The following is a 92,485-nucleotide window of genomic DNA, read 5'->3' as shown; positions in this document are numbered from 1 at the left end:
GTATTACTTGCTGGCTTCGCTCAGGATCTTGGCAACGACGCCGGCGCCGACGGTACGGCCGCCTTCACGGATTGCGAAGCGCAGGCCTTCTTCCATCGCGATCGGGTTGATCAGCTTGACGGTGATCGACACGTTATCGCCTGGCATGACCATTTCTTTGTCCGCTGGCAACTCGATCGAACCAGTCACGTCCGTGGTACGGAAGTAGAACTGTGGGCGATAGTTGTTGAAGAACGGGGTGTGACGGCCGCCTTCGTCTTTCGACAGGACGTAGATCTCACCGGTGAAGTGGTTGTGCGGCTTGATCGAGTTCGGCTTGGCCAGAACCTGGCCACGCTCGACGTCTTCACGCTTGGTGCCGCGCAGCAGCAGACCGACGTTGTCGCCAGCCATGCCCTGGTCCAGCAGCTTGCGGAACATTTCCACGCCGGTGCAGGTGGTCTTGACGGTATCCTTGATGCCGACGATTTCGATCTCTTCGCCGACCTTGATGATGCCGCGCTCGATACGACCGGTAACGACGGTGCCGCGACCCGAGATCGAGAACACGTCTTCCACYGGCATCAGGAAGGCGCCGTCAACMGCGCGCTCTGGCGTAGGGATGTAGCTGTCCAGCGCGTCGGCCAGTTGCATGATCGCCTGCTCGCCCATTGGGCCAGTGTCGCCGTCCAGCGCCATACGTGCCGAACCTTTGACGATCGGCAGGTCGTCGCCTGGGAACTCATACTTCGACAGCAACTCGCGCACTTCCATTTCGACCAGCTCGAGCAGCTCGGCGTCGTCGACCAGATCGCACTTGTTCAGGAACACGATGATGTATGGAACGCCAACCTGGCGCGCCAGCAGGATGTGCTCGCGGGTCTGTGGCATTGGGCCGTCAGCTGCCGAGCAAACCAGGATCGCGCCGTCCATCTGGGCAGCACCGGTAATCATGTTCTTGATGTAGTCGGCGTGGCCTGGGCAGTCGACGTGCGCGTAGTGACGCGTTGCGGTCTCGTACTCGACGTGCGCGGTGTTGATGGTGATGCCGCGTGCCTTCTCTTCTGGTGCAGCATCGATCTGGTCGTAAGCTTTAGCTTCGCCGCCGAATTTCTTCGACAGAACGGTCGCGATTGCAGCGGTCAGGGTGGTCTTGCCGTGGTCGACGTGGCCGATGGTGCCGACGTTGACGTGCGGCTTGGTCCGTTCGAATTTACCTTTTGCCATTTTGTTCTTCCTTAAAAGACGTTTATTTGTTGATTACAGGCCGGGGACACCCCCGGCCCATATGAATTACTTAGCCTTGGCCGTAACGATTGCGTCGGTCACGTGCTTAGGCGCTTCAGCGTAGTGCTTGAATTCCATCGTGTAGGTTGCGCGGCCCTGCGTTGCGGAACGCAGCGAGGTCGAGTAACCAAACATTTCGGACAGCGGCACTTCGGCTTTGATGATCTTGCCACCGCCGCCTGGGATCTCGTCCATGCCCTGCACCATACCGCGGCGGGACGACAGGTCGCCCATCACGGTACCGGCGTAGTCTTCCGGCGTTTCCACTTCCACGGCCATCATTGGCTCGAGGATGACTGGCGATGCTTTGCGGCAGCCATCTTTGAATGCCATCGAAGCGGCCATCTGGAACGCGTTTTCGTTCGAGTCCACATCGTGGTACGAACCGAAGAACAGCGTGACCTTGACGTCGACCACTGGGTAGCCGGCCAGCACGCCGGTGTTGAGCGTACCGCGCACACCTTTTTCGACCGCAGGGATGTATTCGCGTGGAACCGTACCGCCCTTGATCGCGTCGACGAATTCGAAGCCCTTGCCCGGCTCTTGCGGCTCGATCTTCAGAACCACGTGACCGTACTGACCACGACCGCCCGACTGCTTGACGAACTTGCCTTCGGACTCTTCGCAGGTCTTGCGGATCGTTTCGCGGTAAGCAACCTGTGGCTTGCCGACGGTCGCTTCGACGCCGAATTCGCGCTTCATGCGGTCAACGATAATTTCCAGGTGCAGCTCACCCATACCACCGATGATGGTCTGGCCCGACTCTTCGTCGGTCTTGACGCGGAACGAAGGATCTTCCTGTGCCAGGCGGTTCAGCGCCAGGCCCATTTTTTCCTGGTCGGCCTTGGTCTTCGGCTCGACTGCCTGCTGAATCACCGGCTCAGGGAACACCATCTTTTCCAGGGTGATGATCGACGATGGATCGCACAGGGTTTCGCCGGTGGTCGCATCTTTCAGGCCGACCGCGGCGGCGATATCGCCGGCGTGGACTTCCTTGATCTCTTCGCGCTGGTTAGCGTGCATCTGCAGAATACGGCCAAGACGCTCTTTCTTGTTCTTGATCGGATTGAAGACGGTGTCGCCCGACTTGATCGTGCCCGAGTAGACGCGGAAGAAGATAAGCTGGCCGACGAACGGGTCGGTCATGATCTTGAATGCCAGCGCAGCGAATTTCTCGTTGTCGTCAGCCTTGCGGGTGACTGGCTGGTCATCTTCATCCATGCCTTCGACCGGCTTGATGTCCAGTGGCGACGGCAGGTATTCGATCACACCGTCGAGCATGGCTTGCACGCCCTTGTTCTTGAACGCGGTGCCGCACATCATTGGAACGATTTCCGACGCCAGCGTGCGCGCACGCAAGGCAGCCTTGATCTCGGCTTCGGTCAGGTCGCCTTCTTCCAGATACTTGTTCATCAGTTCGTCGCTGGACTCGGCAGCTGCCTCGACCATTTTCAGACGCCACTCGTCAGCCTGGTCTTTCAACTCGGCCGGGATGTCGCGGTAGTCGAACTTCATGCCCTGCGACGCGTCGTCCCAGAAGATGGCTTTCATCTTGACCAGGTCGACCACGCCGAGGAAGTTCTCTTCGGCGCCGATCGGGATCTGCAGCGGAATCGGGTTGGCCTTCAGGCGCGCGCGCATCTGGTCGTAGACCTTGAAGAAGTTCGCACCGGTACGGTCCATCTTGTTGACGAAGGCCAGACGCGGCACTTTGTACTTGTTGGCCTGGCGCCATACGGTTTCCGACTGTGGCTGCACGCCGCCGACTGCACAGTAAACCATGCAGGCGCCGTCGAGCACGCGCATCGAGCGCTCGACTTCAATGGTGAAGTCGACGTGGCCCGGGGTGTCGATGATGTTGATGTGGTGCTCAGGGAAGTTGTTAGCCATCCCTTTCCAGAAGCAGGTCGTCGCAGCCGAGGTAATGGTGATGCCGCGTTCCTGCTCTTGCTCCATCCAGTCCATGGTGGCCGCGCCATCATGCACTTCGCCAATCTTGTGGTTCACGCCCGTGTAGAACAGGACGCGCTCGGTCGTGGTGGTCTTGCCAGCATCGATGTGAGCGGAGATACCGATATTGCGGTAGCGCTCAATGGGGGTCTTGCGTGCCATAAATATTCCTAAATCTTTGAATGGACAAAACCGAGCGGCATTTTGTGAACAAAATGAGCCCGGCCTCGAACAACAGATACATGGCCGCGCCCCCGAAAGGGGTTGGCCAATTGATTAGAAGCGGAAGTGCGAGAACGCCTTGTTCGCTTCAGCCATGCGGTGAACTTCGTCACGCTTCTTCATTGCGCCGCCACGCATTTCAGCGGCTTCCATCAGCTCGCCACCGAGGCGCTGTGGCATGGACTTCTCGCTGCGCTTGTTGGCAGCTTCGCGCAGCCAGCGCATGGACAGGGCCATACGACGGACTGGACGCACTTCGACCGGCACCTGGTAGTTGGCGCCGCCGACGCGGCGCGACTTGACTTCGACCATCGGCTTGGCGTTGTTGATTGCCAGCGCGAACACTTCGAGCGGATCTTTGCCCGACTTTTGCTTGATGTGCTCGAAAGCACCGTAGATGATGTTTTCAGCGACCGACTTCTTGCCGGACAACATCAGAACGTTGACGAATTTGGCGACATCCGTATTGCCGAATTTTGGATCCGGCAGGATATCGCGCTTGGGGACTTCACGACGACGTGGCATTTCAATTCCTTTCAGTCTTCAGTTGAGCGCGCTGAGGCAGCACTCGCGGTAGGCCATCATAGCCTCCACTTACTCGACCATTACGATCGGTTCAACTCAATTAATGGGTAAGAAAATTACTTCTTACCAGCTTTAGCGCGCTTCGTACCGTACTTGGAACGAGCTTGCTTACGGTCTTTCACGCCCTGGGTATCCAGTGCACCGCGAACCATGTGGTAACGCACACCCGGCAAGTCCTTCACACGGCCGCCGCGCAGCAGCACGACACTGTGTTCTTGCAGGTTGTGGCCTTCACCGCCGATGTACGAAATGACTTCGAAACCGTTGGTCAGGCGAACTTTGGCGACTTTACGCAGAGCCGAGTTTGGCTTCTTTGGAGTCGTCGTGTACACACGGGTGCAGACACCACGTTTTTGCGGGCTGTTTTCCAGCGCCGGCGATTTGCTTTTCACGGTCAAGGCGACACGTGGATTGCGAATCAGTTGATTGATGGTTGGCATCGTTATAAATCCAACAAAGATACAACATGAATAACCCGGGCTGACGCCCGGGGACTAAAACCTAGTCCCGTACCGACTGACAAGGGAGGCGCGAATAGCCACTCAGCAAGGGAGCGGCCGTCAATGCGTTCGATGTGCAGAATAAATTCGAGAACTCGCGAGTATAAGCCCGTTCGCGGGACGGGTCAACAGGTTTACCGGCTGACAACGTGCCACCGGGGTATGGTCCTGCGGACCTGACCCCATTTGTTGCTTGCACGCCGCACCGCGAAGATGGGGACCCGGCGTCCGCGTGGCTCCGCAGGACCAGACCCCAAGCAAGGCAATGTGTCAGATAATAGGCGCCTTTTCCCGATTCCGCCAATTCATGCGATCCCTGCTGCGTCCCGCCCACCTGTTCCTGCTGCTTACTTATAGTGCGCTGTCGGCGGTGCCGTTCGTGCCGCTGCTGCTCGGCCAGCCCGTGGAGCGTCCGTGGCAGCTGCTCGGCATCGAGACGATCGCCTGGGTCGCCGTGTGGGCCGCGTTCAAGCGCCCGGCGTACTTCCACTGGCTGCTGGCGCCCGCCTTCATCGCGCTGCCCACCGAGCTGTACCTGATTACCTACTACGGCCAGGGCATCTCCACCCACCACCTCGGCATCATCGCCGAGACCAGCCCGAAGGAAGCGCTCGAATTCCTCGGCCAAAAAGTCTGGCTGATGGCCGCCGTCATGCTCGGCGCCGTCGCCTGGTTCATCGTCAGCTTCCGCGTCGCGCGCAAGACGCGCGCGCTGGACTGGGCCGACAGCTCGCGCTGGGTCGCGCTGGCGGCGCTCGCGCTCGGCGCCGCGGTGTGGGCCTACGGCGACGAATTCGGCATCGTGCCCAAGGCGGCCGCCGCCAGCGCCAAGGCCGCCGCGCCGAAGCCGGCCGCGCGGACCGGCCTGAAAATGCCGCCGCTGCCGCGCTGGGCCGGCATGCCGGTCGAATTCGACGCCTTCGCGCAGTCCTGGCCGTTCGGCCTGGCCTCGCGCGGCGTCGAGTTCTATAAGGAGCGCGTCTACCTGGCCGAACTGGGGCGGCGCAGCGCCAGCTTCCGCTTCGGCGCGCACCAGCAGTCGCCCGACGCCGAGCCGGAAACCGTGGTGCTGGTGCTCGGCGAGTCGTCGCGCTTCGACCGCTGGAGCCTGAACGGCTACGCGCGCGACACCAATCCGCTGCTGCGCCAGGAAGCCAACCTCGTGGCGCTGCCCGACGTCGTGACCGCGGTGTCGGCCACGCGCCTGTCGGTGCCGGTGATCATTTCACGCAAGCGCGCCACGCAAAGCCTGAAGGACGGCTTCTCCGAGAAGTCCTTCATCACCGCTTATAAAGAGGCCGGCTTCAAGACTTTCTGGCTGTCGAACCAGATCTCGTTCGGCAAGTTCGACACGCCGGTGTCCGTGTTCGCCAAGGAAGCGGACGTGATCGAGTTCCTCAACCTGGGCGGTTTCACCAACAGCTCGAACTTCGACTCGGTGCTGTTCGATCCGTTCAGGAACGCGCTGGCCGACAAGGCGCAGAAAAAGCTGATCGTGGTCCATTCGCTGGGCAGCCACTGGAACTACAGCCAGCGCTATCCGAAGCAGTTCGACAAGTGGCAGCCATCGCTGTTCGGCATCGACAAGCCGGTCTACACCGACATCAAGGTCAAGCCGCAGCTGAATAACAGTTACGACAGCAGCATCTTGTATACTGACTGGTTCCTGGCGCAGCTGGTGGGCCGGATGAAGGAGTCGCAGCAGCGCGCCGCGATGCTGTACGTGTCTGACCATGGGCAGTCGCTGTACGATGACAGCTGCCGGCTGGCCTTCCACGGCCACAACACGCAATACGATTTCCACGTGCCGGCGTTTGTCTGGTATTCGGACCAGTACCAGGCGCGCTATCCCGGCAAGGTCGAGCAGCTGGCGCGGCACAAGAGCGCCCGGCTGGCGACCGAGAACATGTTCCACACCCTGCTGGACATGGCGGACATTCGGTATCCGGCGGAGACGCTGGAGTGGAGCTTCCTCAGCGCGCAGTTCAAGCAGCACAAGCGGCTGGTCGACAGCTACGGCTGGGCCAACTACGACAACGCCACCTTCAAGGGCGATTGCCGCGAAGTGATCGACAAGGACAAGCCGCTCAAGCAGGAAAAGTAGCGTGCCGCCCGTCTCCCACCTTGTTGCGCATGCGCGTGGCCAGTAATGCCAACCAATCGGTATACTCGGTCAACACAGGAGAAATGATGCACGATCAAGAGAAGACGACGATGGCGGAAATGGCGTTCAAGCTGGGCCGCATAACCCGCCAGGCGATGTACCAGGCGACCGAGGGTCAGCAGCCGTTGGACCTGTCGAAAATTGCAGCAGAGGTGCTGGAGTTGGGGCACACCCAGATCGAACCCGACGTACTGATGATGTTTGTGGCGGCATTCCACGAAACAGACCCCAGGCCCGAACGTAGGCGGACGCAAATTGAAGGCGCCGAACGGGAGTAACGTTTTCGTATAGCCAGCTACTGACTGAGGATGAGCCGCCTCGCCGCCAGAACTGGCACGCGGCCGGCATTAGTCCAACAGGAACTGTCGTTATGCCAATCCCGGCTCAACTCGGTGAAAGTGCTCGGCATGCGTGTGGTGATCATTGACGGATCCGTGCCGTCTCCCGTGACGAAGTAACCGCCGACGGGATCGACGGGGCCAGGCGTGCAATTCGCTGTCTCTGGTATCAGAGCAGCTTCATCTGGCCGATGACGCTCGCCACCTTGGTCGTAATGACATCGACCGCCGGGCCATTCGCGCCGTGCGGCAAAATGACATCGGCGTGGCGCTTGGTCGGCTCGATGAACTGCTTGTGCATCGGGCGCACCGTTTCGAGGTATTGGCCGACGATGCTCTCGACCGTGCGGCCGCGTTCGTTGATATCCCTTTGCATGCGGCGGATGAAGCGCACGTCGGGGGCGGTGTCGACAAAGATCTTCAGCGACATCATCTTGCGCAGGTCGGCGTCATACAAGGCAAACAGGCCCTCGATCACGATGACCGGTGCGGGCTTGACTGGAATGGTCTTGCTGGAGCGGTTGTCGATCGTGAAGTCGTACTCCGGCATCTCGATCGCTTCACCATTGCGCAAGGCCTGGACGTGCTGCACCATCAGCGGCCAGTCGAACGCCTGCGGATGGTCGTAGTTCTGCCTGCGGCGCACTTCAGGGGTGAGATCGGTTTGATCGCGGTAGTAGTCGTCCTGCATGACGACCGAAACCATATTCGCGCCGAACGACGACAGCACTTGCTGGGACACCGTCGATTTGCCACTGCCGCTGCCGCCAGCGACGCCGATAATAAACGGTTGGAAAGGAATCTGATTCATCCGAGCATGATACCGGAGCTGCGGCCGGACCGACAGGACAAGCCTTCATTTGACTCGTCGCGCATGATACTCTGCTGTCACAACGACAATGGAGCTATCCATGCAAAAAACGTCCAGACTGACCGCGATCGACATGCTGCGCGGTTTCGTTATCGTCCTGATGGCGCTCGACCACGTGCGCGACTTCTTCGGCTTCACGCCGTTCCAGCCGGAAGACCTGGCCCACACCACACCGGCCTGGTTCTGGACGCGATGGATCACCCACCTTTGCGCCACCTCCTTTGTCCTGCTCGCCGGCAGCTCGGCCTTCCTGCGCGGCCAAGGGTCCGGCATCCCCGCCCTGTCGCGCTACCTCGCCACCCGCGGCGCGATGCTGCTGGCGCTCGAAGCGACCTGGATCAGCTTTAGCTGGCAACTCGGCTACGAAGTCGTGATCATGCAGGTGCTGTGGGCGCTGGGCGCCGGCATGATCTTCCTGGCGCTGTTGGTGTGGCTGCCGCGCCCCGCGATCGCGCTGGTCGCCGCGCTGCTGATCCTGCCGCACAACCTGCTCGACAACTACCACCCGGCCGGCTGGCTGTGGAAAGCCTGGCACGACCAGCGCTTCCAGCCGATCGGCGACAACTTCGGCGTGATGTTCATGTATCCGCTGATGCCGTGGCTTGGCCTGATCGCGGCCGGCTACGCGCTCGGACCCGTGTTCCTGTGGGACCAGGCGCGCCGCCAGCGCTTCCTGCTCGGCGCGGCCGCGGTGCTGATGATTGCCTTCGTCGTCCTCCGCTCCGGTAATTTCTACGGCGACCCCGACCCGTGGTCGCCGCAAGGCCGCGGGGCGATGTTCGACTTCATGTCCTTCATGCGCGTGCACAAATACCCGCCGTCGCTGCTGTACCTGTGCGTCACCGGCAGCATCGGCCTGGCACTGCTGGCGTGGTTCGAGCGCATCCGCGAAGTGAAGCTGCTGACGCTGTTCGGCCGCACGCCCATGTTCTTCTACGTGATCCACATCGCGCTGGCTCACTTCCTCGGCAACGTGTATTACACCCTGCGCTTCGGCGCCGTGCCGCAGTTCGACAACAACGGGCCCAAGCTGCCCGCCGGCTACGAGCCGTCGCTGCTGGTGGTGTACGCGGCCTGGATCGGCGTGATCGCGCTGATGGCCGGCCTGACCATCCTGTGGCTGCGCTGGCGCGCCCGCGGCGCTCCGCAACTGGCCGCCGCCCCGGGCTAAGCGGCGGACAGTGTCCGCGCCGGACGCCCGCGGACACGGCGCTAGCGCAGCATTTCGCTTAGTTATCAATGACTTAAGCACTGGCACGGATCCTGCATGATGAATGGCATTTGCCAAACACCATTGCTCCCATGATCCGCGACACCTCACACCAAGACGCCGTCATCGCTCCCGCGCCGGCGCAGACTTACAAGCGCCGCGCCATCTGGGCAGCCGTCGCCATCGCGATCACCGGCGGCGCCGCGATGATGCTGTCGGCCTGGCGCGGCAGCGAACAGTCGGTCAGCGTGGCGCGCCTGCGCATCGCCGACGTCGCCGTCGGCACCATCGTGCGCGACGCATCGGTCAACGGCCGCGTGGTCGCCGCGATCAGCCCGACCCTGTACTCCACCGCGCAGTCGACCGTCACGCTCAAGACCCATGCCGGCGACACCGTCAAGAAAGGCGACGTGCTGGCCGTGCTCGAATCGCCCGACCTAGCCGACGCTTTGAAGCGCGAGCAGTCCTCGTATTCGCAGCTGGAAGCGGAAGTCGCGCGCCAGCAGATCCTCGCGAAGAAGCAGAAGCTGCTGGCCCAGCGCGAGGCCGACACCGCCGAAATCGACCGCCTGTCGGCCCAGCGCACGCTGGAGCGCTACGAGAGCGTGGCCAACGTCGGCATCATCGCCAAGATCGACTACCAGAAGGCCAAGGACGCGCTGAACTCGGCGCAGATCCGCGCCAGCCACGCGGCCAAGGCGGCCGGCCTCGAAAGCGACGACGTCGCGCTCGCGCTGAAAACCAAGGTCAACGAACTCGATCGCCAGCGCCTGTCGCTGGCCAACGCGCAGCGCCGCTTCGACGAGCTGACCGTGCGCGCGCCGGTCGACGGCTTCGTCGGCACGCTCAATGTGCAGAACCGCAGCGTGGTGGCGCCGAACACGCCGCTCATGACACTGGTCGACCTGTCCAAGCTCGAAGTCGAAGTCGAAGTGCCGGAAACGTTCATGGCCGACATCGGGTTGGGCATGAACGCCGAGATCCAGCTGGGCGACACGCGCGCCACCGGCAAGCTGTCGGCGCTGTCGCCGGAAGTGGTGAAGAACCAGGTGCTGGCGCGGGTGCGCTTCGACGGCGAGCAGCCGAAGGGCCTGCGCCAGAACCAGCGCGTGTCCGCGCGCCTGCTGATCGAAGAGAAGCCGAACGTGGTGATGCTGCCGCGCGGCCCGTTCGTCGAGAGCGAAGGCGGCCGCTTCGCATATGTCATGCACGACGGGATCGCGGTGCGCACGCCGATCCGGATTGGCGCCACCAGCATCTCCGCGGTCGAAATCCTGTCCGGCGTGAAGCCGGGCGACAAGGTCGTCATCGCCGGCACCGACACGTTTGCCAACGCCGCGCGCGTCTCCATCAACAAGTAACAACAAACTTCACACTGAAAGGAAGTCCCATGCTGCGCATGACCAATCTCTCCAAGGTGTACCGCACCCACATGATCGAAACCCATGCGCTGCGCGGCTTCGAAATCCAGGTCAACCAGGGCGAATTCGTCACGGTGACCGGCCCGTCCGGCTCGGGCAAGACCAGCTTCCTGAACATCGCCGGCCTGCTCGAGGAATTCACCGACGGCGAATACGTGCTCGATGGCGTCAACGTCAAGGGGATGGACGACAACGCGCGCTCGCGCCTGCGCAACGAGAAGCTGGGTTTCATCTTCCAGGGCTTCAACCTGATCCCCGACCTGTCGCTGTTCGATAATGTCGACGTGCCGCTGCGCTACCGCGGCTTCAACGCGCGCGAGCGCAAGGAGCGCATCGAGGACGCGCTGGCGAAAGTCGGCCTGGCTTCGCGCATGAAGCACTACCCGGCCGAGCTGTCGGGCGGCCAGCAGCAGCGCGTGGCGATCGCGCGCGCGCTGGCCGGCAGCCCGAAGCTGCTGCTGGCCGACGAGCCGACCGGTAACCTCGACACCCAGATGGCGCGCGGCGTCATGGAGCTGCTGGAAGAAATCAACGCCCAGGGCACCACCATCCTGATGGTGACCCACGACCCGGAACTTGCGGTGCGCTCGCAGCGCAACGTGCACATCATCGACGGCCAGGTGTCGGACCTGGTGCGCAAGGCGCCGTCGCTGTTCGACGCCAAGGCTGCGGTCCACAGCGCATAAGGAGCGGCGATGTTTTCCTACTACTTCAAACTGGGCGTGCGCAGCCTGCGCCGCAATCCGGCGCTGACCGCGCTGATGATATTGACGCTGGCGGTCGGCGTGGCGGCCAGCGTGTCGACCATCACCATCCTGCACGTCATGTCGAGCAATCCGATTCCGCAAAAGAGCGAGCGCCTGTTCGTGCCGCTGATCGACAACGGCCAGCTGGAAGGCTACAACCCTGCCAATCCGGACTCCAACGGCTCCAACGATCAGATGAGCTACATCGACGCGGCCAACCTGCTCAAGGGCGGACATGGCGAGCGCCGCACCGCGATCTACGGGATCGCCGCGCCGATCGAGCCGGCCCGCAAGGATCTGCCGGTAATTTCGACGCAGGGCATCGCGCCCACACGGGACTTCTTCGCGATGTTCGATGTGCCCTTCCTGTACGGCCAGCCGTGGAGCGAGGCGGACGAAAAGGGCGGCGCCGACGTCGTCGTGCTGAGCCGCGCAATCGCCGAAAAAGTATTCGGCGCGATCAATCCGGTGGGTCAGCGCATCCGCATGATGGGCCAGGACTTCCAGGTCGTCGGCGTACTCGACAACTACCAGCCGCTGCCCAAGTTCTACCGCCTGATCGGCGGGCCGGGCGCCTTCGGCCAGGAAGATGAAGTGATGATCCCGTTCGCTACCGCGATCCGCCACGAAACGGGCCACAACGGCAGCATGAGCTGCAGCTCGCGCCGCGAGCCTGGCTGGCAGGGCCTCCTTAATTCCGAGTGCACCTGGATCCAGTTCTTCTTCGAGACCCGCAGCGGCGCCGACCGCGCCGAGCTGCAAAGCTACCTGGACAACTACGCCGACGACCAGCGCAAGCTGGGACGCCTCAAGCGCAAGGCGCCGAACAAGCTGTTCGACGTAATGGAGTGGCTCGAGCACCGCAAGGTGGTCGGCAACGACAGCAAGCTGGCGGCGTGGCTGGCGTTCGGCTTCCTGCTGCTTTGCCTGGTCAACACCATCGGCCTGCTGCTGGCAAAGTTCTCGGTGCGCGCCTCGGAAGTGGGCATTCGCCGCGCGCTGGGCGCCTCGCGCAAGGAGATCTTCCGCCAGTTCCTGACCGAGACCGCGGTGGTCGGCCTGGCCGGCGGCCTGCTCGGATTGCTGCTGTCGTTCGGCGCGCTGGCGCTGATCGCGATGCAATCGAAGCAGATGGGCGTCGTCGCGCACATGGACATCCCGATGCTGGCCCTGACGTTCGTGCTGTCGCTGGCCGCCGCGATGCTGGCCGGCCTGCTGCCGACCTGGCGCGCCTGCCAGGTCACGCCGGCCATCCAACTCAAATCGCAATAGGGAGACATCATGGAAATTCGTCCTATCCTGTCGGCGCTGTTGCGCAGTAAAACCGGCGCCATCCTGGTGGCGCTGCAGGTGGCCCTCAGCCTGGCCATCCTGGCCAACGCGCTGCACATCGTGAACCTGCGCCAGGCCGTGGCGGCGCGCCCTTCCGGCCTGGCCGGCGAGAACTCGCTGTTCTACATCCAGGTCCGGCACCTGCGCCCGGGCGACCATAACCAGCAGATCGCCAACCAGAAGTCGGAGACGGCGACGCTGGCCGCGGTCAGCGGCGTCACGTCGGTGGCCTACGTCAACCAGATCCCGTTGACGCGCAACGGCAGTACCAACAGCGTCGCCGCCGACCGCAAGCAGCTGCGCCCGAGCGCCGACTCGTCGTATTACTTCTCGCCCGACTCGCTCGTCAAGACCTGGGGCCTGAACCTTGTCGAAGGGCGCGACTTCCGGCCCGACGAAGTGATCGAAGTCGACAACGACACGACCACCGACGAGGCGTCGGCGCCGAAAGCGATCATCATCACGCGCGCGCTGGGCAAGAAGGTGTGGCCGACTGCCGACAGCTATGTCGGCAAGACGCTGTTTTTCGGCACCGGCGCGGAAGCCATCGGCGGGCCGGTGGTCGGCGTGGTCGAGCGCCTGCAAACGCAGGGGGCGGAAGTATCCGAACGCGGCGAATTTTCGACGATCGTGCCGATGCGCCTGTCGCACGGTTTCGGCGACGTCTACGCGATGCGCGCCGAAACCGGCCAGCTGGACCGCGTGATGAAGGAAGCGGAAGCGGCGCTGCTGCGCAACGCCAAGGATCCGGTGATCCTGCGCGTGAAGACCAATGCCAACGACCGCAAGGAACGCTACCGCGCCGACAACGCGCTGTCGTGGATGCTGATCACGGTAAGCGTGCTGCTGCTGCTGATCACGGCCAGCGGCATCGTCGGCATGGCCAGCCTGTGGGTCACGCAGCGGCGCAAGCAGATCGGCGTGCGGCGCGCACTGGGCGCGCGGCGGGTCGACATCCTGCGCTACTTCCTGACCGAGAACTTCATGATCACCAGCGCCGGCGTGGCGGCCGGCGTGCTGATGGCGATCGGCCTGAACCAGCTGCTGGTGACGAAGCTCGAGATGGCCAAGCTGCCGCTGGAATACCTGCTGGTGGGCGCCGGCGTGTTCTGGGCGCTGGGGGCGCTGGCGGTGTACGGGCCGGCCTGGCGCGCGGCGACGATTTCGCCGGCGACCGCAACCCGGAGTGCCTGACGCCTTCTTTGCGATGTTATGCTATCGGCCATGCCTACAGTCCTGATCATTGACGACAACGCCGCGGTAGCAATCGCACTCGAAGTGCTGTTCTCGCTGCATGACATCGACGCGCTGCGCGCCGCTTCGCCGGAGGAAGGGCTGGCGGTGCTGCAGCGCGCGCAGGTCGACCTGGTGATCCAGGACATGAACTTCAGCGCCGACACCACGTCCGGCGAGGAAGGCGAGCAGCTGTTCCGCGACATCCGCCAGCGCTATCCGGACCTGCCGGTGATCCTGCTGACCGCCTGGACCCACCTCGACGCCGCGGTGGACCTGGTCAAATCCGGCGCGGCCGACTATCTGTCCAAGCCGTGGAACGACAACCGCCTGATCGCCACCGTCACCAACCTGATCGAACTGGGACAGGCCAATCGCGCGCTGGCCCAGCGCGTGCAGCGGGAACGGCGCCAGCGCCACGAGCTCGAAGACAACTTCGACCTGCGCGGCATGGTGTGGAGCGATCCCGCCACCGAGCGCGTGCTGCACCTGGCCTGCCAGGTCGCGCGCGCCGACGTGCCTGTGCTGATCTCCGGTCCCAACGGCACCGGCAAGGAACGCATCGCCGAAATCATCCAGGCCAATTCGGCGGTGCGCGACGGGCCCTTCGTGGTGCTCAATTGCGGCGCCCTGCCGTCCGAACTGATCGAGGCCGAACTGTTCGGCGCGGAAGCCGGCGCCTACACCGGCGCCTCGAAAGCGCGCGAGGGCAAGTTCGAAGCGGCCGACGGTGGCACCCTGTTCCTCGACGAGATCGGCAACCTGCCGCTGGCCGGACAAATGAAACTGCTGCGGGTGCTCGAAACCGGGCGCTTCGAACGGCTCGGATCGAACCGCGAGCGCCAGGTCAAGGTGCGCGTGATCAGCGCGACCAACGCCGACCTGGCGGCGATGATCCGCGCCGGCACCTTCCGCGAAGACCTGTTCTACCGCCTCAACCTGATCGAGCTGCGGCTGGCGCCGCTGGCCGCGCGGCCGGGCGACATCCTGCCGCTGGCGAACAGCTTCCTCGCCGGCCGCAAGCAGCTCACGCCGCGCGCGGAAGCGGCGCTGCTGGCGCACGGCTGGCCGGGCAATGTGCGCGAGCTGAAAAACGTCATGGCGCGTGCCAGCCTGCTGGCCACAGGGCCGACGATCGACGCCGCCGACCTCGGGCTGCCGGCGAACGCCGCGCCGGCCATCGAGGCGGAGCCGGACCGCGACGCCATCGCGCAGGCGCTGGCGCGCGCGAACGGCGTGGTGGCGCAGGCCGCCGCCGACCTCGGGCTGTCGCGCCAGGCGCTGTACCGGCGCATGGAACGCCTCGGCATCGCCCGTCCGGGATGAAACCCGGCTTGCGGCTTTCGCTGGTCACCCGCTGGTCGGCGCTGGTCGGCACGCTGTCGGCGATGGGAATCCTGATTGCGCTGGGCCTCGACCAGCTGCTGCCGGGACGTCCGGCGCTGGTGTTCGTGCTGTCCGCCGTATGCGTGGTGCCGATCGCGATCATCACGATCCGCGCGCAGATCCAGCCGATCCTGTCGCTGTTCCGCGCGCTGGAGGGCACCGTCACCAGCTACAAGGACGGCGATTTTTCCTTCAGCCTTCACTGGCCGCAGAACGACGAACTGTCCGACCTGATCGCGGCCCACAACGCGCTTGGCCACGTGCTGCGCGAGCAGCGGCTCGACCTGATGCAACGCGAGCTGTTGCTGGACACGATGGTGCAGAACACCCCCGTGGCGATGCTGCTGGTGGCCGAAAGCGTGGCGGACACGCGCATCATCGTGTACGCCAACGTGGCCGCGCGCCAGCTGCTGAACCAGGGCCGCAAACTGGAAGGCCATCAGCTGCACGAGATACTTGAGCAGTCAAGTATCGCCTTGCGCGAAGCGGTTGCGCGCGGCGGCGACGGCCTGTTCACCAGCGGCGACAGCGAGGACGAAGAGGTGTACCACCTGGCGCGCCGCAATTTCAGCCTGAACGGCCGGCGCCACGAACTGTTGCTGCTGCGCCAGCTGACCACCGAACTGCGGCGCCAGGAAGTGCAGACCTGGAAAAAGGTGATCCGCGTGATCAGCCATGAACTGAATAATTCGCTGGCGCCGCTGACCTCCCTCGCCCACTCCGGCGCGGAGCTGGTGCGGCGCGGCCAGACCGAGCGCCTGCCGCAGATCCTTGCCACCATCGAGGAACGCACGCGCCACCTGGAGAGCTTCATCCTCGGCTACGCGCGCTTCGCCAAACTGCCGACGCCGCGCATCGAAGCCTGTTCGTGGGACGACTTCATCGCCAATCTGGCCTCGCAGGTGCAGTTCCAGCTGATCGGAGAAGCGCCACCGGAACCTGCGTCGATCGACCCGGCGCAGATGGAGCAGGCGCTGCTCAATTTGCTCAAGAACGCGCACGAATCCGGCTCGCCGCCGGAGCAGGTGGAGCTGCGCATTGCGCGCGTGCTGGACATGCTGCGGATCGAAGTGATGGACCGCGGCCAGGGCATGAACGAAGCGGTGCTGACCAATGCGCTGGTGCCGTTCTACTCGACCAAGCGCAGCGGCACCGGGCTCGGACTGGCGCTGGCGCGCGAGATCGCCGAGGCGCACGGCGGGCGTATCACGCTGGGCAATCGCGAAGGCGGCGGGCTGACCGTCACCTTGATCTTGCCCGCATAGAGCTACACCAGCGCCGCGAGCTGTTTTATTTTCGCGTCGATTTCATCCGCCGGCACCTGCGCATAGCCAAGCAGCAGTCCGTTCCAGCCGTTCGCGCGCGCACTCGTCGCATGCATGCTCAGCGCGTGCGCGACAATCCCGCGCTCCAGCGCCAGCGCGGCGATCCGCGCATCGTCAACCGACGGATCGCTGAACTGCAGCGCCAGGTGCATCCCGGCCGAACCGCCATGAATGGTAGCCCGATCTCCAAAGTGATTCGACAGCGCGGCGACCATCGCGTCGCGCCGCTGCCGGTACAGGCGCCGCATGCGCCGCAGGTGCAGCGCGAAGTGGCCGCCGCGCAGGAATTCGGCTAGCGCACGCTGTTCCGCGATCCGTCCCTGCGGCGCCGACCCGGCCAGCAGCGCACCGAGGGGGTCAGCCAGCGCCGCCGGCACCACCATGAAGCCGATCCGCAGCGCAGGGAACATCGTCTTGCTGAAGGTGCCCAGGTAGACCACCGGCGCGTCCTGCGCCAGCCCCTGCATCGCCGGCAGCGGCGGCCCGTCGTGGCGGAATTCGCTGTCGTAGTCGTCCTCGACGATCAGGGCGCCGGCCGCGCGCGCATGCTCGATCAGCGCCACGCGCCGCTGCAGCCCGAGCACGCAGCCGGTCGGATACTGGTGCGACGGCGTCGTGTAAATCAGCCGCGGGCGATGGCGGCGCCAGTCGGCCGCCTGCGGCGCGATGCCGCCTTCGTCGGTCGGTATGCCAATGACATTGAGCTGCGCCGCGCGGAATGCCGCCAGCGCGCCGCCGTAGCCCGGATTCTCGATCCACGCCTTGTCGCCGGAATCTGCAAAAGCGCGCGCGCACAGGTCGAGGCCATTCTGGGTGCCGGTGGTGATGAAGACCTGGCCAGGCACGCAGTCGGCGCCGCGGGCCGCGCGCAAATGGTCGGCGATGGCCTTGCGCAGTTCCGGCTCGCCGGCGGGGTCGCCGTAATTGAGGGCGGCGGCAACGACCCCGCGCCACGCGCGGTCGAGCAGGCGGCGCCACAAGGTCACGGGAAACTCGTCCAGCGCCGGAACGCCCGGCGCAAAGCCACCCTGCAGGCTCGATTGCGGCGCGGCCGGGCGCAGGCGCTGCGAACGGCGCGACAGGCTCGCGGGCGCCGCGGCCGGCCGCGCGGCGCCCGCGATGCGCAGCGGCGCCACCACCGTGCCGCGCCGGTCCGGCGCCACGTAGCCCTCGGTCGCCAGCTGGTCGTAGGCATACAGCACCGTGTTGCGCGCGACGCCGAGTTCTGCCGCCAGCGCGCGGCTCGCGGCCAGCCGCGTGCCCGGGGCCAGCTGTCCGCGGCGGATCGCCGCGCGAAGGCACTCGTGCAGCAGGCGCTGGCGCGGCCAGCCGGCAGTGTCATGGGTGGCGGAGAAGTTCGCGACCAGCAGCGCGTAATCCATTTTCGTGGCGCTAAAAAATAGTCTATCGATGGATCTTTTGTCAGAGCCAGCAACGCATTATATTGGAGCCAGATCAATTTGACAGGATTGCCATGACCGCCGCACCGACCGAACGCACCCGCATCCGCCGTATCGCCAACAACGCCGACTACCAGCCATCCACGCTGCACGCGATCATCGACGCCGCCTGGCTGTGCCACATTGCGTTCTACGACGACAGCGGCAGCCACTGCATCCCCACCGCGTGCTGGCGCGAAGGCGAGCACCTGTACATCCACGGCTCCAACGGCGGGCGCCTGCTCAAGCTGCTGTCGCAAGGCGTGCAGGCGTGCGTGACGATCACCCATCTCGACGGCCTGGTGCTGGCGCGCGCCGCCTTCAACCACTCGATGAACTATCGCTCGGCGATGATCTACGGCCAGTTCGAGCGGGTCGACGGCGACGCCGCCAAGCGCGCCTCGATGGATGCGTTCATGGACAAGATCTCGCCGGGCCGCGCGGCCGATGTGCGGCCCGGGAACGACAAGGAGTTCGCGGCGACCACGGTGATGCGCATCGCGCTTGACGAAGCGGCGTGCAAGGTGCGCAGCGGCGGGCCGAAGGACGATGCGGAGGACATGGACATCGCGGCCTGGGTGGGCGAGCTGCCGTTCGCGCACCTGCGCGCGGCGCCGGTGCCGCACGAAACGTGCGCCGTCGACGAGCCCGAGTATGTCGCGGCCTGGCGGGCCTGAGGGTAATATCGTTTAAGCCAAGGTATCGAACCTGGGGTGGTTCTTTCAGCGCCGGCGTCGAGAGATGGGATCAGGTCCGCCGGACCTGACCCCGGGGTGGCACGGCGGCCATTCTGGTAAGATGGGCCTGCGCTTCAACTCCCTCCGCCATGCCTTCCACAAGTCACATCGTCGACGCCCGCTTCGAGCAGCCCGGTCACCCCCCCGCCACCGTCACCGAATTTCGCGGCGTGCGATTCCTGCACCTCGGCACCTCCTGGGTGCAGGGCGCGATGCGGATCGACAAGCCGGATGCGATCGAGCTCGAATACATCCAGATGATGATGATGTGGATGCTGTTCCTCGAACAGCCGCGCCACATCGTCCAGCTGGGCCTCGGCAGTGCGGCGCTGACCAAGTTCTGCTACCGGCGCCTGCCCGGCGCCCGCGTCACGGCAGTGGAACTCAATCCGAACGTGATCGCGATCTGCCGCGCGCTGTTCGAGCTGCCGCCCGACGACGCGCGCCTGACTGTGCGCGAGATGAACGCCCTCGACTTCGTGCTCGACCCGGCCAACCGGAATACGGTGGATGTGCTGCAGGTGGACCTGTACGACGAGGAAGCGCGCGGGCCGGTGCTCGACTCGCCCGAATTCTACCGGGGCTGCTTCGACTGCCTGACCGACGACGGCATCATGACCGCCAACGTGTTTGGCGACTTCGCCAACTACGACATCAACCTGCAGGCGATGGAGCAGGTGTTCGACGCGGTGGTTTGGCTGCCCGAGGTGCACGACGCGAACATTGTGGTGATCGCCTTCAAGCGCGCGCCGCAGATCGACTTCAGCGTGCTGTACGAACGGGCTAACGCGATCAAGCGCGGCATGAACCTGCCGGCCAAGGGCTGGGTAACAGGTCTCAAGGAGTGGATGCACGACCAGCAGGAATAGCGGCGGCAAGGGACGTAAATACCACCCGTTTTATAGCTATCCCGGCTGCAATGTTGCTTAAAAATTTATAAAAAACAACAGCTGGCGAATCGCGGTTGTACATACGACTTGCGTCCTATAGTATCTTTGGGGCAACACGGGCCGAACCCGTGTGGGCATCCCCGGAAATACTATGAAAAGAGAGACGCAATGACGAGACGCATCGCAACAGTCAACCTGAACCGCACCCTGCTCGCCACGGCGATGCTGGCAGCCCTGAACCACGCCGGCGCGCAGGAGCCAGCGAGCAGCCCGCAAGTGCGCGCATCGGACGACACCACGCCATCGGTGGTGGTGCTCGGTTCGCGCTCGCCCGCCAAGACCGCGCTCGATACCGCAGTGCCGGTGGGCCTGATCAGCGCCAAGGACCTGCAGGCCGCGGGCCCGCTCGAACTGGGCAAGCTGCTGCAAACGCTCGACCCGTCATTCAATTTCACCTCCACCTTCATCAGCGACGGCACCGACATCATCCGGCCGGCCACCCTGCGCGGCCTCGGGCCCGACCAGCTCCTCGTGCTGGTCAACGGCAAGCGCCGCCACCAGCAGGCGCTGGTCAACGTACAGCAAACCATCGGACGCGGTTCGGCCGGCACCGACATCAACGCGATCCCGCTATCGGCGATCCATCACATCGAGGTGCTGCGCGACGGCGCCGCCGCCCAATACGGCTCCGACGCGATCGCCGGCGTGATCAACATCGTGCTCAAGTCGCAGACCAACGAAACCCAGTTGAGCGGCACCGTGGGCACCACCTCCAAGGGCGACGGCGACCTGGTGTCCGGCAGCGCCAATACCGGCTTCGCGCTGGGCTCGGACGGCGGCTTCCTGAACCTGACCCTGGAAGGACGCCATCGCGGCGAAACCAACCGCGCCGGCCTCGACACACTGCGCGTCGATCCGCCGCGCGTGACCCAGCGCATCGGCGACAGCCTGGCCAAGGACGCCTACCTGTGGTGGAACGCCGGCCTCCCGTTCGACAAGGCGGGCGAGTTCTATGCGTTCGGCGGCGTCTCCAAGCGCACTGGCGACTCGGCCGGCTTCTTCCGCTCCAAGGGCGATGGCCGCACCGTGCCGGCCGTGTACCCGAACGGCTTCCTGCCGAACATCATGACCACCGTGAAGGACGCGTCGCTGGCGGTCGGCTTCAAGCGCGACCTGGCCAACGACTGGAAGTTCGACATCAGCGTCAACCAGGGCCACAGCGAACTCGGTTTCCACGAGCGTAATTCGATCAACGTGAGCTACTGGTACGAGCCGAAACCGGGCGGCGGCATCTATGCGGAATCGCCGCTCGAAGCCGACACCGGCAAGCTGAAATTCGACCAGACCACCTTCAACGCCGACGTGCGCGGCCCGATGGAGTTCGGCGCATCGAAGGTGTTCGTCGCCGCCGGCTTCGAGTACCGGCGCGACAACTACGCGATCGAGGCGGGCGATCCGGTCTCCTACCAGTATGGGCGCACGAACAACCCGGCGATCAAGATTTTCGACCAGACCGGGGGCATCGCCGCCTCCGGCGCCCAGGGATTCCCGGGCTACACGCCGGGCACCGCGGTCGACGCGGGACGCCATAACATCGCCGTGTACCTCGACCTGGAACACAATCTCACCCAGCAGCTGCTGGTCGCCGCCGCGGTACGCCACGAGAAGTATTCCGACTTCGGCAACACGACCACCGGAAAACTGAGCGCCCGCTTCGATCCGTCGAAGGCGATCGGCTTCCGCGGCAGCGTTTCGACCGGCTTCCGCGCACCCAGCGTGCAGCAGAAGTTTTACAGCTCGGTGTCGACCAACCTGAATTCGGCCGGCGTGCTGACCGAAACCCTGACCGCGCGCGAAGGCAGCGCCGTCACCAAGGCGTTCGGCATCGCCCCGTTGAAACAGGAAACCTCGAAGAGCGCCAGCATCGGCATGATTCTGCGCCCGATGACCAACTTCTCGGTCACCGCGGACCTGTACCGCACCAACATCGACGACCGGATTGTCTTCTCGAGTAATATCGCGCCGGAGTCAGGCCCTTGCGCGACCGCCGCGGCATGCCCGATCAAGGCGATCCTCGATCCGTTGAAGGTCGGCCAGGCGCAGTTCTTCACCAACGCGATCGACACCACCACCGACGGCTTCGACCTTAAGGCCGAGCACACCACCAGGTGGACCGGTTCGACGCTGGTGCTCTCCGGCCAGCTCGGGTTCAACCAGACCAAGGTCAAGAACCGCCATTCGCAGTCGCCCGTGCTAACCGGCGCCCAGCTGTTCGACGATTCGCAGGTGACCCTGATCGAACGCGGCCAGCCGCGCCAGCACCACGTGATCGCCGCAGATTACACGGTCGGCCCATGGAACCTGAACACCCGCGCCAACTACTACGGCGAAGTCCAGGGCCAGGGATTCACCGCGCCGTTCATCCAGACCTGGGAAGCGAAGTGGCTGGTCGACCTGTCGCTGCGCTACGCCTTCACCAAGCGCCTCAGCCTGTCGGTCGGATCGAACAACATCTTCAATACCTACCCGACCGAGTGGGACAAGACCAAGGCCTTCCCGTTCCCGCAGCTGGGATTCACGCATTGCTGGGAGACCTGCCCGATCGGCATTAACGGCCGCTCCGGGTATGCAAAAGTAGACTACGCGTTCTAAGCCGCATCGGGGTCAGGTACAACGGACCTGATCCCATTTTTTTCGCGCCACCACAGCATCAGCATCGCCAGCGCAAACACCAGAGCGAACGGCCAGTCCGGCATGCGCTCACTTATAGCCTGTGATCCCACGGGCGTACGCGCGGCAAAGCGCGCCGTCGCGTCCCGTCTTTCTGCGGCCTGCCACAGCGGCCAATCGCCTGACGCAAAGACGTAGACATACTGCGGCTGCTGCCCCTCGACCTTCAGCCATCCCGTCTGGCGCGGCCAAACCGCAACGCATGAAGCGTCGGCCTTGTCGGGACGTCGCTGCCATGTCGCCTTCTGATTCAATGCCGGGAACACGGCGTCGCCGCGCACACCGCGCGCGCACAGTTCGACGCGCTGGCCCGGCAGCGGCATCTCGCGCGGCAGCTCCCATACGACTTCTTCTTCGCGGCGCACGCCGGCCGCGTCCAGCACGCCCTGCCACCAAATCCCAAGCTGCTGCGGCTGCGCGATCGCATGCCGGTGCCAGTCGCCCACGCCGACCCAGGCGATCCGGCCGCCTTGCCACTGGCGCGACCACACCGCGCCATCGCCGGACCAGGCGCCTTCATTCGGTCCGGCTGGATTGAACGGCGCCACCGGCATGGCCAGCGGACCCGCCGTGCGGTTTTCCGGCTGCGGTTTCAGGTCGAGCTGCACGGCGCGCTGCCACAGCTTTGGATCGGCCGCGTTGGCGCCCAGGATCACCAGCGGAGTGCCTTGCGCGACCTGCGCCAGCAAGGCGCCGCGCGCGCTGTCGGCGGCGTGCTCGAACCAGGCCGCATCGACCAGAAGGAGGTTCGGCGCCGCCGCCGATCGCGCGGTTTCGTTGCGCGTGACGGTCTTGCCCAGCGCGACCTGCCAGTCGAGCAGCGCGCCGCTGTTGGTCAGCAGGTCGTTCAGCACGCGCACGTCGAACGACGGCGCGCCGAAGTGGCCCTGCACCTGCAGCGGCGGCGTATCGACCACCTGCACCGGCACCGGCCCCTCCGCCAGAATCTTCCCGGCCGCATCGAACAGGCGCGCGCGCAGCACCAGCAGTTCCGCCGCCGGCGGCAGCCACTGCACGCTGACCCTGTTTGCGCTGCCGGTACCCTCCGCAAGGACCTGGCCGTTCTCGGCCAGGAGCTGCACGCGGGTTGCGCCGGCGAGTGTGGCTGTCAGCGTGAACATACGGCCCAGCGACAGGCGGCGCGGGAAGTCGAGGCGCATCTCGCCTTCAACGGGTCGCGCCCAGCTCAAAGCCCGCGCCGGCAGGTCGCGCCATTCGGATTCGCGCAGCCCATCGCCGTTTACCTTCATCGGCGTCGCGGCTTGACCCGGCAGCTGGAAATTGCCCGCGAGGCCGGCCAGCGCGACGGCGGCCAGCGCCACCAGCAGCGCGTCGATCCAGCGACGCCGCCAGGCGTAGATACCGGCGCTGGCAGCGCCGATCAGTGCGATTGCGATCATCATCATCGCGCCGCCTTGCGCCATGCGCGCTCGAACGGCGTGGCGGACGCCGGCGCCGCTTGCAGCAGTACTGGCGCATCGGCGATCGCGCCGCGCAGCCACGCGCGCAGCACCGGCCGGCATGGCATGCAGCCATCGCCCACGTCCTGCACCGCGCGCTGCGCCTGCAGCCGTTGCTCGTCGGCGGTGACGTGCGCGCGGATCCAGTCGTGCGCGGTGCGGCTCCACAGCGCCGGCAGCGCGCCATCGCCGCCCAGTGCGCGCAGCAGTTCCCGCACTTCGGCCGGCACCGCGTCATGCGCGGCGCCCTGCTCGCGGCGATAGCCCTTGGCGCCCACCACGTCGCCCGTCATGCGCAATTCTTCCTTGATCGGCGGCGGCGCGAACGCCGTCTTGTGCAGATAGATGCGGTCGGCCTGCTGCAGTTGCTTGATCGCCTCCAGCGCCTTGTGCTCCGGCGCCAGCGCGCTTGACGGCTTGATCGCGCGCAGGGCCTTCTCGGCATCCCACATCGCCGACAGCGCGCGCCGCAGAACCTTCTTCGTTCCTTCGTCGAACAGCGTCGCGTTCTCGGCCTGGTCATGCGCGTGGCCGAACTCGTGCAGCACGTCCTGTTTCTCGTTCTTCTCATGGGCTTCGTGCTCGTCGCCGCCGAACAGCGTGGATTCCTCGCCGAGGAACTGCCCATACCTGCGCCGCAACTGGGCCTGGTCGGCGGCGATCGATTCGCTGCGGCTGCGCACCGTTGCCGCGGCCAGATTCGGCTGCGCCTTGATATCCGCCAGCAGCTGCTCGGTGTCGATGATCACCTGGCGCTGGCTGCGCAGGTTCTCCGGCTTGACCAGCATCGGCAGCGCGGATGTTTCGTCGTCGGCGGTCACCAGGCCAGGCAGCCGCAAGGTGTAGGTGGGCGACTGGACGGCGTGCGGCGGCTCGGCGTTGTCGCTGGCGCGCACGAAGAAATACAGCTCGTCGCCGGGCTCCATGCCGAGTTCGGAGAGGCTCCACTGCTTCGACCAGTCCCGCGCGCGCGGATCGTTCGCGGCAGGCAGCGGCACCTCGCGGTCGCTGAAGCGGATGTTCTCGCCGCTGCCACGCGCCAAGGTCAGGTGCATGGTGGCGCGCGTGACCGCATAGTCGTCGCGCACCGACACGGCAATCGCAACACTGCCGGTGCCGGCAGCAAGCACCTGGACCATGTCGGACGGCTTGGAAATGGTGACCTGCGGCGGCAGGTCGGGTTTGACGCGCAGGTTGTAGCGCGCGCCGCGCCAGCGCCAGAACACCGATTCGGTGGCGGTCCAGCGCGCGCATTCGGCGCCCGCCTCGAGATGCTGGCCGTCGCTCAGTTCGATTGCGCCCTGGCCGCACCAACGCACCTCGCTGCGCTCCGGCACGAGCAGGTCGCGCGGCGCGGATTCGAACGGCGCCATGCCGGTGTAACGAGGCGGCGCGATGCGCATGAGGATAACGGCGGGGGCGGCAGCCGGCATCGGCGCCTTCGCAGCCGCCGGCGGCGCCCATTCGCCTGGATGCGGAATCCATACCGCGGCGGCGGCAAGAAGGCTGACAGCGATCCAGTGATAGCTGCCGCGCACGCGGGCCCGCGCTACCGCCGCCAGGTCCTTGTCGCGCAGCCGGCCAACAAGGCGTTCGCGCTGCAGAACGGCCAGCGGAGTGGCCGCATTCTCCAGCAAGGCGCTGCTGTCCTCGAGCTCCGGCAACGCGCCGTCCAGCCAGCGCGACCAGTTGGCTGCGACGCGCCGGCGCAGCAGGAAAGCGTCGGTCAGAACGAAAATCAAGGCAGCAAGCAGTCCCCACCCCGACCGCCGCAGTAACCATGGCAGCAGAACGCCCAGCCACAGCGGCCAGCGCCGGCGCAGGACAGCGCGCCAAAGGCGTGCAACGATTTCAGCGCCGGCGTGCATGGACGAGAATCCTTTCAATGGCGAACACCACGGCAATCAGGGAAAGTATCCGTTCGCGCCACGCTCCGCCGTCGTGAGCCGTGGACGCGGAAGGCGTGGGCGCCAGCACCTGCGATGGCGGCGTAAATGCGACTGGGGCGTAATGCAGGCGCTGCCAGGACTCGAACAAGGCGCGCGCGGCGTCGGCGCTGGCGACCGGCCAGTCCTTCGACGCCCAGACGCGGCCGCGGGGGCTATTCGCGTAGCGTATGCCGTCGACCGATGGCGCGGTGCGCAGCTCCGGAAAAGCACTGGCGTCGCCCACCCACCACAACGGCGCATGCATGGTTGCCGGCGGCGCTTCCGCGACATCCCACACAATCAATTCGGTCCTGGCGTCGGGCGTATCGGTCACGGCATACCGCTGCGGGCCGTCGAGAGCGGCAAACAAGGCGCGCCACTGGTGTGCGCGCTTGCTGACGACGGCGACCCGGCGTTCAGACTGCGCGAAGGGCTTCACTTCCGTGCGCAGTTCGACCTGATGACGCAGCTTCGGCTGGACAGCGGGCATCGGCGCCGCACCGGCCACCAGCAGGCGCGCGCCGGACTTCCACTCGCCTTCATGCGCGGCGAGATAGGCGAAAGGGTCGGAAACGACAAGCCTGGCCGCACCGGCGAAGCGCGCATCCGCGACCTGGCGCTCCAGCCAGGCGGCGTCGGTCCCCGGCACTGCCAGCACTGTGTCGCCGCGCCACGGAATCGCCACACCGGCAAGCAGTGCGATGGCTGCCGCCAGAAGCAGGCAGCGCGCCAGCAGCAGGAGTCGTTCGGTCCAGCGCCACACGCGCAGCTGTTGCGGGTCGGCGCGCGGCAGGAAGCGCGCGGTGGCGAGCGGCGCCGCCGCAGTGCGCTCGCGCTTCTGCCGATGCCACCAGATGGGCAGCAGCACGACGGCCAGCGCCAGCCACCACATGCTCATGCGCCACCCGCCTGGCGCAGCCATGCGCGCAGCACGCCCTGGATCGGCTGCTCGATGCGCGCTTCAAGACTACGGACATCGCTGCGCCGGCAATCGGCGGTCATGGCCGCGAAGTGCTCGCCGCGCGCCTTAATGTAGCTGGCGCGCGCCTGCGCATCGAAGCGGAACAATCCCGCGCCCTGCTCGGGATCGCGCCAGGCGCTGCCGTCGGCGAAATCGGCGTCGCGCTCGGCTTCGGTCTGCAGGCACAGCGCGCGCACATCGTGCCGCATGTGGCGCAGCCGCAACAGGGCCTCGGACTGAGGCGAGGGCCAGTCGAGGAAATCGCTGACGGCGAAGATCAGGCTGGGCGAACGCGCGAAGTGCAGGCTGGCGCGCAGGGTCTCGGCCGGCGGCAAGTCGCCTTCGGCCACGGTGCGCGACAACTGGGCAAGCACGCGCTGCATCTGCCGCGGGCCGCGCGCGGCCGGCGTGAATTTCACCCGCCCTGCGCCGCACACGATCAGGCCGAACGCGTCGCCTTGGCGCTGGGCGATCGCCGCCACGCAGGCCAGCAAGGCGCGCGCGTATTGAAGTTTGTCGAGCCCGTGGACGCTGCGGCTCGGCTCCGCCATCGATGCGCTGGCGTCGAGCCACAGCCAGACCGCGACGTGGCTGTCGCGCTCGGCCTCGCGCACGTAGTAGCGGTCGGCGCGCGCCAGCAGCTTCCAGTCCACGCGGCGCCACTCGTCGCCCGGCGCGTAGGCCCGGTACTCGGAGAATTCCACGCCGGCCCCGTGCTCGCGACCCGCGTGGATGCCGTGGCCGAGGCCAGCCAGCACGTGGCGGATGACGAGATTGAGATCGGTGGTGTGCGCCAGCAGCGCGGGTGTCGCCAGCATTGTCAGTCGACGCGGATCTCGCCGCGCAGCGCCAGCAGGATGTCGGCGATGGCGACGCCGTCGGCTTCGGCTTCGAAATTGCGCAGCACGCGATGCGCCAGAACCGGCAGCAGCATGGCGCCGATGTCGTCGCGCGTGACCGCCAGCCGTCCGTGCATCAGCGCGCGCGCCTTGGATGCCAGCACCAGCGCCTGCCCGGCGCGCGGACCGGCGCCCCAGCCGACGTGTTTCAGCACACTCGGCACCTTGCTGTCGTGCGGGCGCGTCGCCCGCACCAGCCGCGTGGCGTAGCGCAGCAAATGTTCGCCGATTTCGATGTCGCGCACCAGCATCTGCAGGCGCAGCAGGCTAGCCGCGTCCAGCGCAGGGGTCGCGTCCTGCAGGCCGGCGTGGGTGGTGCGCGAAACCATCGCCATTTCCTCGTCTTCGCTCGGATAGCCGACGTCGATGCGCAGCAGGAAGCGGTCGAGCTGCGCCTCGGGCAGCGGATAGGTGCCGGCCTGCTCGATCGGATTCTGCGTCGCCAGCACGAAGAACGGCTGCGGCAGCTTGTGCGTCTGGCCGGCGAACGTCACGGCGCGCTCCTGCATCGCTTCGAGCAGTGCCGACTGGGTCTTCGGCGGCGCGCGGTTGATTTCGTCCGCGAGCAGGACCTGGGTGAACACGGGACCCTGCTGGAAGCGAAACACGCGCTGGCGCGTCACGGTGTCTTCCTCGAGGATCTCGGTGCCGACGATATCGGACGGCATCAGGTCGGGCGTGAACTGCACCCGGCGGAACTGCATGTCGGTGGCCTGCGCCAGCGACTTGACCAGCAGCGTCTTGCCCAGTCCCGGCACGCCCTCGACCAGCGCATGGCCGCCGGCCAGCAGGCAGATGATCAGCGACTCGACCACGTCGTCCTGGCCGATGATCACGCGCGCCATGCTCGCCTTCAGCGCGCCCACTTTTGCCGTCAGGCCGGCAATCTCGTTTTCGTTCCACGCTACTACTGCATCACGTTCCGACACGTCAGGCTCCCAGTGCATATTGAATGATGTTGACCGCGAAGCGGGTGTTGTCGATCACCAGCCAGCGCTTGTTGCGAAAATCGTAGTCCCACTCGCAGCCGTAATCCTTGTTCGAGTACAGCACGCGGATGCGGCCGCCGATCTCGATCGCCTTGAGGTAGTCGTGCACCAGGTCGTCGCCCCAGCCATTGAGTTCGTTGCCGGTATTCGGAGGCCCGTCGAAATGGAAGAAGCTCGAATAGATCGGATGCGTGTTCGGGATTTTCTTCAGCGCCTTCGGGCCGAACATGCGCGCCAGCTCGGCTTCGAAGGACTTGGCGAACAGGCCGTCGATGTCGTGGTTGCAGTCGTCGACGAAGACGAAGCCGCCGCCGCGCACGTAGCGCTCGAAGTTCTTGCGCTCGGCGGGCGTGAACTGCACCAGCTTGTGGCCGGCCAGGTAGCAGAACGGCGCCTCCAGCATCTTCGGGTCGGACAGGTTGACCACCCGTTCGGCCGGATCGACCCGCAAGGTGGTGTATTCGACCAGCGAATTGAGCACGTTGCTGGGCATGCGGATGTCGACGTCCCAGTCGCCCGAGTCGTACATCAGGCGCGTGAAATAGAAATCGACCGGCCGCATGTCCCGCCCCGCTTACACCGCGTCCGACAGCGACGTGAAGTTGAAGTCGCGCAGCTTCATCGGCGGGATCAGCATCGAGTACTGCACTTCGTCGCCGCCGATAATCTGCGGGCGGCCCAGCTCTTCGACGTTGTTGAGCATCGAGACCGGGCTTTCGTTGAAGCGGAAGTTCTTGATCGGGTGCTTGATCTTGCCGTTTTCGACGTAGAAGGTGCCGTCGCGCGTGAGGCCCGTCAGCAGCAGCGACTGCGGATCGACTTCGCGGATGTACCAGGTGCGGGTGACGATGACGCCCTTCTTGGTCGATGCGACCAGTTCCTCGAGCGACTTCGAGCCGCCGGCCATGATCATGTTGCCGTGCCGCGCGGTCGGCTTGACGCCCTGCTTTTGCGCCCAGTACTGCGAGTAGTCGAGCGAGACGATCTTGCCATTCTTGACGACGTCGGTGCGCTGGCGCGGCAGCATCGAGCCGGCATCCCATGGCAGCACCGGCACGTCCTTGTCCCACGGGTCGGCCCAGATGTTGACCTGCTCGTCGAACAGCTTTTCGCCGAGGCGGTTGCCGCCGCCCTTCTTCGACAGGAAGCTGCGGCCCTCGTCGGCGCGGCGCGCATCGAAGGAGTTGAACATGCGGCCGATCAGCTCCGACGTCGCGGCCGGCTCCAGGATGACGGTGTAGCGGCCGGGCTCCAGCGCCTTGGCGTCGACCGAGCGCAGCGCCTTTTCGATTGCCACTTCCGAAGCGGCGCGCGCGTCGAAATTGCGCACGTCGCCGACCGAGCGGGTGACCCAGCCGGAGCCGCGCCCGTCTTCGGTGCGCGCGGTGACGGTGAAATCGAGATCGGTGTATTCCTGGAAGCCGAACAGTCCGTTGGAGTTGGCGATCGCCTGGAAGCCGGTGGTGTCGACGAAGAAGCCGGCGGTGACCAGCTTGTTCTTGCGGCCTGCCAGGATGCTGTGCGAAGCGACTTCGGCGCGGTACTCGGGGTCGATGGCGGCGGTGGCGGCGGTGTAGGTGTTGGAGGGCTTGAACACCTGCTTGCCGACGGCCGGCATGAACTGCGGGTTCTCGGGCGCGAGGCGGGCGATCTCCTCGGCGCGGCGCACCGCGCGTTCGAGCGACTTGTCGTCGAATTCGTTGATCGACGCGGTGCCCTGGCGCTTGCCGAAGGCGACGCTGACGGTCAGCTGGGTGTTTTCGGTCAGGCCCGCGGTGCTGACGCTATTCTGCGCGTAGCGGATATTGCCCTTGCGGCTGCCGGCGATGTTGACGCGGCACTCATCGGCCTTGGAAAATCCCAGCACGCGGTCGCAGATGCGCTTTGCTTCTTCCTGGTTCAGCTGTTTCATCCTGAAGTCTCCTTAGCCGATCTTGCGAGCGGTGTTGATCACGTTGATGCCGTTGAAGCGGGTGGTGCTTGATCCGTGCGATACGGCGCTGACCTGGCTCGGCTGGCCCTTGCCGTCGAAGAAGGAGCCGCCCATGCGCCAGTCGCGCTGGTCGCAGATCGCACTGCAGGCATTCCAGAATTCCTGGGTGTTCGACTGGTAGGCGACGTCCTCCAGTGGACCGACGATCTTGCCGTTCTTGATCTCGAAGTACATCTGGCCGCCGAACTGGAAGTTGTAGCGCTGCTGGTCGATCGAGTACGAGCCGCGGCCAAGGATGTAGATGCCCTTCCTGACGTCGGCGACCATCTCGTCGGGCGTGAGCTTGTCCTTGCCGGCGGCCAGCGAGACGTTGGGCATGCGCTGGAACTGCACGCTGCTCCACGAGTCGGCGTACGAACAGCCGTGCGACTCCTTCTCGCCGATGACGTGGGCCTGGTCGCGCGTGGCCTGGTAGTTCACCAGGATGCCGTCCTTGATGATGTCCCAGCGCTTGCACTTGACGCCTTCGTCGTCGTACGCGACAGCGCCGAGCGAACCGGGCGTGGTCTTGTCGGCGATGAAGTTGACGCGCTCGGAGCCAAACTTGAATTTTTTGGTCTGCCATTTGTCCAGCGTGGCGAAGCTGGTGCCGGCGTAGTTGGCTTCGTAGCCGAGCACGCGGTCCAGCTCCGTCGGGTGGCCAACCGATTCGTGGATGGTCAGGAACAGGTGTTCGGGACTGAGCACGAGGTCGTACTTGCCCGGCTCTACCGACTTGGCTGTGAGCTTGACCTTGGCGTTGCGGCCGGCCGCGCGCGCATCCTCGACCAGGTCGGTCGAGCGCGTGTACAGCGTGGCGACGCCGCCGGCGGCCTGCACCTTGTCGGCCGGACGACCGTCGAAATACTCGAAGCCCATGCCGACCGGCGAAGCCATGCTGTTGCAGGTGCGGAAGCGGTTGTTGGCCTTGTCCACCGCGGTGGCCGCCACCGGCGCCCACAGGCGATGGATGTCCTGGTCGATGTAGGACCCGTCGGTGGAAGCGAAGTACTTCTGCTGGTTGACCTGGAACAGGCTGGCCGTCATGAAGGTGGCGCCGGCGTCGAGGCCGGCCTTGCTGGCGACGACCAGCATGTCGGCCTTGTCCTTGACCGGCACCGTGCGCCAGTCGCGCGTCATCGGCGTGGCCCAGCTGACTTCGCCGACGCCCTTGACCGGCGCCATTTTCAGCGGTTCGGTTTGCAGCTTGGCGTTGGCGCGCGCGATGGCCACGGCCTGGCGCGCGGCGCCGGCCACGCCGTCCGGCGAGACGTCGTTGGTCGAGGCGAAGCCGTAGGCGCCGCCGGCGATCACGCGCACGCCGACACCGTAGGACTCGGTGTTGACGACGTTTTCGACGTTCAGGTCGCGCGTGGTGATGAACTGGTTCAGGTAGCGGCCGATGCGCACGTCGCAGTAGCTGGCGCCGGCCTTGGTGGCTGCGTTCAGCCCGGCGTCGGCCAGCGCCTTCTTGAACGACAGCGCCACGGGGTTGAGCAGTTCTTCCGCGGCGATGGCGTTGCCGAACACCGGCACCAGCATGGCGCCGGCGGCGCCACCGCCGATTTTAAGAAAGGTACGTCGTTCCACAAACTCTCCGTTACACAGCGTCCGACAGGGACGTGAAATTAAAGTCGCGCACTTTCATCGGCGGGATCAGCATCGCGTACTGCACTTCGTCGCCCGCGATGATTTGCGGCTTGCCGATTTCCTCGATGTTGTTGAGCATCGTGACCGGGCTCTCGTTGAAGCGGAAGTTCTTGATCGGGTGCTTGATCTTGCCGTTCTCGATGTAGAAAGTGCCGTCGCGCGTGAGGCCCGTCAGCAGCACCGACTGCGGATCGACCAGGCGGATGTACCAGGTGCGCGTGACCAGCACGCCCTTTTTGGTATTGGCGATCAGCTCCGCGGTGGACTTGCCGGTGCCGGCCATGATCATGTTGCCCGGCGAGCCGATGGCGCGCTTGTCCATTTTTTTGGCCCAGTAGCGCGAGTAGTCGAGCGAGGCGACGCGGCCGTCCTTGATCATCGCCATGCGCTCGCGCGGCAGCATGGTGCCGTTATCCCACGGCAGGACCGGCACGTCCTTGTCCCACGGATCGGCCCAGATGTTGACCTGCTGGTCGAACAGCTTTTCACCGAGGCGGTTGCCGCCGCCCTTTTTCGACAGGAAGCTGCGGCCTTCGTCGGCCTGGCGCGCATCGAAGCCGGACAGCATGTAGCCGATCAGGTCGGACGTCGCGGCCGGCTCGAGGATGACGGTGTAGCGGCCCGGCTCGAGCGCCCTGGCGTCGACCGAGCGCAGGGCTTTTTCGATGGCGACGTCGGACGCTTCGCGCGGGTCGAACAGGGCGATGTCGCCGGCCGAGCGCTTGACCCAGCCGGAGCCGCGGCCGTCTTCCGTGCGCACGGTGCAGGTGAAGTCCACCGACGTGGCCTGCTGGTGGCCGAACACGCCGTTGGAATTGGCGATGGTTTCGAACGAAGTGCGGTCGGTGAAGAAGCCGGCGCAAACCAGCTTGTTCTTGCGGCTCGCCTCGATGCTGTAGGCCGCCGCCTGGGCGCGGAACTCGGGGTCGATGGCGGCGGTTTTGGCGCTGAAGGTGGCGCTGGGCTTGAAGGCCTGCTTGCCGACGGCTGGCATGAACTCGGGATTTTCCGGCGCCAGGCGCGCCAGGTCTTCGGCGCGGCGCACGACTTTTTCCAGCGACTTGTCGTCGAACTCGTTGATCGTGGCGGTGCCCTGCTTCTTGCCGTAGGCGACCGACACCGACAGCTGGGTGTTTTCGACCAGGCCGGCGGTGGAGACGTTGTTGCGGGCGTAGCGGATGTTGCCGGTGCGGTCGCCGGTGATGGTGACGGTGCACTCGTCGGCCTTGGTCAAAGCCATCACGCGGTCGGTGATGCGGAGGGTTTCGTCCTGGGTCAGAATCTTCATTGCGGTCCCCGGCTTAGCCGATCTTGCGAGCGGTGTTGATCACGTTGATGCCATTGAAGCGCGTGGTGCTGGCGCCGTGCGACACGGTGCTGACCTGCCCCGGCTGGCCTTTGCCGTCGAAGAAGGAGCCGCCCATGCGCCAGTCGCTGTCGTCGCAGATGGCGCTGCAGGCGTTCCAGAATTCCTGGGTGTTCGACTGGTAGGCCACGTCTTCGAGCTGTGCGCCGATCTTGCCGTTGACGATTTCGAAGAACAGCTGGCCGCCGAACTGGAAGTTGTAGCGCTGCTGATCGATCGAGAACGAGCCGGCGCCAACGATGTAGATGCCCTTCTTGACGTCCTTGATCATTTGATCCGGCGTGAGCTTCTTCGTTCCCGCCGCGAGCGAAATATTCGGCATGCGCTGGAACTGCACGCTGCTCCACGAGTCGGCGTACGAACAGCCGTGCGACTCCTTCTCGCCGATGATGTGGGCCTGGTCGCGCGTGGCCTGGTAGTTCACCAGCACGCCGTCCTTGATGATGTCCCAGTGCTTGCACTTGACGCCTTCGTCGTCGTAGCCGACCGCGCCGAGCGAACCCGGAATGGTCTTGTCGGCGATGATGTTGACGCGGTCGGAGCCGTACTTGAATTTCTTCGACTGCCACTTGTCGAGCGTGGCGAAGCTGGTGCCGGCGTAGTTGGCCTCGTAGCCGAGCACGCGATCGAGTTCGGTCGGGTGGCCGACCGACTCGTGGATCGTCAGCCACAGGTGCTCGGGCGAGAGCACCATATCGTATTTGCCCGGCGCGACCGACTTGGCGGTCAGCTTTTCCCTGGCCTGGCGGCCGGCGGCGCGGGCGTCCTCGATCAGGTCGTACGAACCCTTGTACAGCGTGGCGACGCCGCCCGCGGCCTGCACCTTGTCGGCGGCACGGGCGTCGAGGTATTCGTAGCCCATGCCGACCGGCGAGGACAGTCCCTGGCGCGAGCGGAACTTGTTGGTGGACTTGTCGACCGCGGTGGCGGTCAGCGGCACCCAGATGCGATGGATGTCCTGGTCGATATAGGAGCCGTCGGTGGAAGCGAAGTACTTCTGCTGGTTCACCTGGAACATCACCGAGTTCATGAAGCTCGCGCCGCTGTCCATGCCGGCCTTGTTGGCCGCTATCAGCAGTTCGGCCTTCTCCTTGACCGGGACCGCGCGCCAGTCCTTTTTGATCGGGGTGGCCCAGGCCACTTCGCCGACGCCCTTGACCGGAGCGAGGCGCACAGGTTCGGCCTGCAGCTTCGAGTTGGCCTTGGCGATCGCCACGGCCTGGCGCGCGGCGTTGGCCACGCTGTCGGGCGACATGTCGGAAGTGGCGGCGAAGCCGTAAGCGCCGTTGCACAGAACGCGAACGCCGACGCCGGCCGATTCGGTGTTGGTGACGTTTTCGACGTTCAGGTCGCGGGTGTTGATGAACTGGTTCAGGTAGCGGCCGACCCGCACGTCGCAGTAGCTGGCACCGGCCCTGGTGGCGGCGTTGAGCGCGACGTCGGCCAGGGTCTTCTTGTATTTTTCGGCGAGGGGGGTGAGCAGCTCTTCGGCCGCCACCGCGTTGCCGAACACCGGCACCAGCAAGCTGCCCATCGCCAGGCCGCTGATGTTGAGAAAAGTACGACGTTCCATGGTATCTCCTGACAAATCGATGACGGGGGCAGCGGCGCTGCGGCAGCTGGTACGGCACAACCTGAATCGGGTCCGGCGAAAATCTCGGGCAACCATAACAGTTACGAAACAGTTTGAATAGGCAAATGTTGTGCCACTGGCTAAGTGCTTGATTTTGAAATGGCGTGCGTCCGTCAAGTGTGTCCGGGGGTGTCCGCGGGTGTCCGGCGCGGACGGCGCGACATGCATATATATGGCGCCTCCCAACGCTTCGCTTGACCGCGGCGGCGGCTTGGTTGATGATCTGGCCACCTCGAACAACAACACGGAGACACCATGAAACGAATCATCCTGGCCGCCATGCTGGCAGCTGGCCTGTGCGGCGGCGCGCAGGCAGCCGACGACGCGCTCAAGGCCGCGATCGCCAGCAGCACCCGCCTGCCGGCCAACGTGGCCCGCGACGGCGCGCGCCATCCGTACGAGACCCTGTCCTTCTTCGGCATCAAGCCGAACATGACGGTGGTCGAGCTGGTGCCGGAGGGCGGCTGGTACACCGAGATCCTGGCGCCCTACCTGCGCGAGCACGGTGTGCTGATCGGCGCCGGCGACGAAGTCAAGCCGGAAAACCGGTACGGCATGATGTTCATGAAGAAGGTCAACTCGAACCCGGTCTACGACAAGGTGCGGATCGGGATCTTCCAGCCGCCGGTGAAGTATGCGATCGCCCCGGCCAACAGCGTCGACATGGTGCTCACCTTCCGCAACATGCACAACTGGGTCGAGCTGGGCGACGACAAGCTGCAGGAAGCGCTGAAAAGCGTCTACACGGTGCTCAAGCCGGGCGGCGTGTTCGGCCTGACCGACCATCGCCTGCCGGCGTCGATGAAACAGGACGCCACTGCCAGCACCGGCTACGTTTCCGAAGCGTGGGTCATCAAGCAGGTCGAAGCGGCAGGCTTCAAGCTGGTGGCGAAATCCGAGATTAACGCCAACCCGAAGGACAACGCGAATCATCCGAAGGGCGTGTGGGCGCTGCCGCCGACGCTGGCCAACAAGGACGACAAGCGCGCCGACTACCTGGCGATCGGCGAAAGCGACCGCATGACGCTCAAGTTCGTCAAGCCCTAAGCGGCGCCGCCGGACCGGAGCGGCTGGCACGCAACAGAGGCGCCCGGCCGGCGTCAAATACTTGTCTTTCGGAAACTGATTGGTGTTATTCTGAAACGCTAGTTATTTGAAGCGCACGCAACAGGGATTTTTTGTGGTCAAGGCAGGATTCATCAAGAGGGCCCGCGGGTGGCTGGCTGTGGCCAGCCTGCTCGTACTGGGCGGCTGTCATCGCGAGGAGCGCGCCGCTACGCCGGCGGCCGCGGCGACGCCAATCACCATCAACGCGCTGGTGTGGGCGCCCGACTGGCCGGAAGAGATGCACGAGGTGGCCAGGCAGTTCATGCGCCAGAACCCCGACGTGCGGGTCAACGTGCAGTTCATGGTGGGCAATTCGGTCGAAGAGAACATCAAGCCGAAGGTCGCCTCGCGCAACCTGCCGGACCTGATGTCGGTCAATCCGAATCCGTACGCGGCCGCGCTGGCCGACCAGGGCGTGCTGGCCGACGTCGGCCACACCGCGGCCTGGAGCCGCATGCTGCCAAGCCTGAAATCGGACTGGATCACGCAGGACGGCAAGCGCTTCGGCATCGCCGGCGGGGTCGCCGCCACCGTCATCTACTACAACAAGGACATGTTCGCGAAGGCCGGCATCGACAAGCTGCCGACCAATTTCGCCGAATTCCTCGACGTGTGCGCGCGCCTCAAGAAGGCCGGCTTCACGCCGATTTTCTGGAACGGCGGCTTCCCCAACATCATCGGCAACGGCGCCTTCAGCTTCGGCTTCGCGAACAATGTCGCGGCGCGCACCCCCGACTGGAAGGCGCGCATCGCCGACGGCACGCTGAGGCTGGACACGCCTGCCGGCGCCGACATTTTCGCGAAGATCCGCACCGTGGCGCAGCGCGGCTATGCGCAGCAGAACCTAATGCGCTCGACCTACGACGAGGGCATCCGCTCCTTCGTCGAAGGGAAGACCGCGATGGCGTTCCAGGGCACCTGGGCGGCCGGCAGCCTGTTGCACGGCAAAGGCTTCCAGACCGGGGTATTCCTGCCGCCATGGAACGACAAGGGCGCCGCGGCGGTGCCGGTGATCGGCAGCGAGACGGGCTTCGCCGTGTGCGAGACGCCGAAGAAAGAAGCGGCGATCCGCTTCCTCGAGTTCATTACCGGCGAAGGCTTCGCGCTGCAGCAGGCCAAGCGCCAGAACATCTCCCCATTCGCGCAAGCGCCCGGCGCGGCGACCGGCGATCCGCGGATGGTCGCCTATCTCGAAGCGGCCGGCCGGGCGCCGGTCACGGGCAGTCCGTATTACTCGATGCTGCCGGCGAATACGATCGACATGCTGCATCCGCTGATCCAGGAGGTCCTGGTGGGCAAGGCCACGCCGCAGCAGGCGGCGCGCCGGCTCGATGCGTCGATTCGCGACGAAGCAAAAAAGCATTTCAAGTAGGCGGGCATGAACAAGACCGCCGACTACCTGTCGCTGCGCCTCCTGCGCAAAATCGGCATCCGGCCGCGCCTGATCGGGGCATTCGTGATGTTGTCGCTGCTGCCGCTGGTGATCGCCGGCGTCATCTCCTACGCCGAATCGACCGCCGCGATCGCCGAGCGCACGCGGGTGCTGTCGACCGAAGTGGTCAAGCAGGTGTCGAAAAACATCCAGCTGGAGATGGCCAAGCTGGAGTCGGACACCGAAACGCTGGTGCTGTCGGACCGGGTGCAGGATGCGCTGGCGCAGTATGCCGGCGGCGACGAACTGGCGATGACGGCGGCGCGGCGCGAACTGATGCGCGCGCTGCTCGACCGCTATGGCTCCTACGATTTCATCAACCAGAAGTACCTGCTCGACCGCGACAACCGGATCATCGACACGCAGGTGTTTTCCACGCTGTCGCGCGGCGTGGTGCAGTACGTGGAGCGCGCACCCAAGCTGCTGGGGCGACCTTACTGGGGCATCTACGACAACGCATCCGGGCAGAAAAGCATGGTGCTGCTGCGCGCGATCCACAACAAGGCAAACAACCAGCTGGCGGGGAACCTGTTCCTCGGGGTGCGCCCGAGCCACTTCTCGTCGATTTTCGAGGACGTCAACCTGGGCAGCGGCAGCGACATCTTCGTGCTCGACTCCGAAGGCGGAAAAGTGGTGGTGGGCGGCACAAGCGGAACGCCCGATGCGGCGCTGACCGACGAACTGCGGCGCAGCATGCAGCGCGGTCAGCGCAGCGGCTTCGCCGGCTACGACAGCACGCGTGGCGGGCGCCAGCTGGCGGCCTACTCGCAGGTGGCTGAAACCGGCTGGTTCGTGGTCGCCACCATCCCGCAAAGCAAACTGACGATCGAAGCGCAGGAAGTGCGCGACAAGAGCATCCTGATCGGCCTGGCCGGCTTCGTGATTTCGATCGTGTTCGCGGCGATCCTGGCGCGCAGCATCTCGGCGCCGCTGGAGCGGCTGATGCAGAGCATGCGCGACACGGAGCGCGGCAACTACGCGCGCCCGCTGACGCCCGAGGGCAGCGACGAGCTGACAGTGCTGACGCGCCAGTTCAACGAGATGGCCGGCACGGTCGCGCGCCAGCACGAAGAGCTCGAGGAACGCGTCAGCGAGCGCACGCGCGACCTGGCGGCGGCCAACGACAAGCTGGCGGCGCTGTCGATGACGGACAGCCTGACCGGCATCGCCAACCGGCGCCGCTTCGACGAGGTATTCGCTCAGGAGCTGCTGCGCTCGACGCGGGCCAAGGCGCCGCTGGCGCTGCTGATGCTGGACGTGGATTTCTTCAAGGCTTACAACGATCATTACGGCCACCAGGAAGGCGACGCCTGCCTGCGCCGCGTGGGCGAACTGCTGCAATCGCATGCAAGGCGGGCGAGCGACCTGGCCGCGCGTTACGGCGGCGAGGAGTTCGTGATGATCGCGGCCGAGACCGACGGCGCCACGGCGATGGCGCTGGCCGAAACCATCCGCGCCGCGGTCGAAGCGCTGCAGCTGGAGCATGCGCGATCGCCGCTCGGGTTCCTCACGGTGAGCATCGGTGTGGTGTCGCTGGTGCCGGACGAAGCAACCAGCGCGGGGCAGATCCTGCGGCTGGCCGACCAGGCGATGTACCGGGCCAAGGACCAGGGGCGCAACCAGGTGGCGATGGCGCGCAGCCGCGTTGCCGAATGAAGATGGGGTCAGGTCCGCGAGGCGAGCCCCCTGGACTGTCGGCGTCACGAACTGTAATTGCCCGCTCGTAAACCTGAATACAACTTAACGGAACTCAAAATCGATTTTTTGCCATCGCGTAACTTCACCAATGATTCTTCTCAGCAAGGAGTTGATGATGGCGAACGATGCGGATCAGATCTTGCAATGGTGCGAGGAAGAGTGGGACAGGTGGAAGAGCGACTGTAGCGGATTCGTAAAGGCTGTCAGCACTCGAGCGGGCGAATCATTATTTGGCCGAGCAAATCAGATCATCGACTTCCTTGGGACGTCGAACCGGTGGGAGAACCTCGGTGCGGATGCCGCTACCGCGACAGCGCGTGCGGTCAGCGGCTCACTGGTAATAGGCGGCTTGAAGCAGCGGCCAAATGGCCACGTCGTGATTGTGGTGAAGTCGGCGCCACTAAACTATCCGGTGGGGTATTGGGGACGATTAGGGGCCGTAGGCAGAAAGAATACGACCGTGAACTGGAGCTGGAATCGGCGCGACCTCGCGCTCGTTCATTATTTCGCCGCAGTGTTGTGATGGCCGCTTCCATATCCGTAAGATGGGGGAGCGCGCTCGCATTGTGCGCTGTGGCGGCGAGTGCAGCGAATGCCGAATGCAGGCTTCGTCCGGTGACGCCTGTGGGAAGCACAGCCCAGGCCAACGGGCAAACCATTCAATTGGGCGTCGCTGACGACGCAATCCGTCCTGTTGCCTGGCAGGGGCCTCTGATGGCCGATGCATGCACGCTCGATCTCGGGATTATCGAGGGACCGCTGATGATGGCGAATGCCAGGATGCTTTACGTGCCAACCTTTTCCGGCAGCGTACGGCGATTGTTCCTGGTGGATTTGCAAGCCTGCAAAATACGCTGGCAGAGTGCAGCGTTTTCGGGGAAGCTAGACATCGCGCCGCGCTCCCTGTTACTCGGAGACAGGCGTATTGCGATCGACTCGCATTGCAGCCCGGTTGGGTCGAAGAAGTAGATTCTGTCCGCGCCGCGAACCAAGGACTGGGTCAGGTCCGGCGGACCTGACCCGGTTTTTATCGGCGCGCTTCGACTATTACAGGTCTTTTGCGGGCGGCTTGACCGGGACGAAGGTCAGGTCGGCGAAGTCGAAGCTGAAGTCGGTCTCGGTCGACACCGGCGCCATCTTCATGCGCTCGATGCTGCCATCGGGATTGAGCGAGAACGTGACGTAGGCGTCGGCGTTGAAGTTGCGCTCCTTCCAGCGGACGATGAAGGTGTCGTGCTGGAAGTGCTCCAGCGCCCCCGTCAGGTCCGGCGTGCGCGAGAAGCTCAGCACGTGCTTGCCGCCCTCTGGCTTGATCGTCACCTTGCCGTACCACGCGTCCTGGTATTCGCCGTCATAGGCGGCCAGCGCCAGCGACGGCTGCGACTTGCCGGCGCGCTTGCCGGCCGCGCCCTTCACGCGCGCCAGCTCCTTCTCGTGCGCTTCGCGCGTGACGTCGCCGTAGCGGCCGATCCAGTCGGTCGGCGTCACGCCCAGATAGTGATCCAGCATCCGGTACTGCAGCGACGCCATCGCCGGGCTGCTCTCGGCATTGGTCAGGATCGCGATGCCCAGCTTCGCTTCCGGCACCAGCGTGACCTGCGAATAGAAGCCCTGCAGCGCGCCGCCGTGCATCGCGATCTTCATGCCCTTGTAGTCCTTGAGCTGGAAGCCCAGTCCATAGGCGCTGAAGTTCGGACGCGTCGCGGCCAGGGCCGGCTTCGGCTCGTTGATCTTGATCGGCGTCTGCGCGGTCCACATCTCGCGGCTGCGCGCCTGGGTGTACAGGCGCTTGTCCGAGCCTTCGAGCTTGCCTTCGTTCAGCAGCACCGTCATCCAGCGCGCGATGTCCTCGGCGTTGGTGTTGATGCCGACCGCGCCCTCGCCGTTCGGCACCGGCATCGATTTGACAGCGGTGATCTTGTCGTCGACCTTGGCGTGCGCGTTGGCCTGGTTGGCCACGCCGGCGTTTTGCGCCAGGCTGGTGGTGGTCGAGGTCATGCCGACCGGCGCCAGGATTTTCTCGCGCACCGTCTCGCCCCACGACTTGCCGGACTTCTGGGCGATGATCTTGCCGGCCACGATGTACAGCAGGTTGTCGTAGGCGTAGCTGTTGCGGAAGCTGGTCGCCGGACGGATGTAGCGCAGCTTCTGGATGATCTCGTCGGACGTGAACGTCGTCGTCGGCCACCACAGCAGGTCGCCGGCGCCCAGTCCCAGTCCGCTGCGGTGCGTGAGCAGGTCGCGCACCGTCATTTCGTGCGTGACGTAGGCATCATACATCTGGAAGTCGGGCAGGTGCCTGGTCACCGGGTCGTCCCACGCGAGCTTGCCTTCGTCGACCAGCATGGCCAGCGCCACGGCGGTGAATGCCTTGGAGTTGGAGGCGATCTCGAACAGGGTCTTGCCGTCGACCGGCTCCGGCCTTCCCAGCTTGCGCACGCCGAAGCCTTGCGCCGCAATGACCTTGCCGTCCTTGACGATGGCGATCGCCATGCCTGGCACGTCGAAGGTTTTCATCGAGCGCAGCACGTCGGCTTCGAGATTGAATGCGGGAGCGGCGATGGCAGCACTGGCGGCGGCCGCAGGTGCTTCGGCGAAGGCGCCGAAGCTGGAGAAGGCCAGCAGCAGCGCTGCGGCGAGGCGATTCATCGGGACCATGTCTTCCTTAGTTTGAAACGGGCGCGAGCAGAATAGCACTTTCGTCCGGCGGGCGAAAGCGGGGATACTTGACTACGCAAGTATTTTAGCTCTGCTATGATCGGCCTCCCCTTTCCTGGATCATTGCATGGACGCATTCCTCGTATCGACCGGCATCGTCGCGCTGGCTGAAATCGGCGACAAGACGCAGTTGCTGGCCTTCCTGCTGGCCGCCAAATTCCGCCGCCCGGTGCCGATCGTGCTGGGCATCTTCGCGGCGACCATCGTCAACCACGCGTTCGCCGCGGCCGCCGGCGCCTGGGTCAGCAGCGCGCTCGGGCCGGACGTGATGCGCTGGGTGCTGGGCCTGTCCTTCCTCGGCATGGCGGCCTGGATCATGGTGCCGGACAAAATCGACGAGGACGAGGCCAAGCTGGCCAAGTACGGCGTGTTCCTGACCACGCTGATCGCGTTCTTCCTGGCGGAGATGGGGGACAAGACGCAGATCGCCACCGTGGCGCTGGCGGCGCGCTATTCGTCCACCATTGCAGTGGTGGCTGGGACGACGTTCGGGATGATGCTGGCGAATGTGCCGGCGGTGTACTTCGGCGAGCGCATCGCGAACCGGGTGCCGCTGCGCGTGGTGCACGGGATTGCGGCGCTGATTTTTGCGGCGCTCGGTGTCGCGACGCTGCTGGGAGCGGGCGCCAGTCTCGGATTCTGAGATGGAGGTGGAGCAGGGGTTTAGTGAAGCGAAGCTTCGCTCCTGCGGAACGGTCGAGCCCTGCAGGGCTCGACTCCTTCCAGGTCCGCAGGACCTGACTCCTCCTCTGCTTACTGCGTGGTCAGGCTGACGTCGTCGATGATGAACGAGGTGTCCAGCGTGGAGTCTTCGATGCCTTCGAAGTAGATCCGCACCGTCTGGCCTTTATACGCGGTCAGGTCAAACGTCTTCTGCAGGTATGACGCGCCTTTGTTCAGGTTCGAGTAGGTCGCCAGGGTCGCGAGCACGGCGCCGGTGCTGCTGCGCACCTGGACCTTCAGGGTGTCGTAGGCGCTGGTCGTGGTGGTCTCGCTCGATACTACCTTCAGCCAGAAGCTGAGCGACGCAGACGTCACCGTCGATGGAATCGCGACCTGCTGGTACGCTGTGTCGGTATGCACCGCGCCGTAGCCGTCGAGCCATGCCTTCCAGGTTCCGGCGTGCGCCGGCTGCGTCGCATCCGAAGTGATCACGCCGCTCGAGGCGGTCCACGATGAGGCGCCCGATTCGAAGCCGCCGTTGACGATCAGCTGCGTGGCCGCATTGCTGACGCTGAAGCTGGCCGCGCTCGACGTGGCGACGTTGCCGGCGGCGTCGTAGGCTTTCGCGGTCAGCGAATGGCTGCCGTTGGTCAGCGTGGTCGAATCGAGCGTCATCGAATACGGCGAGGTGTTGTCGGCGCCTTTCAACACGCCGTCGACGTAGAACTCGACGTTGGTCACGCCCACGTTGTCGCTGGCCGTAGCCGACAAGGTGATGGTGCCGCTGGCGCCGCTCTCGCTTGCGCTGACGGTCGGCGCCGTGGTGTCGGGCGTGCCGTTGCTGACGCTGAATGTCGTCGTCGTGGAAGTGCCGACGTTGCCGGCCGCGTCGTAGGCCTTGGCGACCAGGCCATGGCCGCCGTTGGTCAGCGTAGTCGAATTGAGCGTCATCGAATACGGCGCGGTGTTGTCGGCGCCCTTCAACACGCCGTCGACATAGAACTCGACGCTGGTAACGCCGACGTTGTCGCTGGCCGAAGCCGACAAGGTGATGGTACCGCTGCTGCCGGTTTCGCTGGACGACACGGTCGGCGCCACGGTGTCGCTCGACGAGGTCTGGGTGACCCAGATCGGCGCCGACCACAGGATCTTGCCGTCGTTCTGCGTGACCTTGGCGTAGTAGAAGTGCTCGCCGTTGGCCGGGGTGATGGTGGTGTTGGCGCTCGTCGACAGCTGGGTCACGGTGCCGTTGCGGCCCGGGACGCCCTCGTAGATCAGCGAGGTGGTGACGGTCTTGCCGCCGCTGCTGGCGAAGTTGGCCACCAGGTTCAGCGCGCCGCTGTTGGTGAAGCGCTCGCCCATGATGTGGCCGTTCGCGGTCAGCACCAGCTGCGAGCCCTTGTCCATCGTCGCGAACACGCGGCGCGCCTGGAGCGCGGCGATGAAGCTGGCCTGCGTCAGCGCGGTGCCGTTCGGGATCAGCACGCCGGTGCGGTTGGTGTACGAGGCGCCCCAGTTGGCGCAGTGGTTGTCCTGGTTGGTGGTGAAGGCGATATGGTAGCCCGCTTCGAGCGCCTTCTTGCAGGCGCCCTCGTAGGTGCTGTTGCTGGTCTCGGTCTCGGTGGTGTTGGTCGAGAAGGCCGAGGTGTTGAGCACCTCGCACATCGCCATTGCCTGGTCGCCGTCGGCGGTGTAGCCGAACGGGACGGCGTTGACGAGGAACTGGCCGGTGCCGGACGGGTGGTTGAACTGGCCGATCCAGCCGCGCTGGCGCATCAGGGTGTACATGCCGGCATAGTCGTTCTTGGTGGTGAAGGTGTCGGCGATCAGCTGGCCGCCGCTGTTGTACTCCCATCCCAGCAGCTCATTGCTGTTGAAGACGTTCATATGACCGCCATTGGTGATGACGCCCCACTCCATGCCGTACACGCCCAGGAAGTTCGGATTGGCGGCGTTGAAGCTGGCCGCGGCGCTCAAGCCGGACTGGTACAGCGCCTTGGCGACGGCCGGATCGGCCGACGCGTTGGTGTTGTCCGAGCCGTCGTACATGTGGTTGTGCTCCGACGTCATCAGGATGTCGAGGCCCTTGTTCATCGCGTAGGTGTAGGCTTCGGCCGGTCCGCCGGCGGTGCCGGACTGGGGATTCTGGGCGCCGACGCAGGACGACAGCGCGCCGCCGCCGTCGCTGTGGTTGGTCTGGCTGTGCAGGTTGCCGAAGTAGACCGTGTACGGCAGCGAGGCCGGCGCCGGCGCGAAACCGTTGACCTGGCTCGCAGCCTTGGCGTCCGCCCTGGCCGGCTTGATCGACGGCGCCGGCAGCGCCTGGAACGCGGGCATCACCGGCGCATCGAGCTGGCCCACTGCGATATCCCACTCCTGGTCGACGCGCTCGTCGCCGCCGGCCGCCAGCATCGCATCGACCTGCGCCTCCGTCACCTTGCCCTTGATGGCGGCATCCTGCGACACCGCGGCCAGGCGCACCTGGTAGACGCCGTCGCGCATCGCGCGGCTGTCGTCGCGGCCGGCCCAGCGCACCGGCACCTTGACCGCCTTGTTCGACAAGGCCTCGACGCCGTGCCAGCGCTGCACCACCTCGCCCGACGGCGCCACGATCTCGAGGCGCCACACCACGTCCTGCGCCGTCGCCACGTGCGGATACTCGAACTGAAGCGTGAAGGTGCGGCCGTCGGTGGCGCCGTTGCCGGTGTACGGCGCGTGCAGGGTAGCTTCGAATTCGCGGTGGTCCGCTTCGGACGCGATGACGGCACTGGCGGCGCTCAGGGCGAGCAGGATGGCAAACCGCGGCAACAACTTGGTGGTGATGGCACGACGCATTGGATTTCCCCGTATCTGTAAATTGTTATGTGAGATGGGTGAAGCCAAGCAATGTTGAGCGGCAATCGTGTCTTTGTCATGACATTCCAATGACATTAGAAAATGCTGTGGCAAAAATGATGAAAATGTCAATTTCTGGACAAAAATCGGCGTAATGTCTAAAAATTCGCGCTTCTCCGCGTTATTGCTGGGTGACCCACACCGGTGCGGACCACAGCATGTTGCCGTCGTCCTGGGTCAAGCGGACGTAGTAGAAGTGCTCGCCGGCGGCCGGCGCGATGGTCGTCACCGGCGTGCGCGACAGTTCACCAACCGTGCCGTTGCGACCCGGGACGCCCTCGAACATCACCACTGACGACACGGCCTTGCCCTGCGTGCTGGCGAAATGCGCGACCAGCGACAGCGGCCCGCTGTTGACGAACCGCTCGCCCATCACGTGGCCGTTGGCGGTCAGCACCAGCTGCGATCCCTTGTCCATCGTCGCGAACACGCGGCGCGCCTTGAGCGCGTCGAGGAAGGCGGCGTGCGTCAACGGGGCGCCCGTCGGCAGCAGCACGCCGGTGCGGTTGGTGAACGACATGCCCCAGTTGGCGCAGTGGTTGTCCTGGTTGGTGCTGAAGGCGACGTGGAAGCCCGCTTCGAGCGCCTTGTTGCAAGCGAATTCGAAATTGCTGCGGCGGGTTTCCGATTCGGTGGTGCTGGTCGAAAAGGCGTTGCTGTTGACGACCTCGCACAAGGCCATCGCGGCGTCGCCGTCCCGCGTGTAGCCAAACGGGACGCCGTTCACCAGAAACTGGCCGGACTGCGAGGGGTGATTGAACTGGCCGACCAGGCCGCGCTGGCGCATCAGGGTGTACAGCTTTGCGTAGTCGCTCCTGGGCGTCAGCGATTCGGCCAGCAGCTTGCCGGCGCCGTTGCGTTCCCAGCCAAGCAGGCGGTTGCTGTTGAAGATGTTGAGGTGGCCCCCGTTGGCGATCACGCCCCATTCGAGCGCGTACACCGCGAGGAAGCCCGAGTGCGCGGAATTGAAATCCTTCGCCGCGTTCAGGCCCGCGCGAAACAGCGCCTTCGCCGCGGAGGGCGTGGCCGCGGGATTGGTGCCGGCCGAACCGTCGTACATGTGGTTGTGCTCCGAGGCGACCAGCAGGTCGAGGCCGTGATCGCGCGCGTAGGCGAAGGCTTCAGCCGGGCCGTGCGTCGAGCTTTGCGGCTCCTGCGCGCCGGTGCAAGTGGCGAGGTCGCCGCCGCCATCGCTGTGCGAGGTCTGGCTGTGCAGGTTGCCGAGGTAGACGTCGAACGGCAGGCTGCCCGGCGCCGGCGCCATCGAAAGCGCCCCTGGACGTCGCGCCAGCGCGCTAAAGGCGGGCATCGCCGGCACGGCGGCGCGGCCGACCGCTATCTCCCAGCTTTGCTCGACGCCCTCGCTCGCGCCGGCCGCGCGGGCCGCGGCGCGCAGGCGCACGCGGTAGATGCCGGCCGGCGCGGCGGCGCTGCCGATGCGGCCATCCCAGCGCACGTCGACGCCAACCGGGTCGCGATACAGCGACTGCTCGCCATGCCATTCGCGCGCGGTGCGGCCCTCGGGCGCAATCAGCTCGAGCGTCCACGCGACGGTCTGCGGCGCGGCAACCAGCGGGTAGTCGAATGCGAGGCTGAAGGTACGCGGCTCGCCGGGGGCGGCTTCGCCGTGGTACGGCGCGTTGAGGGTCGCGCCGAATTCGCGGTGGTCGGCTTCGGACGCAGAGGCGCCGGCGCACAAGAGCAAAAAAAGGAAGGGGATGCGGAGAGTGGAGAACATGCTTGCCCCGTTTGCTGGTTGCGATCGGCAATTTGATGATCGCAAGCTGGCAAATCGGCAAGTTGATGCGAGAACGGCAATAGTCGAGTGCCGTTGATGCCTAGTTGATATTGATTAATTGGAAAGCAGAAGGAATTTCTGGATACCAATCCGCGGCGCGGACCAAGGGCGGGGTCAGGTCCATCGGACCTGACCCGGGTTTGTCGCCGCCGCCCGAAAGCTTAGAAGTGCGCTTCGGCCCGCAGCATCGGCGTGCTCGCGCGCTGGCCTTTGCCGCCGGTGGTCGCCGCGGTGTTGCCGAACTTGTTGTTCCAGTACTGGTACTCGACGCCGATGCGGAAGGTGTTTTTCTTCGCGCCGACATAGTCGCCCACGTCCATCATCAGCTGCATGTCGATGTTGGTCTCGGTGCCGGTCTGGTTGCCGACTTCATCGCGGCCCTTCGGCGCGATCAGGTTGGCGAAACCTTCGAACTTGATGCGGTCGGCGACCGGGATGCCCCACGCCGCGGTCAGCATCGGATGGATCTTGTAGGTGTAGCGCCCGGTCAGGGTCGAGATCGGCGCGAAGGCGCCGCTCGGCGCATTGCTCTCGTGCAGAACCAGCAGGCTGGTATTCAGGAAGCCAGGCACTTTCCACATCAGCGTCGGGCCCAGCACCAGCATGCGCTTGCGCGAGTTGTAGCCGACGTCGTTCTTGGAATTCCAGTCGAAGCCGCCGGTGATGCCGACGCCCGATACCGGACCGAAGCCCATGTCGACGCCGCGCACCTTGCCGATGTCGAGTGTGTTGCGGTAGAGCGCGTAGACTTCCTGCGCGCCCGAGCGCTGGGTCAGCGAACCGGGATCGCTGGAGTCCGACTGCAGCAGGTCGACGTTGAAGAAGTTGCTGCCGTATTGGTAGCCGCTGGCGTGGGTCAGCGCGAAGATGTTCTTGCGCACGTCAACCGGGTTGAACGGCTCGGCGAATTTGGTGCCGACGCGATAGCTGATGGAGGTGTCGCTCCACTCCGCCGCGGTGGCGGAGGTGGAGGAAACGAGCGCCAGGGCGGCGACGATGAGGGATGATTTAAGTGACATGATGAGCTTTCGACACCGAAGTAAGCCCGGTGTTCATTGAGGGAGCGGGCATGTTACAGCGCATCAACCCTGTCGGGCTACCTGCAAACGCACCTCATGCGTCCTTCCGTCGTCAGCAAGCGACACTGTGTTGTCTTCCACATCACGGCCGTCCACTTTCATCCATCCATCGACGCCGGCGACCACGGTAATTTCGTAGTTCGAGGTGCGATAACGATAGTGCAACTTGAACGTTTCCCAACCCGAAGGCAGGTGCGGCGTGATGGTCAGTTTGTCGGCGGCCAGCGACAAGCCGAGCAGCGATTCGACGATCAGGCGATACATCCAGCCCGACGAACCTGTGTACCAGCTCCAGCCGCCGCGGCCGATGTGCGGCGACACCGCGTAGACGTCGGCCGCCACCACGTAAGGCTCGACCTTGTACAGCGCCGCGCCTTCCGGCGTGCCGCCGTGCTGCACCGGATTGATCATGCGCAGCAGCTCCCAGGCCTTGTCGCCCTGCCCCATCTTGGCAAACGCCATCGCGGTCCAGATCGCGGCGTGGGTGTACTGGCCGCCGTTCTCGCGCACGCCCGGCACGTAGCCGCGGATGTAGCCCGGATTGAGCACGCCCTTGTCGAACGGCGGATCGAGCAGCTGGATCAGGCCGAAGTCGCGCCGCACCAGGCGCTGGTCGACCTGCTCCATCGCGCTGGCGGTGCGCTCGGGATCGGCGGCGCCGGACAGCACGCCCCAGCTTTGCGAGATCGAGTCGATCTGGCATTCGTCGTTGGTGTGCGAGCCGAGCGGCGTGCCGTCGTCGAAGTAGGCGCGGCGATACCACTTGCCGTCCCATGCGTTCTTCTCGACGTTGGCCGCCAGCTGCTTCGCTTCGTTGCGGCAGGTGTCGGCGAAGGCCTGGTCGTCGTGCAGCACGGCGACTTCGGCGAACTTGACCAGCACGTCGTACAGGAACCAGGCCAGCCACACCGACTCGCCCTTGCCTTCGTTGCCGACGCGGTCCATGCCGTCGTTCCAGTCGCAGGTGCCGATCAGCGGCAGGCCGTGTTCGCCGAAGCGCAGGCCGCGCTTGATGGCGCGCACGCAGTGCTCGTACAAATCCGCGTTCTGGTGCGAGTGGCCCGGCATGTCGTAGTAGGACTCTTCTTCCGGCGCCAGCATGCGGCCTTCGAGGAAGGGCGCCGGCTCGCTCAGCACCCCGGTGTCGCCGGTGCCGATCACGTAGCGGTGCGCCGCCAGCGGCAGCCACAGGTAGTCGTCGGAACAATGGGTGCGCACGCCGCGGTCCGACGGCGGATGCCACCAGTGCTGGACGTCGCCTTCGACGAACTGGTGCGCCGCGCACAGCAGCAGGTGCTCGCGCAGGATTTGCGGTTGCGTGTGGATCATCGACATCGCGTCTTGCAGCTGGTCGCGGAAGCCGAACGCGCCGCCGGACTGGTAGTAGCCGCTGCGCGCCCACATGCGGCAGGCGATGGTCTGGTACATCAGCCAGCCGTTGGCGATCACGTCGAGCATCGGCTCGGGCGTTTCGATGCGCACCGCGCCGAGCACGGTGTCCCAGTGGTCGCGCACCATGTCGAAGGCCGCTGCCGCCGCGGTGCTGCCGTTATAGCGCTGCACCATGCCGCTGGCGTCGGCGKTGCGGCGGCCGCCTACGCCGAGCATGAACACCAGCTCGCGCTCCTGGCCAGGCTGCAGTTCGATCGCGACCTGGATCGCGGCGCACGGATCGAGGCCGGCGCCGACCTTGCCGGACAGGCGCGCGCGCATCATCGCCGCCGGATTGCCCAGGTTGCGGTTGCGGCCGATGAATTCGTTGCGGTCGCAGGTGACGCTGCGGTTCTGCGCCTCGACCTGGAAGAAGCCGACGCGGCCGGTGAACTCGGTGTTGTAGGCGTTGCGCGCGAACAGGGCGCCGGACAGCGGATCGAGCTCGGTCACGACGTGCATCGACTGCTTCGGCCGCAGGTCGCCCAGCACCCACTCGACGTAGCCGGTGACGGACAGCTTGCGCGGAATCGTGCTGTCGTTGCGCAGTTTAATGACCGAATACTTGATCGGCGCGTCGAGCGCGACGAAGGTGGTCATCTCGCTGTGGATCGATTCCTCGTCGTGCTCGAACACGCTGTAGCCGAAGCCGTGGCGCGTGGTGTAGCCGTGGTTCGAGCGCACCGGCAGCGCGGTCGGCGACCAGAACCTGCCAGTATGTTCGTCGCGGATGTAGAACGCTTCGCCGCCGCTGTCGGCCACAGGGTCGTTGTCCCATGGCGTGAGGCGGAATTCGTGGGCGTTCTCGCTCCAGGTGTAGGCCTGGCCCGATTCCGACACCACCGAACCGAAGGTCTGGTTGGCCAGCACGTTGACCCACGGCGCCGGCGTGCGGTGCGTGGAATCGGTGTGGATCACGTACTCGCGGCCGTCCGGCGTAAAGCCGCCGATGCCGTTTTCCAGCACCAGCTCGCGCTTCGGCGCGGGCGCCATCGACAGCTTCTGGTAAGGCTCGGGGCGCGGCTCGAACGCCGCCAGCGGCAGTTTCGGGAAGGTCGGCGCGGCGCGCTTGATCTGGTCGGCCAGGCTGCCGCGCGCATCGCTCAGGATGGCGCGCGCGACCGACTGCATCAGCACCCGGTCTTCGTTGGAGATCTGGTCGAGCAGGCGCACGAAGATGCCGCCCGGACGGTCGATCGCCTGGGCGTCGATGCCGGAGGCGATCAGGCCCATGATCTGGTCGTGCAGCGCCTGGCGGTAGCCGGACTGGTCCTCGTACCAGATCACCAGGTCGACCGTCAGGCCCTTGAGGCGCCAGTAGGCGTGCGCCTGCACCATCTGGCGCGCTAGGTCGATGTTGGCCGGATCCTTGATCTGCATGAGGACGATCGGCAGGTCGCCCGAGATTGCGTACGCCCACAGGCCGGACTGGCCGCGGTGGTTGCGGATCAGGGTCTGGGCGTCGGCGCGCAGGCCGGCGTTCGGGTAGATGATCGAGCTGGCCAGGCGGCTGTACAGCTGCGCGTCGGACTCGCTGGCGTTGAGCTGGCGCAGCACGACCTGGCTGTGGGTCCAGGCCAGTTCGAACACGCGGTCGGCCAGGTGGCGGTCCTGGTATTTGTCGATCAGGTGCATGGCCTGCTCGCGCGTTTCGGTCATGCCGGTGACGACGTCGAGGGTGATGACCTGGTCGGGTTCGAGCGTGACCTTGTAGCGGATCGCGACGACCGGGTCGAGCACCGAGCCTTCGCCGCCGCCCAGCGGCTCGGCTTCGAGCATCGCGCGCGGGGCGACGGTGCTGTTGGCGCGGCCGATGAATTCGGGACGGCTGGTCTCGAAGCTGGCGTCGAGCAGCACGCCGTCGTGCACCGTCATCAGGTTCAGCAACCATGGCATGTGCTCGTCCTTGGCGCGCGGACGGCGGGTGCACAGGATGGCGTTCTCGTTGCGCAGGATTTCGGTCTGCACGAACAACTTGGAGAACGCCGGATGGGCGTTGTCGGCGGCGGCCGGCGCCATCACCACTTCGGCGTAGCTGGTGAATTCGATGGTGCGGCGCGTCGGCGACTTGTTGGTGATGCGGGTGCGGCGCAGTTCGATGTCGTCTTCCGGCGACACCACCATTTCGGTGTACAGGTCGATCCCCTTGTCGCTGCGGCGGAATTCGGCGCGGCCTTCGGAGAAGATCACTTCGTACTTCTTCGGCTCGACCAGGGTCGGCTGGAAGGTGGTCGACCAGAAGGCGCCGCTGTCGACGTCGCGCACGTAGCAGAAATTGCCCCAGTCGTCTTCGGTGGCGTCCTCGCGCCAGCGCGTCACGGCCAGGTCCTTCCAGCGGCTGTAGCTGCCGCCGGCGGAGGTGACCATCACGTGGTAGCGGCCGTTCGACAGCAGCTGCACTTCCGGCTGCGGCGTGCTGGTGGTGCTGATGATCCGCATCGGCATCGACACTTCGGTGACCGGAGCGCGCATCGCGGCCAGGTCGGCGGTGTGCGAATGGAAGGCGCCGGTCTTCGGCACGCGCTCCTGCAGCACCAGCATGGTGGCCTGGAACAGCGGGTCCGATTCGAAGCGGCGCTGCATCGGCCGGTCGTGCAGCAGGTAGGACAGCGACAGGAAGCCCATGCCCTGGTGGTGCGCCATGAAGGAGCGGACCACGGCGTAGTCCTGGCCGCGCGGCAGGCGGGTCTGGGTGTAGTCGATCGCCTCGTAGAAGCCGTACTTGCCCATGAAGCCCAGGCCGGCCATGCGCTGCAGGTTCTCGCACGACGCCTCGGCATCGACCATCAGGCCCATCATGGTGGCGTAAGGCGCGATGACCAGGTCGTCGGCCAGGCCGCGCTTCATGCCGGTGCCCGGCACGCCGAACGCGCGGTACTGGTAATTGAGGTTGGCGTCGACCGTGTTGTAGCCTGACTCGGAGATGCCCCACGGGACCCCGCGCTGCTTGGAGTAGTCGACCTGCGCCTTGATGATGGCGCGGTAGGTCTGGTCGAGCAGTGTGTTCTCGTAAGTCGGCATGACCAAGAGCGGCATCAGGTACTCGAACATCGAGCCGCTCCATGACAGCAGCAGCTGTTCGCCGCCGACGATGCACAGCTGGCGGCCCAGCGCGAACCAGTGCTCCTGCGGGAACTGGCCCTGGGCGATGCCGACGAAACTGGCCAGCCGCACCTCGGAGGCGAGCAGGTCGTAGCAGCTGGCGTCAAGCCGGCGGTCGGTGACGTTGTAGCCGATCGCCAGCAGGTTGGTGGTGGTGTTGTAGAGGAAGCTGAAGTCCATGTCGGCGAAGGCGCGCGCACGGGCGGCCAGTTCGTCGATCTGGACCAGGCGGCGCTGCGCCGCGGCGGCCCCTTCGGCCACCAGCTGCGTCAAAGTGTGCTGGCGCGCGCGCTCGGCCGGGGCCAGGTCGCTGCCGGCGCCGCCGCTCATGGTGAAGAAGGCCAGTTCGCGCAGGGTCGGGATGCGGGTCAGGCTGGAGTCGACCACGTATTCCTGCGCGGCGCGCATCCACGGCGCCAGTTCCAGCAGCTCGGCGTGGGCGTTGCGGCACTGGGCAGCGAGCTTCTCGCACCACGACTGCAGGTGCGGCTCGGCGTCCGGCGCCAGCGCGGCGACGATGGCGTCGGCGGCGCGCAGCAGGCCGGCGGTGCCATGGGTCAGGCCGGGCAAGGTGGCGGCGTCGCGCTCGGCTTCGGCCAGCACGCCGCGCATCGCGAGGATGGCGTCGGCGACCGCCGGGCCGGCGTCATTGGCGTGTTCCTGCACCAGCTGCAAGGTAATCGAAATCCCGTCCAGCGTGCGCGGGCTGACGATCGGGTGGTCGGCCAGCGCGCTCAGGCCTGGGGCCAGCGTCAGCAGATGTCCGGCCAGGTTGCCGCTGTCGACCGAGGACACGTACATCGGCTGCAGCGGCGTGAGCGAGATGGTGTCGTACCAGTTGTAGAAGTGGCCGTGGTAGCGCTCCATCTTGTCCATCGTCGCGAACGCTGCGCTGGTGCGCGAGAGCACCTGGTCGAGCGTGGCGAAGCCGAAGTCCCAGGCGGTCAGGTTGGCCAGCAGCGACATGCCCATGTTGGTGGGCGAGGTGCGGTGCGCGACCACCCAGGTCGGATGCTCCTGCATGTTGTCGGGCGGGAGCCAGTTGTCCTCGGCGCCGACGAAGTCTTCGAAGAAGCCCCAGGTGCGGCGCGCCAGCGTGCGCAGGAATGCCGACTGGTGCGTGGAGAGTTCGGCCGCTTCGCGCTCGAGCGGAAGGCTGATCCACCAGGCGATCACGGGCGACATGAACCACAGCAGCAGGATCGGCGCGGCGGCGAACAGCGCCACCGGGTTGAGGAAGGACAGCATCACCGCGGCGCCGATGGCCAGCGCCGGCGCGAACCACATGCGCCGCCAGTTGGTTTCCATGTTGGTCGACGAGCGTGCCAGCGATGACGGGCGCCATTCGAGCAGGTTGCGGCGCGTGACCAGCATGCGCCAGCCGGTGCGCACGATGGCGTCCAGGCTGAACCAGGCTTCGTACGGCAGGAAGGCGGCCTGCAGCACGGCGTGGCCGAACATCAGCTTGAGGCTGGAGGTGCCGCTGGCCATGTGCTGGCCCCAGCGCATGTCGTGCGGCTTTTCGATCAGGCCGAACAGGGCGTTCACAAACGTCGGCAGGAAGATCACCGCGAGGATGGCGGCGCTCCAGAACCACGGCGAGGGCAGCAGCGCCCAGGTCACCAGCAGCAGCGCGGTGAGCACCGGGGCGACGACGCTGCGGCGCAGGTTGTCGAACAGCTTCCAGCGCGACAGCGCCGACAGCGGATTGGGCTCGCGCTTGCCGCCGTGGGCGGGCACGCGCGGGAACAGCCAGCCGGCCAGCTGCCAGTCGCCGCGGATCCAGCGGTGGCGGCGGCTGACGTCGTCGCTGTAGCGCGACGGGTAGTTTTCGTAGAGCTGGGCGTCGGAAAGCAGGCCGGCGCGCAGGTAGCAGCCTTCGAGCAGGTCGTGGCTGAGGATCTGGTTGTCGGGCAGGCGGTTGGCCAGCAGGCGCTCGAACACGTCGACGTCGTAGATGCCCTTGCCGATGAACGAGCCTTCGTAGAACACATCCTGGTAGACGTCGGAGACGGTGCGGGTGTAGGGGTCGATGCCCGGCTCGCCGCCGCACAGGTGCTCGTAGCGCGAGGCTTCCTCGCTCGGCAGCGAGGCGGTCACGCGCGGCTGCAGGATGCCGTAGCCTTCGACCACGCGGGTGCCGTCCTTGTCGAGGCGCGGCTGGTTCAGCGGGTGCGCCATGGTGGCGATGAACTGGCGCGCGGAGTCGCGCGGCAGCTGGGTGTCGGAGTCGAGCGTGATCACGTAGCGCACGTTCTCCAGGCCGCAGGTGTCGCCGACCACCAGCGAGAACTTGTCGCGCGCGCCGCCGCGCAGGAAGGCGTTGAGGTCGGACAGCTTGCCGCGCTTGCGCTCGAAGCCGATCCAGGCGCGCTCGCTTTCGTTCCAGCGGCGCGGGCGGTGCAGCAGCAGGAAGGGTTCGACCGGGGCGTCGATGTCGGGCACGCCGTCGAGCATCGGCACGCCGACCGGGCTCGGGCCTTCGGGGTCCTGGTACTTCAGATTGAGCTGCTGGATCAGGCGCGTGGCCTGCGCCAGCAGTTCGGCGTCGTCCGGCATCGTTTCGCTGGGCGCGTCGGCGAAATCGGTCAGCAGGCAAAAGCGCAGGCCGGGATCGCGGTTGGCCAGGTAGCGCACTTCGAGCGCTTCGACCAGCGCGGCGACGTTGTCGGGGCTGTACAGCAGCGACGGCACCGCGACGATGGTGCGGGCGTCGTCGGGCAGGCCTTCCTTGAAGTCCATGCGCGGCAGCGGGTGCGGTCGGGTCAGCTGGGTCGCCATGAAGTTGACCAGCGCCAGCGCGAGCTGGCTGGCGCCGATCGCCGACAGCACGCCGAGCAGGATCAGCAGGCCGCCTTCGAGGCCGTTGCGGTACGCGTGCAGGGTGACGCTGGCCGTAAACAGCACGGTGAAGACGAGGATGGCGCCGAGGTAGGAGGCAAGCGGCGCGGAGCGGCCGATTCTGGCGAGGGCTTCACCAAATGCGGTGCGCACCGCGAGGCGCTTTTCCAGCGCCGGCAGGCCTTTGCCGACCAGGTAGTAGCCGATGTGGCGGGTGCGCATGTCGAGGCCGCCCTTGGACGGCTCGCGGTTTTCCTGCGCCAGTTCGAGCGCCTGGGTCGCCACCTGCACTTCGGTGTAGTCACAGCGCTTGGCCAGCTGCTCGACCACGTGACGGTAATTGTCGCGCGTGGCGAAGTCCATCTTGCCGTAGGTGTCGGCCGGGTCGCAGCGCAAGGTCTGTTCGACCGCGCTCATGGTCTCGACGAACTCCTGCCAGTCCATGGTGCCGAGGAAGCGCAGGCTGCCGATGCTGTTGCTGATGGTGACCTGGTCGGCGGCCTGCTGCTGGATTTCGGCCTGGATCTGCTGTTCGATGGTCAGGCCGACGTCGGCCAGGCGGGTGGTGACCCATTGCAGCGCCAGCGTCAGCGCCGAGCTTTGTCCCTGCAGGCGGCGCGCCAGTTCGGCGACGAAGCCGCTGGTCATCGGCTGGCGCGAGCGCGCCATATCGGCCACCAGCAGGATCAGGTCGGACGGGTTCTTCTCGGCCGTCTCGCTCATCTGGTCGGCCCAGGTGTTGGCGCGGTCGCGCTGGGTGCGGTTTTCGTACACGCGCGCGGCGACGCGGCGCAGGTTTTCGATCAGCGCGAGGCGCAGCATGATCGGGATCGCCCACAGTTCGCCCAGTTTCAGCGGGGCGATTTCCTGGTAGGCGTCGACGAAGCGCGACAGGCTTTCCGGGTCGACCCGGCCGTCGCCGTGGGAAATGATTTCCAGCGCGATTTGGTAGACGCGGGGATTGCCTTCGACTTCTTCGTTGGCCAGCCGCGGCAGCTCTTTGCTGTAGTCCTTCGGCAAGTGCCGGCGCGCGGTGCGGATCTGTTCTTCGATCAGGTAGAAGTTGTCGAGCAGCCACTCGGACGCGGGGGTGATCTGGCGGCTGGCCTTGATGGCGGCCGTCAGTTCGCCGCAGGTGCCGGCGATCACTTCGGCGTTTTCGGTGAGGCGGGCCAGCAGGCGGTCGGGGCCGCCCTTCTTGCTGAGCTGGTGATGCGCGGCAAGGTGCTTGCCGTGGGTGGCCATCTGGGCCGCGCTGAACAGCTCGGAGCGCAGCGGCAATTCATCCTCGGGACTGGTGCTGCCGTCGAGATTGTTGCGGATGGCGTTTTGCCATGAGTAAAGCGTATCCGACAGGATGATTTTTTCTTGATTCAAAGGTGACCTCGCATTAGGCGTGAAATGCCAATCCGCACGAATAACTACGGGTTGCGACCGGGTCGGTTCAAGGCGGGAAGCATGAGCGAACGGCTGCCTCCATAGTAAAACGGGGAGGTTTCGGTGACTGTGCGCCAACGTACAGAACACCCCGCGCGCCATTGAGCGGACGCAGGGCGCGGGGGCTGTGTTTACGCTCTGACGGGAGGTTCTTTGCTCGGGGAAAAATCAGCTGGCGAGGGCGAGGCCGCCGGCGAGGTGCCAGGCGTTGTCGTAGCCGAGCAGGCGCAGGCACTGCATGGCGCGCGCGCTGCGGTTGCCGCTGCGGCAGAAGAACACCAGGGGGCGCTGTTCGCCCTGCAGCCATTCGGCGGCGCGCTGGCGCAGGGCCGACAGCGGCACGCATTCGATCGCGCGGCCACGCCAAAGCTGCGCCGCGCACGCGGCCTGCTCGTAGGCTTCGCGCACGTCGACCAGCACCGCGCCGGGATGGTCATCGAGGAAGGCGGCCAGCGCCGACGGGGCGATCTCGCGGCCAGGGTCGACCGGCGCCGCGGCCGGCAGGTCGGCGGCAGCGCATGGCGCGTGCGCGCGCAACGCGGCGCCGCAGCGCGCAATGCGCTCGCAGGCGGCGTCGATGAAATCCTGGTCGGCCATCGGGCCGAACGACATGCGGATCGCGGCGCTCGCTCGTTCGGCGGACAGTCCCATCGCCTCGAGCACGTAGCTCGGCGCGGCCTTGGCGGCGGAACAGGCGGAGCCCGCGCTGACGCGCACGCCGGCGGCGTCGAACAGGTCGAGCAGCTCCTTGGCGGCCAGTCCCGGCACCGAGAAGTTGAGGGTGGTCGGCAGCGAGTGCTCGAACGCCATGTTGAAGACGATCGCCGGGAAGGCGCCGCGCAAGGCGCCGGCCAGCTGGTCGCGAAAGCCGCGCAGCTGCTGGTGCGTGCGGAACGCCACGCCGTCTTCGAGCGCTTCGAGCACGGCGCCCAGCGCGGCGATGCCGCTCATGTTTTCGGTGCCGGAGCGCTGGCCGGCTTCCTGGCCGCCGCCCATCATCAGCGGCGTGAAGGGCGCGCCCTCGCGTACGTACAGCATGCCGACGCCCTTCGGCGCGTACAGCTTGTGGCCGGAGAACGGCGCGTAGTCGATGCGGGTGGCGGCCAGGTCGAGGCGCAACTTGCCGAGCGCCTGGACGCTGTCGACCATCCACAGCGCGTCCGGCGCGCAGTCGGCCAGCACGGCCTCGATGCCGGCCAGGTCGGAGACGACGCCGGTCTCGTTGTTGGCGGCCATGGTGCAGACCAGCGCGGCGCGCGGCGCCAGCTGGCGCAGCAGGTCGAGGCGGTGGCGGCCGGCGCCGTCGACCGGCAGCGCGTGCAGCGCCAGGCCGGTGCCCAGCACGCGGTTCCAGTGCGCCAGGCTCTCGGGCACGGCCTTGTGCTCGGTGGCGCCGTACAGCAGCAGTTCGCCGGCCGGCTCGCCTTGCAGCTGGCGCTCACGGACCGCGCACAGCGCCGACAGCACGGCGGTCTGGATGCCTTCGGTGGCGCCGCTGGTGAACATCAGGCGGCCGGCGCCGGCGCCGAGCAGGCGGCGCGCGCGCGCCCGCACCGCATCGAGCATCGCCTTCGCTTTCAGGCCGGCGCAATGGCTGCTGCTCGGATTGCCGAAGCGCTCGCGCAGCGCGTCCTCGGCGGCGGCGATGGCGGCCGGCAGGGTGGGCGAAGTGGCGTTGGCGTCGAGGTAAATTTCGGTGGTCATCGGGGGCAACAAAAAAAGGCTGGCGGAACATGCAGAGTTGGTTAATATGTTACGGCGTTGCAACGTAGAATACATACTAAAAACTGTCGCAATTTTTCCCAATGAAGTACGTTCATTCTAAAAATAGACCAAAAATATAATGAATTCACTAGACAAGTTTGATTGCGCAATACTTTCCGCACTGCAGTCCGATGCAACGCTGTCGATCGCCGCGCTCAGCGAGAAGGTCGGGCTGTCGAGCACCCCATGCTGGAAGCGCGTCAAGCGGCTCGAGGAAGAAGGCTATATCCAGAGCCGCGTCACGCTGATCAACCGCCACAAGGTGGGGCTGCCGGTGACGGTGTTCGTCAGCATCCGCACTTCCGAGCACGACGAGAAGTGGCTGGAGCGCTTCGCCGCCGCGGTGATCGCGCTGCCCGAGGTGCTGGAATTTCACCGCATGAGCGGCGACGTCGACTACCTGCTGAAGGTGGTCACCACCGACATCGACGGCTACGACCGGTTCTACAAGAAGCTGATCGCCAGCACCGCGCACCTGACCGGGGTGTCGTCGGCGTTTTCGATGGAGCAGATCAAGTACTCCACCGCGCTGCCGCTGGAACTGATCGCGCGCGACCTGCCCGCCTGATTATCACGAGGAGAACACCCGCATGACCAACAAGAAAATCATCCCGCTGACGCTGGCGGCGCTGCTGTGCGCATCGGCGATGGCCGACGACCAGGTGGTGAAGATCGGCCTGTCAGGGCCGCTGTCGGGCGCGAACGCGTTTGCCGGCAAGGACAACGAGAACGGCGTGCGACTGGCGATCGAGGAATTGAAAGCGAAGAAGGGCCCGGCGGTGGCCGGCAAGACGCTCAGGTTCGAGCTGATGTCGGAAGACGACCAGGGCGATCCGAAGGCCGGCGTGAACGTGGCGCAGAAATTTGCCGACGCCGGCGTCAGGTTCGTGCTCGGGCCGTACAACTCGGGCGTGGCGATTCCGGCCTCGCGGGTCTACAACGATGCGGGCATCGTGATGTCGACGGTCGGCACCAATCCGAAGATCACCCAGGGCGGCTACAAGGCGGTATTCCGCATCGTCGCCAGCGACACCCAGGTCGGCGCGGCGGTGGCGCAGTACGCGGCCAGGTCGCTGAAGGTGAAGACGGTCGGCGTGATCGACGACCGTACCGCCTTCGGCCAGGGCATCGCCGATGAATTCATCCGCCAGGCCAAGGCCTCCGGCATGACCGTCGCCGGCCGCGAGTTCACCACCGACAAGGCGACCGACTTCGCGGCCATCCTGACCGCGCTGAAGGCGAAGAAGGTCGATGCGATCTTCTTCGGCGGCTATGCGCCGCAGGGCGCTCCGATGGCGCGCCAGATGAAGCAGCTGGGCCTCTCCGCCAAACTGCTTGGCGGCGATACGCTGTGCAGCCCGGAGATGGGCAAGCTTGGCGGCGACGCGGTGGGCGCCAACGTGCTGTGCGCGCAGGCCGGCGCGATCCTCGACAAGCAGGCCAGCGGGCCGGCGTTCCAGGCGAAATACAAGCAGCGCTTCAAGCAGAATCCGGACGTGTACGCGGCGCCGTTCTACGACCAGACCATGTTCATCGCCGAAGCGATCCGCGCATCCAATTCGCTCGACCCGTCGGTGGTGGCGGCGGCGCTGCACACCATGAGCCACAAGGGCGTCGTCGGCACCTATGCCTACGATGCGGCCGGCAACCTGAAGGCGTCCACGGTGACGATGTACACCTTCAAGGACGGCGCGCCGGTCCCGCTGGCCAAGTGAATCACGCCGCGCTGGCGATCGCCCTGCTCGCGGCAGTTCCCGCCGGCGCGGGAGAACGCGTGGCGTGGATGTGGGACAAGGCGGAGATGCCGGCGTGGTCGGCGCGGCATGCGGCGCTGCTGGACCGGCATATCCTGCTCACCGCCGATGCGATCCGCACGCGCGCCGGCAATCATCTTGCGGTGCCCTCCTCCACCCGCGTCACGCCGGTGCTGCACGTCGAAGTGAGCACCATCCATCCTCCCGCGAACATCGAGGCGAGCCGCGCGGCGATCGTCGGCGCGATGCTGCGTGCCGCCGCGCACAGCACGTCGGGCCGGGTCCAGCTGGACATGGAAGCGAAGCCTTCGCAGCGCGAGTTCTACCGCTCGCTGGTGCGCGACGTGCGCGCCGCGCTGCCGGCCGAAGTCGCGCTGAGCGTCACGGCGCTGGGCTGGTGGTGCCGCGCGCCGGCGTGGCTGGACGGACTGGCCGCCGACGAGGTGGTCCCAATGTTTTTCAGGATGGGGAAGGACGGCGCCGCTCTGCGCGAGCTGGTCGAGCGCGCGCCGCAATCGCTGCATCCGCGCTGCCGCGGCGGCAGCGCGGGATTTTCGCCGCAAGAACCGTTTTCCGAACAGGCCACCGGGCGCTATCGGCGCACCTACTGGTTCGACTATCACGCCTGGCGCGAGGGCGCCGCTCCGAGGACTTCCCGATGAAGAAGATACTGATCGCTGCCTGCATCCTGCTTTTGGCAGGCGCCGCCGGCGCAAGCGGGTTCATGCCATACGACCGCTTCGTCAACCACACCACACCCGATCTTGCGCCGGAACGCTTCCAGGCTGGCCAGCTCGGCGTGCTGCAGCCGCATTACGAGCGGGTCTACCTGTATGCCGCCTGGCGCGCGATCGCACTCGGCGCCGGCGGCCTGAAGGCGGCGCCGAATCCGCCGGGCGGCATCCTGCGCGCGACCGGCGCGGCGTATTCCGGATGGGACGACTATGGCCAGGAGCGCGCGATCCAGCTGGCGTGGACGAACGCCGCGGCGCAGGCGTTGAAGCGCGCCGCGCCAGCCGCCGACAAGCCCTTCCCGTTCATCGATTGTCCGCACGAGACCTATGTGTTCGCCACGCGCACGCTGACGCAACTGGCGCAGCGGCCCGACGCGACGCCCGCGCGGCTGCAGGCATGGGTCGAGGCGCAGGAGGCCGTGTTTTCCTCCTGCAGTGCGGCCCTGCCAAGCTGGTTCCAGAGGCGCCAGGAGGTGTTGCCGATTCCAGCCGAACTGCCGTCGTCCGAAGGCGCATGGGCGCAGTTGCGCGGCTACCAGGTGGCGGCGGCGCACTTCTACAACGGCGACTATCCCGAAAGCGCTCGGCGATTCGGTGCGATCGGCGCGACGCCGGGCCATCCGATGCGCGAGTGGGGCGCCTACCTGGCGCTGCGCGCGCAGGCACGCGACGCGGGTCGGCAAGTCAAGATCGACACGCCCGACATGACCGAACGCGCCGAAGCGCTGCGGGCGCAGGCGCAGCGCATCCTCGACGATCCGTCGCTGGCGCCGCTGCACGAAGCGACGCGCGCAGCTGTGCGGGCGATGCTGGCGCGGATCACGCCGCGCGCGCGCTTCGAGCAGATCAGCGCGAGCCTGGATAATCCGCGCAACGATCCTTATCAGCTGGACTACCTGGGCGACTGGCGCGTACTGGCGGCGGAGCAGTTGAATATGTTCAGCCGCGGGCGAAGCGCCGACCTGGTGCAACGCCATGATTTCATCGACTGGATCATGACCCTGAACGGCTGCGACTTCTTCGGCCCCGGCAAGTGCGCCGAGGACCGCGCGCACGCGCTGCAGAAATGGGAAGCGACCGGCGCGCGCACCTGGATGGTGGCTGCGCTGATGACCTCCGAAACCCTGTCCGCCTCGCTCGAACTTGCCGCCCTGCGCGTGGCGCCCGGTGCGCCGGAGTATCCGACGGTGCGCTACCGCCTGGCGCGCAGCTACCGCTTGAGCGGACAAGCGGCCACGGCGCGCGCGATCGACGACGCCATGCTGGCCGTGCCGATCGAGTCGCCCAGCATGCGCAACCTGTTTTTGCAGGAGCGCTTCGCGCTGGCCACGTCGAACGCCGAAGCGGCGCAATACCTGATGCGCAAGGTGGTGCGCGAGCGCGACGGCGATACCGGCGAAAGCGGCAAGGCGACCGCCGCGCGCACGCCGGCGTCGGATGGCCGGAAATGGATCAACTCCGCGCTCGCGGTGTCCGACCTGCTGGAGCTGGCGCAGGAGCGCGCGCTCGACCAGCCGCTGCGCAACGCCATCGCCGCGATGGCCTGGTTGCGCGCCGACCTGCTCGGCCAGGGTGATGCCGCTCTGCGCGCGGCGGCCATTCTCGAGCCGAGCGGCGAATTCACCGACGCCGCGCGTGCTTACCGGGCGGCCGCGACGCCGGAAGCGCGGCGCCACGTCGTGCTGCTGGCCGCGCTGCGGCTGCGGATCACTACGGCGCTGGACGACTACGAGCCGCACCTGACGCGCGCGTTCAAGCCATTCAGCGTGGACGACACCGCGGCTTCCAACTGGTGCCGCGCGCGTGTCGCCGACCGCTACGGCGCCAACGATCCCGAGCAGCCGCCGGCGCCGCCTGAAACAGCGATCGAACCGGCGCAACGCGCTAGAGAATTCGCGGCGCTCGATGCGCTGCCGACGGCGACCGGTTTCATCGGCAAGCACGTGATGCAGCGCGCGCAGTCGCATCCGGACGATCCCGAGCTGCCATGGCTGCTGTACGTGGTGGTGCAGTCGACCAAGGGCGGGTGCCTGGACCCGGATTCCCATGCGCTGTCGAAGCAGGCATTCACACTGCTGCACAAACGTTTTCCGGACAACGAGTGGACGCGCAAGACGCCGTACTTCTATTAGAGTACTCACAAAATCGGGTCCCGTCCGCAGGACCAGGCCCCGATTTGGCGGCGGCGCATTTTATTAAAGGCGCGTTTTGGCGTATCCTTCTCGCGCAATCAACCAGACAAGGTAGTCATCGATGAAAAAAATCCTTCCGCTCGCCGCCGCGGCACTGATCGCCTGCGCGCCTGTCCATGCCGCCACCGCCGCCAAACCCGTCGCGGCCGCAAGCGCCTCGCAGGCCAGCAAGCAGTTGTCCGTGCTGGCCGACCAGTACTACGATGCGCTGGCGAAGTTCGAGCCGATGAACGCGACCGAGAACGGCGACAGCCGCTTCGACGACCAGATCGGCATGGCGATCGCGCCGAAGGTGCGCGCGCGCCAGTTCGCGCTGTACCACGTCTTCCAGCAGCGCCTGCGCGCGATTTCGCGCGACGCGCTCGACGCGAAAGGCCAGATCAACTACGACATCCTCGACTACGAGCTGAAATCGGAGCTCAGCTTCGAGAAGTTCCCGGTGCACCTGCTGCCGATCAACCAGATGGACAGCATTCCCGTCACGCTGGCGAATTTCGCCAACGGACAGGGCGGGCAGCCGCTGGTCACCGTGAAGAACTACAAGGCTTACCTGAACCGCCTGAACCAGCTGCCGGCGTGGATCGACCAGGCCATCGCCAACATGCGCGAAGGGATAAAACAGGGGATCACCGAGCCGAAGGCGGCGATGGTGTCGGCCCTGCCGCAGTTCCAGAAGCTGGTCAGCGACAAGGCGGAAGCGAGCATCTTCTACGCGCCGATCACCAACCTGCCGGCCGGCTTTTCCGCCGCCGACAAGGCCGGCCTGACCGCCGCCTACCGCGCGACGATCGACAAGCGGCTGTCGCCGGCACTGGCGCGCCTGGCCACCTTCCTGGAAAAGGAATACGTGCCGGCGGCGCGCACCAGCACCGGCTGGAGCGCACTGCCGAACGGGATGGACTGGTACCTGGCGCGCGTCGCCAGCCAGACCACGACCAGCATGACGCCGGAGCAGATCCACGCAAAGGGCCTCGAAGAGGTCGCGCGCATCCAGCGCGAGTTCGCCATCGTCGGGCCGAAGATGGGCTACGACGGGCCCGCCAGCGGCTTGCCGACCTGGGTGGCGGCGCAGGACAAGTATCGTCCGTTCACGACCGAGCAGCAGGTGATCGACGTGTATCGCAAGCTCGACGCGCAGCTGCGCACCAAGCTGCCGGCGCTGTTCACGCTGATGCCGAAGGCGCCGCTGGACCTGCGCCTGGAGCCGGAGCTGAGCCGCGAGACGGCGTCGGATCACTACTCGCCGCCGGCGGCGGACGGTTCGCGTCCCGGCGTGTTCTGGTCGGTGGTGAACGATCCGAAGCAGTACGGCAGCACCGGCATGGTCACGCTGTTCCTGCACGAGGGCCAGCCAGGCCACCACTTCCACATCGCGCTGCTGCAGGAACTGGGGCTGCCGAACTTCCGCAAGTTCGGCGGCAATAACGCGTTCACGGAAGGCTGGGCGCTGTATTCCGAGACGCTGGGCAAGGAGATGGGCCTGTTCGACAAGCCGGAAGACTATTTCGGCCATCTGAACGACGAGATGCTGCGCGCGGTGCGGCTGGTGGTGGACACCGGCATGCACGCGAAGGGATGGACGCGCGAGCAGTCGATCCAGTACATGAAGGACACGCTGGGCTACAGCGATGTGGCCAAGAGCGAGACCGAGCGCTACATGGTGTGGCCGGCGCAGGCGCTGGGCTACAAGATCGGCGCGCTGAAGATCGCCGAACTGCGGGCGCGCGCTCAAGCGGCGCTGGGGCCGAAGTTCTCGCTGCCGAAGTTCCACGAGGTGGTTCTGGGGGATGGGACCTTGCCGCTGTCGCTGCTGGAAGCGAAGGTGGATCGCTGGATCGCTGCCACTAAGTAATCAGGCATAAGCCGCGGCCCAAGGTCTGGGGTCAGGTCCGGCGGACCTGACCCCTTCTTTGTTTACGCGAGCATGAAGACCGGGTAGCGGCTCCACTCCGGCTCGTGGTAGCGCCGGCAATGGTGGAAGATGAAGTCGAGCACCGCGGCCTGGTCCGACAGTTTCGCCGGATTCGCCACTTTCCATTCTTCGAACCTGGCTTTCAGTTCCGGCTCGTCGCGCAGCAGTTCGGCGGCGTGGTCTTCGAACACGTAATCCGAATACGCTTCCTTCTTTTCCAGCACGCTGTTGAAAAAGCCCCAGCGGAAGAAGCTGTCGTGCCCTTGCGGCTCGAGCATCTCGACCGCGTAGCGCGCCTGGTCCTGGTCCAGCGACACGACGTAGTCACCCTTGCGCAGCGCGACTTTGCCGCTGCGGCGTTCCAATACGACTTCATCGTGGAACATGTGACCCTCGTACGCATGCGCGCGCGATTTCACCGAATCGATCTGGTAGTACTCGACTTCCATCGTTTCGTCGGCGCCCAGGCGCGTCATCCGCACGCCATTCCACTGCAGGCGCTCGATCGCTTCGCGCCACTCCTGCGGGACGACGTAGGCGCGCGGCGCCTTCACCGTGACGTCGGCCGGAAAGCTGTTGTAGTAGGCGATGTCGCGCTCCCACGGCTCGTTGCGGTCGTAGGACAGGCGCGTGTAGTTGCCGATCACGCTCGGGCTGTACCTGGCGGCGTAACCCTTGAAGCGGAAGGTGGACGGCTTCGATTCGTCCATTGCCCAGTGCACCGGCCATTCGCGGCGCGTCTTGCCCGCATCCCGGTCGGCGCGGCGCAGCGACTGGATCTGTCCGGCGTTCCGCACCGTGAATTCGAGCGCAGTCTCGACCAGCGCGCGCATCGATTCGTAGCGGTCGGCAAACGGCTTGAGCATGTGCGTTTCGGGCATGAAGCCGATCGTGTGGTGCAGGGCCGCATAGCCGGTCGAGAAGCGCGGCGTCTCGAGGAAATCGGCAATGCCGTGGTCCGGGCTGTCCTTGACCGGATTGACGTACGGGCAGGTCGGCCAGCCGCGCGCGGCCATGTCGCTGAACATTTTCGGCAGCATGGTGTCGCGCAGGAAGGCGCCCAGTCCTCCGCCCAGCTTGTCGGCCTGGGTCTGGATCAGGGTCATGGTGTACGGATAGTCGGCGCCGTTCGAGGTGTGGGTGTCGACCATCACCTCCGGGTCCCACGCGGTGAACAGTTCGTTGAACACGCGCGCGGTCAGGGTGTCGCACTTGACGAAGTCGCGGTTCAAATCGAGGTGGCGGCTGTTGCCGCGAAAGCCGAACTGCTCGGGGCCGTCCTGGTTCACGCGCGAGGTGTCGGCGCGATTCAGGCTGCCATCGACGTTGTAGACCGGGACGAACAGGAACACGGTCTTGCCCAGCGCGGCCAGGCGCGCCGGATCGGTGCAGAAGTCGCGCACCAGCGCCATGCAGGCGTCGACGCCTTCCGGCTCGCCCGGGTGGATGCCGTTGTTGTTGAAGAAGACCGGGCGCCCTTCGCGCTTGATCCGGGCGCGGTCGAACACGCCGTCGGCGCTGACCACGCCGGCGTGGATCGGCACGCCCGCGTCGGACATGCCGACCACGCCGAAGCTGAGGACCGACGGGTGGCGCTTTGCCAGGTCTTCGTACCAGGCGATGCATTCGGCCCAGGTGGTGGTCTGATTCTTGTTGCCCTTTTCGTAAGGCGTGCGGAGTTCGTTCTGCATGGGGTGTCTCTGAAGTGGGATTTGGCTACGATACAGCAGTCGGCAGCGCGATGGCGACCACGGTTCCGCTGTCCGGACTGGAAGTGAAGGTGATGGCGCCGCCCAGCGCGTGCACGCGCTCGCGCATGCCGATGATGCCGATGCCGGCCGACGCGGTGCCGACGTCGAAGCCTTCGCCATCGTCGGCCACTTCGATGTGCAGCATGCCGGCGCCCTCCGGCAAGGTCAGCGCGACCTGCGCGTGGGTAGCGGTCGAATGCTTCATGACGTTCGACAGCGCTTCCTGGATGATGCGGTAGGCCGAAATCGCCAGCTCGTTGCCTAGCCGGGAGAAGTCGCCCTCGGAATGGAATTCGAAGCGGCAGCCGGATTCGCGGTCGTAGTGGCGCATCATCTCTTCCACCGCGCCGTGCAGGCCGAGCATCTCGAGCACCTCGGGACGCAGGCGCCGCACCAGGCGCCGTCCGCTGGCGTACAGGTCGAGCGCGAGCTTGGTGATGGCCTGCGACTTCTGCGCGATCTGCTCGATCTCGGCGCCCTCGCCCGCCTTCTCGGCCAGGTGCAGGATGCTTTGCGATTCGAGCCGCACCGCGATCAGCGAGGCATTCAGTTCATCGTGGATCTCGATGGCGATGCTCTTGCGCTCGTCCTCGACGATTGAGTTCACTTTCTGAATCAGCTTGCGCTTGTCGGCGTCGGCCTTGAGCGCCTCGTTGCGCGACTCGACCAGGTCGCGGGTGCGCTCGGCCACCTTGTTTTCGAGGTCTTGCTTGGACTGGTCGAGCGCCAGCGACATTTCGCCGATCGACGCCTGCAGTTCGGAGATCTCGCCGCCAGTGGTGATCGGCAGCTGCACGCGGTAGTCGCCACCGCGAATCTGGCGCAGCGCGCCGATCGACGAGCGCAGCGGAACGGTCAGGCTGCGCGCCAGGAAGTAGGCCAGCGCGGCGCTGACCGCCAGCGCCAGCGCGGCAATCGCCACCTCGACCTGGAAGCGGCGCGCCTGCACGGCCATCATGCTCGACGGCGACATCGTCACGCGCACGAAGCCGAGCACCTCGGCCGGCTGGGTCGGCGGCTTGGTGTCGCTCGGCCCGGACACGTGCGGCGAGCCGTTGTCGGAGAACAGGTTCACCCAGATCACCTGTTTCTTGATCGGCGCCTCGTAATAGTGATCCTCGGCGTCGGCGGCGATGGCCGACGAGACGCTGATGGCGCCCTTCTGGTCGGCGTCGACCACGTCGATGCGGTAGATGCTCTTGTCCGACTGGATCAGGCCATTGATGGTCAGGCGCAGGTCGGACAGGTTGCCGGAAATGACGTTGTACTCGCTGGTCTCGGCCAGCGCGCGCGCCAGGATGTGGCCGCGCTCGGACAGCTCCTCGGCCACCTGCGCGCGATGCGAATACCACGAGTACCAGACGAAGGACGTGAACAGGAACACCACCGGCAGCATGGTGATGAAGATCATCCGCGTGCCGATGCTCCAGCCGGCCCAGAAACGGAACCTCATCGCGGCCTCGCCGGCGGACGGCGCGCGAACTTGCGCGCCGCGTCGTCGACGTCGAGGTCGAGCGAGCGCGCGACGCCTTCGTTGACGATGGTGCTGAAGTAGCGCGGGAACTGCGGCGCCGGCAGCTCGCCGCTGGCCACAAAGGCCATGGTCATCTCCGCGACCTGGGCGTTGATGTCCTCGATGTCCGAATACGTCGTGGCGAGCGCGCCGGCCTTGACCATGTCGGCCGAGAAGCCGATCACGCCCTGCTTGTGGCGGTAGGTCGACAGCAGGATGTTGCGGATGTTGTCGGCGTTGTAGATACCGCTGTCGGGCATCGCCAGCAGCACTTCGTTGGAGCCGATGCGGTTCAGCACCCGGTTGATGTCGTCATCCGCCGTCATCTCCTCGATCAGGGCGGCGCCGCGCAGCAGCGGCTTGAGGTGGCCGGTTTCGGCGCCGAGGATGGCCGCCACGCGCACCGGGCGTTTATACAGCAGCGACACCAGGTGCAGCTGGTCCACCGGCCCCGGCTCGGCGTACACCGCAGTCATCGCGGCGGCGCGCGCCGGCGTGGCGGCGGCGGCCACCGCGCGCCACACCTGGCTGGACGTGAAGGCGGAGATCACCACGCAGTCGTCGGCGCGGCGGGCGACGTCGCGCAGCGCCACCGGGCCGATCGCGACATACACCAGGCGGCGGCGCTGCGCCAGCTCGGTGCGGTATTGCGCCACCAGCGGCGCCAGGCGCTTGTACAAATCGTCGGCGATGCGGCGCGTCTGCGCGCTGTCGTCGCCGGTGACGATCTGGAAGCGGAAGCCGTCGACCTTTTCCACATGCGCGGCATGCGCGGGCAAGGCGATCGACGCGGCCAGCGCCAGTGCGCCGATCCAGCGCACTAAGGCTCGATCAGGCCGTGCTTGACGGCCAGCTTGGTGATGTAGGCCTGGCGGTGCACGCCCAGCTTCTCCTTGACCGACTGGCTGATATTGCTGATGGTCTTGGTCGACAGGTTCAGCTTGTCGGCGATTTCGGCGTTGGTCAGGCCCTCGGCCATCAGCTTGAAGATCTCGAGGCCGCGCTGGTCGAGCTGCGATTGCGGCGAGACGTCGCCGCGCACCGACAGGTTGGCCAGGCGCTCGGCGATCTGCGGCAGGAAGTACAGCTTGCCGTCGTTCGCGTAACGCACCGCGGTGGCCAGGTCGGCCGGGTCGCAGTCCTTGGTGACGAAGGCGCGCGCGCCGAGGCGGTAGGTTTCCTTGATCAGGCTGTCCTGGTCGAACTGGCTGAGGAAGACGATGTTCGCGGCCGGGTAGGTCCCGAGCAGGCCGCGCGCCGCATCGAGCCCGGTCAGCTCGGTGCCGAAGCGGATGTCGAGCACCAGCACGTCCGGCTTCATTTCGGCGTACATCGCAGCCGCTTCGTCGGGCGTGCGGGCCTGGCCGACGACGTCCATCCCCACGCCGGCGAGCGACATGGCGAAGCCCGTCATGACGATGGGATGGTCGTCGGCCAGCATCACGCGAATCGGTTTTGTAACAGCTTGCACGGGCTCTCCTATGGCGCGCGAGCGCCTGCTTACAACTGCTTACCATTGCCTGGCACTTATGTGTGCCAGCCCACGGAAAAAATAGCTTAATGGTGAGATTATTTCATACATCGAACCACCGCGCGAGTGGCCATTTTATTCCCGTCCACTAACCCGTTTCACTCTGCGGGACCGGGAGCTCAGCAAAAATACTACGAAATCGCTTTTCAATTGCTAGGCAATAGCATATATTGATTCCATTGATGAGTTGTTTAGGTTCTTTCCAGCAGCAAAATGCCGAAAAACACCTCGGCCACATAAGGAGAACACCATGCATTTCACTCAAATGAATGACAAGGGTGGCACCAAGTTCAGCAAGCTGGCCGTCGTCGCCGCATTGCACGTGGCGGTTGGCGCCATGTTCGTCCACAGCCTCAATTCGCGCGGCATCAAGATGCCGAAAATGCCGGAGGAGCTGGTGGTGATGTTTACTCCGGAAGCGCCGCCGCCTCCGCCGCCGCCGCCCGAGCCGCCCAAGCCGATGCCGAAAACGGCGCCGCCGCAGGTGATCGCGCCGCCGGTCGAAGTCGAGGTGCAGCAGCCACCGCCGCCTGATGCGGTAGCCGCGGTCGTCTCCACCGAATCGGCGCCGCAGCCTTCGACCCCGACCGCCGCGCCCGAAGCGCCCGCAGCTCCTCCATCGTCGAACACCGGCGCGATGCACACCGCGGTGCTGGCTGACGCCAACGGTTGCGCGAAGCCGGACTACCCGACCCGCGCGGCACGCAACGGCGAGAGCGGCACCGTGACGCTGGCCCTGCTGGTCGGCACCGACGGCAAGGTCGCCAATGCACGCGTGCAGAGCACCAGCGGCTCGAAGGAGCTGGATCGCGCCGCGATCTCGGCCCTGAGCATGTGTAAGTTCAAGCCCGCCATGAGCGGCGGCGTCGCCGAGCAGGCGTGGGCGCAGATCGCCTATGTCTGGACGCTGGAGCAATAACGATTACCTGTTGAGCCTTTCCCCGCCCCGCATACGCCGGGCGGGGATTTTTTTGGCCGTATCACCCGAATCACCCAATAAATGGGGTCAGGCCTGCGGGACCAGACCCCGAAGCTGCACCGCTTTCTAATAAAAATAGTCGGGGATGTCATGTTGAGTAAACGTTTTGCACGCCGCTCCGTTGCGGCGCTGGTCGCCGTCGCGGTTATCGCGGCGATTGCCTGGCTCGCGCTGCGGCCCGCCGCGCAATCACCTTCCGGCTTTTCGACGCAGCGCGCGCTGGCCGACGTGCGCGTGCTGTCCGCGAAGCCGCGGCCGATCGCCAGCGCGGCGAACGCCGAGGCGCGCGAATACATCATGGCGCAGCTGCGGGCAGCGGGGCTCGAGCCGGAGGTGCAGACGGCGATGGCGCAAAAGAACACGCTGGACCGGCGCCGCAACGCGCAGATCGTGCTCGGCATGGTCAACAACATCGTGGTGCGCAAGGCCGGCACGGCGCCCGACCATGCGCTCCGGCCAGCGCTGCTGATGGCGACCGGCTACGACACCACAGAGCGCAGCGTCGGCGCCGCGGCCAGCGCCGCACCCGTCGCGGCGATGCTCGAAGCGCTGCGCACCCTGCCCCCGCTGGCGAACGACGTGGTGGTGCTGTTCGCCGACGGCGAGCAGGTCGGTGGGCTGGGCGCGCTGGCGTTCGCCGGCCAGCATCCGCTCGCCAAGCGCATCGGCCTGGCGATCCGCTTCGACAGCGGCGGCAGCGGCGGCGCGCCGGTGCTGATCGGCGCCAGCGGCAACGACAGCGCGGCGATCCGCGGCTTTGCGCGCGCCGCCCCCAACGCCACCGGGTCGTCGGCGATGCAGGCGATCTATCCGTTCGTGTCGGGCCAGCTGCAAATGGGCGCGATCGGCGCGCTGGGCACGGCGCGGCTGCACATCGCCAACCTCGAAGGCAGCAACGGCAGCGGGCTGCGCTCGCGCGATACCGCCGACCGGGTCGATCCCGACACGGTGCGGCGCATGGGCGAGACGATGGCGGCACTGGCCAGGTATTTCGGTGACAGCACCGGCGCAATGGGGTCAGGTCCGCAGGACCGGACCCCGGCGGCGAGCGGCGAAGCGATTTACTTCAATGTGCCGGCGATTGGCATTGTGAGTTATTCGGCTTCCATGGTGTGGGGACTGACGCGCCTCGCCTGCCTGCTGCTGGTGATCGTCACGGCCGTTGCGCTGCATCGCGGCGACACGACGGTGCGCGAGATTTCCGACGCCGCGATCGGCTTCCTGTTCATCGCCGCGATCCTGGTGCTGGCCGCAGCGCTGGTGTGGGGCGCCATACCGTCGCTGCACCGCGGCTACGATGCGTACAACTACGGCGCCGGCACGCGCGACCTGTGGTTCCTGGCCGGCTTCGCGGCGCTCGGCACGGCGCTGTTCGTGCTGATGCAACGCGGCTTCCGGCGCGCCGTCGGCAACGCCGCCGCCTCGCTCGGCCCGCTGCTGGTGGCGGTATTGCTGCTGCTGGCGGCCAGCTGGAAGACGCCGCACGCCAGCTACGTGCTGGCCTGGCCGCTGATCGGCACCTTGATCGCGTATGGCGCGCTGTATGCGCCGGGAGCGAACCGCTGGCCCGGCATGCGCCGCGCGCTTGTGCTGTTCGCCGGCGCCGCGCCGGCCGTCGCGCTGATCGCGCCGCTGGTGAAGGACGTCTACACGCTGACGTCGCCCGAGCACACCGAGCTGCCGATGATCGCGCTCGCGCTGCTGCTGGGGATGGCCAGCGTGCTGCTGACGGCGCAGCGCCGCTTCATCGTGCGCGGAATGGCGGCGGCCAGCGCGGCCTGCTTCGCGGTGGCGAGCGCCGCGGCGCCGTACGGCACGGCGCCGATCCCGCAGCCAAACCGCATGGTCTACCTGAAGGACGCCTACACATGGAAGTCTTACTGGATGATGCCTGCCGGGCCGCTCGACAGCTGGTCGCGCGGCTTCTTCCCGACGCAGGCGCAGGCGCGCGTACAGGTCGACGCCTTCGGCTGGAACAGCCCCAAGATGTGGCTGGCGCCGGCGCCGCGCACACCGGTGGCGTTTCCCGAATTGGCGACGGTGAAGGACGACGACGACGGCAACCTGCGCAAGGTGCAATTTACCTTGCAGGCCAAACCGGACGTGCCATTCGTCGACGTCAGCCTGACCGGATCGGACGCCTTCCGCGCGTCGGTCAACGGCCGGCCGCTGACGAAGATCCGCACCGCCAGCTGGACGCTGAACATGTATGGCATGGGCGGTCAGAAGCTCGACTTCCGCTTCGACCTTCAATCGGACAAGATCGCGGTAGTGACCGTGCACGAACGCGTTCCCGGCCTGCCGCAGCCAGGCACGCCGGAGCGGCCCTCCGGCACGCTGCCACCATTGACGCCGATGACCGCGACGACCATCAGCACCGACCGGCTGGTGTTCAGGTAGCAGGGGTACAATGTCCGCTCGCCGCATCGAGCGGACAGACTCACCTACTTCCAGAATCGACCATGCAAAAAAAGCTTTTGTGCGCCATCGCCGGCGCCCTGTTCACCAGCGGGGCGTTTGCCGCCGCGCCCGCGCCCACCGTCCATGAAGCGCCGCTGCGCGCCCACCTGCAGTTCCTGTCGAGCGACGTGCTCGAAGGCCGCGGCACCGGCCAGCGCGGCGCCGACCTGACCGTCGCCTACCTGGAATCGCAGGCGCTGGCGGCGGGCCTGAAGCCGGCCAACGGCGACAGCTATCGCCAGAGCGTGAAGATCGCCGGCGTCAAGGCGATTCCGCAGGAGAGCAAGGTGGCGCTGGAAGCGGGCGGCCACGCGCAGGCGCTCGCCTTCGGCAAGGACTGGGTCTGGGCGCCGGGCGACGCCCAGGCGGCGCACGCGATGGACGCGGACATGGTGTTCGTCGGCTACGGCATCACGGCGCCGGAGCAAGGCGGCTGGAACGATTACAAGGGCACCGACGTCAAGGGCAAAGTGCTGGTCATGATGGTCAACGACCCGATGCCGACGGCCGAGGAGCCGGAGCGCTTCAACGGTAAGGGCCTGACCTACTACGGCCGCTGGACCTACAAGTTCGAGGAAGCCGCGCGCCGCGGCGCCGCCGGCGTGCTGCTGATTCACACCGACGCGTCAGCCTCGTACGGCTGGAGCGTGGTGCAGAACAGCTGGACCGCCGAGCGCTTCCAGCTCGCCAGCGGCAAGGGCGGCACCGGCATGGAAGGCTGGATGACCGAGTCGACCGCGCGCGCGCTGTTCAAGGCGGCGGGCCAGGATCTCGACACGCTGCGCGCGGCGGCCGAGCGCAAGGACTTCAAGCCGGTTGTGCTGGCGGCGAAGGTCAAGGGCGAGGCGCGCGCCGCGGTGCGCGTGGTGGAGCAGTTCAATGTCGCCGGCATCGTGCCGGGCACCGATCCGAAGCTGAAGGACGAAGTGGTGATCTACAGCGCGCACTGGGATCACCTGGGCAAGCAGGGCGCCAGCGGCGACACCATCTACAACGGCGCGGTGGACAATGCGTCCGGTTCGGCAGCGTTGCTGGCGATGGCGCAGGAAGCGGTGAAGGCGCCGGCGAAGCGCAGCCAGATGTTCCTGTGGGTGGCGGCCGAAGAACAGGGCCTGCTGGGCAGCGCGGCGTATGCTGCGGCGCCTTTGTGGCCGGCGGCGAAGACGGCGGCCAACCTCAACCTGGACAGCTTGAACTGGGTTGGCGCGACGCGCGACATCAGCGTGGGCGGCAGCGAGCGCACCGAACTTGGCGCGATGGCCGCGGCAACCGCCAAAGCGATGGGACTGGCGATCGCTCCGCAGAAGCCGGACCTGTCGGGCGGCTACTTCCGCAGCGACCACTTCTCGTTTGCGAAGGCGGGCATTCCTGCGTTTTCGGTCGGTGGCGGCGGCGACTACCTGAAAGACGCCGAGGCGGCCAAAGCCAAGCGCAAGACGTATGGCGAACAGCACTATCACCAGGTGTCGGACGAATACGATCCGCGCTGGGATATGTCGGGCATGGTGGAGCAGGCGCAGTACACGCTGAACCTCGGCCGCATGGTGGCGGATGCGCCGAAGATGCCGGCCTGGAAAGCGGGCGACGCGTTCGGCAAGGTGCGCGCGGGCGGGATGTAATCTAAGTTGGGGTCAGGTCCGGCGGACCTGACCCCGGGGTTTGGACCGCGGTTTCGATGGAAACGCGATCGTTTCCGGTGCTGCGACAAAGGCGGCGTCAGGTCCAACGGACCTGACCCCAACTGCTTACTTCGCGGGCTTTTTCATCATGCTGGCGTGGCCCGCAGCCATCTCTTTCTTCGACAGGAAGCCATCCTTGTCGGTGTCCATTTTCGCGAACATGTCGGCTGACGCCTTCGCGTGCTCCTCCGCCGTCAGCACGCCGTCGCCATCCGAATCTACCACCTTGATCTTCTCGGCGGAGGTCATGTCGCCCTTCTTCGCCTTGTGGCCCGTCACTGCCTGATGCGACGCCGTCATTTCTTCTGCAGTCACCTTGCCGTCCTTGTTCGCATCCATCTTCTCGAACATCGCCTTGGCGCCGGCCGCGTATTCCGCCGCCGAGACCTTGCCGTCCTTGTCGGTGTCCATCATCGCGAACTCTTTCTCGTCCTTGGTGTGCGACATGGCCATCGCAAGCGACGAGGCGAGCGCACACGCGCCGAACGCAATCGATCCAAGCAGAAGTTTTCTGTTCATGTTGTTCTCCTTTTGTTAGCCAGTGACGAGACTGAGGATGTTGCCGTCGGGGTCCTTGAACCACGCGACTTTCATGTCGCCGCCGACGTGGATATCGCCCTGCAGCGTCAGACCGGGCATGTCGTAATGCTCGAACGCGACACCCTTCGATTTCAGCGACGCGACGATCGATTCCATCTCGTCGCCGACGTTCCAGACCACCGACGTGGCTTTGTTGGTGCCCGCGTACTGCGAGTGGTAGACGTTGATGCGCGTGCTGCCGCTTCGATATGTGATGACCTCTTCGCCCTCGGTCCCATCGCGCGTCAGCCCCAGCGTGCCTTCGTAGAATTTGGCGGCTTCCTGGATGCTCTTCACGGCGATCATGGCGATCGCCTCTTTTTGATTCAGCATGACTGCGCTCCTCTCAGGTTAATGGTTCGGGCCGGCGCGACGCGGCGAGCTGGTTGCGCCGGTACTCGCCCTGCCGCTCGAACATCCAGCCGGGGTACTCGGGCGGCAGGCGGCTGGCCTTGTCGATGCGCTCGAGGTCGAACGACGTCAAACGCATACTGGTGGCCGCGATGTTGTCGGCGAGCTGCTCCGGACGCTTGGCGCCGATGATCACGCTGGTCACTTGCGGCTGGTGCAGCAGCCACGCCAGCGCGACGCGCGCGACCGATACGCCGTGCTGCAGCGCGATCGGATGCATCGCGTCGATGCAGTTCCAGCCGCGCTCGGTGTCGACCGGCGGGAAATCGAAGACGACGCGGCGGCTGCCCTCCTCCGCCTGCTTGTCGCGTCCGTACTTGCCGCTCAACAGGCCGCCGGCGAGCGGGCTCCAGACCATCAGGCCCAGGCCCTCGCTGGCCAGCATCGGAATCAGTTCGCGTTCGAGGTCGCGCCCGGCCACGCTGTAGTAGGCCTGCAGCGATTCGAAGCGCGCCAGGCCGAGGCGTTCGGCGATGCCGAGCGCCTTGACGATCTGCCACGCCGCCCAGTTGGACACGCCGATGTGGCGCACGTGGCCGTGGCGGACCATCTGGTCGAGCGCGCGCAGGGTCTCCTCGATGGGCGTGGCGGGGTCGAAGCCGTGCACCTGGTACAGGTCGACGTAATCGAGCTGCAGGCGCTTCAGGCTGGCTTTGAGGCCGTTGGTGATATGGGTGCGCGAAAGGCCCCGCGCATTGGGGCCGTGCCCCGTTTCGCCGAACACCTTGGTGGCGATGACGATCTCGTCGCGCGGAATTTTCAGGTTCTTCAGCGCCTGGCCGGTGATCTGCTCCGAGGCGCCGCTGGCGTAGACGTCGGCCGTGTCGATGAAGTTGATGCCGGCGTGGATGGATTTGCCGATCAGCTGCTCGGCTTCGTTCTGCTGGAGCGAGCCGATCTTGCCCCACATGCCTTCGGAGCCGCCGAAGGTCATGGTGCCGAGGCAAAGCTCGGAGACGAACAGGCCGGTGTGACCAAGCGGGTGGTAGCGCATGGCAATGGATTCCGATCACGGTTAGTGGCCGGCGCACCGATGCCCGGCGATCCATTAGCATAGCGCCAACGCTGCCGATTTGCCCCCGGAAACGTGCGGTATCCACCGGCAACGGTCCGACCGCTTGTCGTGCCTGCGCAGGCAGGCACCCATGCTGAGCTAGTTCAGCTGTTCCTGCGTACTCAGCATAGGTACCCGCCTTCGCGGGTACGACGGGTGCGGGCCAGCGCTTAGAAATCCATCAGGATCCCGGCGCCCAGCGACTTCTGCGAATAGTTGTAATCGATGAGGCTCTGGCCATATCCCGCGAAGCCCTGCACATATCCTTTCAGATTGTTCACCAGCGGGAACGCCACGCCAGCCTGCACCGCGCCGTGCCCCGTGTCGAAATTGCCTCGCACCATGGCGGTATATTCGAAGCCCTTGTCGCGGTAGGTGAAGCGCACATCGCCGTGCCCCATGTAGTCTGTAATGTCGGGATTGTCGTTGTTGGATTTTTCGTTATCGAGCCGCTTCCACACGCGCGCGATGACGCCAAGGTTCCCGCTCTCCAGGCCGACCTGGCCGTAAACGCGATTCCAGCTGCGCGACAACGTCGCGCCCTGACCATTCGATTCATGCACCGCGCCGATCGACACGAAGCGCAGATTCACAGGGCCCATCTGCTGATTAACGGGTACGACTGCCATCAACTCGGGCCGGTAATTGGTTTCGCGGAACGGGCTCGAATACTGGCGCGAATATGCCTGCCAGAAACTCCGTTGCGTGTACGCCGCCCAAATATCGATCGGCAGGTTACCGATACCTTCCAACACCTTTGCCTTGAAGCTCAGCTGATAAGTCAGCTCAACGTGCTTCGACGCGTAACCATCCGGCCGGGTTTCACGGAATGGCCGGTCGTTGGTGGCGTTGCTCTGGTTCGCGACCAACAGGTAATTGTCGAGCAGCGGATGCACCGCATACAGGCCGCGCTTGGCGTCCGCATTGAGTTCCCAATCCTGGCTCATGCGCGACACCTTGGTATCGGGCGCTTTCACCTTGGTGGTCGGCTTGGCGGCGATCTGCGGCTCGGCGACGGTTGGCGCCGCGGCCACGACAGGCGCGGCAGCTTCGGCCGCCTTCACTTGCTTGGACAGCGCATCGAAGCAGCCCAGGCGGGCGCTGGAATCGCCAAGAATGGAGCAACGGAGCAAGTGCTGTTCGGTTTCGCCGGCATGGGCGGGAGCAACGGCAATCAGTAGTGTGGAAATCAGTGCGGAGGTACGGAGCTTCATCGAATCGTGGCTTATAACATTGGAAAGCGGTCGAGTATATCGACTATTGCCGTTTGGCGACTTTCGATACGCGCTGCGGTTGATGGCCCCGTTGCGAAGCGCGGCATCACCGAAATTCAAGCGCTGGTACACTTTTCAAACCAGTCTTAGTTTCGCGCCGACCGGGACTGAACAGCGCGACTTTGGCGCAACCCAAGTCAGCTTGAAAGGAGATCGATATCATGAAGGTCGTCTCATTCACCGAAGCGCAAGCCAACCTCGGTGCGCTGCTCGACGCCGTATGCAAGGACAATGCACCGACAACAATCAAACGAGAACATGGCGAGGATGTGGTCGTGTTGACACGCTCGGAATTCGGCAGCTTGACCGAGACTCTCTATCTCCTCGGAACCGAAAATAACGCCCGGAATTTGCGCGAATCGATCGCACAAATGAAGGCCGGCGATGTCGTATGGCATGAGCCATTCATAAAAAATGACGAATCAAAAGGTGAAGAACCAACGATTGGCCAAGACTTTCGTCATCGCTTGGGCTAGCCGTGCATGGCAGGAATACCTTTTTTGGCAAGACCACGTTCCTCAAATCGTCAAACTGATTAACAGCCTGGTAGACGAATGCAGGCGACACCCATTCACCGGAGGTGGCCGGCCCGAGCGCCTCGCACACGATCTGATCGGATTATGGTCGCGGCGCATAACGCGGGTGAGGACCGATTGGTCTACTTGACCGAGGCCGACACCGTCTATATTTACAGCTGTCGTCACCACTATTAGTCGCCAAACAAATAAAAACGGCACCGGGATTTCTCCTCGGTGCCGTTTTCGTTTGAGTGACTAGCTAATTACGCGTCGTCGCCCAGATGGGATGCAGCTGCTGCCGCGGTGCTGTCTTCCATCGCTTGCAGCTCGGAAGCCATGTTGGCCTTCTCCTGCTGCAGCAATGCCGCGCGCTCTTCCACTTCCCACTGCTCTTTTTCCTTCTTGGCGCGATGGAAGGCCAGGCCGGTACCGCCAGGAATCAGGCGGCCGACGATGACGTTTTCCTTCAGGCCGCGCAGACCGTCGCGCTTGCCCATGATCGCCGCTTCAGTCAGCACGCGGGTGGTTTCCTGGAACGATGCGGCCGAGATGAACGAATCGGTCGACAGCGATGCCTTGGTAATACCCAGCAGTACGTTTTCGTACGTCGCAGGGATCTTGCCGGCGGCGATCACGCGGTCGTTTTCGTCCAGCAGCTCCGAACGCTCGACCTGCTCGCCCACGATGTAGTTCGCATCGCCAGCTTCGACGATCTGAACACGGCGCAGCATCTGACGCACGATCACTTCGATGTGCTTGTCGTTGATCTTCACGCCCTGCAGACGGTACACGTCCTGCACTTCGTCGACGATGTAACGCGCCAGCGCTTCGATACCCAGCAGACGCAGGATGTCTTGCGGATCGGCCGGGCCGTCCACGATCATCTCGCCCTTGTTCACTACCTGGCCGTCGTGTACCAGCACTTGCTTGTCCTTGGTGATCAGGAACTCGTGCTTGTTGCCGTCCATGTCCGTGATTTCCAGACGCTGCTTGCCCTTGGTCTCTTTACCGAAGGCCACGGTACCCGTGACTTCCGCCAGCATGCCGGCGTCTTTCGGCGAACGCGCTTCGAACAGCTCGGCAACCCGCGGCAGACCACCGGTAATGTCGCGCGTCTTCTGCGATTCGGTCGGGATACGTGCCAGCACTTCGCCGACCGATACCGACTGACCATCTTTCACCATGATCAGCGCGCCAACCTGGAAGCCGATCGCCACACTGTGTTCGGTGCCGGCGATTTTGACTTCTTCGTTGTTCTCGTTCAGCAGCTTGACCTGTGGACGCAGGGTCTTGGTCAGCGAACCGCGACGCTTGGCGTCGATCGCAACCAGGGTCGACAGGCCGGTGACTTCGTCGACCTGGCGAGCAACGGTGACGCCCTCTTCCACGTTCTCGAAGCGCACGGTACCTGCGTACTCGGTAATGATCGGACGGGTCAGCGGATCCCAGGTCGCCAGCGCCGTGCCGGCCTTGATGACCATGCCGTCCTTGACGATCAGGGTCGCGCCGTACGGCACCTTGTGACGCTCGCGCTCGCGGCCATGGTCGTCCGTGATCAGCACTTCGCCGGAACGCGAAATGACGATCTGGGCGCCCTTGCCGTTGGTGACGTAACGCATGGTCGCGGTGAAACGGATGGTACCGTTCGACTTCGCTTCCACCGACGACGCCACTGCCGCACGCGATGCCGCACCACCGATGTGGAAGGTACGCATGGTCAGCTGGGTACCTGGCTCACCGATCGACTGCGCTGCGACCACACCGACGGCTTCGCCGGCGTTGACCAGCATGCCGCGGCCGAGGTCACGGCCGTAGCACTTGGCGCACAGGCCGAAGCGCGTGTCGCAGGTAAGCGGCGTACGCACCTTGACTTCGTCGATCGACAGGCGCTCGACTTCTTCCACCATGTCTTCGTCCAGCAAAGTGCCGGCTTCGTACAGGGTTTCCTGGGTCTCAGGGTTGACGATGTCATGGACGTTGACACGGCCGAGGATACGGTCGCGCAGCGCTTCGATGACTTCACCGCCTTCGACCAGCGCCTTCATGACGGTGCCGTTGGTGGTGTTGCAATCGTCCTCGATCACGACCAGGTCCTGGGTCACGTCGACCAGGCGGCGCGTCAGGTAACCCGAGTTCGCGGTCTTCAGCGCGGTGTCGGCCAGACCTTTACGAGCGCCGTGGGTCGAGATGAAGTACTGAAGCACGTTCAGGCCTTCGCGGAAGTTCGCGGTAATCGGCGTTTCGATAATCGAACCGTCCGGCTTGGCCATCAGGCCTCGCATACCGGCCAGCTGGCGAATCTGGGCTGCCGAACCGCGCGCGCCCGAGTCGGCCATCATGTAAATCGCGTTGAACGATTCCTGGGTCGACTTGGTGCCGTCGCGCTTGACGACGTCTTCCACTTTCAGCTGGTCCATCATGGCCTTGCCGACTTCGTCCGAGGTCTTGCCCCAGATGTCGACGACCTTGTTGTAACGCTCGCCGGACGTGACCAGACCCGAAGCGTACTGCTGCTCGATCTGCTTGACTTCCTGCTCCGCTGCCGCGATCAGGGTGACCTTCTGCGGCGGCACCAGCATGTCGTCGACCGCGATCGAGATACCGGCGCGGGTCGCCAGGCGGAAGCCCGACTGCATCAGCTTGTCGGCAAACACGACGGTAGCGCGCAGGCCGCACTTGCGGAACGACGTGTTGATCAGCTTCGAGATCTCTTTCTTCTTCAGGGCGCGGTTCAGCACGCTGAACGGCAGGCCCTTCGGCAGGATCTCGGACAGGATCGCGCGGCCGACCGTGGTTTCGTAGCGCGTGACGGTGCGCACGAATTCGCCAGTCTCGGCATCCTTCGGGTTCTCGACGATACGCACGGTGATGCGGGTCGTCAGCTCGACTTCCTTGTTGTCGTAGGCGCGGATCACTTCCGACACGTCGGTGAACAGCATGCCTTCGTTACGGGCGTTGATCGCTTCGCGGGTCGCGTAGTACAGACCCAGCACGATATCCTGCGAAGGAACGATCGACGGCTCGCCGTTCGACGGGAACAGGATGTTGTTCGACGCCAGCATCAGCGTGCGCGCTTCCATCTGCGCTTCGATCGACAGCGGGACGTGGACAGCCATCTGGTCACCGTCGAAGTCGGCGTTGAACGCCGCGCAGACGAGTGGGTGCAGCTGGATCGCCTTGCCTTCAATCAGGACCGGCTCGAACGCCTGGATACCGAGACGGTGCAGCGTAGGCGCACGGTTCAGCATGATCGGGTGCTCGCGGATCACGTCTTCCAGGATGTCCCAGACCACCGGTTCCTGGATCTCGACCAGCTTCTTGGCGGCCTTGATCGTGGTTGCCAGGCCCATCAGTTCGAGCTTGTTGAAGATGAACGGCTTGAACAGTTCGAGCGCCATCAGCTTCGGCAGGCCGCACTGGTGCAGCTTGAGCTGCGGACCGACCACGATGACCGAACGGCCCGAGTAGTCGACGCGCTTGCCCAGCAAGTTCTGACGGAAACGGCCGCCCTTGCCCTTGATCATCTCAGCCAGCGACTTCAGCGGACGCTTGTTGGCGCCGGTCATCGCTTTGCCGCGACGGCCGTTGTCCAGCAGCGAGTCGACCGCTTCCTGGAGCATGCGCTTCTCGTTACGCGTAATGATTTCCGGCGCGCGCAGTTCCATCAGGCGCTTCAGGCGGTTATTACGGTTGATGACGCGGCGATACAGGTCGTTCAGGTCGGAGGTCGCAAAGCGGCCGCCGTCCAGCGGGACCAGCGGACGCAGTTCCGGCGGCAGCACCGGCAGTACTTCCATGATCATCCAGTCCGGCTTGATGCCCGAACGCTGGAATGCCTCGAGCACTTTCAGGCGCTTGGCGTATTTCTTGATCTTCGCTTCGGACTTCGACTCTTTCAGCTCGACGCGCAACGCTTCGGCATCGCGGTGGATGTCGATCGAACGCAGCAGCTCACGGATGCCTTCGGCGCCCATGAATGCGGTGAAATCGTCGCCGTACTCTTCGTACTTGGCGGCGTAGTCGTCTTCCGACATGATCTGGCACTTCTTCAGCGGGGTCATGCCGGGATCGGTCACCACGTATGCTTCGAAGTAGAGCACGCGCTCGATGTCGCGCAGCGTCATGTCCAGGACCATGCCCAGGCGCGACGGCAGCGACTTCAGGAACCAGATGTGCGCGGTCGGCGAGGCCAGCTCGATGTGGCCCATGCGCTCGCGGCGCACCTTGGCCAGCGTGACTTCGACGCCGCACTTTTCGCAGATCACGCCGCGGTGCTTCAGGCGCTTGTACTTGCCGCACAGGCACTCGTAGTCCTTGATAGGACCAAAGATCTTGGCGCAGAACAGGCCGTCGCGCTCAGGCTTGAAGGTGCGGTAGTTGATGGTTTCCGGCTTTTTGACTTCGCCGTAGGACCACGAACGGATTTTTTCAGGCGACGCCAGGCCAATCTTGATGGCGTCGAAGGTTTCATTCGTTTGAACTTGCTTGAATAGATCGAGCAGTGCTTTCATGTATCACTCCAGAGGTGATTAAATTTCTATGCTTGGGACTTGCGTCCCCAACCAGCCGGCGAATCCAGGGTCAGGTCCAGCGGACCTGACCCCATCCTCAACCTTCTTAGTTGCGCTCGAGGTCGATATCGATACCCAGCGAGCGGATTTCCTTCACCAGCACGTTGAACGATTCCGGCATACCGGCTTCGATCACATGGTCGCCTTTGACCAGGTTCTCGTAGACCTTGGTACGGCCGTTCACATCGTCCGACTTGACCGTCAGCATTTCCTGCAGCACGTACGACGCGCCGTAGGCTTCCAGCGCCCACACTTCCATCTCACCGAAGCGCTGGCCGCCGAACTGGGCTTTACCGCCCAGCGGCTGCTGCGTCACCAGCGAGTAAGGACCGGTGGAACGCGCGTGCATCTTGTCGTCGACCAGGTGGTGCAGCTTCAGCATGTGCATGTAGCCGACGGTAACCTTGCGCTCGAACGATTCGCCCGTGCGGCCGTCGTACATGGTGACCTGGTTCTTCGATGGCGTCATGCCCAGCTTGGTGGCAATCGGCTCAGGGTAGGCCAGGTCCAGCATGCGGCGGATCTCCGACTCGTGCGCGCCGTCGAACACTGGCGTCGCGAAAGGCACGCCATTCTTCAGGTTGCTCGCCAGCGACATGATTTCGTCGTCGCTGAAGCTGTCGAGGTCTTCCGTCTTGCCGGTCTCGTTGTAGATCGTGTTGAGGAACTTGCGCATTTCCTCGACCTTCGCTTGCGACTTCAGCATTTCGCCGATGCGCAGGCCCAGGCCCTTCGCCGCCCAACCGAGGTGGGTTTCGAGGATCTGACCGACGTTCATTCGCGATGGAACGCCCAGCGGGTTCAGCACCACGTCGGCCGGCGTACCGTCGGCCATGAACGGCATGTCTTCAACTGGCACGATACGGGAAACCACACCCTTGTTACCGTGACGGCCGGCCATCTTGTCGCCCGACTGCAGGCGGCGCTTGACGGCCAGGTAGACCTTGACCATCTTTTGCACGCCTGGCTGCAGCTCGTCGCCTTGCGTGAGCTTCTTGCGCTTCTCTTCGAAGGCCAGGTCGAACTGGTGGCGCTTCTCGGCGATCGATTCCTTGATCGCTTCGAGGGCGGCGGCAGCGTCGTCTTCGCTTGGGCGGATGTCGAACCAGTGGTACTTGTCGAGGTCGTCCAGGTATTCCTTGGTCAGCTTGGCGCCTTTGGCCAGCTTCTTCGGACCGCCGTTGACGACTTTACCGATCAGCATCTTCTCGAGACGCTGGAAGGCGTCGCCTTCGACGATACGCATCTGGTCGTTCAGGTCGAGGCGGAAGCGCTTGAGCTCGTCATCGATGATCTGCTGGGCGCGCTTGTCGCGGACGATGCCTTCGCGGGTGAAAACTTGCACGTCGATCACGGTGCCGATCATGCCCGATGGCACGCGCAGCGAGGTGTCTTTGACGTCCGAAGCCTTCTCGCCGAAAATCGCGCGCAGCAGCTTCTCTTCCGGGGTCAGCTGGGTTTCGCCTTTTGGCGTGACCTTGCCGACCAGAGTGTCGCCGGCCTGCACTTCAGCGCCGATGTAGACGATGCCCGACTCGTCCAGGCGAGCCAGCTGGTTCTCCGCCAGGTTCGAGATGTCGCGGGTGATTTCTTCCGCGCCCAGCTTGGTGTCACGCGCCACGACCGACAGCTCTTCGATGTGAATCGAGGTGTAGCGGTCGTCCTTGACGACGTTTTCCGAGATCAGGATCGAATCCTCGAAGTTCAGGCCGTTCCACGGCATGAACGCCACCAGCATGTTCTGGCCCAAGGCCAGCTCGCCCAGGTCGGTCGATGCGCCGTCGGCGATCACGTCGGCCTTGGCCACGCGGTCGCCTACCTGCACGATCGGACGCTGGTTGATGTTGGTGTTCTGGTTCGAACGGGTGTACTTGATCAGGTTGTAGATGTCGACGCCGACTTCGCCCGCCTGTGCTTCGTCGTCGTTGACGCGAATCACCACACGGCCTGCATCGATGTAGTCCACCACGCCGCCGCGCAGAGCCTGCACGGTGGTGCCCGAGTCGACCGCAACGGTGCGCTCGATACCGGTGCCGACCACGGCCTTTTCAGGACGCAGGCAAGGAACGGCCTGGCGCTGCATGTTGGCGCCCATCAGCGCGCGGTTTGCATCGTCGTGCTCGAGGAACGGGATCAGCGACGCCGCAACCGACACGATCTGGCCTGGGGCCACGTCCATGTACTGGATGCGCTCCGGCGAGACCAGGATCGTTTCGCCGGCTTCACGGGCCGAGACCAGTTCGTCGGTCAGCTTGTTGACGCCGTCGATGGTCGCGTTCGCCTGGGCGATGATGTAGCGGCCTTCTTCGATCGCCGACAGGTAGTCGATCTTGTCGGTGACGACGCTGTTTTCGACCTTGCGGTAAGGCGTCTCGAGGAAGCCGTACTCGTTCAGGCGGGCAAACAGAGCCAGCGAGTTGATCAGACCGATGTTCGGTCCCTCAGGCGTTTCGATCGGGCACACGCGGCCGTAGTGGGTCGGGTGCACGTCGCGCACTTCGAAGCCGGCGCGCTCGCGGGTCAGACCGCCAGGGCCAAGAGCCGAAACGCGGCGCTTGTGGGTGATCTCGGACAGCGGATTGGTCTGGTCCATGAACTGCGACAGCTGCGAGGAGCCGAAGAATTCGCGGATCGCGGCCGAAATCGGCTTGCTGTTGATCAGGTCGTGCGGCATCAGGTTGTCCGCTTCGGCCTGGCCGAGGCGTTCCTTGACGGCGCGCTCGACGCGCACCAGGCCGGCGCGGAACTGGTTTTCCGCCAGTTCGCCGACGCAACGCACGCGGCGGTTGCCCAGGTGATCGATATCGTCGACTTCGCCGCGGCCATTGCGCAGCTCGACCAGGATCTTGATCACGGCCAGCACGTCGTCGTTCGACAAGGTCATGGCACCGGTCAGTTCGTCACGGCCGATGCGGCGGTTGAACTTCATGCGGCCGACGGCCGACAGGTCGTAGCGCTCAGGGCTGTAGAACAGGCCGTTGAACAGGGCCTCGACTGAATCTTCGGTCGGCGGCTCGCCAGGACGCATCATGCGGTAGATCGCCACTTTCGCGGCCATCTGGTCGGCGGTGTCGTCGATGCGCAGGGTCTGCGAGATGTAGCCGCCCTGGTCCAGGTCGTTGGTGTACAGCGTCTGGATTTCGGTGATGTTGGCGTCGCGCAGCTTGCCGAGCAACTCTTCGGTCAGCTCGTCGTTGGCCGATGCGACCACTTCGCCGGTTTCGGCGTCGACGATGTTCTTGGCCAGCACGCGGCCGAGCAGGTAGTCTTCAGGCACGGAGATGTGCTTGATGCCAGCCGCTTCGATGTCGCGCACGTGCTTGCTGTTGATGCGCTTGTCCTTCAGGACCAGCGTCTTGCCGGACTTGTCGACGATGTCGAAACGCGCCACTTCGCCACGCAGACGCTCGGCGACGAATTCCATCTCGGCGCCTTCGGAGCGCAGGTTGAAATTGTCGAACACGAAGAAGTTCGCGAGGATCTGCTCGTGCGACATGCCGATGGCTTTCAGCAGGATCGTCACAGGCATCTTGCGGCGGCGGTCGACGCGGAAGAACAGGATGTCTTTCGGGTCGAACTCGAAGTCCAGCCACGAGCCGCGGTAAGGGATGATGCGTGCCGAGAACAGCAGCTTGCCCGACGAGTGCGTCTTGCCGCGGTCGTGCTCGAAGAACACGCCCGGGGAACGGTGCAGCTGCGACACGATGACGCGCTCGGTACCGTTGATGACGAACGAGCCGGTGGTCGTCATGAGCGGCAGTTCGCCCATGTAGACTTCTTGCTCTTTCATTTCCTTGACCACAGGCTTGGTCGGCGATTCCTTATCCAGGATCACCAGGCGAACCTTGGCGCGCAGCGGCGACGCGAACGTCAGGCCACGCTGTTGGCATTCCTTGACGTCGAACGCCGGGTCGCCCAGGACATACGACAGGAACTCGAGGCGCGCAAAACCATTGTGCGACACGATAGGGAAAATCGAGGTGAAAGCCGACTGCAGGCCGTCGTTCTTGCGAATTGACGGCGCTGCGTCCGCTTGCAGGAAATTCTCGTAAGATTCAAGCTGGGTAGCCAGAAGGAAGGGAACGTTGTGAACGTTGGCGCGCTTCGCGAATGATTTGCGAATGCGTTTCTTCTCAGTAAATGAGTAGTGCATGGACACTCCGTGAGTGACTAAAGGATGAGAATTCAGGAATTTCCAGGGTCCGCGAGAAGCGGGTAGCCGCACTGGAAAGGCCTCAAGTCTCGAGCTTCGGTCAGGTGAAAAGAAGGCGAAACAACTGCAAGGGTACTACCTTACTACATATACGACAGGGACGACAAAAGAGCCAAAGCCGCATTCCCTTCCTCTCGGAAGGGAACCGCAAGCTTTGACTCCGGCGCGGAACAGCCGCCCAATACTGCTATTACTTGATTTCGGCTTTCGCGCCAGCTTCTTCCAGCTTCTTCTTGCCGGCTTCTGCGTCTGCTTTCGAAATCGCTTCTTTCACGGTCTTCGGTGCGCCATCGACCAGGTCTTTGGCTTCTTTCAGGCCCAGACCGGTGATTTCGCGAACTGCTTTGATGACGCCAACTTTGTTCGCGCCGAAATCGGCCAGAACCAGGTTGAATTCGGTCTGCTCTTCAGCAGCCGCGCCAGCAGCGGCGCCGCCAGCTGCTGGAGCTGCCATTGCTGCGGCCGAAACGCCGAACTTCTCTTCGAATGCCTTGACCAGGTCGTTCAGGTCCATTACGGACATTTCGCTAACTGCTGCCAGGATGTCGTCTTTGCTGATTGCCATTTGAAACTCCATTTAATTTGTTGAGGACAGACTTCGCTACGCGAGGATCTGTCCCACAATACGTTTGCTAATAGATTGGTATTGACTAAAAAAGTGCAACGATTACGCTGCTGCTGGGGCTTCTTCTGCTGCAGCTTCTGCTGGAGCGGCGCCATCGCCTTTTTTCGCTGCCAGGGCAGCCAGACCACGTGCAAAGCCCGACACCGGAGCCAGCATAACGCCCAACAACTGCGAGATGAGAACTTCACGGCTAGGAATGCTTGCCAACGCTGCAACAGCCGCTTTATCCAGCGACTTGCCTGCGTAGTTACCTGCCTTGATGACCAGCTTGTCGTTGGTTTTAGCGAAGTCGTTGATGACTCGCGCTGCTGCAACTGCATCGTCCGAGATCGAGTAGATCAGCGGACCGGTCATGGAATCGGCCAGGCTTGCAAACGGCGTGCCTTCGACGGAGCGACGAGCGAGCGTATTTTTCAACACACGCAGGTACACGCCTTGGGTACGCGCTTTGGCACGAAGTTGCGTCAAGTGACCAACCTGGATGCCACGATATTCGGCCACGACGATCGTTTGCGCAGATGCTACTTTTGCGGAAACTTCGGCGACGACGGCCTTTTTGTCATTCAGATTGAGACCCACGGTCAACCTCCTTAAATGATGCTCGGCAAATGCCTCGCATCGGTTCGAACACGGCGTCCGAAGTTAAGAAGTACAAAGAGCGGAATAAATTCCTGCAACATGGACTACAAAACTTGCTCGGGTACACCATCTGCGTTGGGTAAGCTCTTTTAACCTCTGCCCGACTGCTGCTTCGGCCCAACGGTCTTTGATTGTCTGGCCGGGAACTCCCGGCCAGCCCAAAGATGTGCCTCGCGCCGAAACGCGAGGGCTTGATTCTTTATTTAAGCTGCCAGGGACGACTGGTCGACGCGAACGCCGGCGCCCATGGTCGACGAGATCGCGACCTTGCGCAGGTACACGCCCTTCGACGACGTTGGCTTGGCCTTGTTCAGTGCTTCGATCAGGGCGACCAGGTTGGTCTTCAGGTCGGCGTCGCTGAACGACTTGCGGCCGATGGTGGCGTGGATGATACCTGCCTTGTCGGTACGGTACTGAACCTGGCCGGCTTTCGCGTTTTTCACCGCGGTAGCGACGTCGGCGGTCACGGTGCCGACTTTCGGGTTAGGCATCAGGCCGCGTGGTCCCAGGATCTGGCCCAGGGTACCGACGATACGCATGGTGTCAGGCGAAGCGATGACGATGTCGAAAGGCATGTCGCCGGCTTTGACGCGCTCGGCCAGGTCTTCCATACCGACGATGTCGGCGCCGGCGGCTTTCGCCTGCTCGGCTTTTTCGCCGGTCGCGAACACAGCGACGCGAACGGTCTTGCCGGTGCCGGCTGGCAGCACGACGGAACCGCGAACGACCTGGTCCGACTTCTTCGGATCCACACCCAGCTGCACCGAGACGTCGATCGACTCGTTGAACTTGGCGGTGGCGAATTCCTTGACCAGGGCCACTGCGTTGTCGAAGCCATACGACTTGTTACGGTCGACCTTGGCCTTGATTGCTTTAACGCGCTTAGACAGTTTTGCCATGATTAAACACCTTCCACCGTGATGCCCATCGAACGCGCGGAACCGGCGATGATGCGAACTGCAGCATCCATGTCGGCAGCGGTCAGATCTGGCTGTTTTGTTTTTGCGATTTCTTCAGCTTGGGCGCGGGTCAGCGAACCGACTTTGTCGGTATGCGGCTTCGGCGAACCTTTGGTGATGCCGGCGGCCTTCTTGATCAGGTAGGTCGCAGGAGGCGTCTTCATCACGAAGGTGAAGGACTTGTCGGCGAACGCGGTGATCACGACAGGGATAGGCATACCTGGCTCGACACCCTGGGTCTGGGCGTTGAACGCCTTGCAGAATTCCATGATGTTCAGGCCGCGCTGACCCAGCGCCGGGCCGATCGGTGGGGATGGGTTTGCTTTACCAGCTGGCACTTGCAGCTTGATAAAACCAATGATTTTCTTTGCCATGATGGCTCCATATCTTGGATTGAGTAGTAGCGCCCCGCCGGTATTTCATTGGCGAGGCTCCTCTTGTCAGGTTCCGCCTTGCGGCGCCGCCCTGACTAAACGGTATTAAACCTTCTCGACCTGGCCGAACTCGAGTTCGACTGGCGTTGCGCGGCCGAAGATGGTGACCGAGACGCGCACTTTGGATTTCTCGTAATTGACTTCTTCGACGTTGCCGTTGAAGTCGGTGAACGGACCATCCTTGATGCGGACTTGCTCGCCCACTTCGTACAGCACTTTCGGACGCGGCTTTTCGACGCCTTCCTGCATTTGCTGCATGATCTTGTCGATCTCGCGCGCCGGGATCGGCGTCGGCTTGTTCGACTTGCCGCCGATGAAACCGGTGACCTTGCTGGTGTTCTTGACCAGGTGCCAGGTTTCGTCGGTCATTTCCATCTCGACCAGCACGTAGCCAGGGAAGAAACGACGCTCGGAGACCGACTTGACGCCGTTCTTGACTTCAACGACTTCTTCGACCGGCACCAGGATCTGGCCGAACTGGTCTTGCATGCCGGCGCGCTCGACGCGCTCCATCAGCGCGCGCATGACGCTCTTCTCCATGCCGGAGTAAGCGTGCACGACGTACCAGCGCTTGTTACTGACTGGAACGCTCACTGGCGCTGCAGCTTCTGGTGCTGGCGACTCTTCGCCGGACACATCATCTTGCATATCGCTCATTATTGTTTCCAACCAAGTATCAAGTCGTACAGCACGAATTCCAGGATCTTGTCCGTGCCCCAAAGGAAGATTGCCATGACCAGCACAAAGCCGAAGACGACCATGGTGATCTGCATCGCCTCCTTGCGCGTAGGCCAGACGACCTTTTTGGTTTCGCGAACGGATTCTTTGGCGAAGTTCAGGAAGTCGCGGCCGGTGGCGGAAGTCCACAAAAGCAGGACGGCAAAAGCCAAACCAGCCACGAGTGCGCCTGCGCACATCAAAGCTGGTTTATTATGGCCTTTCAGGTAAAAGAACCCGACGACCCCCGCAATCATGGCAACTACTGCCAGCGCCACCTTAAACTTGTCGTTCGACGTGCTGACGGTTTGCACGGATTGATTAGACATACTTTTTAACTTTCGGTGCCTAGCACCAGATCGGTGGCAGGGACGGAGGGCATCGAACCCCCAACCTTCGGTTTTGGAGACCGACGCTCTGCCAATTGAGCTACGTCCCTACGTAAAACTTCAGTGGAATCAGCGATTGTACCAGAGGGGAGCCCCGCTGGCAAATCACCGACTTCCCTGCCCGGCATCGCCAGGATGCCGGACCGTCAGGCCGGATCCGCGGGACCCGGCCTCAACGACGTATTACTTGCTGGCTTCGCTCAGGATCTTGGCAACGACGCCGGCGCCGACGGTACGGCCGCCTTCACGGATTGCGAAGCGCAGGCCTTCTTCCATCGCGATCGGGTTGATCAGCTTGACGGTGATCGACACGTTATCGCCTGGCATGACCATTTCTTTGTCCGCTGGCAACTCGATCGAACCAGTCACGTCCGTGGTACGGAAGTAGAACTGTGGGCGATAGTTGTTGAAGAACGGGGTGTGACGGCC

The 92,485-nt window shown here is 64.8% G+C and carries 67 protein-coding genes and 1 tRNA gene; 28 read left to right on the top strand and 40 right to left on the bottom strand.

Translation table 11 applies throughout. The features are described from left to right. Nucleotides 1–3: 3 nt before the first annotated feature. The 4 genes from tuf to rpsL form a co-directional block, all read right to left on the bottom strand. On the bottom strand, nt 4–1,206 hold the full coding sequence (tuf, locus tag AC1D02_RS21300; protein WP_477320465.1) for an elongation factor Tu: 1,203 nt from the start codon (nt 1,204–1,206) through the stop codon (nt 4–6). Nucleotides 1,207–1,272: 66 nt separating this feature from the next. After that, nucleotides 1,273–3,378, bottom strand: coding sequence for an elongation factor G (gene fusA / locus AC1D02_RS21295; RefSeq protein ID WP_477320464.1), 2,106 nt, complete (start codon nt 3,376–3,378; stop codon nt 1,273–1,275). Nucleotides 3,379–3,492: 114 nt separating this feature from the next. Then, entirely contained in the window at nt 3,493–3,963 is a 471-nt protein-coding gene (rpsG, locus tag AC1D02_RS21290; protein ID WP_305507696.1) for a 30S ribosomal protein S7, read from the bottom strand. 116 nt (nt 3,964–4,079) lie between these two features. After that, a complete protein-coding gene (gene rpsL / locus AC1D02_RS21285; RefSeq protein ID WP_025603541.1) occupies nt 4,080–4,463 on the bottom strand; it encodes a 30S ribosomal protein S12 in 384 nt (127 codons plus the stop codon). Between the two features lie 367 nt (nt 4,464–4,830). On the opposite strand from rpsL, the gene AC1D02_RS21280 reads away from it, so the two are divergent. Then, the gene (locus tag AC1D02_RS21280) at nt 4,831–6,627 is read left to right on the top strand and encodes a phosphoethanolamine transferase (protein ID WP_477320463.1); all 1,797 of its coding nucleotides are present in this window, start codon (nt 4,831–4,833) and stop codon (nt 6,625–6,627) included. Nucleotides 6,628–6,710: 83 nt separating this feature from the next. Next, nucleotides 6,711–6,965 carry a hypothetical protein gene (locus AC1D02_RS21275; RefSeq protein WP_477320462.1) on the top strand — a complete coding sequence of 85 codons (255 nt, stop codon included), beginning with the start codon at nt 6,711–6,713 and terminating at the stop codon, nt 6,963–6,965. A 229-nt stretch (nt 6,966–7,194) separates the two neighbouring features. On the opposite strand, the gene udk is transcribed toward AC1D02_RS21275, so the two are convergent. Then, nucleotides 7,195–7,836 (bottom strand): uridine kinase, encoded by a 642-nt coding sequence (udk, locus tag AC1D02_RS21270; protein WP_477320461.1) that lies wholly within the window; start codon nt 7,834–7,836, stop codon nt 7,195–7,197. Nucleotides 7,837–7,936: 100 nt separating this feature from the next. Between udk and AC1D02_RS21265 the strand changes: the two genes are divergently transcribed. The 7 genes from AC1D02_RS21265 (at nt 7,937) to AC1D02_RS21235 (ending at nt 16,489) form a co-directional block, all read left to right on the top strand. Then, the gene (locus AC1D02_RS21265; protein WP_477320460.1) at nt 7,937–9,067 is read left to right on the top strand and encodes an acetyltransferase domain-containing protein; all 1,131 of its coding nucleotides are present in this window, start codon (nt 7,937–7,939) and stop codon (nt 9,065–9,067) included. Nucleotides 9,068–9,198: 131 nt separating this feature from the next. Beyond that, nucleotides 9,199–10,467: an efflux RND transporter periplasmic adaptor subunit gene (locus AC1D02_RS21260; RefSeq protein WP_477320459.1), complete on the top strand. Its 1,269-nt coding sequence runs from the start codon at nt 9,199–9,201 to the stop codon at nt 10,465–10,467. Between the two features lie 29 nt (nt 10,468–10,496). Further along, nucleotides 10,497–11,213, top strand: coding sequence for an ABC transporter ATP-binding protein (locus tag AC1D02_RS21255; RefSeq protein WP_305507670.1), 717 nt, complete (start codon nt 10,497–10,499; stop codon nt 11,211–11,213). 9 nt (nt 11,214–11,222) lie between these two features. Further along, nucleotides 11,223–12,545: an ABC transporter permease gene (locus AC1D02_RS21250; protein ID WP_477320458.1), complete on the top strand. Its 1,323-nt coding sequence runs from the start codon at nt 11,223–11,225 to the stop codon at nt 12,543–12,545. A gap of 9 nt (nt 12,546–12,554) precedes the next feature. Continuing rightward, nucleotides 12,555–13,799 carry an ABC transporter permease gene (locus tag AC1D02_RS21245; RefSeq protein ID WP_477320457.1) on the top strand — a complete coding sequence of 415 codons (1,245 nt, stop codon included), beginning with the start codon at nt 12,555–12,557 and terminating at the stop codon, nt 13,797–13,799. Nucleotides 13,800–13,829: 30 nt separating this feature from the next. Further along, entirely contained in the window at nt 13,830–15,164 is a 1,335-nt protein-coding gene (locus AC1D02_RS21240) for a sigma-54-dependent transcriptional regulator (protein WP_477320456.1), read from the top strand. Further along, entirely contained in the window at nt 15,161–16,489 is a 1,329-nt protein-coding gene (locus AC1D02_RS21235) for a sensor histidine kinase (protein WP_477320455.1), read from the top strand. The genes AC1D02_RS21240 and AC1D02_RS21235 overlap by 4 nt, the downstream gene beginning before the upstream one ends. A 2-nt stretch (nt 16,490–16,491) precedes the next feature. Here AC1D02_RS21235 and pdxR read toward each other — a convergent pair whose 3' ends face one another. After that, nucleotides 16,492–17,931: a MocR-like pyridoxine biosynthesis transcription factor PdxR gene (gene pdxR, locus AC1D02_RS21230; RefSeq protein ID WP_477320454.1), complete on the bottom strand. Its 1,440-nt coding sequence runs from the start codon at nt 17,929–17,931 to the stop codon at nt 16,492–16,494. A 92-nt stretch (nt 17,932–18,023) separates the two neighbouring features. Between pdxR and AC1D02_RS21225 the strand changes: the two genes are divergently transcribed. The 3 genes from AC1D02_RS21225 (at nt 18,024) to AC1D02_RS21215 (ending at nt 22,267) form a co-directional block, all read left to right on the top strand. Further along, nucleotides 18,024–18,665 carry a pyridoxamine 5'-phosphate oxidase family protein gene (locus AC1D02_RS21225; RefSeq protein WP_477320453.1) on the top strand — a complete coding sequence of 214 codons (642 nt, stop codon included), beginning with the start codon at nt 18,024–18,026 and terminating at the stop codon, nt 18,663–18,665. Nucleotides 18,666–18,814: 149 nt separating this feature from the next. Continuing rightward, on the top strand, nt 18,815–19,594 hold the full coding sequence (locus tag AC1D02_RS21220) for a spermine/spermidine synthase domain-containing protein (RefSeq protein ID WP_477320452.1): 780 nt from the start codon (nt 18,815–18,817) through the stop codon (nt 19,592–19,594). Between the two features lie 189 nt (nt 19,595–19,783). After that, a complete protein-coding gene (locus AC1D02_RS21215) occupies nt 19,784–22,267 on the top strand; it encodes a TonB-dependent receptor plug domain-containing protein (protein ID WP_477320451.1) in 2,484 nt (827 codons plus the stop codon). On the opposite strand, the gene AC1D02_RS21210 is transcribed toward AC1D02_RS21215, so the two are convergent. From AC1D02_RS21210 to AC1D02_RS21165, 10 genes are all read right to left on the bottom strand, one after another. Then, on the bottom strand, nt 22,264–23,751 hold the full coding sequence (locus tag AC1D02_RS21210; protein ID WP_477320450.1) for a hypothetical protein: 1,488 nt from the start codon (nt 23,749–23,751) through the stop codon (nt 22,264–22,266). The two genes, AC1D02_RS21215 and AC1D02_RS21210, sit on opposite strands and share 4 nt — an antisense overlap. After that, a complete protein-coding gene (locus AC1D02_RS21205; protein WP_477320449.1) occupies nt 23,748–25,547 on the bottom strand; it encodes a hypothetical protein in 1,800 nt (599 codons plus the stop codon). The genes AC1D02_RS21210 and AC1D02_RS21205 overlap by 4 nt, the downstream gene beginning before the upstream one ends. Before the next feature lie 109 nt (nt 25,548–25,656). Continuing rightward, a complete protein-coding gene (locus AC1D02_RS21200) occupies nt 25,657–26,631 on the bottom strand; it encodes a BatA domain-containing protein (protein ID WP_477320448.1) in 975 nt (324 codons plus the stop codon). After that, on the bottom strand, nt 26,628–27,512 hold the full coding sequence (locus AC1D02_RS21195; RefSeq protein ID WP_477320447.1) for a DUF58 domain-containing protein: 885 nt from the start codon (nt 27,510–27,512) through the stop codon (nt 26,628–26,630). The genes AC1D02_RS21200 and AC1D02_RS21195 overlap by 4 nt, the downstream gene beginning before the upstream one ends. Before the next feature lie 2 nt (nt 27,513–27,514). Then, complete coding sequence (locus tag AC1D02_RS21190) at nt 27,515–28,540, bottom strand: AAA family ATPase (protein ID WP_477320446.1); 1,026 nt, start codon at nt 28,538–28,540, stop codon at nt 27,515–27,517. After that, nucleotides 28,524–29,144 (bottom strand): DUF4159 domain-containing protein, encoded by a 621-nt coding sequence (locus tag AC1D02_RS21185; protein ID WP_477320445.1) that lies wholly within the window; start codon nt 29,142–29,144, stop codon nt 28,524–28,526. The genes AC1D02_RS21190 and AC1D02_RS21185 overlap by 17 nt, the downstream gene beginning before the upstream one ends. 12 nt (nt 29,145–29,156) lie before the next feature. Next, complete coding sequence (locus tag AC1D02_RS21180) at nt 29,157–30,494, bottom strand: TldD/PmbA family protein (protein ID WP_477320444.1); 1,338 nt, start codon at nt 30,492–30,494, stop codon at nt 29,157–29,159. 12 nt (nt 30,495–30,506) lie between these two features. Beyond that, the gene (locus AC1D02_RS21175; protein ID WP_477320443.1) at nt 30,507–32,144 is read right to left on the bottom strand and encodes a TldD/PmbA family protein; all 1,638 of its coding nucleotides are present in this window, start codon (nt 32,142–32,144) and stop codon (nt 30,507–30,509) included. A gap of 10 nt (nt 32,145–32,154) precedes the next feature. Then, nucleotides 32,155–33,492, bottom strand: a complete 1,338-nt coding sequence (locus tag AC1D02_RS21170) for a TldD/PmbA family protein (protein ID WP_477320442.1) — start codon at nt 33,490–33,492, stop codon at nt 32,155–32,157. 13 nt (nt 33,493–33,505) lie between these two features. Beyond that, entirely contained in the window at nt 33,506–35,143 is a 1,638-nt protein-coding gene (locus AC1D02_RS21165; RefSeq protein WP_477320441.1) for a TldD/PmbA family protein, read from the bottom strand. A gap of 315 nt (nt 35,144–35,458) precedes the next feature. On the opposite strand from AC1D02_RS21165, the gene AC1D02_RS21160 reads away from it, so the two are divergent. The 5 genes from AC1D02_RS21160 to AC1D02_RS21140 all read left to right on the top strand — a co-directional run bounded on the left by AC1D02_RS21160 (nt 35,459) and on the right by AC1D02_RS21140 (nt 40,409). Then, on the top strand, nt 35,459–36,250 hold the full coding sequence (locus AC1D02_RS21160; RefSeq protein ID WP_477320440.1) for a class I SAM-dependent methyltransferase: 792 nt from the start codon (nt 35,459–35,461) through the stop codon (nt 36,248–36,250). 178 nt (nt 36,251–36,428) lie between these two features. Beyond that, a complete protein-coding gene (locus tag AC1D02_RS21155) occupies nt 36,429–37,682 on the top strand; it encodes an ABC transporter substrate-binding protein (protein WP_477320439.1) in 1,254 nt (417 codons plus the stop codon). Nucleotides 37,683–37,688: 6 nt separating this feature from the next. Beyond that, complete coding sequence (locus AC1D02_RS21150) at nt 37,689–39,398, top strand: sensor domain-containing diguanylate cyclase (RefSeq protein ID WP_477320438.1); 1,710 nt, start codon at nt 37,689–37,691, stop codon at nt 39,396–39,398. Between the two features lie 154 nt (nt 39,399–39,552). After that, complete coding sequence (locus tag AC1D02_RS21145) at nt 39,553–39,963, top strand: hypothetical protein (RefSeq protein WP_477320437.1); 411 nt, start codon at nt 39,553–39,555, stop codon at nt 39,961–39,963. Beyond that, on the top strand, nt 39,963–40,409 hold the full coding sequence (locus AC1D02_RS21140) for a hypothetical protein (RefSeq protein ID WP_477320436.1): 447 nt from the start codon (nt 39,963–39,965) through the stop codon (nt 40,407–40,409). The genes AC1D02_RS21145 and AC1D02_RS21140 overlap by 1 nt, the downstream gene beginning before the upstream one ends. Before the next feature lie 78 nt (nt 40,410–40,487). Here AC1D02_RS21140 and AC1D02_RS21135 read toward each other — a convergent pair whose 3' ends face one another. Beyond that, nucleotides 40,488–42,098 (bottom strand): serine hydrolase, encoded by a 1,611-nt coding sequence (locus AC1D02_RS21135; RefSeq protein ID WP_477320435.1) that lies wholly within the window; start codon nt 42,096–42,098, stop codon nt 40,488–40,490. A gap of 127 nt (nt 42,099–42,225) precedes the next feature. Here AC1D02_RS21135 and AC1D02_RS21130 point away from each other — a divergent pair, with 127 nt between their 5' ends. Continuing rightward, the gene (locus AC1D02_RS21130) at nt 42,226–42,801 is read left to right on the top strand and encodes a TMEM165/GDT1 family protein (RefSeq protein ID WP_477320434.1); all 576 of its coding nucleotides are present in this window, start codon (nt 42,226–42,228) and stop codon (nt 42,799–42,801) included. 110 nt (nt 42,802–42,911) lie between these two features. Here the strand turns inward: AC1D02_RS21130 and AC1D02_RS21125 are convergent, their stop codons facing one another. The 5 genes from AC1D02_RS21125 to AC1D02_RS21105 form a co-directional block, all read right to left on the bottom strand. Further along, a complete protein-coding gene (locus AC1D02_RS21125; RefSeq protein ID WP_477320433.1) occupies nt 42,912–45,656 on the bottom strand; it encodes an Ig-like domain-containing protein in 2,745 nt (914 codons plus the stop codon). Between the two features lie 181 nt (nt 45,657–45,837). Next, nucleotides 45,838–47,454, bottom strand: coding sequence for a CehA/McbA family metallohydrolase (locus tag AC1D02_RS21120; protein WP_477320432.1), 1,617 nt, complete (start codon nt 47,452–47,454; stop codon nt 45,838–45,840). 221 nt (nt 47,455–47,675) lie between these two features. Further along, a complete protein-coding gene (locus AC1D02_RS21115; RefSeq protein ID WP_477320431.1) occupies nt 47,676–48,533 on the bottom strand; it encodes an outer envelope protein in 858 nt (285 codons plus the stop codon). 63 nt (nt 48,534–48,596) lie between these two features. Continuing rightward, the gene (locus AC1D02_RS21110) at nt 48,597–57,344 is read right to left on the bottom strand and encodes a glycoside hydrolase family 94 protein (RefSeq protein WP_477320430.1); all 8,748 of its coding nucleotides are present in this window, start codon (nt 57,342–57,344) and stop codon (nt 48,597–48,599) included. A gap of 228 nt (nt 57,345–57,572) precedes the next feature. Beyond that, nucleotides 57,573–59,108 (bottom strand): aminotransferase class V-fold PLP-dependent enzyme, encoded by a 1,536-nt coding sequence (locus tag AC1D02_RS21105; protein WP_477320429.1) that lies wholly within the window; start codon nt 59,106–59,108, stop codon nt 57,573–57,575. Between the two features lie 139 nt (nt 59,109–59,247). Here AC1D02_RS21105 and AC1D02_RS21100 point away from each other — a divergent pair, with 139 nt between their 5' ends. The 5 genes from AC1D02_RS21100 to AC1D02_RS21080 all read left to right on the top strand — a co-directional run bounded on the left by AC1D02_RS21100 (nt 59,248) and on the right by AC1D02_RS21080 (nt 65,700). Further along, nucleotides 59,248–59,736 carry an Lrp/AsnC family transcriptional regulator gene (locus tag AC1D02_RS21100; protein ID WP_477320428.1) on the top strand — a complete coding sequence of 163 codons (489 nt, stop codon included), beginning with the start codon at nt 59,248–59,250 and terminating at the stop codon, nt 59,734–59,736. A 22-nt stretch (nt 59,737–59,758) separates the two neighbouring features. Beyond that, on the top strand, nt 59,759–60,883 hold the full coding sequence (locus tag AC1D02_RS21095; protein WP_477320427.1) for a branched-chain amino acid ABC transporter substrate-binding protein: 1,125 nt from the start codon (nt 59,759–59,761) through the stop codon (nt 60,881–60,883). After that, nucleotides 60,880–61,584, top strand: a complete 705-nt coding sequence (locus tag AC1D02_RS21090) for a hypothetical protein (protein WP_477320426.1) — start codon at nt 60,880–60,882, stop codon at nt 61,582–61,584. The genes AC1D02_RS21095 and AC1D02_RS21090 overlap by 4 nt, the downstream gene beginning before the upstream one ends. Continuing rightward, nucleotides 61,581–63,788 carry a hypothetical protein gene (locus AC1D02_RS21085; protein WP_477320425.1) on the top strand — a complete coding sequence of 736 codons (2,208 nt, stop codon included), beginning with the start codon at nt 61,581–61,583 and terminating at the stop codon, nt 63,786–63,788. The genes AC1D02_RS21090 and AC1D02_RS21085 overlap by 4 nt, the downstream gene beginning before the upstream one ends. Before the next feature lie 121 nt (nt 63,789–63,909). Next, nucleotides 63,910–65,700, top strand: a complete 1,791-nt coding sequence (locus AC1D02_RS21080) for a DUF885 domain-containing protein (protein WP_477320424.1) — start codon at nt 63,910–63,912, stop codon at nt 65,698–65,700. A gap of 62 nt (nt 65,701–65,762) precedes the next feature. On the opposite strand, the gene AC1D02_RS21075 is transcribed toward AC1D02_RS21080, so the two are convergent. From AC1D02_RS21075 to AC1D02_RS21060, 4 genes are read right to left on the bottom strand one after another with little or no spacing between them, the layout of a single operon-like run. After that, nucleotides 65,763–67,451: a M14 family zinc carboxypeptidase gene (locus AC1D02_RS21075; protein WP_477320423.1), complete on the bottom strand. Its 1,689-nt coding sequence runs from the start codon at nt 67,449–67,451 to the stop codon at nt 65,763–65,765. Nucleotides 67,452–67,476: 25 nt separating this feature from the next. Then, nucleotides 67,477–68,964 carry a HAMP domain-containing sensor histidine kinase gene (locus AC1D02_RS21070; protein WP_477320422.1) on the bottom strand — a complete coding sequence of 496 codons (1,488 nt, stop codon included), beginning with the start codon at nt 68,962–68,964 and terminating at the stop codon, nt 67,477–67,479. Continuing rightward, entirely contained in the window at nt 68,961–69,845 is an 885-nt protein-coding gene (locus tag AC1D02_RS21065) for a hypothetical protein (RefSeq protein ID WP_477320421.1), read from the bottom strand. The genes AC1D02_RS21070 and AC1D02_RS21065 overlap by 4 nt, the downstream gene beginning before the upstream one ends. Beyond that, the gene (locus tag AC1D02_RS21060) at nt 69,845–70,495 is read right to left on the bottom strand and encodes a response regulator transcription factor (RefSeq protein ID WP_477320420.1); all 651 of its coding nucleotides are present in this window, start codon (nt 70,493–70,495) and stop codon (nt 69,845–69,847) included. Before AC1D02_RS21060 ends, AC1D02_RS21065 begins: the two co-directional genes overlap by 1 nt. 310 nt (nt 70,496–70,805) lie before the next feature. Between AC1D02_RS21060 and AC1D02_RS21055 the strand changes: the two genes are divergently transcribed. From AC1D02_RS21055 to AC1D02_RS21045, 3 genes are all read left to right on the top strand, one after another. Further along, the gene (locus tag AC1D02_RS21055) at nt 70,806–71,474 is read left to right on the top strand and encodes an energy transducer TonB (RefSeq protein ID WP_477320419.1); all 669 of its coding nucleotides are present in this window, start codon (nt 70,806–70,808) and stop codon (nt 71,472–71,474) included. A gap of 150 nt (nt 71,475–71,624) precedes the next feature. Next, nucleotides 71,625–73,934: a M28 family peptidase gene (locus tag AC1D02_RS21050; RefSeq protein WP_477320418.1), complete on the top strand. Its 2,310-nt coding sequence runs from the start codon at nt 71,625–71,627 to the stop codon at nt 73,932–73,934. Nucleotides 73,935–73,996: 62 nt separating this feature from the next. After that, nucleotides 73,997–75,613, top strand: a complete 1,617-nt coding sequence (locus AC1D02_RS21045; RefSeq protein ID WP_477320417.1) for a M28 family peptidase — start codon at nt 73,997–73,999, stop codon at nt 75,611–75,613. A gap of 126 nt (nt 75,614–75,739) precedes the next feature. Here the strand turns inward: AC1D02_RS21045 and AC1D02_RS21040 are convergent, their stop codons facing one another. The 4 genes from AC1D02_RS21040 to AC1D02_RS21025 all read right to left on the bottom strand — a co-directional run bounded on the left by AC1D02_RS21040 (nt 75,740) and on the right by AC1D02_RS21025 (nt 78,931). Then, entirely contained in the window at nt 75,740–76,192 is a 453-nt protein-coding gene (locus tag AC1D02_RS21040; RefSeq protein ID WP_477320416.1) for an EF-hand domain-containing protein, read from the bottom strand. A 15-nt stretch (nt 76,193–76,207) separates the two neighbouring features. Continuing rightward, the gene (locus tag AC1D02_RS21035; protein ID WP_477320415.1) at nt 76,208–76,585 is read right to left on the bottom strand and encodes a VOC family protein; all 378 of its coding nucleotides are present in this window, start codon (nt 76,583–76,585) and stop codon (nt 76,208–76,210) included. 13 nt (nt 76,586–76,598) lie between these two features. Beyond that, entirely contained in the window at nt 76,599–77,657 is a 1,059-nt protein-coding gene (locus tag AC1D02_RS21030) for an aldo/keto reductase (RefSeq protein ID WP_477320414.1), read from the bottom strand. Nucleotides 77,658–77,887: 230 nt separating this feature from the next. After that, the gene (locus AC1D02_RS21025) at nt 77,888–78,931 is read right to left on the bottom strand and encodes a phospholipase A (RefSeq protein WP_477320413.1); all 1,044 of its coding nucleotides are present in this window, start codon (nt 78,929–78,931) and stop codon (nt 77,888–77,890) included. 221 nt (nt 78,932–79,152) lie between these two features. Between AC1D02_RS21025 and AC1D02_RS21020 the strand changes: the two genes are divergently transcribed. Both AC1D02_RS21020 and AC1D02_RS21015 read left to right on the top strand, forming a co-directional pair. After that, a complete protein-coding gene (locus AC1D02_RS21020) occupies nt 79,153–79,467 on the top strand; it encodes a type II toxin-antitoxin system Phd/YefM family antitoxin (RefSeq protein ID WP_477320412.1) in 315 nt (104 codons plus the stop codon). Continuing rightward, a complete protein-coding gene (locus AC1D02_RS21015) occupies nt 79,406–79,657 on the top strand; it encodes a Txe/YoeB family addiction module toxin (protein WP_477320411.1) in 252 nt (83 codons plus the stop codon). The genes AC1D02_RS21020 and AC1D02_RS21015 overlap by 62 nt, the downstream gene beginning before the upstream one ends. A 115-nt stretch (nt 79,658–79,772) precedes the next feature. On the opposite strand, the gene rpoC is transcribed toward AC1D02_RS21015, so the two are convergent. The 10 genes from rpoC to AC1D02_RS20965 form a co-directional block, all read right to left on the bottom strand. Beyond that, a complete protein-coding gene (gene rpoC / locus AC1D02_RS21010; protein WP_477320410.1) occupies nt 79,773–84,020 on the bottom strand; it encodes a DNA-directed RNA polymerase subunit beta' in 4,248 nt (1,415 codons plus the stop codon). Between the two features lie 106 nt (nt 84,021–84,126). Beyond that, the gene (gene rpoB / locus AC1D02_RS21005; protein WP_477320409.1) at nt 84,127–88,233 is read right to left on the bottom strand and encodes a DNA-directed RNA polymerase subunit beta; all 4,107 of its coding nucleotides are present in this window, start codon (nt 88,231–88,233) and stop codon (nt 84,127–84,129) included. Nucleotides 88,234–88,483: 250 nt separating this feature from the next. Beyond that, a complete protein-coding gene (gene rplL, locus AC1D02_RS21000; RefSeq protein WP_477320408.1) occupies nt 88,484–88,858 on the bottom strand; it encodes a 50S ribosomal protein L7/L12 in 375 nt (124 codons plus the stop codon). A gap of 102 nt (nt 88,859–88,960) precedes the next feature. Further along, nucleotides 88,961–89,497 (bottom strand): 50S ribosomal protein L10, encoded by a 537-nt coding sequence (rplJ, locus tag AC1D02_RS20995; protein ID WP_477320407.1) that lies wholly within the window; start codon nt 89,495–89,497, stop codon nt 88,961–88,963. Between the two features lie 263 nt (nt 89,498–89,760). Continuing rightward, on the bottom strand, nt 89,761–90,456 hold the full coding sequence (gene rplA / locus AC1D02_RS20990; protein WP_477320406.1) for a 50S ribosomal protein L1: 696 nt from the start codon (nt 90,454–90,456) through the stop codon (nt 89,761–89,763). Nucleotides 90,457–90,458: 2 nt separating this feature from the next. Next, on the bottom strand, nt 90,459–90,890 hold the full coding sequence (gene rplK / locus AC1D02_RS20985) for a 50S ribosomal protein L11 (RefSeq protein ID WP_099916524.1): 432 nt from the start codon (nt 90,888–90,890) through the stop codon (nt 90,459–90,461). Nucleotides 90,891–90,995: 105 nt separating this feature from the next. Then, on the bottom strand, nt 90,996–91,607 hold the full coding sequence (gene nusG, locus AC1D02_RS20980; protein ID WP_477320405.1) for a transcription termination/antitermination protein NusG: 612 nt from the start codon (nt 91,605–91,607) through the stop codon (nt 90,996–90,998). Continuing rightward, the gene (gene secE / locus AC1D02_RS20975) at nt 91,607–91,996 is read right to left on the bottom strand and encodes a preprotein translocase subunit SecE (protein ID WP_477320404.1); all 390 of its coding nucleotides are present in this window, start codon (nt 91,994–91,996) and stop codon (nt 91,607–91,609) included. Before secE ends, nusG begins: the two co-directional genes overlap by 1 nt. Nucleotides 91,997–92,030: 34 nt before the next feature. Further along, nucleotides 92,031–92,106, bottom strand: a tRNA-Trp gene (locus AC1D02_RS20970). A gap of 133 nt (nt 92,107–92,239) precedes the next feature. Continuing rightward, nucleotides 92,240–92,485, bottom strand: a 246-nt coding sequence (locus AC1D02_RS20965; RefSeq protein WP_477320403.1) for an EF-Tu C-terminal domain-related protein, incomplete at its 5' end; no start/stop codon positions are given.

The organism is Massilia sp. P1_C10, assembly GCF_056406475.1.
The sequence above is the reverse complement of the archived record's forward strand: the minus strand, read 5'-3'. Positions and strand labels throughout refer to the sequence as shown.

What these genes read in the sequence shown, in the direction of transcription:
- fusA (WP_477320464.1), bottom strand. Translation starts at nt 3,378, where the DNA reads ATGGCACGCAAGACCCCCATTGAGCGCTACCGCAATATCGGTATCTCC.
- rpsG (WP_305507696.1), bottom strand. Translation starts at nt 3,963, where the DNA reads ATGCCACGTCGTCGTGAAGTCCCCAAGCGCGATATCCTGCCGGATCCA.
- rpsL (WP_025603541.1), bottom strand. Translation starts at nt 4,463, where the DNA reads ATGCCAACCATCAATCAACTGATTCGCAATCCACGTGTCGCCTTGACC.
- AC1D02_RS21280 (WP_477320463.1), top strand. Translation starts at nt 4,831, where the DNA reads ATGCGATCCCTGCTGCGTCCCGCCCACCTGTTCCTGCTGCTTACTTAT.
- AC1D02_RS21275 (WP_477320462.1), top strand. Translation starts at nt 6,711, where the DNA reads ATGATGCACGATCAAGAGAAGACGACGATGGCGGAAATGGCGTTCAAG.
- udk (WP_477320461.1), bottom strand. Translation starts at nt 7,836, where the DNA reads ATGAATCAGATTCCTTTCCAACCGTTTATTATCGGCGTCGCTGGCGGC.
- AC1D02_RS21265 (WP_477320460.1), top strand. Translation starts at nt 7,937, where the DNA reads ATGCAAAAAACGTCCAGACTGACCGCGATCGACATGCTGCGCGGTTTC.
- AC1D02_RS21260 (WP_477320459.1), top strand. Translation starts at nt 9,199, where the DNA reads ATGATCCGCGACACCTCACACCAAGACGCCGTCATCGCTCCCGCGCCG.
- AC1D02_RS21255 (WP_305507670.1), top strand. Translation starts at nt 10,497, where the DNA reads ATGCTGCGCATGACCAATCTCTCCAAGGTGTACCGCACCCACATGATC.
- AC1D02_RS21250 (WP_477320458.1), top strand. Translation starts at nt 11,223, where the DNA reads ATGTTTTCCTACTACTTCAAACTGGGCGTGCGCAGCCTGCGCCGCAAT.
- AC1D02_RS21245 (WP_477320457.1), top strand. Translation starts at nt 12,555, where the DNA reads ATGGAAATTCGTCCTATCCTGTCGGCGCTGTTGCGCAGTAAAACCGGC.
- AC1D02_RS21240 (WP_477320456.1), top strand. Translation starts at nt 13,830, where the DNA reads ATGCCTACAGTCCTGATCATTGACGACAACGCCGCGGTAGCAATCGCA.
- AC1D02_RS21235 (WP_477320455.1), top strand. Translation starts at nt 15,161, where the DNA reads ATGAAACCCGGCTTGCGGCTTTCGCTGGTCACCCGCTGGTCGGCGCTG.
- pdxR (WP_477320454.1), bottom strand. Translation starts at nt 17,931, where the DNA reads ATGGATTACGCGCTGCTGGTCGCGAACTTCTCCGCCACCCATGACACT.
- AC1D02_RS21225 (WP_477320453.1), top strand. Translation starts at nt 18,024, where the DNA reads ATGACCGCCGCACCGACCGAACGCACCCGCATCCGCCGTATCGCCAAC.
- AC1D02_RS21220 (WP_477320452.1), top strand. Translation starts at nt 18,815, where the DNA reads ATGCCTTCCACAAGTCACATCGTCGACGCCCGCTTCGAGCAGCCCGGT.
- AC1D02_RS21215 (WP_477320451.1), top strand. Translation starts at nt 19,784, where the DNA reads ATGACGAGACGCATCGCAACAGTCAACCTGAACCGCACCCTGCTCGCC.
- AC1D02_RS21210 (WP_477320450.1), bottom strand. Translation starts at nt 23,751, where the DNA reads ATGATGATGATCGCAATCGCACTGATCGGCGCTGCCAGCGCCGGTATC.
- AC1D02_RS21200 (WP_477320448.1), bottom strand. Translation starts at nt 26,631, where the DNA reads ATGAGCATGTGGTGGCTGGCGCTGGCCGTCGTGCTGCTGCCCATCTGG.
- AC1D02_RS21195 (WP_477320447.1), bottom strand. Translation starts at nt 27,512, where the DNA reads ATGCTGGCGACACCCGCGCTGCTGGCGCACACCACCGATCTCAATCTC.
- AC1D02_RS21190 (WP_477320446.1), bottom strand. Translation starts at nt 28,540, where the DNA reads ATGCACTGGGAGCCTGACGTGTCGGAACGTGATGCAGTAGTAGCGTGG.
- AC1D02_RS21185 (WP_477320445.1), bottom strand. Translation starts at nt 29,144, where the DNA reads ATGCGGCCGGTCGATTTCTATTTCACGCGCCTGATGTACGACTCGGGC.
- AC1D02_RS21180 (WP_477320444.1), bottom strand. Translation starts at nt 30,494, where the DNA reads ATGAAACAGCTGAACCAGGAAGAAGCAAAGCGCATCTGCGACCGCGTG.
- AC1D02_RS21170 (WP_477320442.1), bottom strand. Translation starts at nt 33,492, where the DNA reads ATGAAGATTCTGACCCAGGACGAAACCCTCCGCATCACCGACCGCGTG.
- AC1D02_RS21165 (WP_477320441.1), bottom strand. Translation starts at nt 35,143, where the DNA reads ATGGAACGTCGTACTTTTCTCAACATCAGCGGCCTGGCGATGGGCAGC.
- AC1D02_RS21160 (WP_477320440.1), top strand. Translation starts at nt 35,459, where the DNA reads ATGAAACGAATCATCCTGGCCGCCATGCTGGCAGCTGGCCTGTGCGGC.
- AC1D02_RS21150 (WP_477320438.1), top strand. Translation starts at nt 37,689, where the DNA reads ATGAACAAGACCGCCGACTACCTGTCGCTGCGCCTCCTGCGCAAAATC.
- AC1D02_RS21145 (WP_477320437.1), top strand. Translation starts at nt 39,553, where the DNA reads ATGATGGCGAACGATGCGGATCAGATCTTGCAATGGTGCGAGGAAGAG.
- AC1D02_RS21140 (WP_477320436.1), top strand. Translation starts at nt 39,963, where the DNA reads ATGGCCGCTTCCATATCCGTAAGATGGGGGAGCGCGCTCGCATTGTGC.
- AC1D02_RS21135 (WP_477320435.1), bottom strand. Translation starts at nt 42,098, where the DNA reads ATGGTCCCGATGAATCGCCTCGCCGCAGCGCTGCTGCTGGCCTTCTCC.
- AC1D02_RS21130 (WP_477320434.1), top strand. Translation starts at nt 42,226, where the DNA reads ATGGACGCATTCCTCGTATCGACCGGCATCGTCGCGCTGGCTGAAATC.
- AC1D02_RS21125 (WP_477320433.1), bottom strand. Translation starts at nt 45,656, where the DNA reads ATGCGTCGTGCCATCACCACCAAGTTGTTGCCGCGGTTTGCCATCCTG.
- AC1D02_RS21120 (WP_477320432.1), bottom strand. Translation starts at nt 47,454, where the DNA reads ATGTTCTCCACTCTCCGCATCCCCTTCCTTTTTTTGCTCTTGTGCGCC.
- AC1D02_RS21115 (WP_477320431.1), bottom strand. Translation starts at nt 48,533, where the DNA reads ATGTCACTTAAATCATCCCTCATCGTCGCCGCCCTGGCGCTCGTTTCC.
- AC1D02_RS21105 (WP_477320429.1), bottom strand. Translation starts at nt 59,108, where the DNA reads ATGACCACCGAAATTTACCTCGACGCCAACGCCACTTCGCCCACCCTG.
- AC1D02_RS21100 (WP_477320428.1), top strand. Translation starts at nt 59,248, where the DNA reads ATGAATTCACTAGACAAGTTTGATTGCGCAATACTTTCCGCACTGCAG.
- AC1D02_RS21095 (WP_477320427.1), top strand. Translation starts at nt 59,759, where the DNA reads ATGACCAACAAGAAAATCATCCCGCTGACGCTGGCGGCGCTGCTGTGC.
- AC1D02_RS21085 (WP_477320425.1), top strand. Translation starts at nt 61,581, where the DNA reads ATGAAGAAGATACTGATCGCTGCCTGCATCCTGCTTTTGGCAGGCGCC.
- AC1D02_RS21080 (WP_477320424.1), top strand. Translation starts at nt 63,910, where the DNA reads ATGAAAAAAATCCTTCCGCTCGCCGCCGCGGCACTGATCGCCTGCGCG.
- AC1D02_RS21075 (WP_477320423.1), bottom strand. Translation starts at nt 67,451, where the DNA reads ATGCAGAACGAACTCCGCACGCCTTACGAAAAGGGCAACAAGAATCAG.
- AC1D02_RS21070 (WP_477320422.1), bottom strand. Translation starts at nt 68,964, where the DNA reads ATGAGGTTCCGTTTCTGGGCCGGCTGGAGCATCGGCACGCGGATGATC.
- AC1D02_RS21055 (WP_477320419.1), top strand. Translation starts at nt 70,806, where the DNA reads ATGCATTTCACTCAAATGAATGACAAGGGTGGCACCAAGTTCAGCAAG.
- AC1D02_RS21050 (WP_477320418.1), top strand. Translation starts at nt 71,625, where the DNA reads ATGTTGAGTAAACGTTTTGCACGCCGCTCCGTTGCGGCGCTGGTCGCC.
- AC1D02_RS21045 (WP_477320417.1), top strand. Translation starts at nt 73,997, where the DNA reads ATGCAAAAAAAGCTTTTGTGCGCCATCGCCGGCGCCCTGTTCACCAGC.
- AC1D02_RS21040 (WP_477320416.1), bottom strand. Translation starts at nt 76,192, where the DNA reads ATGAACAGAAAACTTCTGCTTGGATCGATTGCGTTCGGCGCGTGTGCG.
- AC1D02_RS21035 (WP_477320415.1), bottom strand. Translation starts at nt 76,585, where the DNA reads ATGCTGAATCAAAAAGAGGCGATCGCCATGATCGCCGTGAAGAGCATC.
- AC1D02_RS21030 (WP_477320414.1), bottom strand. Translation starts at nt 77,657, where the DNA reads ATGCGCTACCACCCGCTTGGTCACACCGGCCTGTTCGTCTCCGAGCTT.
- AC1D02_RS21025 (WP_477320413.1), bottom strand. Translation starts at nt 78,931, where the DNA reads ATGAAGCTCCGTACCTCCGCACTGATTTCCACACTACTGATTGCCGTT.
- AC1D02_RS21020 (WP_477320412.1), top strand. Translation starts at nt 79,153, where the DNA reads ATGAAGGTCGTCTCATTCACCGAAGCGCAAGCCAACCTCGGTGCGCTG.
- AC1D02_RS21015 (WP_477320411.1), top strand. Translation starts at nt 79,406, where the DNA reads ATGACGAATCAAAAGGTGAAGAACCAACGATTGGCCAAGACTTTCGTC.
- rpoC (WP_477320410.1), bottom strand. Translation starts at nt 84,020, where the DNA reads ATGAAAGCACTGCTCGATCTATTCAAGCAAGTTCAAACGAATGAAACC.
- rpoB (WP_477320409.1), bottom strand. Translation starts at nt 88,233, where the DNA reads ATGCACTACTCATTTACTGAGAAGAAACGCATTCGCAAATCATTCGCG.
- rplL (WP_477320408.1), bottom strand. Translation starts at nt 88,858, where the DNA reads ATGGCAATCAGCAAAGACGACATCCTGGCAGCAGTTAGCGAAATGTCC.
- rplA (WP_477320406.1), bottom strand. Translation starts at nt 90,456, where the DNA reads ATGGCAAAACTGTCTAAGCGCGTTAAAGCAATCAAGGCCAAGGTCGAC.
- rplK (WP_099916524.1), bottom strand. Translation starts at nt 90,890, where the DNA reads ATGGCAAAGAAAATCATTGGTTTTATCAAGCTGCAAGTGCCAGCTGGT.
- nusG (WP_477320405.1), bottom strand. Translation starts at nt 91,607, where the DNA reads ATGAGCGATATGCAAGATGATGTGTCCGGCGAAGAGTCGCCAGCACCA.
- secE (WP_477320404.1), bottom strand. Translation starts at nt 91,996, where the DNA reads ATGTCTAATCAATCCGTGCAAACCGTCAGCACGTCGAACGACAAGTTT.